The sequence below is a fragment of the Lentzea sp. NPDC051838 genome (assembly GCF_040681245.1).
Taxonomy (GTDB): Bacteria; Actinomycetota; Actinomycetes; order Mycobacteriales; family Pseudonocardiaceae; genus Lentzea.
In genome coordinates this window covers 1-108,320 of sequence record NZ_JBFAYI010000018.1, presented here as the reverse complement: position 1 = coordinate 108,320, position 108,320 = coordinate 1, and the positions used below count along the sequence as shown (strand labels likewise).

The 108,320-nt window shown below is 68.2% G+C and carries 120 protein-coding genes, 4 tRNA genes, 1 rRNA gene and 3 pseudogenes (1 of these 128 running past the window's edge); 56 read left to right on the top strand and 72 right to left on the bottom strand.

Annotated features, from left to right (window positions below; genetic code table 11):
- Positions 1-1,929, bottom strand: partial view of an RICIN domain-containing protein gene (locus tag AB0M24_RS31265; protein ID WP_363775900.1) — the 5' portion only. Its footprint begins 93 nt before the window's first position; the window shows 1,929 of its 2,022 coding nt (coding positions 1-1,929); it begins with the start codon at positions 1,927-1,929; the stop codon falls past the left edge of the window.
- Between the two features lie 193 nt (positions 1,930-2,122).
- On the opposite strand from AB0M24_RS31265, the gene AB0M24_RS31260 reads away from it, so the two are divergent.
- From AB0M24_RS31260 to AB0M24_RS31250, 3 genes are read left to right on the top strand one after another with little or no spacing between them, the layout of a single operon-like run.
- The gene (locus AB0M24_RS31260; protein WP_363775897.1) at positions 2,123-3,187 is read left to right on the top strand and encodes a hypothetical protein; all 1,065 of its coding nucleotides are present in this window, start codon (positions 2,123-2,125) and stop codon (positions 3,185-3,187) included.
- Between the two features lie 3 nt (positions 3,188-3,190).
- On the top strand, positions 3,191-7,435 hold the full coding sequence (locus AB0M24_RS31255) for a hypothetical protein (protein ID WP_363775894.1): 4,245 nt from the start codon (positions 3,191-3,193) through the stop codon (positions 7,433-7,435).
- Between the two features lie 8 nt (positions 7,436-7,443).
- On the top strand, positions 7,444-7,728 hold the full coding sequence (locus AB0M24_RS31250; RefSeq protein ID WP_363775891.1) for a hypothetical protein: 285 nt from the start codon (positions 7,444-7,446) through the stop codon (positions 7,726-7,728).
- A gap of 40 nt (positions 7,729-7,768) precedes the next feature.
- Here the strand turns inward: AB0M24_RS31250 and AB0M24_RS31245 are convergent, their stop codons facing one another.
- Positions 7,769-8,905, bottom strand: coding sequence for an MFS transporter (locus AB0M24_RS31245; RefSeq protein ID WP_363775888.1), 1,137 nt, complete (start codon positions 8,903-8,905; stop codon positions 7,769-7,771).
- Between the two features lie 54 nt (positions 8,906-8,959).
- On the opposite strand from AB0M24_RS31245, the gene AB0M24_RS31240 reads away from it, so the two are divergent.
- Positions 8,960-9,691, top strand: coding sequence for a helix-turn-helix transcriptional regulator (locus tag AB0M24_RS31240; protein WP_363775885.1), 732 nt, complete (start codon positions 8,960-8,962; stop codon positions 9,689-9,691).
- Here the strand turns inward: AB0M24_RS31240 and AB0M24_RS31235 are convergent.
- Positions 9,688-10,389, bottom strand: coding sequence for an SDR family NAD(P)-dependent oxidoreductase (locus AB0M24_RS31235; RefSeq protein ID WP_363775882.1), 702 nt, complete (start codon positions 10,387-10,389; stop codon positions 9,688-9,690). The genes AB0M24_RS31240 and AB0M24_RS31235 overlap by 4 nt on opposite strands.
- 110 nt (positions 10,390-10,499) lie before the next feature.
- On the opposite strand from AB0M24_RS31235, the gene AB0M24_RS31230 reads away from it, so the two are divergent.
- Positions 10,500-11,057 carry a helix-turn-helix domain-containing protein gene (locus AB0M24_RS31230; protein ID WP_363775879.1) on the top strand — a complete coding sequence of 186 codons (558 nt, stop codon included), beginning with the start codon at positions 10,500-10,502 and terminating at the stop codon, positions 11,055-11,057.
- A 461-nt stretch (positions 11,058-11,518) separates the two neighbouring features.
- On the opposite strand, the gene AB0M24_RS31225 is transcribed toward AB0M24_RS31230, so the two are convergent.
- Positions 11,519-11,593: transfer RNA gene (locus AB0M24_RS31225), tRNA-Ile, on the bottom strand.
- Positions 11,594-11,700: 107 nt separating this feature from the next.
- On the opposite strand from AB0M24_RS31225, the gene AB0M24_RS31220 reads away from it, so the two are divergent.
- Positions 11,701-12,162, top strand: coding sequence for a GNAT family N-acetyltransferase (locus tag AB0M24_RS31220; RefSeq protein WP_363775876.1), 462 nt, complete (start codon positions 11,701-11,703; stop codon positions 12,160-12,162).
- Here AB0M24_RS31220 and AB0M24_RS31215 read toward each other — a convergent pair.
- On the bottom strand, positions 12,117-12,974 hold the full coding sequence (locus tag AB0M24_RS31215) for an oxygenase MpaB family protein (RefSeq protein ID WP_363775873.1): 858 nt from the start codon (positions 12,972-12,974) through the stop codon (positions 12,117-12,119). The two genes, AB0M24_RS31220 and AB0M24_RS31215, sit on opposite strands and share 46 nt — an antisense overlap.
- Positions 12,975-13,038: 64 nt before the next feature.
- Between AB0M24_RS31215 and AB0M24_RS31210 the strand changes: the two genes are divergently transcribed.
- Positions 13,039-14,097 carry a glycosyltransferase family 4 protein gene (locus AB0M24_RS31210; RefSeq protein WP_363775870.1) on the top strand — a complete coding sequence of 353 codons (1,059 nt, stop codon included), beginning with the start codon at positions 13,039-13,041 and terminating at the stop codon, positions 14,095-14,097.
- Here AB0M24_RS31210 and AB0M24_RS31205 read toward each other — a convergent pair.
- Entirely contained in the window at positions 14,010-14,753 is a 744-nt protein-coding gene (locus AB0M24_RS31205; protein ID WP_363775867.1) for a glycosyltransferase, read from the bottom strand. The genes AB0M24_RS31210 and AB0M24_RS31205 overlap by 88 nt on opposite strands.
- 63 nt (positions 14,754-14,816) lie before the next feature.
- Positions 14,817-14,889 (bottom strand) — tRNA-Asn (locus tag AB0M24_RS31200).
- Positions 14,890-15,034: 145 nt separating this feature from the next.
- Here AB0M24_RS31200 and AB0M24_RS31195 point away from each other — a divergent pair.
- On the top strand, positions 15,035-15,262 hold the full coding sequence (locus AB0M24_RS31195; protein WP_363775864.1) for a hypothetical protein: 228 nt from the start codon (positions 15,035-15,037) through the stop codon (positions 15,260-15,262).
- Between the two features lie 6 nt (positions 15,263-15,268).
- Here the strand turns inward: AB0M24_RS31195 and AB0M24_RS31190 are convergent, their stop codons facing one another.
- Genes AB0M24_RS31190 through dnaG form a run of 3 tightly spaced genes read right to left on the bottom strand, consistent with a single transcriptional unit; the run spans position 15,269 to position 18,414 of the window.
- Positions 15,269-16,009, bottom strand: coding sequence for a trans-aconitate 2-methyltransferase (locus tag AB0M24_RS31190; RefSeq protein ID WP_363775861.1), 741 nt, complete (start codon positions 16,007-16,009; stop codon positions 15,269-15,271).
- 24 nt (positions 16,010-16,033) lie between these two features.
- Positions 16,034-16,525, bottom strand: coding sequence for a hypothetical protein (locus AB0M24_RS31185; protein ID WP_363775858.1), 492 nt, complete (start codon positions 16,523-16,525; stop codon positions 16,034-16,036).
- On the bottom strand, positions 16,525-18,414 hold the full coding sequence (dnaG, locus tag AB0M24_RS31180) for a DNA primase (protein ID WP_363775855.1): 1,890 nt from the start codon (positions 18,412-18,414) through the stop codon (positions 16,525-16,527). The genes AB0M24_RS31185 and dnaG overlap by 1 nt, the downstream gene beginning before the upstream one ends.
- A 95-nt stretch (positions 18,415-18,509) precedes the next feature.
- Between dnaG and AB0M24_RS31175 the strand changes: the two genes are divergently transcribed.
- The 3 genes from AB0M24_RS31175 (at position 18,510) to AB0M24_RS31165 (ending at position 21,287) form a co-directional block, all read left to right on the top strand.
- Positions 18,510-19,700: a cytochrome P450 gene (locus tag AB0M24_RS31175; protein ID WP_363775852.1), complete on the top strand. Its 1,191-nt coding sequence runs from the start codon at positions 18,510-18,512 to the stop codon at positions 19,698-19,700.
- The gene (locus tag AB0M24_RS31170; RefSeq protein WP_363775849.1) at positions 19,697-20,572 is read left to right on the top strand and encodes a sigma-70 family RNA polymerase sigma factor; all 876 of its coding nucleotides are present in this window, start codon (positions 19,697-19,699) and stop codon (positions 20,570-20,572) included. Before AB0M24_RS31175 ends, AB0M24_RS31170 begins: the two co-directional genes overlap by 4 nt.
- A gap of 85 nt (positions 20,573-20,657) precedes the next feature.
- Complete coding sequence (locus AB0M24_RS31165; protein WP_363775847.1) at positions 20,658-21,287, top strand: dioxygenase; 630 nt, start codon at positions 20,658-20,660, stop codon at positions 21,285-21,287.
- On the opposite strand, the gene AB0M24_RS31160 is transcribed toward AB0M24_RS31165, so the two are convergent.
- Both AB0M24_RS31160 and AB0M24_RS31155 read right to left on the bottom strand, forming a co-directional pair.
- Positions 21,288-22,100, bottom strand: coding sequence for a class I SAM-dependent methyltransferase (locus AB0M24_RS31160; RefSeq protein WP_363775844.1), 813 nt, complete (start codon positions 22,098-22,100; stop codon positions 21,288-21,290). It abuts the gene before it with no gap.
- Between the two features lie 5 nt (positions 22,101-22,105).
- On the bottom strand, positions 22,106-22,663 hold the full coding sequence (locus tag AB0M24_RS31155) for a carboxymuconolactone decarboxylase family protein (protein WP_363775841.1): 558 nt from the start codon (positions 22,661-22,663) through the stop codon (positions 22,106-22,108).
- A gap of 82 nt (positions 22,664-22,745) precedes the next feature.
- Here AB0M24_RS31155 and AB0M24_RS31150 point away from each other — a divergent pair, with 82 nt between their 5' ends.
- The gene (locus AB0M24_RS31150; RefSeq protein ID WP_045310960.1) at positions 22,746-22,925 is read left to right on the top strand and encodes a hypothetical protein; all 180 of its coding nucleotides are present in this window, start codon (positions 22,746-22,748) and stop codon (positions 22,923-22,925) included.
- Here AB0M24_RS31150 and AB0M24_RS31145 read toward each other — a convergent pair.
- The 4 genes from AB0M24_RS31145 to AB0M24_RS31130 all read right to left on the bottom strand — a co-directional run bounded on the left by AB0M24_RS31145 (position 22,922) and on the right by AB0M24_RS31130 (position 26,663).
- Positions 22,922-23,440 carry a Scr1 family TA system antitoxin-like transcriptional regulator gene (locus AB0M24_RS31145; RefSeq protein WP_363775838.1) on the bottom strand — a complete coding sequence of 173 codons (519 nt, stop codon included), beginning with the start codon at positions 23,438-23,440 and terminating at the stop codon, positions 22,922-22,924. The two genes, AB0M24_RS31150 and AB0M24_RS31145, sit on opposite strands and share 4 nt — an antisense overlap.
- Before the next feature lie 66 nt (positions 23,441-23,506).
- Entirely contained in the window at positions 23,507-24,514 is a 1,008-nt protein-coding gene (locus tag AB0M24_RS31140; RefSeq protein WP_363775835.1) for a serpin family protein, read from the bottom strand.
- Positions 24,515-24,759: 245 nt separating this feature from the next.
- Complete coding sequence (locus AB0M24_RS31135; RefSeq protein ID WP_363775832.1) at positions 24,760-25,998, bottom strand: deoxyguanosinetriphosphate triphosphohydrolase; 1,239 nt, start codon at positions 25,996-25,998, stop codon at positions 24,760-24,762.
- Positions 25,998-26,663: a YdcF family protein gene (locus AB0M24_RS31130; RefSeq protein ID WP_363775829.1), complete on the bottom strand. Its 666-nt coding sequence runs from the start codon at positions 26,661-26,663 to the stop codon at positions 25,998-26,000. Before AB0M24_RS31130 ends, AB0M24_RS31135 begins: the two co-directional genes overlap by 1 nt.
- 75 nt (positions 26,664-26,738) lie before the next feature.
- On the opposite strand from AB0M24_RS31130, the gene AB0M24_RS31125 reads away from it, so the two are divergent.
- Positions 26,739-27,467, top strand: coding sequence for a peptidase E (locus AB0M24_RS31125; protein ID WP_363775826.1), 729 nt, complete (start codon positions 26,739-26,741; stop codon positions 27,465-27,467).
- A 187-nt stretch (positions 27,468-27,654) separates the two neighbouring features.
- Positions 27,655-28,380 carry a serine hydrolase gene (locus AB0M24_RS31120; RefSeq protein ID WP_363775823.1) on the top strand — a complete coding sequence of 242 codons (726 nt, stop codon included), beginning with the start codon at positions 27,655-27,657 and terminating at the stop codon, positions 28,378-28,380.
- Here AB0M24_RS31120 and AB0M24_RS31115 read toward each other — a convergent pair.
- The 3 genes from AB0M24_RS31115 to AB0M24_RS31105 are packed head-to-tail and all read right to left on the bottom strand — an operon-like array spanning position 28,370 to position 31,134.
- On the bottom strand, positions 28,370-29,209 hold the full coding sequence (locus AB0M24_RS31115) for a hypothetical protein (protein ID WP_363775820.1): 840 nt from the start codon (positions 29,207-29,209) through the stop codon (positions 28,370-28,372). The two genes, AB0M24_RS31120 and AB0M24_RS31115, sit on opposite strands and share 11 nt — an antisense overlap.
- A gap of 35 nt (positions 29,210-29,244) precedes the next feature.
- Positions 29,245-29,715: a hypothetical protein gene (locus tag AB0M24_RS31110; RefSeq protein ID WP_363775817.1), complete on the bottom strand. Its 471-nt coding sequence runs from the start codon at positions 29,713-29,715 to the stop codon at positions 29,245-29,247.
- 33 nt (positions 29,716-29,748) lie between these two features.
- Positions 29,749-31,134 (bottom strand): glycine--tRNA ligase, encoded by a 1,386-nt coding sequence (locus tag AB0M24_RS31105; protein ID WP_363776075.1) that lies wholly within the window; start codon positions 31,132-31,134, stop codon positions 29,749-29,751.
- 93 nt (positions 31,135-31,227) lie between these two features.
- On the opposite strand from AB0M24_RS31105, the gene AB0M24_RS31100 reads away from it, so the two are divergent.
- Positions 31,228-31,905, top strand: a complete 678-nt coding sequence (locus AB0M24_RS31100) for a tetratricopeptide repeat protein (RefSeq protein WP_363775814.1) — start codon at positions 31,228-31,230, stop codon at positions 31,903-31,905.
- Here AB0M24_RS31100 and AB0M24_RS31095 read toward each other — a convergent pair.
- Positions 31,886-32,254 (bottom strand): antibiotic biosynthesis monooxygenase, encoded by a 369-nt coding sequence (locus tag AB0M24_RS31095; RefSeq protein WP_363776072.1) that lies wholly within the window; start codon positions 32,252-32,254, stop codon positions 31,886-31,888. The genes AB0M24_RS31100 and AB0M24_RS31095 overlap by 20 nt on opposite strands.
- 26 nt (positions 32,255-32,280) lie before the next feature.
- Between AB0M24_RS31095 and AB0M24_RS31090 the strand changes: the two genes are divergently transcribed.
- From AB0M24_RS31090 to AB0M24_RS31075, 4 genes are read left to right on the top strand one after another with little or no spacing between them, the layout of a single operon-like run.
- Entirely contained in the window at positions 32,281-32,559 is a 279-nt protein-coding gene (locus AB0M24_RS31090; protein WP_363775811.1) for a hypothetical protein, read from the top strand.
- 11 nt (positions 32,560-32,570) lie between these two features.
- Complete coding sequence (locus tag AB0M24_RS31085; RefSeq protein WP_112263712.1) at positions 32,571-32,921, top strand: metalloregulator ArsR/SmtB family transcription factor; 351 nt, start codon at positions 32,571-32,573, stop codon at positions 32,919-32,921.
- Entirely contained in the window at positions 32,918-33,316 is a 399-nt protein-coding gene (locus AB0M24_RS31080) for a Fur family transcriptional regulator (protein ID WP_090100492.1), read from the top strand. Before AB0M24_RS31085 ends, AB0M24_RS31080 begins: the two co-directional genes overlap by 4 nt.
- A gap of 46 nt (positions 33,317-33,362) precedes the next feature.
- Positions 33,363-34,706, top strand: a complete 1,344-nt coding sequence (locus tag AB0M24_RS31075; protein ID WP_363775806.1) for a pentapeptide repeat-containing protein — start codon at positions 33,363-33,365, stop codon at positions 34,704-34,706.
- Here AB0M24_RS31075 and AB0M24_RS31070 read toward each other — a convergent pair.
- The 7 genes from AB0M24_RS31070 to era form a co-directional block, all read right to left on the bottom strand.
- Entirely contained in the window at positions 34,694-35,398 is a 705-nt protein-coding gene (locus AB0M24_RS31070) for a TIGR03943 family protein (protein ID WP_363775803.1), read from the bottom strand. The two genes, AB0M24_RS31075 and AB0M24_RS31070, sit on opposite strands and share 13 nt — an antisense overlap.
- On the bottom strand, positions 35,395-36,405 hold the full coding sequence (locus AB0M24_RS31065; RefSeq protein ID WP_363775800.1) for a permease: 1,011 nt from the start codon (positions 36,403-36,405) through the stop codon (positions 35,395-35,397). Before AB0M24_RS31065 ends, AB0M24_RS31070 begins: the two co-directional genes overlap by 4 nt.
- A complete protein-coding gene (locus tag AB0M24_RS31060; RefSeq protein ID WP_363775797.1) occupies positions 36,402-36,833 on the bottom strand; it encodes a hypothetical protein in 432 nt (143 codons plus the stop codon). The genes AB0M24_RS31065 and AB0M24_RS31060 overlap by 4 nt, the downstream gene beginning before the upstream one ends.
- 23 nt (positions 36,834-36,856) lie before the next feature.
- Positions 36,857-37,255 carry a YbjN domain-containing protein gene (locus AB0M24_RS31055; protein WP_112263716.1) on the bottom strand — a complete coding sequence of 133 codons (399 nt, stop codon included), beginning with the start codon at positions 37,253-37,255 and terminating at the stop codon, positions 36,857-36,859.
- Positions 37,252-38,070, bottom strand: coding sequence for an isoprenyl transferase (locus tag AB0M24_RS31050; protein WP_363775793.1), 819 nt, complete (start codon positions 38,068-38,070; stop codon positions 37,252-37,254). The genes AB0M24_RS31055 and AB0M24_RS31050 overlap by 4 nt, the downstream gene beginning before the upstream one ends.
- A 69-nt stretch (positions 38,071-38,139) precedes the next feature.
- Positions 38,140-38,892 (bottom strand): DNA repair protein RecO, encoded by a 753-nt coding sequence (recO, locus tag AB0M24_RS31045; RefSeq protein WP_363775790.1) that lies wholly within the window; start codon positions 38,890-38,892, stop codon positions 38,140-38,142.
- Positions 38,893-39,789 (bottom strand): GTPase Era, encoded by an 897-nt coding sequence (gene era, locus AB0M24_RS31040; protein ID WP_363775787.1) that lies wholly within the window; start codon positions 39,787-39,789, stop codon positions 38,893-38,895.
- A gap of 136 nt (positions 39,790-39,925) precedes the next feature.
- Between era and AB0M24_RS31035 the strand changes: the two genes are divergently transcribed.
- The gene (locus AB0M24_RS31035) at positions 39,926-40,354 is read left to right on the top strand and encodes an ester cyclase (protein WP_363775784.1); all 429 of its coding nucleotides are present in this window, start codon (positions 39,926-39,928) and stop codon (positions 40,352-40,354) included.
- Here the strand turns inward: AB0M24_RS31035 and AB0M24_RS31030 are convergent.
- From AB0M24_RS31030 to AB0M24_RS31005, 6 genes and pseudogenes are all read right to left on the bottom strand, one after another.
- Complete coding sequence (locus tag AB0M24_RS31030; protein WP_363775781.1) at positions 40,351-40,698, bottom strand: cytidine deaminase; 348 nt, start codon at positions 40,696-40,698, stop codon at positions 40,351-40,353. The genes AB0M24_RS31035 and AB0M24_RS31030 overlap by 4 nt on opposite strands.
- On the bottom strand, positions 40,691-41,980 hold the full coding sequence (locus tag AB0M24_RS31025; protein ID WP_363775778.1) for a hemolysin family protein: 1,290 nt from the start codon (positions 41,978-41,980) through the stop codon (positions 40,691-40,693). Before AB0M24_RS31025 ends, AB0M24_RS31030 begins: the two co-directional genes overlap by 8 nt.
- Positions 41,981-41,986: 6 nt before the next feature.
- Complete coding sequence (ybeY, locus tag AB0M24_RS31020) at positions 41,987-42,547, bottom strand: rRNA maturation RNase YbeY (protein ID WP_363775774.1); 561 nt, start codon at positions 42,545-42,547, stop codon at positions 41,987-41,989.
- A 4-nt stretch (positions 42,548-42,551) separates the two neighbouring features.
- Positions 42,552-42,908: pseudogene (locus tag AB0M24_RS31015) on the bottom strand (PhoH family protein); the annotation flags it as partial.
- Between the two features lie 261 nt (positions 42,909-43,169).
- Positions 43,170-43,418, bottom strand: a pseudogene (locus tag AB0M24_RS31010) (LAGLIDADG family homing endonuclease); the annotation flags it as partial.
- Between the two features lie 570 nt (positions 43,419-43,988).
- Positions 43,989-44,681: pseudogene (locus AB0M24_RS31005) on the bottom strand (PhoH family protein); the annotation flags it as partial.
- Between the two features lie 89 nt (positions 44,682-44,770).
- Between AB0M24_RS31005 and AB0M24_RS31000 the strand changes: the two are divergent.
- Both AB0M24_RS31000 and AB0M24_RS30995 read left to right on the top strand, forming a co-directional pair.
- A complete protein-coding gene (locus AB0M24_RS31000; protein ID WP_363775771.1) occupies positions 44,771-45,598 on the top strand; it encodes a GNAT family N-acetyltransferase in 828 nt (275 codons plus the stop codon).
- Between the two features lie 15 nt (positions 45,599-45,613).
- The gene (locus AB0M24_RS30995) at positions 45,614-46,396 is read left to right on the top strand and encodes a GNAT family N-acetyltransferase (protein WP_363775768.1); all 783 of its coding nucleotides are present in this window, start codon (positions 45,614-45,616) and stop codon (positions 46,394-46,396) included.
- Here AB0M24_RS30995 and AB0M24_RS30990 read toward each other — a convergent pair.
- The 7 genes from AB0M24_RS30990 to AB0M24_RS30960 all read right to left on the bottom strand — a co-directional run bounded on the left by AB0M24_RS30990 (position 46,393) and on the right by AB0M24_RS30960 (position 52,566).
- Positions 46,393-46,710 carry a histidine triad nucleotide-binding protein gene (locus AB0M24_RS30990; protein ID WP_363775765.1) on the bottom strand — a complete coding sequence of 106 codons (318 nt, stop codon included), beginning with the start codon at positions 46,708-46,710 and terminating at the stop codon, positions 46,393-46,395. The two genes, AB0M24_RS30995 and AB0M24_RS30990, sit on opposite strands and share 4 nt — an antisense overlap.
- Positions 46,711-46,721: 11 nt before the next feature.
- Complete coding sequence (locus tag AB0M24_RS30985) at positions 46,722-47,312, bottom strand: TetR family transcriptional regulator C-terminal domain-containing protein (protein WP_363775762.1); 591 nt, start codon at positions 47,310-47,312, stop codon at positions 46,722-46,724.
- Positions 47,313-47,321: 9 nt separating this feature from the next.
- Positions 47,322-47,978 carry an alpha/beta hydrolase gene (locus tag AB0M24_RS30980; RefSeq protein ID WP_363776069.1) on the bottom strand — a complete coding sequence of 219 codons (657 nt, stop codon included), beginning with the start codon at positions 47,976-47,978 and terminating at the stop codon, positions 47,322-47,324.
- A 572-nt stretch (positions 47,979-48,550) separates the two neighbouring features.
- Positions 48,551-49,282, bottom strand: a complete 732-nt coding sequence (locus AB0M24_RS30975) for a 16S rRNA (uracil(1498)-N(3))-methyltransferase (protein ID WP_363775759.1) — start codon at positions 49,280-49,282, stop codon at positions 48,551-48,553.
- On the bottom strand, positions 49,279-50,427 hold the full coding sequence (gene dnaJ, locus AB0M24_RS30970) for a molecular chaperone DnaJ (RefSeq protein ID WP_363776066.1): 1,149 nt from the start codon (positions 50,425-50,427) through the stop codon (positions 49,279-49,281). Before dnaJ ends, AB0M24_RS30975 begins: the two co-directional genes overlap by 4 nt.
- A 41-nt stretch (positions 50,428-50,468) precedes the next feature.
- On the bottom strand, positions 50,469-51,491 hold the full coding sequence (hrcA, locus tag AB0M24_RS30965) for a heat-inducible transcriptional repressor HrcA (RefSeq protein WP_363775756.1): 1,023 nt from the start codon (positions 51,489-51,491) through the stop codon (positions 50,469-50,471).
- Between the two features lie 46 nt (positions 51,492-51,537).
- Positions 51,538-52,566: an amidohydrolase family protein gene (locus AB0M24_RS30960; protein WP_363775753.1), complete on the bottom strand. Its 1,029-nt coding sequence runs from the start codon at positions 52,564-52,566 to the stop codon at positions 51,538-51,540.
- 153 nt (positions 52,567-52,719) lie between these two features.
- On the opposite strand from AB0M24_RS30960, the gene AB0M24_RS30955 reads away from it, so the two are divergent.
- The 4 genes from AB0M24_RS30955 to AB0M24_RS30940 all read left to right on the top strand — a co-directional run bounded on the left by AB0M24_RS30955 (position 52,720) and on the right by AB0M24_RS30940 (position 57,080).
- Entirely contained in the window at positions 52,720-54,453 is a 1,734-nt protein-coding gene (locus tag AB0M24_RS30955) for a hypothetical protein (RefSeq protein WP_363775750.1), read from the top strand.
- Positions 54,450-56,174 carry a hypothetical protein gene (locus tag AB0M24_RS30950; protein ID WP_363775747.1) on the top strand — a complete coding sequence of 575 codons (1,725 nt, stop codon included), beginning with the start codon at positions 54,450-54,452 and terminating at the stop codon, positions 56,172-56,174. Before AB0M24_RS30955 ends, AB0M24_RS30950 begins: the two co-directional genes overlap by 4 nt.
- A gap of 9 nt (positions 56,175-56,183) precedes the next feature.
- Positions 56,184-56,624 carry a zinc ribbon domain-containing protein gene (locus AB0M24_RS30945; RefSeq protein WP_363775745.1) on the top strand — a complete coding sequence of 147 codons (441 nt, stop codon included), beginning with the start codon at positions 56,184-56,186 and terminating at the stop codon, positions 56,622-56,624.
- 69 nt (positions 56,625-56,693) lie between these two features.
- On the top strand, positions 56,694-57,080 hold the full coding sequence (locus tag AB0M24_RS30940) for a hypothetical protein (RefSeq protein WP_363775742.1): 387 nt from the start codon (positions 56,694-56,696) through the stop codon (positions 57,078-57,080).
- A gap of 44 nt (positions 57,081-57,124) precedes the next feature.
- Here the strand turns inward: AB0M24_RS30940 and hemW are convergent, their stop codons facing one another.
- A complete protein-coding gene (gene hemW / locus AB0M24_RS30935) occupies positions 57,125-58,333 on the bottom strand; it encodes a radical SAM family heme chaperone HemW (RefSeq protein ID WP_363775739.1) in 1,209 nt (402 codons plus the stop codon).
- A gap of 369 nt (positions 58,334-58,702) precedes the next feature.
- Here hemW and AB0M24_RS30930 point away from each other — a divergent pair, with 369 nt between their 5' ends.
- The 9 genes from AB0M24_RS30930 to AB0M24_RS30890 are packed head-to-tail and all read left to right on the top strand — an operon-like array spanning position 58,703 to position 66,887.
- On the top strand, positions 58,703-60,382 hold the full coding sequence (locus tag AB0M24_RS30930; protein ID WP_363775736.1) for a nitrite/sulfite reductase: 1,680 nt from the start codon (positions 58,703-58,705) through the stop codon (positions 60,380-60,382).
- Positions 60,379-60,537 carry an Insertion element protein gene (locus tag AB0M24_RS30925; RefSeq protein ID WP_363775733.1) on the top strand — a complete coding sequence of 53 codons (159 nt, stop codon included), beginning with the start codon at positions 60,379-60,381 and terminating at the stop codon, positions 60,535-60,537. The genes AB0M24_RS30930 and AB0M24_RS30925 overlap by 4 nt, the downstream gene beginning before the upstream one ends.
- Positions 60,534-61,229, top strand: coding sequence for a phosphoadenylyl-sulfate reductase (locus AB0M24_RS30920; protein ID WP_363775730.1), 696 nt, complete (start codon positions 60,534-60,536; stop codon positions 61,227-61,229). Before AB0M24_RS30925 ends, AB0M24_RS30920 begins: the two co-directional genes overlap by 4 nt.
- Positions 61,226-62,125 (top strand): sulfate adenylyltransferase subunit CysD, encoded by a 900-nt coding sequence (gene cysD / locus AB0M24_RS30915; RefSeq protein WP_363775727.1) that lies wholly within the window; start codon positions 61,226-61,228, stop codon positions 62,123-62,125. Before AB0M24_RS30920 ends, cysD begins: the two co-directional genes overlap by 4 nt.
- Positions 62,126-63,469: a GTP-binding protein gene (locus AB0M24_RS30910; protein ID WP_363775725.1), complete on the top strand. Its 1,344-nt coding sequence runs from the start codon at positions 62,126-62,128 to the stop codon at positions 63,467-63,469. It abuts the gene before it with no gap.
- Between the two features lie 14 nt (positions 63,470-63,483).
- The gene (locus AB0M24_RS30905; RefSeq protein ID WP_363775722.1) at positions 63,484-64,533 is read left to right on the top strand and encodes an ABC transporter substrate-binding protein; all 1,050 of its coding nucleotides are present in this window, start codon (positions 63,484-63,486) and stop codon (positions 64,531-64,533) included.
- 32 nt (positions 64,534-64,565) lie between these two features.
- Complete coding sequence (locus AB0M24_RS30900) at positions 64,566-65,339, top strand: ABC transporter ATP-binding protein (protein ID WP_363775719.1); 774 nt, start codon at positions 64,566-64,568, stop codon at positions 65,337-65,339.
- Entirely contained in the window at positions 65,323-66,195 is an 873-nt protein-coding gene (locus tag AB0M24_RS30895; RefSeq protein WP_363775716.1) for an ABC transporter permease, read from the top strand. Before AB0M24_RS30900 ends, AB0M24_RS30895 begins: the two co-directional genes overlap by 17 nt.
- On the top strand, positions 66,192-66,887 hold the full coding sequence (locus tag AB0M24_RS30890; protein WP_363775713.1) for a sirohydrochlorin chelatase: 696 nt from the start codon (positions 66,192-66,194) through the stop codon (positions 66,885-66,887). The genes AB0M24_RS30895 and AB0M24_RS30890 overlap by 4 nt, the downstream gene beginning before the upstream one ends.
- Here AB0M24_RS30890 and AB0M24_RS30885 read toward each other — a convergent pair.
- Positions 66,884-67,060 (bottom strand): hypothetical protein, encoded by a 177-nt coding sequence (locus AB0M24_RS30885; protein WP_363775710.1) that lies wholly within the window; start codon positions 67,058-67,060, stop codon positions 66,884-66,886. The genes AB0M24_RS30890 and AB0M24_RS30885 overlap by 4 nt on opposite strands.
- A 112-nt stretch (positions 67,061-67,172) precedes the next feature.
- Here AB0M24_RS30885 and AB0M24_RS30880 point away from each other — a divergent pair, with 112 nt between their 5' ends.
- The 6 genes from AB0M24_RS30880 to AB0M24_RS30855 all read left to right on the top strand — a co-directional run bounded on the left by AB0M24_RS30880 (position 67,173) and on the right by AB0M24_RS30855 (position 71,028).
- Positions 67,173-68,276: a sensor histidine kinase gene (locus AB0M24_RS30880; RefSeq protein WP_363775707.1), complete on the top strand. Its 1,104-nt coding sequence runs from the start codon at positions 67,173-67,175 to the stop codon at positions 68,274-68,276.
- Positions 68,273-68,890, top strand: coding sequence for a response regulator transcription factor (locus AB0M24_RS30875; protein WP_363775704.1), 618 nt, complete (start codon positions 68,273-68,275; stop codon positions 68,888-68,890). The genes AB0M24_RS30880 and AB0M24_RS30875 overlap by 4 nt, the downstream gene beginning before the upstream one ends.
- Positions 68,891-68,957: 67 nt before the next feature.
- Positions 68,958-69,497 carry a hypothetical protein gene (locus AB0M24_RS30870; protein WP_363775701.1) on the top strand — a complete coding sequence of 180 codons (540 nt, stop codon included), beginning with the start codon at positions 68,958-68,960 and terminating at the stop codon, positions 69,495-69,497.
- A 13-nt stretch (positions 69,498-69,510) separates the two neighbouring features.
- Complete coding sequence (locus AB0M24_RS30865; protein ID WP_363775698.1) at positions 69,511-69,681, top strand: hypothetical protein; 171 nt, start codon at positions 69,511-69,513, stop codon at positions 69,679-69,681.
- A gap of 49 nt (positions 69,682-69,730) precedes the next feature.
- Complete coding sequence (locus AB0M24_RS30860; protein WP_363775696.1) at positions 69,731-70,072, top strand: hypothetical protein; 342 nt, start codon at positions 69,731-69,733, stop codon at positions 70,070-70,072.
- Between the two features lie 341 nt (positions 70,073-70,413).
- On the top strand, positions 70,414-71,028 hold the full coding sequence (locus AB0M24_RS30855; RefSeq protein WP_363775693.1) for a cyclase: 615 nt from the start codon (positions 70,414-70,416) through the stop codon (positions 71,026-71,028).
- Between the two features lie 28 nt (positions 71,029-71,056).
- On the opposite strand, the gene AB0M24_RS30850 is transcribed toward AB0M24_RS30855, so the two are convergent.
- Positions 71,057-71,491 carry a MarR family transcriptional regulator gene (locus tag AB0M24_RS30850; RefSeq protein ID WP_363775690.1) on the bottom strand — a complete coding sequence of 145 codons (435 nt, stop codon included), beginning with the start codon at positions 71,489-71,491 and terminating at the stop codon, positions 71,057-71,059.
- Positions 71,478-72,095: a DJ-1/PfpI family protein gene (locus tag AB0M24_RS30845; protein ID WP_363775688.1), complete on the bottom strand. Its 618-nt coding sequence runs from the start codon at positions 72,093-72,095 to the stop codon at positions 71,478-71,480. The genes AB0M24_RS30850 and AB0M24_RS30845 overlap by 14 nt, the downstream gene beginning before the upstream one ends.
- Positions 72,096-72,156: 61 nt before the next feature.
- Between AB0M24_RS30845 and AB0M24_RS30840 the strand changes: the two genes are divergently transcribed.
- Positions 72,157-72,924, top strand: coding sequence for an enoyl-CoA hydratase family protein (locus tag AB0M24_RS30840; RefSeq protein ID WP_363775685.1), 768 nt, complete (start codon positions 72,157-72,159; stop codon positions 72,922-72,924).
- On the opposite strand, the gene AB0M24_RS30835 is transcribed toward AB0M24_RS30840, so the two are convergent.
- The 4 genes from AB0M24_RS30835 to AB0M24_RS30820 are packed head-to-tail and all read right to left on the bottom strand — an operon-like array spanning position 72,921 to position 74,347.
- Complete coding sequence (locus tag AB0M24_RS30835; RefSeq protein WP_363775682.1) at positions 72,921-73,379, bottom strand: hypothetical protein; 459 nt, start codon at positions 73,377-73,379, stop codon at positions 72,921-72,923. The two genes, AB0M24_RS30840 and AB0M24_RS30835, sit on opposite strands and share 4 nt — an antisense overlap.
- A 43-nt stretch (positions 73,380-73,422) precedes the next feature.
- Entirely contained in the window at positions 73,423-73,686 is a 264-nt protein-coding gene (locus tag AB0M24_RS30830; protein ID WP_363775679.1) for a barstar family protein, read from the bottom strand.
- Positions 73,683-74,126, bottom strand: coding sequence for a ribonuclease domain-containing protein (locus AB0M24_RS30825; protein ID WP_363775676.1), 444 nt, complete (start codon positions 74,124-74,126; stop codon positions 73,683-73,685). The genes AB0M24_RS30830 and AB0M24_RS30825 overlap by 4 nt, the downstream gene beginning before the upstream one ends.
- A complete protein-coding gene (locus AB0M24_RS30820) occupies positions 74,123-74,347 on the bottom strand; it encodes a hypothetical protein (protein ID WP_363775673.1) in 225 nt (74 codons plus the stop codon). Before AB0M24_RS30820 ends, AB0M24_RS30825 begins: the two co-directional genes overlap by 4 nt.
- A 70-nt stretch (positions 74,348-74,417) precedes the next feature.
- Between AB0M24_RS30820 and AB0M24_RS30815 the strand changes: the two genes are divergently transcribed.
- Together AB0M24_RS30815 and AB0M24_RS30810 are read left to right on the top strand one after the other, a co-directional pair.
- Positions 74,418-75,386: a zinc-binding dehydrogenase gene (locus AB0M24_RS30815; RefSeq protein ID WP_363775670.1), complete on the top strand. Its 969-nt coding sequence runs from the start codon at positions 74,418-74,420 to the stop codon at positions 75,384-75,386.
- 109 nt (positions 75,387-75,495) lie between these two features.
- Complete coding sequence (locus AB0M24_RS30810; RefSeq protein ID WP_363775667.1) at positions 75,496-76,917, top strand: amino acid permease; 1,422 nt, start codon at positions 75,496-75,498, stop codon at positions 76,915-76,917.
- Here AB0M24_RS30810 and AB0M24_RS30805 read toward each other — a convergent pair.
- The 4 genes from AB0M24_RS30805 to AB0M24_RS30790 form a co-directional block, all read right to left on the bottom strand.
- Positions 76,889-78,418, bottom strand: a complete 1,530-nt coding sequence (locus AB0M24_RS30805) for a DUF885 domain-containing protein (RefSeq protein WP_363775664.1) — start codon at positions 78,416-78,418, stop codon at positions 76,889-76,891. The two genes, AB0M24_RS30810 and AB0M24_RS30805, sit on opposite strands and share 29 nt — an antisense overlap.
- Positions 78,418-79,941: a DUF885 domain-containing protein gene (locus AB0M24_RS30800; RefSeq protein WP_363775661.1), complete on the bottom strand. Its 1,524-nt coding sequence runs from the start codon at positions 79,939-79,941 to the stop codon at positions 78,418-78,420. Before AB0M24_RS30800 ends, AB0M24_RS30805 begins: the two co-directional genes overlap by 1 nt.
- Positions 79,942-79,951: 10 nt before the next feature.
- Positions 79,952-80,998: a nitronate monooxygenase gene (locus AB0M24_RS30795; RefSeq protein ID WP_363775658.1), complete on the bottom strand. Its 1,047-nt coding sequence runs from the start codon at positions 80,996-80,998 to the stop codon at positions 79,952-79,954.
- An 86-nt stretch (positions 80,999-81,084) separates the two neighbouring features.
- Positions 81,085-82,017: an alpha/beta fold hydrolase gene (locus AB0M24_RS30790; protein ID WP_363775655.1), complete on the bottom strand. Its 933-nt coding sequence runs from the start codon at positions 82,015-82,017 to the stop codon at positions 81,085-81,087.
- A 174-nt stretch (positions 82,018-82,191) separates the two neighbouring features.
- Here AB0M24_RS30790 and AB0M24_RS30785 point away from each other — a divergent pair, with 174 nt between their 5' ends.
- A complete protein-coding gene (locus AB0M24_RS30785; RefSeq protein WP_363775652.1) occupies positions 82,192-82,860 on the top strand; it encodes a hypothetical protein in 669 nt (222 codons plus the stop codon).
- Here the strand turns inward: AB0M24_RS30785 and AB0M24_RS30780 are convergent.
- On the bottom strand, positions 82,857-84,323 hold the full coding sequence (locus AB0M24_RS30780) for a glycosyl hydrolase family 18 protein (protein WP_363775649.1): 1,467 nt from the start codon (positions 84,321-84,323) through the stop codon (positions 82,857-82,859). The genes AB0M24_RS30785 and AB0M24_RS30780 overlap by 4 nt on opposite strands.
- 229 nt (positions 84,324-84,552) lie before the next feature.
- On the opposite strand from AB0M24_RS30780, the gene AB0M24_RS30775 reads away from it, so the two are divergent.
- From AB0M24_RS30775 to AB0M24_RS30765, 3 genes are all read left to right on the top strand, one after another.
- Positions 84,553-85,602 carry an SGNH/GDSL hydrolase family protein gene (locus tag AB0M24_RS30775; protein WP_363775646.1) on the top strand — a complete coding sequence of 350 codons (1,050 nt, stop codon included), beginning with the start codon at positions 84,553-84,555 and terminating at the stop codon, positions 85,600-85,602.
- 10 nt (positions 85,603-85,612) lie between these two features.
- The gene (locus tag AB0M24_RS30770) at positions 85,613-86,044 is read left to right on the top strand and encodes a phosphohydrolase (protein WP_363775644.1); all 432 of its coding nucleotides are present in this window, start codon (positions 85,613-85,615) and stop codon (positions 86,042-86,044) included.
- A gap of 74 nt (positions 86,045-86,118) precedes the next feature.
- Positions 86,119-86,346, top strand: coding sequence for a hypothetical protein (locus AB0M24_RS30765; RefSeq protein ID WP_363775641.1), 228 nt, complete (start codon positions 86,119-86,121; stop codon positions 86,344-86,346).
- A 55-nt stretch (positions 86,347-86,401) separates the two neighbouring features.
- Here AB0M24_RS30765 and AB0M24_RS30760 read toward each other — a convergent pair whose 3' ends face one another.
- Entirely contained in the window at positions 86,402-86,881 is a 480-nt protein-coding gene (locus tag AB0M24_RS30760; RefSeq protein WP_363775638.1) for a methyltransferase domain-containing protein, read from the bottom strand.
- Between the two features lie 48 nt (positions 86,882-86,929).
- On the bottom strand, positions 86,930-87,541 hold the full coding sequence (locus AB0M24_RS30755; RefSeq protein WP_363775635.1) for a class I SAM-dependent methyltransferase: 612 nt from the start codon (positions 87,539-87,541) through the stop codon (positions 86,930-86,932).
- Positions 87,542-87,631: 90 nt separating this feature from the next.
- Between AB0M24_RS30755 and AB0M24_RS30750 the strand changes: the two genes are divergently transcribed.
- Positions 87,632-88,240, top strand: coding sequence for a dihydrofolate reductase family protein (locus AB0M24_RS30750; protein ID WP_363775632.1), 609 nt, complete (start codon positions 87,632-87,634; stop codon positions 88,238-88,240).
- 4 nt (positions 88,241-88,244) lie between these two features.
- Here the strand turns inward: AB0M24_RS30750 and AB0M24_RS30745 are convergent.
- The 4 genes from AB0M24_RS30745 to AB0M24_RS30730 form a co-directional block, all read right to left on the bottom strand.
- Positions 88,245-88,317: transfer RNA gene (locus AB0M24_RS30745), tRNA-Gln, on the bottom strand.
- Positions 88,318-88,321: 4 nt separating this feature from the next.
- Positions 88,322-88,395: transfer RNA gene (locus AB0M24_RS30740), tRNA-Asp, on the bottom strand.
- Positions 88,396-88,729: 334 nt separating this feature from the next.
- Positions 88,730-89,281, bottom strand: coding sequence for a Uma2 family endonuclease (locus AB0M24_RS30735; RefSeq protein ID WP_363775629.1), 552 nt, complete (start codon positions 89,279-89,281; stop codon positions 88,730-88,732).
- 129 nt (positions 89,282-89,410) lie between these two features.
- A complete protein-coding gene (locus tag AB0M24_RS30730) occupies positions 89,411-90,706 on the bottom strand; it encodes an FAD-binding oxidoreductase (protein ID WP_363775626.1) in 1,296 nt (431 codons plus the stop codon).
- Between the two features lie 70 nt (positions 90,707-90,776).
- On the opposite strand from AB0M24_RS30730, the gene AB0M24_RS30725 reads away from it, so the two are divergent.
- Positions 90,777-91,607, top strand: coding sequence for a LysR family transcriptional regulator (locus AB0M24_RS30725; RefSeq protein ID WP_363775623.1), 831 nt, complete (start codon positions 90,777-90,779; stop codon positions 91,605-91,607).
- Positions 91,608-91,612: 5 nt separating this feature from the next.
- On the opposite strand, the gene lepA is transcribed toward AB0M24_RS30725, so the two are convergent.
- The gene (gene lepA, locus AB0M24_RS30720) at positions 91,613-93,448 is read right to left on the bottom strand and encodes a translation elongation factor 4 (RefSeq protein WP_363775620.1); all 1,836 of its coding nucleotides are present in this window, start codon (positions 93,446-93,448) and stop codon (positions 91,613-91,615) included.
- Positions 93,449-93,537: 89 nt separating this feature from the next.
- On the opposite strand from lepA, the gene AB0M24_RS30715 reads away from it, so the two are divergent.
- The gene (locus AB0M24_RS30715) at positions 93,538-93,960 is read left to right on the top strand and encodes a type II toxin-antitoxin system PemK/MazF family toxin (RefSeq protein ID WP_363776063.1); all 423 of its coding nucleotides are present in this window, start codon (positions 93,538-93,540) and stop codon (positions 93,958-93,960) included.
- Here the strand turns inward: AB0M24_RS30715 and AB0M24_RS30710 are convergent.
- From AB0M24_RS30710 to AB0M24_RS30690, 5 genes are read right to left on the bottom strand one after another with little or no spacing between them, the layout of a single operon-like run.
- Positions 93,945-94,121, bottom strand: coding sequence for a DUF397 domain-containing protein (locus AB0M24_RS30710; protein ID WP_363775617.1), 177 nt, complete (start codon positions 94,119-94,121; stop codon positions 93,945-93,947). The genes AB0M24_RS30715 and AB0M24_RS30710 overlap by 16 nt on opposite strands.
- Complete coding sequence (locus tag AB0M24_RS30705; RefSeq protein ID WP_363775614.1) at positions 94,096-94,938, bottom strand: helix-turn-helix transcriptional regulator; 843 nt, start codon at positions 94,936-94,938, stop codon at positions 94,096-94,098. Before AB0M24_RS30705 ends, AB0M24_RS30710 begins: the two co-directional genes overlap by 26 nt.
- Positions 94,939-94,994: 56 nt before the next feature.
- Positions 94,995-95,471 carry a RidA family protein gene (locus tag AB0M24_RS30700; RefSeq protein ID WP_363775611.1) on the bottom strand — a complete coding sequence of 159 codons (477 nt, stop codon included), beginning with the start codon at positions 95,469-95,471 and terminating at the stop codon, positions 94,995-94,997.
- Positions 95,468-95,866, bottom strand: coding sequence for a cupin domain-containing protein (locus AB0M24_RS30695; protein WP_363775608.1), 399 nt, complete (start codon positions 95,864-95,866; stop codon positions 95,468-95,470). The genes AB0M24_RS30700 and AB0M24_RS30695 overlap by 4 nt, the downstream gene beginning before the upstream one ends.
- Before the next feature lie 10 nt (positions 95,867-95,876).
- Positions 95,877-96,425 (bottom strand): GNAT family N-acetyltransferase, encoded by a 549-nt coding sequence (locus AB0M24_RS30690; protein WP_363775605.1) that lies wholly within the window; start codon positions 96,423-96,425, stop codon positions 95,877-95,879.
- A 66-nt stretch (positions 96,426-96,491) separates the two neighbouring features.
- Here AB0M24_RS30690 and AB0M24_RS30685 point away from each other — a divergent pair, with 66 nt between their 5' ends.
- The gene (locus AB0M24_RS30685; protein WP_363776060.1) at positions 96,492-97,112 is read left to right on the top strand and encodes a PadR family transcriptional regulator; all 621 of its coding nucleotides are present in this window, start codon (positions 96,492-96,494) and stop codon (positions 97,110-97,112) included.
- Here AB0M24_RS30685 and AB0M24_RS30680 read toward each other — a convergent pair.
- From AB0M24_RS30680 to AB0M24_RS30670, 3 genes are read right to left on the bottom strand one after another with little or no spacing between them, the layout of a single operon-like run.
- A complete protein-coding gene (locus AB0M24_RS30680) occupies positions 97,052-97,894 on the bottom strand; it encodes a transglutaminase family protein (RefSeq protein ID WP_363775602.1) in 843 nt (280 codons plus the stop codon). The genes AB0M24_RS30685 and AB0M24_RS30680 overlap by 61 nt on opposite strands.
- A gap of 2 nt (positions 97,895-97,896) precedes the next feature.
- Positions 97,897-98,844 (bottom strand): alpha-E domain-containing protein, encoded by a 948-nt coding sequence (locus AB0M24_RS30675; protein ID WP_363775599.1) that lies wholly within the window; start codon positions 98,842-98,844, stop codon positions 97,897-97,899.
- Between the two features lie 13 nt (positions 98,845-98,857).
- Positions 98,858-100,483: a circularly permuted type 2 ATP-grasp protein gene (locus AB0M24_RS30670; RefSeq protein WP_363775596.1), complete on the bottom strand. Its 1,626-nt coding sequence runs from the start codon at positions 100,481-100,483 to the stop codon at positions 98,858-98,860.
- A gap of 90 nt (positions 100,484-100,573) precedes the next feature.
- Here AB0M24_RS30670 and AB0M24_RS30665 point away from each other — a divergent pair, with 90 nt between their 5' ends.
- Positions 100,574-102,781: a P-loop NTPase fold protein gene (locus AB0M24_RS30665; RefSeq protein ID WP_363775593.1), complete on the top strand. Its 2,208-nt coding sequence runs from the start codon at positions 100,574-100,576 to the stop codon at positions 102,779-102,781.
- On the opposite strand, the gene AB0M24_RS30660 is transcribed toward AB0M24_RS30665, so the two are convergent.
- Genes AB0M24_RS30660 through AB0M24_RS30650 form a run of 3 tightly spaced genes read right to left on the bottom strand, consistent with a single transcriptional unit; the run spans position 102,778 to position 105,183 of the window.
- Complete coding sequence (locus AB0M24_RS30660; RefSeq protein ID WP_363775590.1) at positions 102,778-103,596, bottom strand: hypothetical protein; 819 nt, start codon at positions 103,594-103,596, stop codon at positions 102,778-102,780. The two genes, AB0M24_RS30665 and AB0M24_RS30660, sit on opposite strands and share 4 nt — an antisense overlap.
- A gap of 25 nt (positions 103,597-103,621) precedes the next feature.
- Complete coding sequence (locus tag AB0M24_RS30655) at positions 103,622-104,395, bottom strand: MBL fold metallo-hydrolase (protein ID WP_363775587.1); 774 nt, start codon at positions 104,393-104,395, stop codon at positions 103,622-103,624.
- Positions 104,392-105,183: an alpha/beta hydrolase gene (locus AB0M24_RS30650; RefSeq protein ID WP_363775584.1), complete on the bottom strand. Its 792-nt coding sequence runs from the start codon at positions 105,181-105,183 to the stop codon at positions 104,392-104,394. The genes AB0M24_RS30655 and AB0M24_RS30650 overlap by 4 nt, the downstream gene beginning before the upstream one ends.
- 113 nt (positions 105,184-105,296) lie before the next feature.
- Between AB0M24_RS30650 and AB0M24_RS30645 the strand changes: the two genes are divergently transcribed.
- Genes AB0M24_RS30645 through AB0M24_RS30635 form a run of 3 tightly spaced genes read left to right on the top strand, consistent with a single transcriptional unit; the run spans position 105,297 to position 107,986 of the window.
- Entirely contained in the window at positions 105,297-106,241 is a 945-nt protein-coding gene (locus AB0M24_RS30645) for a helix-turn-helix domain-containing protein (protein WP_363775580.1), read from the top strand.
- A gap of 57 nt (positions 106,242-106,298) precedes the next feature.
- Positions 106,299-106,937: a dioxygenase gene (locus AB0M24_RS30640; protein ID WP_363775577.1), complete on the top strand. Its 639-nt coding sequence runs from the start codon at positions 106,299-106,301 to the stop codon at positions 106,935-106,937.
- Positions 106,934-107,986, top strand: coding sequence for a hypothetical protein (locus AB0M24_RS30635; RefSeq protein ID WP_363775574.1), 1,053 nt, complete (start codon positions 106,934-106,936; stop codon positions 107,984-107,986). Before AB0M24_RS30640 ends, AB0M24_RS30635 begins: the two co-directional genes overlap by 4 nt.
- Positions 107,987-108,046: 60 nt before the next feature.
- Here the strand turns inward: AB0M24_RS30635 and rrf are convergent.
- Positions 108,047-108,163 (bottom strand): 5S ribosomal RNA (gene rrf / locus AB0M24_RS30630).
- Positions 108,164-108,320: the final 157 nt, after the last annotated feature.

Below are 108,320 nucleotides of genomic sequence, written 5' to 3'. Positions count from 1 at the left end.
GACGTCGACGAAGTTCTGCGTCAGCACGCTGAACATCCCGACCGTGCCGTTGTCGCCGAGCGAGAACGCGAACTGCTGGTTGCCGCTGAGGTGACACGTGTACTGGATCAGCGAGGCGACCTGCTCGACCGAGCCGCCCTGGAGGTCGAGGCACTTGCCGGACATCCGGTTCTTCAGGGCGTACTTCTTGTCACCCAACGGGATCAGCTCCCACAACAGCTTCGGCCCTCGCACGCAGTCCCAGATCTCAGTGCCGGCCCCGTCCGCGAGAGCACCCTGGCCGGGAACGTCCCACAGGCCCGCGACCTGCAGGCAGCGCTGCGACTGCACGCCCTTGATCTCGACGATGCCCGGCGTCATCTCCACGGTCCACGAGACGTGGCTCGGGTCGATGATGCGCCACTGCTGGTCGATCGAGTTCGTGTTGGTGTACTGCACGACGAGCGTCGCGTTCGCACGGCCGTTGTCCGCGGCGGAGGCGAACATGCCGGTGTGCACGTTGCGCAGCTGGAACGTGCCGTTGGCGTTCTCCAGGAACTCCCAGTACTGCGTGGGCGAACCCTCGTTGCAGGAGTTCTGCACGACCAGGTTGCCGCTCACGTCCATGCACTTCTTGGAGCCCAGGTTGAACATCATGTACTTGTCGCCGCGCTTGACGAGCTCCCACACCTGCTTCGGGCCGCGCAGGCAGTCCCACAGCTCGGTGGCGGCGCCGTCGGCGTTCGCGCCCTGGTTGGGGGTGTCCCACAGGCCCGCGACCTGCAGGCACCGGCCGGACGCGCTGCCCTGGAGCTCGATCACGCGCTTGTCGGCGGGCTTGATCAGGTCGAGCTTCGCGGCCTCGTGCTGGCCGGTGAGCAGGAACGCGTTCTGCTGCGCGGTGGTGCCGTCGTACGCCCTCTGCGCGGCGGCGGCGAGGTTCGGCAGGTAGCCGTCGCGCAGGGCCCGGTCGAGGATCTCCTTGACCTGGCGCTTGGTCTCGATCGCGTCGAGGCGGTCCTGCTCGTCGCGGTCGGCCTGACGCGCGGTGTGGACGCCGGTGAAGATGAACGTCTTGTACGTCGCGGCGTCCCGCGAGTCGAACGCGGCCTGCGCGGCGGCCTTCGTCTTCGGCAGGGCCGTCGCGCGCTTGATGATCTCGTAGATGAAGTCGCGGTCGTTCATGACGATCAGGTCCGGCGTGGCGACCGCGTTCGCGACGGCCTCCCAGGCCTTCTCGCGCGCCAGCTTGTTCTGCTCGCGCTCGATGCGCTCGCGCTCCTCGCGTTCCTTCTCCTCGAGCTCACGCTGCTTGTCCGCGGCGGAGGCGGTGAAGATGCCGCTGATCACGAACGTCTGGCGCTGCTCGTCGGTGGCCGTTGTCTTGATCACCGCGGCGGCGGCCTTCTTGACGTCGCTGCCTTCCTTGGCGCGCTCCCAGATGCCGATCACGAAGTTCTGCACCGAACCCTCGAGCAGGGCCTGCGGCACGTCGATCCAGTTGATCTCGGCGGCGGCGCGCTTGCGCTCCTTGATCCGCTGCGCCTTCTTCATCTCCTCCAGCATCTGGCGGTCGCGCGCCTCGAAGATGCCGGTCTCGATGAACTGCTTGCACGCCAGCTCTTCCGGCGCGAAGTACGCCGTGAGCGCCGCGTCCTTGATCTCACCCTCCGGCGAGCGACTCCACAGCATCTGGACGAAGACCTTGTCGGTCATCTCCAGCATCTCGGGGGTCGCGACGATGCCGATCACGCGGGCGGCGTTGATCTTCGCCTCTTCGCTCGTCTGCGGCGGCGCGGCGGCCGGTGCCTGAGCGGACGTTCCGGTGGGCGGCGCCGGTTCCGGGGCGGCGAGGGCGGGGCCGGAGTTGACCACTCCGGCGAACACGGTCACCACACCGAGCGCGGCGATTCCGCGCACGCAGCGGCTGACCAGACTGGATCTGGACACGGTTTTGCTTACCCCCAGGACAGTTGTGCGGCACGGATCGAAATGCGAACGCCCCCAGGCAGTCGCGTGCCGGGCGGGACCATCGCATGAGGACGGCCAAGTGCGCAAGCCGCAGTTGGCCGCCGTCGCGCGCCGCGTCGTGCTAAGAAGCTGCCGGGCAAACGTGCCCTGCCACATCATTCTGGGGGGATACATGGGGCGCAACGCGCTCATGCGCGCCTTCGTCACAACGGTCGCAGCGGCCGCGGCGTTCGCGCTCGCCGGTACTGCCAGTGCAGCAACGGACTCCGACGAACAGTCCAAAGTATACAGAGACAGGGTGCTGCGGATCGGCACCATCGACTCCCGGCCCGAGGTGCGCAGCGCCGCGTGGGCCGCGCTCACGAGCAGCCGCGGAACCGTTGCGGTCAAAGAGTTCCTGACGACCGGCGTCTACGCGGCCAGACAGAAGGCCGTCGACAACGCCAGGCGCAACAAGGACTACATCATCCGCGTGAACCGCAGTGCGGTGCCGAACAGCGCGGTCGCCAACTCCTCGTCCCGCATGCTCGACGCGTCCACCACGGACGAGCAGCGCGTGAAGTACGTCCAAACAGGACTCGCGGAGGCGCAGGAGCTCGACCGCGTCAACAACAACCGCGACCAGGAGAAGTTCGCCGAGCAGGCACAGGCCGACCGCGACTACGTGACGCAGCTCGCAGCGCACGACCCCGGCCCGCAGGTGCGTGACGCGGCGTCCCGCGCGGTGGCCGCGGGCACCGACTACGACATCGGCCTCTTCTTCAAGTACCACTGGGCAAGTGCGGCCGCGCTCGACCAGGAGGCGTTCCGCCGGTTCGTCGCGGACCAGGACGCGATCTGGCTGGTCCGGATCAACGTCCTGATCGAGGCGGCGCAGGCGGCGGAGAAGGCCGAGCGCGAGTCCAGCGGAGAGTTCGCCCGCAAGGCGCGGCTGGAGGCGATCGGCCACTGGCGCACCATCCAGACCGAGTCGAACGGTTCCTCGGTCAACTGGGAGGGCGAACGCGACAACGCGGACGCCCAGGCCACGTCGTGGGCCGCGATCGTCGCGCACGCCCGTGCGGCGGCGACCGGCCAGGACTGGGCGAGCGTCATCACGCGGGGCACCGACGCGGGCAAGGCGTGGTCCGACCACGCCGACTGGGCCGTTGCGCAGGCCAGTGCCTGGAAGAGCATCGCCGAACGAGCACGGGAAAGCGCCGAGGCGGCGGAGAACCGAGACCTGGGGGATCGGTAACACATGAGAATCGCACCATCGAGCGCCGCGGCACTGCGGCGCCGTTCCGTCCTGACCGTGATCTTCGCGGTCGTGCTGACGTTGCTGGGCGGCAACATCAACACCGCCTTCGCCGCGCCACCACAACCCGTTGCACAGCAAGCACAACAGCCGGTCACCGCGACCGCGTCCGATCCTGAGGAGGACGCGTTCAACCGCGAGCTCGTCCAGGAGATCGCACGCACCGACCCGGATCCCGAGGTTCGCGAAGCCGCCCAGGCCGCGCTGGACACCAACGACCCGGCACGCGTCCTGTGGTTCCTCGACCACGGCTACACAGAGGCGAAGGCCAAGGCGGCGGAACGCAAGCGCGCCGAGGCCGCCCGCAACCGCGAGCTCGTCACCGAGTGGGCCCGCTCCGGCACGCCGCACGTGAAGGCGGGTGCGCAGGCCGCGCTCGACTCGAACGACGACCGGCGCATCGCGGACTTCGTGGCCTACGGCAAGGAAATCGCCGAGCAGCAGGACCGCAAGGACGCCGAGGACGAGGCCGCCAAGCGGAAGCGGATCACCGACCGCGTGCGCGACATGATCGCGGCGGGCGGCCCCCAGGTGAAGCTCGAGGGTGAGCCGATCCTCGCCGGCGGTGACTTCGCGCGGATCGAGGAGTTCTACCTCACCGGGTACGCCGAGGCGAACCGTCGCGACCACGAGCTGCAGGCCGCGATCGAGAAGGCGTTGGCGGAACGCAACAAGGCCATCACCGACCTCACCGAGACGGCCCGCCGCGCCGAGAAGGCGGCGACCGCTCGGGCGAGCATCATGCGCGCCAACATCCGTGCGGTCCAGGCGCTCGACGACGCCGTCACGGCCATGCAGCTCGCCGCCAAGGCAGCCCGCCGGGCGGACCAGATCCTGCAGGAGGACAAGCCGGGCCGCAAGAACGGCCAGCGCGGTCGCGACGCGGATCTCGTTGCGCTGCAAGCAGAAGCAGGCCGCCACGCGGAACGTGCAGCGCGTGCGGCCGAGGACGCCCGCGGCACCGTGGCCTCCGCGACGAACGCCGCGGTCGAGCTGATCAACTCCGGCATGGCGCACGGCCTCGACTGGGCCAAGGTCACCATCGCGGTCGGCCACGCCACCGAGGCGGTCGCACTGGCCACCGAGACCGCGGGTCACGCCGTTACCGCGACACTGGCCGACAGCCGCGCGCTCGACGCCGACGCGAACGCCCAGGAGCACGCCGACAACGCGCGCAAGTGGCGCGAGGAGGCGCAACGCCAGGAGCAGAAGGCGAAGGAGCTCGCCGAGGCAGCGAAGCACCAGCTCGACATCGCGGTCGCGGCCCGCGACCGCGCGGCCGCGCAGAAGGCCGTCGCCGAGGACGCGGCCCGCAAGGCTGCGTCGCACGCGGCGAACGCCCGTTCGTACCGGGTGAACGCCCAGAACGCGGCCGCCAACGCCTTCGCCCGCAGCCAGGCGGCGGTCGAGGCGCAGGGCAACGCCGTGGAGGCGGCGGGCAAGGCGCAGGCGGCGGTGGACGCCGTGACCCGCACGGAGGAACGGCACCGCGCGGCGATCAAGCTCACCTCGATGCACGTCCGGTACGCGAACCAGCTGGAGAAGCACCTGAAGGAGGTCCGCGACAAGGCGATCGCGGAAGGCCGCAACGTCGACGAGGCGACCAGGGAGATCTCGGCGCAGGCCACCGCGGCCCGCAACGAGGCCAACGCGTCGCAGGGTTACGCGGACGAGGCGGGCAGGGCAGCCGCCGCGGCGGCCAACGAGGCACGTCTCGCGGCGGCCGAGGCTCAGCGCGCTCGCTCCGCGGCACTCAACGCGGACAAGGAGGCGGTCACCGCACGCCGGGCCGTCGACGAGGCCCGCAAGCTCGCGATCGAGGCGTCGTCCGCGGCGGCTGCCTCGAAGGCCGCTGCCGACGAGACCCGCACCGAGGCCGAGGCGTCGGTGCTGGAGAGCAACCAGGCCCAGTTCCAGGCGGTCATCACGGACCGGGCGGCCTCCGCGGCGGCCGCGTCCGCGACGATGATCATCGAACCGGCGGCACGGGTCGAGGACATCGCCCGCGCGTTCGCCGGCATCAACGCCGACGCGCGCCGTGCTCTGGAAGCGGCGGCCAAGGCGACGATCGTCGGTGAGGAACAGGCCCGTTCCGCCAGGGAGAAGGCAACGGAAGCGGAGCAGGCGGCCAACCGCGCCCGCGAGGCGGCCGAACGCGCCATCGGTGACGCGAAGATCGCCTTCGAGGCGGCCCAGCGCGCAGCGCAGTCGGCGGAGCAGGCGGCGAAGTACGTCGTCTCAGCCAACGACGCGGCGAACGCGGCAGCCGAGCACGCGGCCGGTGCGCACGCGGCGGCGAACCAGACCGCCCGTTCCGCGGCGGTCGCGAGCAGCGAGGCCGCGACAGCCAGTGAAGCCGCGTCGTGGGCCGCGAGCTCGGCGGCGACCGCGGGCCAGGCGGCGGCGTCGGCCGAACGCATCCAGGCGTGGGCGGTCAACGCCAGCAACGCGATCAAGGACATGATCACGGGCATCAACAACGTGCTCGACTCGATCCCGGACGCCAAGGCGCGCTGGGCCGAGGCGCAGCGCCTCGCCAAGGAAGAGGCACAGCGCAAGCAGGACGCGCTGAACAAGGAGTTCTGGGGCTACGCCAACGACGTCCTCAACTGCGCCCTCTGGTACCCCGGCGAGACCTGCCGCAACTTCGCCGGCCGGGTCCTCGACAACATGGGCAAGAGCGCGGAGTTCTGGGCGAGCTTCGCCAAGGACTCCTACGAGTGCTCCGGCGGCGACCAGGAGGCCTGCAAGCGCCAGGAAGCCTCCCAGCGCGCCCTCGCGAAGGCCCGTGACGGCATCATCGCGGGCTACAAGGAGGGTCTGAAGGGCTTCCTCGAGGGCGTCAAGGGCCTCTACGGCTGCGGGTTCCAGGTCGTGGGCGCGCACCCCGGTTACTCCTACTGCCAGGACATCTGGGCGGGCATCAAGGACACCTGGAACAACCCGTACAAGCTGATCCACCTCGACACCTGGCACGAGGACCCGGCCAAGGCGCTCGGCATGACGCTGTTCGACGTGACGGCGGCCGCGGCCACCGCCCCGCTCGGCGGCGCGGGCGGCGGTCTGTCGAAGATGCTCAGCGGCGTCAGCGCGGCACTGCTGAAGGCCACGACCAAGATCACCAAGGGCGCGGGCAAGTTCGACAAGGTCCTGATCAAGGTCGTCGGCGAGCTCGTGGAGAAGGTCCCGAACGGCCTCGCGGACGTGTCCGGTCTGCTGCTCAAGGTCGAGAAGCGCGTCGTCGACGGCAAGGAAAAGCTCGTCGCGAAGCTCGAAGGCGGCTACACCGACATCAACGGCTCGGTGCACCACGTCGCCGACCTGGAGCTGGACGTCAAGGGTGACGTGTCCAAGCTCGAAGGGGCCACCGCCGAGCTCAAGGGCGGCGTGCTCCGGCTCGACAACGGCGTTGCCAAGATCGACCAGCTCGAGTTCAAGTGGGGCGAGGGCAAGCCGCTCGACGGCCTCGACCCGGACGAGGACTGGCACTTCGACTCCAAGACCGACAAGTACAAGGCGGTCGAGGAAGGCGTCGCCATGTACCTCGCCAAGGAGGCGTGGGAGAAGGTCGGCGCGCTCCACCAGCGGGCGACGAGGAACGAGCCGGCGATCACCGGCAAGTTCAAGGACATGATCCAGCTCATCCCGGACGCCACGCACGCGGGTCTGCCCCAGCGTCTGAAGGGGATCGACTCGTTGCGGCGCAAGGCCGCTGGTGCGCTGAAGAACCACGACGGCCCGGTCGACCCCGTCCTGAACTCGCTCAACGACGTGGTCCGCTACACGATGGTCCTGCCGGAGAACGGTCTCTCGTACTACAACGGCGTCACGGCGGGTATCAAGACGCTGCAGGCGAGTGGCCTGAAGCTCCACCCGGATCCGAAGAACTTCAAGAACCGGTGGGCGGACTGGGAGACCAAGGACAAGTACCGCGGCATCAACACGACGTGGGAGGACCCGGCGACCGGACAGCTGTTCGAGGTCCAGTTCCACACGCCGCACAGCCTCATGGCGAAGGAGTGGGAGCACAAGGTCTACGACCAGAAGCGCGTGCTCGACGCCCACCCGGAGCAGAAGGCGCAGCGCAAGGCGGAGTACGACCAACTCGAAGCCAAGTCCGCGTTGATCTTCGCTCAGGTGGCGTTCCCGAAGAACGCCACGCAGATCACGATCGACATGTTCAGGTAGGTTCGGCCGTGGTGAAGGAGGTGCCGTTGAGCACGGAGTACACGTACTACGCGATCATCCGCAGCGGGTGGACGGCAGATCGCCCGTTCGCGGTGGCACGCGAGTGGCACTCGGACGGGTTGCCCTGGGCCGAGACGTACACCCGCGACCTCCGCTGGGAGGCGACGTCGGTGCTGACCGCCATCCGCGCGGGCCGCAGCGACGACGACGCCGAGCCCATCGCCGAGGACGTCGTCGAGCGGTTCATCGCTCGCATGAAACGCAGCGTTGAGCTGAAAGAGCAAGGCGAGTAGTGAAAGAAGGGCCTCCCGTTCACTGACGGGAGGCCCTTCTTCATGTCCACACAGGACTCGGCTGCTTCAGGCCCCGTGCCGCGATCCAGGCGATCACCGGCAGCACGGTGAGCGACAGCAGCGCCCACTGGAGCGTCGTCGCGCTCGCGATCGCCCCGATCGCCGGCGCGGCCACTCCCCCGACGCTCACCGCGAGGCCGAGCGTGACGCCGCTCGCGGTGCCGAGCCGGTTCGGCAGGTAGTCCTGGCCGAGCGTGGTGTGCAACGAGAACGGCACGTAGAGCGCCACGGCGGCGAGCGCGATCATCAGGTAGACGGCGGGTCCCGGTACGAGTGCGACGCCCGCGACCGCAGGCACCGCAACGGCATAGGACACGCGCACGGTCCTGATGCGGCCCCACCGTCCGGCCAGCACGCCGCCCAGCAACGTGCCCAGCGCCCCGACCCCGAACAGCAGCACCAGCGCGACCGACCCCGCGACGAGGCCGCCGACCCGTTGCGCCACCCAGATCGCCAGGAACGTGCTGAGCCCGAACGTCACCATCGAGCGTGCGATGACCACGACGGTCAGCCGGCCGAACTGACCCCAGTCGTCGCGTCCGGCGTGAGCGGTGTGGTGTGTGGTGGCGCCGTGGACTCCCTTCAGCGCCATGGCCGTCAACACACCGCCGACCAGCGCGGGGATCATCAGCAACGGGCTCGCTTGCAGGCCGCCGAACACCAGCACCGGCGTCACGAGCACCGGCCCGAGCGCGAAACCCGCGTTGCCGCCGAGCGCGAACCAGCTCATGCCGAGGTGGCCGTCGCTCGACACGCGGCGGGCGAGCCGGGCCGCTTCGGGGTGGTACGCGGCGACTCCGAGGCCTGACAACGCAATCGCGAGCCACGTGAACAGGTACGAGTCGCCGAGCCCACACAGTCCGATGCCCACACCCGCGACCGTCATGCCCACGGGCACCAACCACGGCATGGCACGCCTGTCAGTCAGGACACCGAACAACGGTTGCACGACCGACGACAGCAGCGTCGCGGCGACCGTGATGCCGGCCGCCGCGACGTAGCCGTAGGACCGTTCGGCGACGAGGAACGGAACGATGGCGGGGACGGCGCCCTGGTAGAGATCGTCGACCGCGTGCCCGGCGACCAGGACCGACATTCGCCATTTCGAGTGGTTCACCCGTCCGATCGTGCTGCCCGGAAGGCGTTCGCGATTCCGATATTCTGCCTGTGTATGTCGAATTCACGCCACGAGCCGGCGGCCCCGACCACGAGCCGCGACCTGGCCGCCGCCGCCACGGTCACGCCGCACTGGCACGACGAGAACCAGATCGTCTACGCCAGCCGCGGTGTCGTGGCCGTGCACACCGAGACGTCGCGCTGGATCGCGCCCGCCCACCGCGCGCTGTGGATCCCTTCCGGCACAGTGCATTCCCACCGCGCGTACGGCGTCACACGGCTGCACTTCCTAGGCCTCGCACAGAACCCGTTGAGGCTGCAGTCGCCTTCCGCACTTGCGGTGTCCCCTCTGCTGCGCGAACTGCTGATCGCCTACACGTCGCTCACCGACCGAGAAACCCCTGCCGCCAAACGAATGCGTCTGGTTCTGCTCGACCAGCTCGCCACCGCGTCCGAACAACCGGTGCGCGTCCCCGCTGCCCGTGACCCCAGGCTCGCGGCGGTCTGCGCACTCCTCGAAGCCGACCCCTCGGACTCCCGCAGCCTCGCAGCCCTCGGACGAGCAGTCGGCGCGAGTGGCCGGACGCTGACCCGCCTGTTCCGCGACGACCTGGGCATGACGTTCCCCCAGTGGCGCACGCAACTGCGCCTCTACCAGGCACTTCGCCTGCTGGCCGAGGGCGTCCCGGTCACCTCGGTGGCCCACCGCTGCGGGTTCGCCACCGCGAGCGCGTTCATTGACGTGTTCCGCCGCTCGCTCGGCCACACCCCCGGCTCGTACCTCTAGAGGACGTTGAACACCTCCTCGGCCCGGTCGCGCTTGACGAACATCTGCCACGCGGTCTCGGCGATCTCGTCGGGGTTCAACGTGTGCCCGGCGAGGTTCCCGAACTGCTCGGGCTTCCTCTCCACCATCGTGTGGATGTCGCCCCTCTCGATGACACCACCGATCGTGAGCGTGCCCGCGTACACACCCTTGTCCGCCAACGCCGCGTTGAGCGTCACGGCGTAGTTCCTGATCGCGGCCGACGACAGCGCGATCGCCCCGAGCACCGGCAGCGGCACCACCGAGCTCAACCCGCCCGCGAACAACAGGCCGCCACCACGCTCGACGACGCTCGGCAGCACGTGCTGGACGACGTCGATAGCCGGGTAGAGCCAAGCCATGGCTTCCGCGGCCTCGTCCGACGTCGTCGACGTGATCTCACCCGGCATCTGGTCGAAGTCGCTCGCGCCGGGCCCGTAGTACACGACGTCGACCGGCCCGATCTCGTCCAATGTGGACAGCAGCTTCCGCTTGTCCCGCACGTCGACCGCGAACGCCCTGGCCTTCACCCCGGCTTCCGCGAGCTCGGCCAGATAGCCCTCGTGTCTCTTGCTGCTCCGCGACACGAGGGTCACGTCGTACCCCTCGCGCCCGAACCGGTGCGCGATCGACATGCCCAGCCCTGGCCCGACTCCGAGCACAACAGCGTTGGGAGACATGGGTTTCACCCTTCCTTCGCCTAATTCGAGGGTCGCCTCGACTTGCCGTCGCCGACGCTACCACAGAATTCGAGGGCACCCTCGACTTAACCGCCGAGTAGGATCCGGGGATGGTCACCGCGTCGAGGCCCCTGCGTGCGGACGCGGCACGCAACCGGTCGAAACTGCTGGCAGCGGCCGCGGCACTCTTCGCGGAACGCGGCGTCGACGTACCGATGGAACACATCGCCCGCCGGGCCGAGGTCAGCATCGGCACGCTCTACAAGCACTTCCCGACCCGCGAGAACCTGATGGCGGCGATCTTCCCCGAACGCCTGGCCGCCCTGGACGTCATCGGCGAGAAGGCCCTGGCCGACCCGGACCCGTGGCACGCGTTCACCGTCTACCTGGACGACCTCTACGCCCTGCAAGCCGAGGACCTGGGCCTGAACGACATCCTGGCCCGCGACCTGCCGGACGCCCCGGAAGTGGTGTCGGCCTGCCACCGAGGCGTGGGCCACGCGGAAATCCTGATCACGCGCGCCATCGACGCCGGCGTGCTGCGCGGCGACTACTCGATCACGGACATGGCCACGCTGACCAGGGCGATGGCCCAGGTCATCCGCGACTCGCCCGCAGAGTGGCGGCGCTTCCTGGCGATCTACGTCGAAGGACTGCGCGCACCCTGAACCGTCATTCCGAGCTCAGAACGATGTCCTTCAGTTCCGCCAGGGTCTGAATCCGATAGCGGGCTCCGGAGAAATCCTGGCCTTGGGTGAATTCGTTGTGGACGACGGCACAGTCGACACCGGCCGCCACCGCCGAACGCAGCCCTCTGGCCGAATCCTCGACGACCAGAGCGTCCTGCCTGCTGGCGCTTCTCGTGGATGATGTCGAAATCCGCGCGCTTCGCGGTGGCCATGCGGACGAACTTCGACAGTTCGGCCAGGGCGTCGACCACACCTCCCGAGTCCCTCGCCCATGTCCCTGAGGTACCGGCCCTCGTCCAGGACCACGCCATGGACACCGCACGAATCTCGCGAAGGCGCGCCAGTGCCTGAGCCTCGGGGGTCTGGGGGTCGTCCCCCAGAAGACAAGGCCACGGACGTGACAGGTCCGCGCTCTCTGCGGACACACGTCACCCAGGACGTGGGGCAGGTCGGATTCGAACCGACAACCTGACAGATTATGAGTCTGCTGCTCTGACCGGTTGAGCTACTGCCCCCTCGCAGCGGCGGCCCTCTCCCTGGCTCACGCTGCGTGGTGGAGGATACCGATCACGCCGAACGGGCCTTGCGCGCCCCCGTGGCGAGCGACACATAGGCTGCACGCGTGCGTTTGACCCTCCGCGACTTCACCCCGGCGGACGAGCCCGAGGTGCTGCGGCTGTTCGCCGACTGCGACGACTGGTTCCAGGCTGCCACCGGGCATCCGTCCGGGCCCGGTGACGTGCAGAGCCTCTTCTACGCGTTGCCGGAGGGCACCAGTGACGAGCAGAAGCACCTGCTCGTGGCCGAGGCCCAGGGCATGATCGGGTTCGTCGACCTCGTCCTCGACCATCCCGCGCCGAACCACGCGAGCATCGGGTTCTTCCTGGTGCCCAAGGATCTGCGGCGGTGGGGCATCGGCAGCGAGATGGTGCGGGCCGTCACGGAGCGCTACCGGGACATCACCCACTTCCACGTGAAGCTCGACGAGTTCCAGCCCGGCAGGGAGTTCCTCAGGGCCATGGGCTTCGCGCTCAACGGTCAGCGCGCGGTGCTGGAGGTCGCGCCGAGGTCCGACGGGCGGTAGCCGTCCGGGTAGCCGGGGTAGGTGCGGTTGCGTGCGCGCGTCAGCTTCAACGAACGTCGCACGGGCATGCGGCGCACCACGAGAGCGCGCAGTCGCAACGCCAGGCGGCCCAGCACGCCTACGAAGGCAGGCGGAGCGGTGAAGCCGAACGCTCGCACCATCAACGGGTCCAGCAGGCCGACCACGGCTCGCGACACGACCGGCGAGAGCACCGACGGGTACCACGAGCAGAACAGGTCGAGCGTGTACTGCCCGATGCGGCGGTTCGAGGGAGCGAACACGAAGTGCTCCTGCTCGTACGCCGTCTTGAAGGCACGGAACTCGCCGAAGTCGGACGGAATCGAGCGGATCCCCATCCTGCCGCCGACCGCGCGGTAGAAGTGGAACGCCGCCAGCTGCTCGGCAACCGTCAGCGGCCGCCAGCCGTACCGGAGAAGCCAGTCGATCGGGTCGTAGATGAACGTCGACAGCACGTACAACATGTCGTCGTTGGAGATCGGGTAACGGCCGTGCTGCCGGTTCACCACCCGCAGAGCCTCACGCCCTCGAGCGGAGTCGTAGCCGTGTTCGACGAGCTCGGCCATCAGCACCGCGGTGTCGTCGTAGCGCTTCTGCGGCCGGCGTTCGAACTCGCCGGTGCGTTCCAGCAGGCCCGAGATCGACGGGACGCAGTACGTGCGAAACAGCGCCAGCTCCAGCGATTTCTGGTAGTCCCAGGGGAACTCGAGGCCCGCGGAGATCCGCATGATCTCCTCGTGGTCGGCGACGGGATCCAGCGACGTGATGCGGCGTAGATTCGCGAAGCGGCCCATCCACCCAAGCTGACCCACGCGCCACCAAAGCACCAGGCCCCAGTCGGATGACAAGGATCGACCGTTGCGCATCACCTTCGTCCTGCACCTCTTTCCGCGCGGGCCCATCGGCGGCTTCCGCGTGGTCTACGAGTACGCGAACCGGTTGGCGGCAACGGGATGCGAGGTCACCGTCGTCCACGAGCGGTGGCGGGGTGACGTCCGCGAGGCCATGCGCGATCTCTGGCACGGCCGCAGCCAGCCCCGGCTGCGGGCCGCCGTCACCTGGTTCGAGATCGACCCGCGGGTGCGGCTGATGATCGTGCCCGAGCTCAAGCCGGAGAACCTGCCACCGGCCGACGTCACCATCGCCACGCACTGGCCGACCGCCCGCCTGCTCCCCCACGTGAAGAGCACGCCGTTCCACCTCGTCCAGAACTACGACACGTGGGACGGCGTCGAAGAACTACACGAAGTGCTGAAGATGGACGTCCCCAAGATCGCCGTCTCCGGCTTCCTCGCGAGGACGCTCGAAGATCTCGGCAACACCACCGTCACCGTCATCCCGAACGGCCTGGACCACGACACGTTCCAGCCGCCCACAACAGACCTTCCGCGTGGCGACACCGTGGCGATGCTCATCAGCAAACACCCGTCCAAAGGGTTCGCGACGGGCATGAAGGCCCTCGAACAGGTCAGGAACAAGATCCCGGGCCTCCGGGTCAACGCGTTCGGCGTCCGGCCGAGGCCCGGCGACCTGCCCGAGTGGATGACCTACCACCACGGCCTCGAAGGGAAGACCCTCGTCGAGAACGTCTACCACCGCAGCGCGGTCTTCCTGTGCAGTTCCTCCACCGAGGGCTGGGGCCTGCCCGCCGCCGAGGCGATGGCGTGCGGCACGGCGGTCGTCAGCACCCGCAACGGCGGCGTCGAGGACTTCTGCACCCACAACGAGAACGGGCTTCTCTGCGACAGCACCGACAGCGCGGGACTCGCCCAAGCCGTCACGAGAATGCTCGAAGACGACGAACTCCGAACGAAATGCGTCGAAGCCGGCTACCTGACCGCCGCACGCATGGACTGGAGCGCCTCGGCCCGCTCGTTGATGAGCTTCATCCGCGCGTTCCACTCGACCGTCTCGTAGTGCGCGCTGCCCTCGACCGACCCCTGCCCCGGCCACTTCCGGTAGTGCAGGCCGACCACGGGCTCGAAGAAACCGACGGACAGCACCGAAGCCGCGATCAGCAACCCGGTGTCGTCACTGCCCGGCACCGCCATCCACCCACCCAGCAGCACCGCGAGATCCCGCCGCAGGCACAGCGTCGTCGGGTGCACCGGCAGCCGGAAGTCGTTCCGCCGCCACAGATCGAGCACCACCCCGGGCGGAAGCGGGCCACCGGGAGGATCCCCGTCGAAGGCCACCAACGACCCGTCCGGCATCAGGTCGAGCGCCCGGGAGGTCGTCCACCGCACCTCACCGCGAACGGCGGCGATGTCGCGAGCCAGCACGCCGGGAGTCAGCACGTCGTCCTGGTCCAGGTTCTTCACCAGCTCACCGCGCGCACGGGACAGCGCCAGGTTCCGTGTGATCGCCACCCCGCCGTGCCGCCCGGAACCGTGCAGCACCCGGTCGTCGGCAGGCAGCACGTCCACGGCGATCCCGGTGCGACCGTCCTCCTGCACCAGCCACTCCCACGCCCACCCGTCCGGCAGCTCCTGGGACGCCAGCGACCGGTACGCCTCCAGCAGATAGCCGGGATCCGGGTCGTAGACGGCGGTGATCACCGAGATCGTGCGCACGAGGCAGCTCCACCACGAGAAAGGCCCCATCCGCAACCGGATAGGGCCTCACCTGCTGTTACGCTCCCCCAACTGGACTCGAACCAGTAACCCTGCGATTAACAGTCGCATGCTCTGCCAATTGAGCTATGGGGGAATGTTCTGTTGTGTCTTGCTTGTCAGGCTTGGTTCCTCCTGACAGTGGGTAACTCTACATGAGCCTCAAAACGAGTTCCTCACCCACCCCCCGTTTTGCGGCAAGATGACCCCTGACCAGCCACGATGGGAGAGGAGACCCCCACATGAAGGCCATCTTGGTCGGCATGGCGGTCGGCTACGTGCTCGGAGCGAAGGCCGGACGTGAGCGCTACGACCAGATCGTGCGGATCTGGCACCGTTTCGTCGAGAGCCCGACGGTGCGCAATGCGGCCCACCAGGCGAAGGACAAGGCCGTCGGAGCTGCGCATTTGGCCGCCGAGAAGGCTCCGTGGCGGCAACCGCAGGAATCCAACGGCCAGCCCGTGAGGTGACGCGGTTCACACCTGCGCGACCGCGAAGATCCTCCTGAACGGGAACCACGTCGTGCCGTCGGCTCGCCGCGGGTAGGCCTCGCGCAGCCGCGGCGCGAGCTCGGCGACGTACGCGTCCCAGTCCGTTGAGGACAGTGCCGCGCGCACCGGCCGCAAAGCGGTGCCAGAGACCCATTCCAGCACCGGGTCGGGCCCGGCGAGCCGCTGCACGTACGTGGTCTCCCAAACGTCCACAGAGGAGCAGCCGGCCAGCAGCTCGGCGTACTCCACCGGGTCGAGCACGGGCTTCTCGGCGCGGAAGACGTGCTCCAGCGACGGCCCGGCGACCTCGCGGATCAGCCGGTGCGACGAATCGCCGTAGTTGCCCGGCACCTGGAACGCCAGCCACGCACCAGAAGGCAGCGCGGCAGCCCACTTCTCCACGATCGAGGGATGCGACGCGACCCACTGCAGGACCGCGTTCGACACCACGACATCGGTGTCCGGCAACGGTTCCCACGACGTCACGTCGTCCACGCGCGCGTCCACACCCGCGGCACGAGCGGCCTCGACCATCTCGGCGGACGAGTCGAACGCCTCCACCACAGCGGAAGGCCACCGCGAGGACAGCGACGCGGTCAGATTTCCGGGGCCACAGCCCACATCCACCACGCGACGGGGCTCGGTAGCCCCCACGCGTGCCACCAACTCGTAGAACGGCCGCGCCCGGTGATCGGCGAAGGCCAGGTACTGCGCCGGATCCCACATACAACTAACAGTACACGCGTACTGCTAGCCCGCAAGCTTCGAAGCAATCGCGGAAACAGCCTCCCGCACGGCGTCCAGAGACACGCCGGCGTCACCACGGGCCTGCCACACGAACCCGTCACGGCCGGGGATCTTGCGCTGCAGCACCCACACACCGGGCGACTCGATGCGCTCGCGGTGCCGGATCGACCCCTCCACGCGCTGGCTGATCGGCCGCAGCACGCGATCAGGCCGCTCCACCGAGATCCGTTGCGCGGGAAGGTCTTCGAGCAGCACGACAGGCCCCTCGAGACCGGCCTCCTGCGCCTCGACGACGCGCAGCGCGCCTTCCCACTTCACCTTGCTGATCAGGTGCCACCCGATGCGCCGCGGCCCCGGCACCCACAGCCCGAGCGACGTGACCACCAGGTGCCCGCCGTCGACAGGCGTGTGGGCGATCACCGTCTCGTCCGGCTCCAGCGACCCGGTGAACCCGTCCGGCGCACCGGAGCCGAACAAACGGCTGAACAGCCCCACTACAGCACTCCAGCGCTCTGCTGCAGCAGTCCCTTGCGGTACTCCTCCAGCGCGGCCAGGTCGCCCCACAGCGCCCGGTACTCGTCGGCGTCCTTGATCGGCGACAGCCTGCGCAGCCGCGACTTCACGTCCTCGATCTGCTTGCCGACCTGCACCGCCTGCAGGCGCGCGATCACCATCGACGCGTAGCGGAACTCGTCGTCCTGCTTCACCGTCAACGGTTCCACCGCGAGCTCGGTCAGCACCGACCGCACCGACGCGTGCGAGCAGGCCTGCGAGATCGCGTCCAGGTACGCCGTCCCCGCCAGTCCCGACGACGCGCCACCAGCGTCGCGGATCGCCCGGTGCAGCGCCATGTACGCGGGGTGCGTGAAGGCTTCCTCCGGCAGCGAGTCGTACAGCGGACCGGCGTACTCGGGCAGCCGCAGCGCCACCTTGAGCACCTCGCGTTCCGGCGACAGCGAGATGTCGCGCGGGTTCGGCCGCGGCGGTCCGTCGACCTCGACACCCAGCGCCATCTGGTTCGGGTCGACCCGCTGAGCGGACACGACGGGTCCCTTGCCGCCGGCGACCTGACGCACCCGCCGCACGACCATGGCCTCGTCGTCCCAGCCCACCCACCAGGCGAGCCGGGTCGCGTAACCGTCGCGCTTGGCGCGGTCCTTGATCTGCGCGACGAACGGCACCATCTTCTTCAACGCCTCGACGCGCCCGTCCACGGAGTCGAGGTCGTACGCCGTGAGCTGCGCCTTGATCGCGAACTCGATCAACGGCGTCCGCCGCGCCACGAGGTCGCGCACTGCCACGTCGCCCTTGGCCTGCCGCAGCTCGCACGGGTCCATGCCGTCCGGCGCGACCGCGATGTAGGTCTGCGCGGAGAACTGCTGCTCCCCCTCGAACGCCTTCAGCGCGGCCTTCTGGCCCGCCTCGTCGCCGTCGAAGGTGAAGATGACCTCGCCGTTCACGTCGTCGTCGATCAGCAGCCTGCGCAGCACGTTCATGTGGTCGGTGCCGAACGCCGTGCCGCACGAGGCGACGGCCGTCGGCACACCGGCCAGGTGCATCGCCATCACGTCGGTGTAGCCCTCGACGATGACCGCCTGCTTGCGCTTGGCGATCTCCCGCTTGGCCTGGTCGAGCCCGAACAGCACCTGCGACTTCTTGTAGATCATCGACTCGCTGGTGTTCAGGTACTTCGCCTGGATCGGGTCGTCGTCGAAGATCCTCCGCGCGCCGAACCCGACGGTCTCGCCGCCGATGTCCTTGATCGGCCACAGCAGCCTGCGGTGGAACCTGTCGATCGGCCCCTGGCGGCCTTCCTTGGTGAGCTGGGACTTGATCAGCTCGGTGAGCTCGAACCCGCGCCCCAGCAGGTGCTTGGTGAGCTTGTCCCAGCCGCCGGGCGCGAAGCCGCAGCCGAACTGGCGCGCCGCCGCCTCGTCGAACCCGCGCTCGGCCAGGAACTCGCGCGCGGCCTGCGCCTCGGGCGTCGCGAGCTGCTCCTGGTAGTACTCGGCCGCCGCCTTGTGCGCCTCGATGAGCCTGCTGCGGGTGCCGCGATCGCGCTGGATCGTGACGCCGCCGCCCTCGTAGGTGAGCTGGATGCCCGCCCGGTCCGCGAGCCGCTCGACGGCCTCCACGAACGACAGGTGCTCGACCTTCATCACGAAGGCGATCACGTCGCCGCCCTCGCCGCAGCCGAAGCAGTGGAACGTGCCGTGCGAGGGGCGGACGTTGAACGACGGCGTCTTCTCGTCGTGGAAGGGACAGAGCCCCTTGAGCGCCCCGCCACCGGCCCGTTTCAGCGACACCTGGTCGCCGACGACCTCGTCGATGCGGCTGCGCTCACGCACCAACGCGATGTCGCTTTCCCTGATGCGTCCTGCCACGCATCCGAGTCTATGCGCAAACGAAACCTGGCCGTTCGTCCACTCCCGGCCCGATGACGTTGTCCCGGCCACTCGGATGGCCTAGGAACAGCGGCGTGACCCCAGAGGTGGCGGAGTTCGCCGCGCTGCACGGCCCCGAGCACCGCTCCGACCCGCATCCCCGGCTGGAGTGGGTGCGCACGAACCTGCCGGTGCTGCGCACGCCGACCGGCGAGTACGTCCTCACCACCCACGCCGGATGCCGCGCGCTGTACGACCCCGAGTCGTTCGGCGCGCTCGGCAGGCTGAGCTTCCCCGGCAGCGGACGCTCACGCACGCGGGAGCTGATGAGCGACGTGATCAGCGCCAAGAACCCGCCGGAGCACACGCGCCTGCGCAAGGTCTTCAGCCGCGACTTCACGATGCGCCGCATCAACGACGTCCAGCCCGCCACCGCCGCGTTCTGCGAACAGCTGCTCGACGGGGTGGAGGAACCTCTGCGCGACGGCGAGACCGTCGACGTCATGGCGTTGATCCGGCCGATCCCGACGCACGTCATCGCGGAGCACCTCGGTGTGCCGGAGGAGGACCGCGAGGAGGTCTTCGCCGACCTGGTCACCCTCCTCGCCGCGATCTCGGCCAACGCCGGCGAGGACGCGCTGGCCAGGGGCGACGAGGCCAGCGTCAAGGCGGAGGCGTACTTCCGCGCGCTGATGGCGAAACGGCGCGCGAACCCCGCCGACGACGCCACCTCGGCCTGGGTCGCCGCGGAGGAGAAGCTGACGTCCGACGTCCTGCTGAGCATGCTGTGGGGCCTGATCGCGGGCGGGCTCGGCACCTCGATCGCGGCGCTCGGCAGCGGCGTTCTCGTGCTGCTGCGAGAGCCGGGCGCGGCCCGCTGGCTCGACCGCGATCCGAAGGCGTACGCGGAGGAGGTGCTGCGGTACGAGTCGCCGTCGTTCGTCGGCGGTGTGCCCAAGATCGCGCTGAGGGACGTCGAGGTCGACGGAACGGTGATCCCCGGGGGCGCGCTGGTCCGGTCCATGCTGACCTCGGCGAACCGCGACGGCTCGACGTTCCGCGATCCGCACGTCTTCGACCCGTCGCGGGACCTGCGGGACTCGCTCGCGTTCGGGCACGGGATCCACCTGTGCCTGGGCGCGAACATGTCCAGGATGGAGCTCACGACGTTCCTGCCGCTGCTGCACCGGCGTTTTCCCGGTCTGGAGCTCGCGGGCGACCCGGTGTGGCAGGCGCCGGAGCCTGTCAGGGGACTGTCGGTGCTTCCTGTCAGACTGCGAGGGTGAGCTTCGAGGACCACCGCAGTCACCTGATCGGCGTCGCGTACCGGCTGACCGGCAGCGTTGCCGACGCCGAGGACGCCGTGCAGGAGGCGTGGCTGCGCTACTCGACCGCGGAGGGCATCAAGGAGGACCGCGCCTGGCTCACGACGGTGGTCAGCCGCATCTGCCTCGACCGGCTGCGTTCGGCGGCCGTGCGCCGGGAGACCTACGTGGGCTCGTGGCTGCCGGAACCGCTGCTCACCACCACCGAGGCCGACGACCCGTTGGCGTCCGTGGTGCAGTCGGACGGCGTGCGCATGGCGGCGCTGGTCGTGCTGGACAAGCTCACCCCCGAGCAGCGCGTGGCGTTCGTGCTGCACGACGCTTTCTCGTTGCCGTTCAACGAGATCGCGGACGCTCTGGGCGTCTCGGAGGCCTCCGCGCGGCAGCACGCGTCCCGAGCGCGCAAGGCCGTCGCAGGTGCTGAACCGCCGCCCCGCGCGGCGCTGGCCGAGCAGCAGGAGGTCCTGGAGAAGTTCCTCCAGGCCATGTCGAGCGGCGACATCGAGGCCGTCATGGGCCTGTTGCACCCGGACGCGGTGATGGTCGGCGACGGCGGCGGCAAGGTGCGCACGGCGGTCCACACGGTCACCGGAGCCGAGAAGATCGCCCGCTTCTTCTTCGGGCTCATCCGCAAGTACGGGTTCGAGGACGATTTCCCCGAGATGCGGCCCGTGCTGGTCAACGGCGACCTCGGCCTGGTCATCCCGGCCACCAACGGTGCGGCGGAGCGCGTCCTCACGTTCACCGTGCACGACGGCAGGGTCGGCGCGGTCTACGACATCGCGAACCCGGACAAGCTCGGCCACGTCGATTTTGGTCTAGACCGTAACTAGGTCCGGGATCGTTTAGACGCTAACGTTCTCCCGTTGGTCCCAGCCCAAGCCCCCTGCCGCGGGTTGCAACCACCGGAGTACGAGCATGCCCGAACAAGACAGTCCGTCACGCCGGGCGTTCCTGGCGACGGGTGCGGCCACCGTGGTCGCGCTCACCGCCGCCGGCACCACCACGGCGCGTAGCGCTCCTCTTCCCCTCACGCCGACCTGCGTCGATGACGACGACACCCCGTCGAACATCGAAGGTCCCTACTTCAAGCGGAACTCCCCGCAACGCACGAACCTGCGCACGGCCGGCGTCACCGGGGTCGTGCTCAGCCTCACCGGGTTCGTCTACACGATGAAGTGCGCGCCGATCGCCAACGCCCTGCTGGACTTCTGGCAGGCCGACGACCGGGGCGCGTACGACAACACCTCGTCCGCGTTCAAGATGCGCGGGCACCAGTTCACCAACGCCTCCGGCGCGTACGTGCTGGAGACGATCGTGCCGAAGGACTACCCCGGACGCACCCCGCACATCCACGTCAAGGTGCAGGCGCGGGGCGGCCCGATCCTCACCACGCAGCTGTTCTTCCCCGACACCCTGCGGGCGTACGGCATGAACGTGCCCGCGCTGAACCGGCGCGACCGCTACCTCGACCGCGAGTGCGAGGTAGCGCTCGGCCCGTTGGTCGGCAACCGCTACACGGCCAAGTTCGACTTCGTCATCGAGTAGCTACCACCGCAGTCGCAGCAGCTTCCCGACGTCGCGGAGCTTCGGGATCGCGCTGACGACCTTCATCTGGATCCTGCCGGACCTGGGCAACGCGTCCAGGTGCGGCAGGTCCACGCTGCGCCATGCGTCCACTGTGGTCAGTCCGGGACGCAGTGCCTCGATCTCGCTCGGGTCGTCGACGCCCCAGTGCAGCGTCGCGCCGGCGTTGCGCACGGCAGGAACGAGCTTCTGCAGCTTGATCCCCCACGAGCCGTAGACGTCGAACAGCAGCTCACCGGTCTTGAACCTGTTGGTGATCCTGCTGATGAGGCGGTGGCCTTCTTCGCGCGTGAGGTACATCGACAAGCCCTCGAACACCGCGACAGTCGGCCGGTCAGCGGGAATGGCGTCCAGCCAGGCGTCCTCGGTCACCGACGACGCCACGAGCTCGTAGTCGCCCTTCGGTTGCGGCAAGAGCTTGTGCCGCAACGCAACGACGTCCGGCATGTCGACGTCGACCCACCGCACGGTGTCCGGCCGTTCGACGCGGTGCGCGCGCGTGTCCAGCCCACACGCGAGATGCAGCACCGTGCAGGACGGGTTGTTCTTGAGGAACTCGCGCGTCCAGTCGTCGAGCACGCGCGCACGGATCGCGACCCCGACCGCGCTCGTCAGGTTCATGCCGGTCTTCGCGAAGTCGTAGTCGATGCGGTCGACAGCGCGCTTCGCCTCGTCGTCGTGCAGCACGGAGAGGGGCCGTTCGCTGTCCACCGCACGGCCGTAGAGCGTGGCGAGCATGGTCTCCTGGGCACCCGTCAGGGTGATCTTCTCCACTTCACCTAGTGTGCCGGAACCCGGCACGCGTCGCCGCTGGTGAACCCCTGATCCTTGATGCCGAACGCGCTGTTGAACCGCGCCCGCTGGTTCTCCAGCGCGATCTGGTAGGTCAGCGCGACGAGCTCCTTGCGCCCCAGCAGCCTCTCCAGCTCGGCGACCTGCGCGTCCGTGACGCTGACGGGCGTGTCCGTGATCGCGTCGGCATACGCGAGCGCCTTGCGTTCGATGTCGGTGAACAGTTCAGACGTCGCGTACGAGTCGATGTGCTTCAACCGTTCGATGTCCAGGCCTTCGTGCTTCATGAGCATCGCGCCGAAGTCCACGCACCACGAGCAGCCGAGCTTCACGGCAGTCCGGTAGACGCACAGCTCCTGGAGCGGTCCGTGTGCCGCCTTCTTGACGGCAAGCTCGTGCCGGCCGCTCGCGATCAGCAGCTTCGGGTGGTGCGCCATCACGGTGACCGGCTCCGGCACCGCCCCGAACTCCCTGCGTGCGAACCAGTAGACGGCCTTGGTGAGCAGTCCGGCGTGCTTCTTGGTGACTCCCTTGATCCTCGTCATGTGTGGTGGACGAGGTGGCGGCCGAGAACGTGACACCTTTGGGTGACTGGGTTGCGAGGCTGGCAGCTCATAGGGTCCACGCATGAGCAACGACTTCGTGCTGGACATCGATCACGAGTCGGCCGGTCTGCTGGCGGGGACATTGCTGGCGGGCGACTCGTGCGCGGTCCCGGTGCGGCACCAGAACGTCCGGCTGCTGCTGTGCGCGCTGCCCGGCGAGGACGGCATGCGCCTCTTCCTGCGCCGCAACACGCCCAGTTAGCGGTCGTACACGGCCACGTAATCCATCAGCAGGTCACGCGACCGCTCGTTGTCCAGAGCGACGGCGTGCATGCGCTGGAAGATCAGCACGGCCCGTTCGACGGTGGCCGCGTCGCTGGCGAGCGCCCAGTTCGCGAGGTAGACCAGCGGCGGCTCGTGCTCGTACTGGATCAGCGCGTAGTCCAGCCCGACCGCCGCCGCCCCGCCCGCGCTGGCCGGTACAACCCGGATCGACGGCGCGTGGAACAGCAGGTGCAGCACCTGGTCCTCCATCAGCCGGTTGTTCCCGACGACGGTCTTCAACGCGTACTCGTGGATGAAGAACACGCACGGCGGCAGCACGCCGTCGCGCTGCAGCTCCGGCGCCGGGCTCAGACCCAGCGCGTCGGCCAGCGCCTTCGTGTAGCCCTCCGTCCTGAGCAGGACGGGAACGGTGACGCCGCTGAAGCAGGTGATTTGCGTGGCGCCGGCCGCGGCGAGCACGACGAGCTGCTCGCCGGCACCGTGCTGGGTCATGGCTGGAACGGTAAAGCCATGATCATGATCTCGCCGGGCGAAACACTCGCCCGTCTGAGGGATTGGCTACGGACGGGCGACCTGCGCCAGGAAGTAGATCGCCTTCGAGCGGGCGTGCCGGACGGCGAGCAGGAACGGCCGGTCGACGGTGACCACGATCGGCTCGGTCGGGATCTCGATCGACACGGTCCGGAACGTGACGGCGGTGGCCGCCGCGCCTTCGAGACCTTCCTCGTCGACCCGCAGCACGGCCTCGTGGATCACCTCGTCGACGAACATCCGCTGGTCCGGGGAGAGGCCGCTGAAGTCGGCGGCGCGCGTGAACATGCGCTCGACCCCGAGGCGTGCCAACACGTTCTTGAGCTGGAACTTCTCCCGAACGTCCACTTTGGGCAGTGAGAGCTCGAGGTTCACCCGGTTGGCCGCCTCGAACGCCGACGCGTCGAGCGGCTGGTCCAGTGACGTGTCCGGCAGCAGGATCACGGCCTCCACGCCGGACGCGGCCGGGAGCACGACGGTCTGCCAGCCGTTGTGGTGGGCGTAGCGGAACTTCTCGGTCACCTTCATCGTCGGCACGTCGACGTCGCCGCCGGGTGCGTGGAAGGGCCTGGCCGCGGTCTCCCACGCGGCGAACGGGTTCAGCCAGCCGACCTTGAGGTACAGGGCGTTGACGATGATCGCCGCGGCGTCCGGAGGGGGCGGCGACGTCAGCAGCTCGGGGATGAGGCCTCGGGTGGTCTCGGCGACGTCGGTGTTGACGAGCTTGCGGACCGTCTGCGGGTCGGAGAACGCCGTGCGGCGCACCGACTTCGCGAGCGAGAAGTCCGGGTTCAGCGTCAGGTAGTCGTCCGCCCACAGCGTGTTCGCGACGGCCAGTTCGGGGACGTCGAGGGAGTCCGAGGCGTCGAAGTCCGTCAGCAACGCATCGAGCTCGGCGCGGGTCTCGCCCCGCGCGGCCTCGCGGGCCAACGCGAGCGCACTGGCCACCGAGAAGGGCGACCAGCACGCGTTGGAGGACGGATCAGGGACGGCGACGCGGTGCACGGCAAGGGCGAAGTCGGCCTGATCAGTCACGTCGAAGCTCCTCTACTGGCGTGGATCTGGCAGTGGGACGAAGATCGGATCGTCCGGAACGGGCCGCTCTCCCGCACCTCCCATCGGCCCGAGTGGCTTGGGAAGCCGGGGTTCGCGCACACCGGCCGACCCGTCGTCCCCCTCGTCCTGCTGAGGGAAACCCGAAGGCACGGCTTCCCTGCTCGGTCTCCGCCACGGCCACCGTCGGCCCGGCGGTCTGGATTCGTCCGCCATACCTCTCGAAGCTACGCCGATGCGCGGTGCCAGGCCACGGCCTGCGCGTCGGTGAGCAGCGCGACCTGGTCGACGACGACGCGAAGCCGTGCGGCGTAAGAGGAAGCGGCCGCGAACACCGGGCGGAACGCGGGGTCGAGCAGTGTCGGGCGTTCCATCAGGCGGGTGACGAGGTCGGCGATGAGCTCGCGCTGGGTGGCCTGCATGGCGAGGCGGGCAGGGTCGCTCATCACGTACCGGACGGCCATCGCCTTGAGCAGAGCCACTTCCGCCGCCACCTGACGCGGAATCTCCAGCGACGCGTTGTACCTCGTCAACGCGCCGTCGCCGTGGACCTCGCGGGTCGCGGTGACCGCGGCGGACGCGAACCTGCCGACCAGTTCGCTGGTGAGGTTCTTCAACGCCACCTGGGCGCCGAGCGAGCCGTCGTACTCGTGCTCGGTCCAGTAGCCGATCACCGGCAGCTCGATCAGGTGCTCGGCGGTGGCTTCGAGAACGCTCACGGACTCGTCGGAGAACGTCTTGGCCGCGAGCGAGGCGATGGCGGCGCGTTCGTCGGGCCGGGCCAGCGCGCCGAGGCTGATGCGGTGCGCCAGGACGCCGTCCTCGACGTCGTGCACCGAGTACGCCACGTCGTCCGACCAGTCCATCACCTGCGCCTCGATGCACCTCTCTCGTTCCGGCGCACCCTGGCGCATCCAGTCGAACACTTCGAGGTCGTCGTCGTACACGCCGAACTTCACCATGCCGGGCGTACGCGTCCACGGGTACTTGGTGGACGCGTCGAGCACCGCGCGCGTGAGGTTCAGGCCGTGCGCGGACTTGGGTTCGAGGCGCGCGAGGATGCGGAACGTCTGCGCGTTGCCCTCGAAGCCGCCGCACGGGCCCGCGAGCTCGTTCAGCGCCCTCTCGCCGTTATGGCCGAACGGCGGATGGCCGATGTCGTGCGCGAGACCGGCCGTGTCGACGATGTCCGGGTCGCAGCCCAGTTCCTCACCGATGCCGCGGCCGATCTGCGCGACCTCCAGCGAGTGCGTCAGGCGGGTGCGCGGGACACCGGTGACCTCGGAACCCTCACCGGGGCCGACGACCTGGGTCTTGCCCGCGAGCCGGCGCAGCGCCGCGGAGTGCAGCACGCGGGCGCGGTCGCGGGAGAACGGCGTGCGCGTGTCGGTGCGGGCGCCCGGCAGCACGGCGCTCTTCGGTTCTTCTGCGAGCAGTCGCTCCGCGTCGTGGCCGGTGTATCCCATCAGCCGATTTTAGGGAGCTTGAGCTCGTCGAACACGCCGGCGTGCGCCTTCATCAGGCGGTAGTACAGCAACGCTCCGGTCTCGCGCTTGATGTAGAACCACTGCGTCTCGCGGGTCTGCACGTTCGGGCCGGAGCGCGTCGGCGACGTCCAGGTGTGCAGACCGGCGTCCTCGGCCATCGTGCGGGCGCGCAGCGAGTGCCACGGGTCGCTGACGATCACGGCGGTCTTCAGGCCGCGTTCCTTCGCGACCGAGGCGACGGCCCGCAACGAGCCGAGCGTGTCCGCGCCCTCGCCGACCTGCAGCACCCTGTCTTCCGGGACACCGCGCTTGACCAGCCACAGCTTGCCGACCTGGCCTTCGGTGAAGTTGTCGCCGGGCTGACGGCCGCCGGTCGTCGCGATGTAGCCGACCACGCCTTCCTTGTAGAGGCCGAGCGCGTGCTCCAGGCGGGCTTCGAGCACGTCGGACGGGACGCCGTTGTACTGCGCGGCACCCAGCACGATGGCCATGTCGGCCTTCGTCCAGTCGTCCACGCGCGCGACCTGCCACACGCGGAACGCCGTGCCGCCCACCACCAGGGTGCCCACGATCAGCGCGCCGAAGAGGAGGCGCAGCACGATGCGACGAATCCGGGCCAGAGGTTTGAGGGGTGGGGTCCGCACCCCATGCATGGTTCCAGAACCTGAGCGGTGATGCGTTGACGCCCCTTCATTGACGTCACTGCGAGGATCATGGTCATGCCTGCTGAGCAGCCCACGATCCTCGCCACGTCCGGAGGCCTGCGGGCCGGAGACCGCACGTTCATCGAATTCGGCAAGCTGATCCACTTCGCACTGGACCTGTCCGGTGTCGAGGGCAAACCGCGCTTGTGCCACGTCGGCACAGCGGGCGGCGACCAGCGGGCCATGAACGCGAACATGGCCGAGGCGGGCCGCGTCGCCGGCGTCGACGTCTCGGTGCTGAACCTCTTCACGATGCCGCCGACCGACGACCTGGAGAGCTACGTGCTGTCCCACGACGTCGTGTGGGTGGGCGGCGGCTCGGTCGCGAACCTGCTCGCGGTGTGGGAGGTGCACGGCCTCGGCGCGGTCTTCCGCAAGGCGTGGGAGGCGGGCGTCGTGCTCGCCGGGGTGTCCGCGGGCTCGATCTGCTGGCACACGGGCGGGGCGACGGACTCGTTCGGCCCGGACCTGCGGATCGTGACGAACGGCCTCGGTTTCCTGCCCTACGGCAACGGCGTCCACTACGACTCCGAGGAGCAGCGCCGCCCGAAGATCCACGAGGCGGTGGCGTCCGGCGTGCTGCCGACGACCTACTGCACCGACGACGGCGCGGGCCTGCTCTACCGCGGCACCGAGCTCGTCGAAGCGGTGACCGAACGGCCGGGATCCGGCGCATACGTGGTGGTCAGGGAAGAGTCTTCAGCAACTGCTCAGGAGGAAAAGCTCGACACCAGGCTCCTGTGACACGGACCTTGGAAGTGTGCGCTGGGTACTGATCATCCTTCTGACGGCGGGCGTTTTCGCCATCCCTGACGCCTCGCCGTGCCTTGCGCACGCGAAACAGTCGGCTGATGTGTCGCGCGGTCCCGACGTACTGGATACCGACTCCAGTACATCGGATACAGCATCCGACAGCGATATATCGCACACGATGCCCGACACGACCGATGCCGGTAGACAATCTGCGGTATCCAATATATCGACGACGGACATGGTGGAGATCGCCGCCGCGGGTGGCAAGTCCGACGTCGGCGTCGCGGTGATGGACCTGCAGACGGGCCAGACGATGTCGCAGGAAGGCGACAAGCCGTTCTACTCTGCGTCGCTGTCGAAGCTGATCCTCGCCGTCGACGCGTTGCAACAGCCGTTGTCCGACGACGACCAGGACCTCATCCACCGCGCGCTCAGTGCCAGCGACGACGAGGCCATGGACGTGCTGTGGACGCGTTTCGACGGCATGGACGCCATCGGTCGCGTAGCCGCCGAAGCAGGCCTGACAGGCACTCACGCGCCTGACGACCCCTCACAGTGGGGAGAGGTCGTCATCACCGCGAACGACATGCTCCGGCTCTACCACTACATCCTCGGCTCTCCGGTCCGCGACACCATCGTCGCCGACCTGCAGTCCGCCACCGCCACCGCGGCCGACGGCTTCGACCAGGAGTTCGGCCTGCTCGGCGTCACCGGCGCCTACGCCAAGCAGGGCTGGATGTTCTACCTGCCGAGCGACGTCTACCTGCACAGCGCGGGCGTCCTCGACGACCGCTACGCCGTCGCCGTCCTCACCACGAGCCCCACGGGCAGCTGGACCACCGCCCGCACAGCCGTCAACGCGGTGTCGAAGGCCCTCCTGGTGAAGCTCGGCGTCAACGGCTAGCGCGCCACGACCGGCCCCACTCCCCGGTGTACTCGCGCATGATCAGCACCGCGCTCACGACCAGCACCACCACACCGAGCCTCACGGTGCCGAGCAGCGTCGTGACCGGCGATGCCGACACGGACCCGATCCCGGACAGCGGAAACACGAACGCGAAGGTGAGCGCGAGGTAGAGGGCAGCCTTCACCCGCCGGGCCGAGTAGACGTCGTACACCCGCACGAACTTCAGCCCGAGCACCACCGGCACCAGCGTCCCGAGCAGGCCGGTGATCAGGTACCACGCCTGGTTCTCGTCCGTCGCCGACACCGCCACCACAGCCACCGACAGCATGATCCCCACCGCGACCAGCACCGACCCGACCACCCGGATCCGCTGCACCGACGCGGCGTCGTCCTGCACCACCGGCCCGTTCGCCTCGACGACGAACCGGTACATCACCTTGCTGAGGTGGCCGACCACCAGCATCGCCGTCACCGTCGGCGCCCCGAGCAGCAGCAGGACCGCCGGCGACCACCCGTCCGGCTCCCCCACCGGCTCAACGGTGTACGTGGCCCACAAGAACGTGTAGAAGACGGCCACCACGACGCATTCGAGCACCACGAACACGTGCCGCCACCGCGCGGCCGCGTCCGCCTCGCGAAGCCGCGCCGCCAGCACCCCGGCCGCCACCAGGCACGCGCACGCCAGCCCGGCACTGACCGCCGCCGCCAGCAACGCGGGCGGATTGCCGACCTTCGTGGTCACCGCGAACACCACCACCCACGCGGCCAGCACGACCCCCACCGCGGCCAGCGCGAGGCCACGCTTCCCGAGCTGCTCCCCCGTCATGCGTCTTACACGCGCGACCAGCCTCGGATGTTGCCTCAGCCCAGGCGAAACGCGCTGCGAGCCGTGAAGAACGCGAAGCCTCCCAGCGCCACGAGCAGCACCAGCACCGCGAGGTACACCGCCGACCCCGCCGTCATGACCTCGGCGAAACCGGCGAACAGCGCGCAGAAGATCGTGCCGCCCCACCACACCCCGAGCAGTCGGCGAACCAGACGAGCACCGTTGACGTCGACGAACCCGTCACGCGCACAGGAACGCGCCGTGGCGAGGCTCAGCCCGGACAGCACGCCCCAGAACGCGCCGATCCCGGCCGTCATCACGCCGATGACGTTGATCGGGTTGTCGGCGGACGGGAGGTTCAGCCCGACCACGACGAGCGCGGCGCCCATCAGCACCGCTCCGCCGAGCACGAGTAGCCCCGTGACCGCCAGCCGCACCCTGATCCGCTCGACCCGCGCGGCGGGAACCGGGACCCACAACGGCGGGGAGCCTTGGCCGATGATCATCGGCCAAGGCTCCCATCGTTGTCCTGCGAGCGCTCAGCAGCCGATCAGACGCGCCGCGAGGTACGCCTCGAGCTGGTCCATCGCCACCCGCTCCTGCGACATCGTGTCGCGCTCCCGCACCGTCACGGCGAGGTCGGTCAGCGTGTCGAAGTCGACCGTCACGCAGAACGGCGTGCCGATCTCGTCCTGGCGGCGGTAGCGACGACCGATCGCGCCGGCGTCGTCGAAGTCGACGTTCCAGTTGCGGCGCAGGGCCGTCGCGAGGTCGCGGGCCTTCGGCGAGAGCTCCGCGTTGCGCGACAACGGCAGCACGGCGACCTTCACCGGCGCGAGACGGCGGTCGAGCTTCAGCACGACGCGCTTGTCCACGCCGCCCTTGGCGTTCGGCGCCTCGTCCTCGACGTAGGCCTCCAGCAGGAACGCCATCATCGGGCGGCCGACACCGGCGGCCGGCTCGATCACGAACGGCTTGTAGCGCGAGTTCGTGGCCTGGTCGAAGTACGACAGGTCGACACCGGACTGGTTCGAGTGCGTCGTGAGGTCGAAGTCGGTGCGGTTCGCGATGCCCTCGAGCTCACCCCACTCCTGGCCGCCGAACTGGAAGCGGTACTCGATGTCGACGGTGCGCTTCGAGTAGTGGGAGAGCTTCTCCTTCGGGTGCTCGTAGTGCCGGAGGTTCTCCTTCGACACGCCGAGGTCCGTGTACCAGCGGGTGCGCTCGTCGATCCAGTACTGGTGCCACTCCTCGTCCGTCCCGGGCTCGACGAAGAACTCCATCTCCATCTGCTCGAACTCGCGGGTGCGGAAGATGAAGTTACCGGGCGTGATCTCGTTGCGGAACGACTTGCCGATCTGGCCGATGCCGAACGGCGGCTTCTTGCGCGACGTCGTCTGCACGTTGAGGAAGTTCGTGAAGATGCCCTGCGCGGTCTCGGGGCGCAGGTAGTGCAGGCCCTCCTCGGTCTCGACCGGACCGAGGTGCGTCTTGAGCAGGCCGTTGAACATCTTCGGCTCGGTGTACTGGCCGCGCACGCCGCAGTTGGGGCACGGCACGTCCGACACGTCGCCCTCGGCGATCTCCTTGCCGGTGCGCTCGGCGTACTCCTCGGACAGCGTGTCCGCGCGGAACCGCTTGTGGCACGACTCGCACTCGACCAGCGGGTCGACGAACGCCTCGACGTGACCGGAGGCCACCCACACGTCACGGGGCAGGATCACCGACGAGTCCAGGCCGACGACGTCCTCGCGGCCGCGGACCATGAAGTTCCACCACTGGCGCTTGATGTTGTCCTTGAGCTCGACGCCCAGGGGTCCGTAGTCCCACGCCGAGCGGGTACCGCCGTAGATCTCCCCGCACGGGTAGACGAACCCTCTGCGCTTGCAGAGGCTGACAACGGTCTCGATGCGATCGGCGGCCAACGGGAACTCCATCGGGGGAATGAGAATCGGGGGCCCAAGCCTAGCCCGTCACGTTGCGCCCCGAACGGGCGACCGGAGCCTTACGCTGCACGAATGGAAGACCGGCTGCGTGAGCTGTGGGACTTCGCCGACCTCGACGGCACCGAGGCGAGGTTCCGCGCGTTCCTGGGCAACGTCGAGACTGACGACGAGCGCGCGGAGGTGCTGACCCAGCTCGCCCGCGTCGAAGGCCTGCGGGACGACTTCGCCGCAGGTCACGCTCTCGTGGACGAGGCGGAGGCGCTCATCGCCCCGGACTCGACGGGCCGCGTGCGCGTGCTGCTCGAACGCGGCAGGCTGCACCGCTCCGGAGGGGATCCGGAGGCCGCGCAGCCGCTGTTCGTGGCGGCGTTCATCCTGGCCAAGACGCGGGGTGACCTGTCGCTGGCGGTCGACGCAGCGCACATGGCGTCGCTGGTGGACGACCCGGAGAAGTGGACCAAGCAGGGTCTCGAGATCGTCGTGGCGAACCCGGAGCTGGTGCGCTGGCTCGGCCCGCTGCACAACAACCTCGGCTGGTACTACTTCGAGAACGGGCGCTTCGACGAGGCGCTGGACGCCTTCGAGAAGACCCCGGAGGCGTACGCGGAGAGCGGCAAGGCCAAGACGCTGCACGCGCTGGGCCGTGCCGACGAGGCCTCGCTGGCCGCCCGCAAGGCGCTGGAGCTCCTCCCCCACGACTCGCACGACGAGTGGGTCAAGGAGATGGAAGCTATCGCCGGGGGTTCGTAGGCCCCGCCGCCTCGCCGAGCCGCACCGTGAACGCGTCCTCGGCGAGCACGCTCGTGTGCTCCTCGACCTCGCCACCGGCGCTGGTCAACGTCGGCTCGTACATCGCGGGCTCGTCGGTCAGCGCCTCGGACAGCAGCGGGATCACGTGTTCGCGCACGGGGAACGGCGACATCGCGCGCCGATAGGCCACGACGGACTCGAACTCGACCGTCAGCACCCACCGGTCGTCCTCGTCGGTCGACCTCGCCAGGGTGCCCTTGTGACACCCCTTTTGAGCAGTGAGAAGCTCTAACGCCCGCTTGACCCGTTCAGTAAACGTCTCTGGGTCGGATACGCGAAAACGGCACACCAACAGCACGATGCAAGGATGGCACGGTGACCAACAAGCGCCCTCTCCTGCCCGGCGACGGCCCGCTGGCGCGCGTGCGCCCGGCGGTGGCGTTCGTGGTCGTGCTCGGCCTGTTCATCACCGGCGTCTGGGTCGGCGGAACACTCGGCGCGGTGCTGCTGGGCGTGCTCGTAGCGGGCGCCGTCGTCCTGCTGGCGGCCACCTGGAAGGTGCTTTCCCCAGCTCACCGCACATTGCGCGTGGTGGTCCTGCTGGTGCTGGTTGTCATCACCGTAGAATTGGTTGTGAAAATCCCTACCAGGTGAGGTGTGCCGCCATGACCGTCCAGCTGCACGGCGAGCACTCCCCCGAACGCGAGGCCCCGGCACCGGCGCCCCCCAGAGCCGCCCACACCCTCGCCGAGGCGGGTGACCTGCTGCGCGCACTGGCCGCGCCCGTCCGCATCGCCATCGTGCTGCAACTGCGGGAACACGACCGCTGCGTGCACGAGCTCGTCGAGGCACTGGGCGTGGCGCAGCCGCTGATCAGCCAGCACCTGCGCGTGCTCAAGTCGGCGGGCGTGGTGCACGGCGAACGACACGGCCGAGAGGTCGTGTACCGACTGGTAGACGAACACCTGGCGCACATCGTGGTGGACGCTGTGACGCACGTCGAGGAGAAGTTGTGACCGGACTGAGGTCCACCAAACAGCGCACGGCCGTCTCGAACCTGCTCGACCAGCTCGACGACTTCCGCAGCGCCCAAGAACTGCACGAGGAACTGCGCCGCCGCGGCGAGGGCATCGGCCTGACCACGGTCTACCGCACCCTGCAGTCCCTAGCGGACGCCGGACAGGTCGACGTCCTGCGCACCGACTCGGGCGAGGCCATCTACCGCCGTTGCTCGGCCCACCACCACCATCACCTCGTGTGCCGCCACTGCGGCCGCACGGTGGAGGTGGAGGGCCCCGCCGTCGAGAAGTGGGCGGACCGGGTGGCGGCCGAGAACGGCTTCTCCGAGGTCAGCCACACCGTCGAGATCTTCGGCACCTGCGCCGAGTGCACGGCCAAAGGCCTGAAGTAGGCCTGAACCCGTCGCATCGTCACCGTGGTTCGCGATGAAATGAACCATGGACAGCGCGACGCTTCCCGAACCCAGGCAGCTGGTGTTCCGCAGGCGGTGGGTGTGGCTGACGATCGTGCTCGCCTGCCTCACCGGGGTGGTCGTCGGATACCTGCTGTGGGGTTCGACCACCGCTGAGCACCGGGACGCGTTCGACATCGGCTGGAAGAGCTCCGCCGCCGTGCTCGGGGTGCTCGCCACCTTCATCGCGGTGGACCGGCTCCGCACCAGCCAGCGCGAGCACCACCGGCAGCTCGTCGTCGCCCACCTCACCCAGCAGGACCTCATCGCGCGGCAGATCACCGACCTGTCCGCCAAAGCCAGCGAACAGCTGGGCAGCGACAAGGCCGCGGTCCGCATCGGCGGGCTGACCGATCTGGAACGGCTCGCCCAGTCCCACTCCGAGTTGCGGCAGACCGTCGTCGACCGCCTGTGCGCCTACCTCCGCGCCCCGTTCGACCCACCGGAGAACACCCCGTCCGGTGACGACCACGTCGCCCGCCGGCTGGAGCTCGACGTTCGCCGGACCGCCCAGCGCATCCTCGCCCGCCACCTGCGGCCCGCGATGCCGGAGACCTTCTGGAAGGACATCAACCTCGACCTGCGGGATGCCGTCCTCGTCGACCTCAACCTCGACCACTGCCAGGTGGGAGACGCCGACTTCGTCAACGCGAGGCTGCACGGTGCCACCTCAGTGCAGCAGGCGACTCTCGCGAACGCGCTCTTCATGAGGGCGAAGTTCCTCGGGTACGCCGACTTCACCGGGTCAACGGTCACCCAGGTCGCCAACTTCGTCGAGACCACGTTCGCCGACATGGCCAACTTCAGCGGGACGACCCTCGACCAGGCGGGATTCCTGCGGGCCACCTTCTCCGGCCATGCCGCTTTCACCGGGGCGACCTTCACCGGGGACGCCTTCTTCGGCAGTGCGGAACTGGCCGAACGCGGCCACTTCGAGATGGCGGCGTTCGGCGGCAAGGCCTCGTTCCACCACACCAAGTTCGCCGAAGGCGCCGAGTTCGCCGGAGTGGTCTTCGGCGGCGACACCTCGTTCGAGTGGGCGGCTTTCGCCGGCCAGACGTGGTTCGGTGAGGCGCCCAACACGAGGGGCGCGGGCGTCGACCCGGCAGCCGCCTTCGAAGCCGCTCATTGGGTGACGGTGATCTCCCCCGTCGACCATCTTCCCGCCGCGAGGTTCGACGGCCCGCTCCGCTTGGAGAACGCCCGCGTGGCCGACCCGCGCCAGAACCACTCCTGGCCGCCCGGGTGGCGGACTGAGCGGGACCGCGACGAACCCGGCGAGCCGCACCTCCTGGTGCCCAGGAAGGTGCGGAAGCCTCAGGACTCGTAGGGCTCGACCGGCTGGGCCACCGAAGTGCTGGACTCCACCGTGAAGCTCGGCACCCACGAGTTCTTCTCGTCGGCCGACTTCGGCACGACCTTGCCGGTGATCTCGACCCACTGCTCGTCCGGCAGTGACGGCACGTCCCCGATCAGCTTCACCTTCAACGGCCGCGCGTCCGCCGCACAGCACGAGATCGCGAGGCGCGCCGCGAACGTGTTGCCGTCCGCGCGCGTCAGGAAGCCGGTCAGCTTCACCCGCCGGTTGTCCAGCGTGCCGGAGTCGTCCCACGCCGTGCGCGTCACGAACTCCGTCATGGACAGCGGGATGACGTCTCCGGACGGCAGGTCGCCCAGCAGGTTGCGGGAGCGCTGCGTCTGGTTCGTGTCGGCGGCCGAGCTCACGACGTCGCCGCCGAGTGCCGGGGGCGAGATCAGGAATACCGCCAGCACCGGCAGCAGCATCAGCCAGGTCGAGCGCGACGAGTGCGAATGGCCGTGATCGTCCTCCGAAGCAGCCTTGCCGCGCCGGATGTCCTGGATGATCGCGAACACCGCCAGGCCGATCATGATGGTCCCGGCCGCGATCAGCAGTGGCAGCAGGCCCTTCTGGACGTAGCGCAGATAAAGCCCCGAGAAGCTGATCTTCAGCAGCGCGCCGCCGAGCAGGACCAGCAGGATGTTCTGGGTTTCCCGCCTCACAGCAGCACCACCCCTGTCACGACTGCGCACAAGATCGCCACCACGAAGGTAGCGGGTGCGAAGCGGAAAGCGAACGCCCGACCGAAAGCACCGGCCTGCAGCGCGATCAGCTTGACGTCGACCGCCGGGCCGACCACCAGGAACACCAGGCGCGGCAACAACGGCAGCGCGGAGAAGGCGACGGCCACGAAAGCGTCGGCCTCCGAGCACAGTGCCAGGATCACGGCCAGGAACGCCATGACGATCACGCCCAGCACGAGCTGACCGCCCAGCGTCTGCATCCACGCGACCGGCACGAACGTCTTGAACGCGGCCGCGAACAACCCGCCCAGCACCAGGAACCCACCGGCGTCCACGAGGTCGTGGCGCGCGCTCTCGGCGAACACCGCCCACTTCGAAGTACCGGAGTGATCTCCGAGGCGCGCCAGCGCACGCTCGGCGATCCACTCCATCTTCCCGAAGCGGACCCACAGCCAGCCCATGACCATCGCGGTCAGCAGCGACCCGACGAACCGCGCGACGACCATCATCGGGGTGTCGTTGAACGCCACCGCCGTCGCCACCAACACGATCGGGTTCACCGCGGGGGCGGCGAGCAGGAACGTCAACGCGACAGCCGGTGCGACGCCCTGCTGCATCAACCGCCGCGCCACGGGCACCGAAGCGCACTCACACCCCGGCAGGGCCACGCCCGCGACACCCGCCACGGGCACGGCCAGCGCGGTCTTCGACGGCAGCAGGCGGCGCAGCGCCGAAGCCGGCACGAACGCCGCGATCGCGCCGGAGATCAGCACGCCCAGGACCAGGAACGGCATGGCCTGCACGCAGATCGCCACGAACACGGTCGACGCGGTGCGCAGCTTCGGCACGTCCAGCAGGTCGACGAGCCGGGACTGGAAGAGCAGTGCGAGAACGAGGATCCCGCACAGCACCTCCAACGACGTGATCTTCAGCCGAGGCGGGCCGGAGCGCCGCTTCGACGAGCGGATCTCGCCGGTGATCGTCATTCCGCGTCCGCATCCAAGTCGAGCAGACGGCGGTAGGTGCGGGCCATTCCTTCGCGGATCTCCTCGGGCGAGGGCGGCTCGGCGAACTCGGCCTCTTCCTCTTCGAGATCGTCGTCGTCGAAGTCGACCGGAGTGCCGTTGACGGTCTCCTCGTCGTCCTCTTCCTCTTCGAGGGCCGCCTCACGCAGCTCCTCGATCGTCGCGGAGACGTCCTCGGCGCTCAACGCCGGCAGCATCGGCTTCACGATCGCCAGCACGCCACCCTCGGCGTCGTCCAGCGCCACCGCCTCGGCCAGCGCGACGGCGTGGTCGCGCTCGTACGGGCCGCAGATGAACGAGTCCCAGTCGTCGCCGCCCGACGGCTCGAACGTGACGGTCCACGGGAACTCGTTGACGTCCGAGTCCTCTTCCGGCTCGTAAATGATCACGCCACCCATGGAAGGGTCCTTTCTCAAGAAAAGCGGGAGAGGAGCTCGCCGCGCACCTGCGACGCGGTCGACACGACCAGCATGAGCAGCGTGCTCAGCGGTTCCGGCTTGAGACCGTCCGCCGGGAACGCATACCGCAGCATCACGTCGGTGCCACGTTCGGACTGAATGACGCCGAGTGTGCCGAAAAGGCCCTGACCAGCGCGTTCGGCAACCCAGACGGCCACGTCGCCGACCAGGTCCCACGCGACGACGACCGTCAACGAGAGCACGGTCAGGCCTTCTGCCAGTTCCATGCCCTGCACGGCACACGGCACGTCGCCGTGCCGGAAGCTCAACGCGCCGTCGTCGTCCACGGAGACGTCGTGGAACAGCTCGAGCGCCTTGCGCGCGGCCTCGAGAGCCTCACCGCTCGCGTTCACGACACCTCCGAATCGGGCTTGTCGATCGCACCACCGAAGCGGCGGTCGCGCTCGGCGAACTTCTCGACGGCCCGCCACAGGTCACGGCGGTCGAAGTCGGGCCACAGGATGTCCTGGAACACCAGCTCGGCGTACGCGGACTGCCAGAGCATGAAGTTCGACGTGCGCTGCTCGCCCGACGGCCGGATGAACAGGTCCACGTCCGGCATCTCGGGCTGGTAGAGGTAGCGCGCGATGGTCTTCTCGTCGACCTTGTCCGGGTTGATCTGCCCGGCCGCGGCCAGTCGCGCGATCTCGCGGGCGGCGTCACCGATCTCCGCGCGACCGCCGTAGTTGATGCACATGGCGAGGTTGAGCTGGTCGTTCTCGCGGGTGCGCTCCTCCGCGACCTCCAGCTCCTTGATCACGCTGCGCCACAACCGCGGCCGGCGGCCGGACCAGCGCACCCGGACGCCCAGCTCGTCGAGCTCGTCGGTGCGGTGGTGGATGACGTCGCGCGAGAAGCCCATCAGGAACCGGACCTCTTCGGGGCTGCGGCGCCAGTTCTCCGTGGAGAAGGCGTACAGCGACAGCCACTTCACGCCCATCTCAATGGCGCCCTTGGCGACCTCGACGACGACCTGCTCGCCCCGCTTGTGGCCCTCGACCCGCGACAGCCCGCGCTGGTTGGCCCAGCGGCCGTTGCCGTCCATCACGATCGCGATGTGCTTCGGCACGAACTCGGCCGGGATCTGCGGGGGCACCGCGCCGGACGGATGCGGCTCCGGCGGGCGCGGGACGCGCTTCTCACGCTCAGAGCGGCGGCGACGCAGCATGAAACCGATCATCCCTTCGGGACGGTGGCGACTGTGTTTGATTTTTGGCGATTGTCGGTAGGCGCCACACTAGCCGTCGGCCGGCTGCGCCTTGCGTTCGACCAAGGGCAACGACCGCAGCTGCCTTTCGAGGTGCCACTGGAGATGGGCCGCGACCAGGCCACTCGCGTCACGGCGGGCGATGTGCGGGATCTCGTCGACCACACCCCACTGCCCGTGCAGCAACGCCGAGAGCAGCGTCAGCGTGTCCTGCGACGGCGACGCGGACCCCGCCGGACGACAGTTCGGGCAGCAGGAGCCACCGGCCTGCACGCTGAACGCCCGGTGCGGTCCGGGATCACCGCACTTGGCGCATTCGTTCACCGCGGGCGCCCATCCGGCGAACGCCATCGCACGCATCAGGAACGCGTCCAGCAGCAACGACGGATCACGTTCCGCCGCGGACAACGCGCGCAGTGCGCCGACAACGAGCAGATAGAGCCGCAGGACCGGTTCGCCCTCTTCGGCGGTGAGGCGGTCAGCGGTCTCGACGATCGCGCACGCGGCCGTGTAGCGCTGGTAGTCGTTGACGATCCCCACGCCGAACGCGTCCAGCGTCTGCACCTGCGTGATGATGTCGAGCGACCGGCCGGGGTGGAACTGCGCGTCGACGTGGCAGAACGGCTCCAGCCGCGCGCCGAACTTCGACGACGTCTTGCGCACGCCCTTCGCCACGGCTCTCAACTTCCCGTGCCGTTGCGTCAGGAACGTGATGATCCGGTCCGCTTCACCGAGCTTCTGCACCCGAAGCACGATCCCGGTGTCGCGGTACAGGTTCGCCATCTAGAACCCCAGGCGGCGCAGCTGTTTCGGGTCTCGCTGCCAGTCCTTGGCAATCTTGATGTGGAGGTCCAGGTACACCCGCGTGCCCAGCAGCGCCTCGATCTGCTTGCGCGCGGTCATGCCGACCTGCTTGAGCCGCTCACCCCGGTGCCCCAGGATGATCGCCTTCTGCGACGGCCGCTCCACGAACACGAACGCGTGGATGTCCATCAGGTCGTCACGACCCTCACGCGGGAGCATCTCCTCCACCACCACGGCGATGGAGTGCGGCAGCTCGTCGCGCACGCCCTCCAGCGCGGCCTCGCGGATCAGCTCCGCGACGAGGGTCTGCTCGGGCTCGTCGGTCAGGTCGCCGTCCGGGAACAGCTGCGGACCCTCCGGCAGCTTCTGCAGCAGCAGGTCGCTCAGCTTGTCGACCTGGAAGCCGTCGACCGCGGACACCGGGATGATCTCGGCGAACTCCATCACCTTCTGCAGGGCGAGCAGCTGCTCCATCACCTGCTGCTGCGACACCAGGTCGGTCTTCGTGACGATGCCGATCACGGGCGTGCGCTTCGCGACCTTCTCGAGCTCGGCGGCGATGAACTTGTCACCGGGGCCGACCTTCTGGTCCGCGGGCACGCAGAAGCCGACGACGTCGACCTCGGACCACGTCTCGCGCACCAGGTCGTTGAGCCGCTGGCCGAGCAACGTGCGCGGGCGGTGCAGACCGGGCGTGTCGACGAGCACGAGCTGGCCGTCCTCGCGGTGCACGATGCCGCGGATCGTGTGGCGGGTGGTCTGCGGCTTGCTCGACGTGATGGCGACCTTCGTGCCCACCAGTGCGTTCGTCAGCGTCGACTTCCCTGCGTTCGGGCGGCCGACGAAGCACGCGAACCCGGAGCGGTAACCATCCATCTCACCATTGTCCCTCCCCCGTGTTGTGGCCGTTCGCGGGGCCTTCCGGCACTGGTCCGCACGGGTGACGGGGCGCACCCTGACGACCGCGTCCCCCGCGATTCCCTTCGTACCTCGCGCACAAGGAGAGTGCGACATGTCGAGAGAAGACCTCGAGCGTTTGAACGACGAGGGCATCGGCGCGTGGGACCGTCACGACCCCGATGGCTTCGTGAAGCTGCTGGCCGACGACTTCGTCTGGATCGACGACACCACGCCGGAGCCGATGCGCACGCGGGACGCGGCCCGCGCCTACACCCAGGCCTGGTTCACCGCGTTCCCGGACATGCACATCCGCACGACCAACCAGGTCTGCACGGACGACCAGATGGCCTGCGAGCTGGAGTTCACCGGCACCAACACCGGCACGCTCGCGATGGGCGGCATGGAGATCCCGCCGACCGGCAAGGCCATCACCAGCCGCGGGACCTACTTCATGAAGGCCGAGAACGGCAGGATCACCGAGTTCCACACCCACCCGGACGCGGCCGGGATGATGATGCAACTGGGCTTGATGCCGGCCTAGACCCGCTTGCGGAACTCCCCTGAGGCGTCCGCCAGCAACACCGGCGCCGACGGGCTGAGATCGCGCACCGCCGCCAGCGAAGCCGCGTCCACAGCGGACTCCCCGGTCACGACGGCCGCGGCCTCGATGCCCTCGGCGCCGCTCGACACGGCAGCGGCGATGGCGGCCTGCAGCGCGGAGAGCTTCAGGGACGGCAACGCGACAGTGGAAGCGTTGTAGGTGCGGCCGTCGAGATCACGCACGGCCGCACCCTCCGCGGCACCGTTGCGCGCGCGCACGGACCGCGCGAGCGTCACGAGCTTGGCGTCCTCGGCGTCGAGCGTGTCGGGGTCGAGGTCAGTCATCTTCCTGGGTCTCCTTCTGCACAGGGCGCACGAGCACAGTGGTGACGCGGATGCGGCCGCGTTCGTCCTTGCCGCCCTCCGCCCGCATGCGCAGGCCCGCGATCTCGGCCTCCGTACCGGGCAGGGGCACGCGCCCGAGCCGTTGGGCGAGCAGGCCGCCGACGGTCTCGACCTCGTGGTCGTCGAGCTCCGTGCCGAACAACGCGTCCAGGTCGTCGACCGGCAGGCGCGCGCTGACCCGCACCGCGCCGTCGTCGAGGTGCTCGACCGGCGGGCGGTCGTCGGTGTCGGACTCGTCGGTGATCTCGCCGACGATCTCCTCGAGGATGTCCTCGATGGTCAGCAGGCCCGCGGTGCCGCCGTACTCGTCGACCACGATCGCCATGTGCCGGCGCGACACCTGCATCTCGCGCAGCAGGTCCGCGATGGGCTTCGAGTCCGGGATGAAGCTCATCGGGCGCATCAGCTCGGAGACGCTCTTCGGGTCCTCGTCCTCGGCGAGCGTCGCCCGCATCAGGTCCTTGAGGTTCACCACGCCGAGCACGTCGTCGACGCTCTCGCCGATCACCGGGACGCGGGTGTAGCCGGTGCGCAACGACAGCGCGAGCGCCTGCCGCAGCGACTTCGACTGCTCGATCCACACGATCTCGGTGCGCGGCACCATGACCTCGCGCGCGATGGTGTCACCCAGCTCGAACACCGAGTGGATCATCTCGCGCTCGCCCTCGTCGACGACGCCGCGTTCCTGCGCCATGTCGACGAGCTCGCGCAGCTCGACCTCGGAGCTGAACGGGCCCTCGCGGAAGCCCTTGCCGGGCGTGATCGCGTTACCGACGAGGATCAGCAGCTTGGACAGCGGCCCGAGCACCCGGCCGAGCTGCCGGACGATGCCCGCGGCCAGCAGGCTCACGCCGTACGGGTGCTGACGGCCGATGGTGCGCGGTCCGACGCCGACGAGCACGTACGACACGACGAGCATGCTCAGGCACGAGTACAGGACGGCGAGCCAGTCCGAGTCCTCGTAGCGCAGGAACACCGTCGTGACCAGCACGGCCGCTGACATCTCGCAGAACAGGCGCAGCAGCAGCAACAGGTTGACGTGCCGCGGCCGGTCGTTGAGGACCTGCAGCAACTGCCCCGTGCCCCAGCGCCCCTGCCGTTGCAGCGCCTCGACGCGTGCGCGCGACACGGTGCCGAGCGCTGCGTCCACACACGCGAAGACACCGGCGGCGAGCACGAGCAAGACGGCCAGCACGATCACACTGGCTGGGTTGCCGCTCATGGCGCGTCAGTCTTCTTCGGGATGCTGGACAGGTTTGTGCTCGTCCAGCCCCACCGCGCCGAGCACCTTGTCGTCGCTGCTGCGCTGGTGGGCGGCCCGCTCGGCCTCGTCACGCGCGGTGCGGAAGTCCGCGAGGATGCGGTTCTGCAGCGTGAACATCTCGCGTTCCTCGGCAGGCTCCGCGTGGTCGTAGCCGAGCAGGTGCAGCACACCGTGCACGGTCAGCAGGTGCAGCTCGTCCAGCAGTCCGTGGCCGGCCTTCTTGGCCTGGTCCTTGGCGAACGCCGGGCACAGCACGATGTCGCCGAGCAGCGCGGGCCCGAGCCCCGCCGCGTCGGGCCGGCGCGCGGAGTCCAGCTCGTCCATGGGGAAGGCCATGACGTCAGTGGGGCCGGGCAGGTCCATCCAGCGCTCGTGCAGGTCGGCCATCACGTCCAGCTCCACCAGCAGGACGGACAGCTCGGCCAGCGGGCTCACACCCATGCGGTCCAGCGCGAAGCGGGCGGCGGAGACGATGGAACCCTCGTCGACTCCGACACCCGACTCGTTGGCGATCTCGATGCTCACGCGCCTATCGTCCCCGGCGCTGGTTCCCCCGGCGTGCACCGGGTCCGTGGTGTTGCCCGTTCTGGTCGACGAGGTCCTGCTGGACCTGCCACTTCTCGTACGCGTCCACGATGTCGCCCACCAGCCGGTGCCGCACCACGTCCTGGCTGGTCAGCACGGAGAAGTGCACGTCGTCGACACCTTCGAGGATGTCCTTGACGACCTTCAGACCGCTGCGCTGGCCGCCGGGCAGGTCGACCTGGGTGATGTCACCCGTCACGACGACCTTGGAGCCGAAGCCGAGGCGGGTGAGGAACATCTTCATCTGCTCGGGAGTCGTGTTCTGCGCCTCGTCGAGAATGATGAACGCGTCATTGAGCGTGTTGTGGGTCAGCAGGTAGTCCTCGGTGACGTACAGCGAGTCCTGCGCCGCCACCTGGATGCACACCGTCTCCGTGCGGCCCGCGGGCTCGATGCTGTCGATGAACCGCATCGGACGCCCACCGCCGGACGCACGGTACTTCTGCCGCTTGCGCTCGAGCCGGAACGGTTCGACGCCCTCGGGCAGCCGGATGTCGAGGATGTAGGCGTCGTGGACGTAACCGACCTCACGGCCCTTCGCCATCCCCGGCTTGCGCCCTGCGGCCGGACGGCACCGCCAGTAAGCGACACCGCCGAGCGAACGGACGAGAGCGACCACGTCGTCCCGCAACCGCTCCGACGTCGTCGTGTACTGGATGCGGCAGGTCCTGGCGGTCTGGGTGACCGGGCCACCGTCCGTGTCCAGCAGGCCTTGGAGAACGGCCAAGCGCACGTCCGCGCTGTTGTGGAGGTAGACCTCGGGCACGAACTTGGTGTGCGACCGCGAGCCGTTCAGCCCTAGTTCACGCATGACGGCGGTCACCGGGTTCGCCAGCGTGATGACCTCACCCGGCGCCCTGACGCGCTTCAACGTGTAGTCGACCCGGTTCTTCTGGACCACCGCGATCTGCGGCTCCAAGGCCACCTGGAGCGCGACGGCGAGACCAGGGTCGGCCGTCGAGAACGACGGCGTCGTCGCGCCCGTGAGGCAGCCGTCACCGAGCAGCATGCCCAGCGCGTACGGATCCATCGGCACTTCGCGTTCCGGCAGGCACACCGGCGCGCTCAGCATCGGCAACTCGTAGCGTCGCGCGTGTGCCGCGCGGAGATTGCCGACCATCTCCTGCGTCTCCAGCACCCGCCACGGCTTGTTCCGGCGCCGGTCCGCCGCCGTCCGCACCGTCCAGAGGTGCTCACCGCAGGCCAGCGTGGACGAACCGTCCTGCGCGGTGACCCGGTAGATGTCCTTCTCACCCTGGGGATACACGCCCAGCACGGGGGTCGGCTCGCCGTTCGAGCCGATGACGAGGTCACCGACCCGCAACGAACCGATCGGCCGGAAGCCGTCCGGCGTCAGGACAGGCGTGAAGATCGGCTGGGCACGGCCGCGCATGTAGGCCAGGGGTGCGACCTCGATCGTGCCCGCCTGCGTGAGGCGCGGGATCGACTCCGGGTCGACCATGTCGTGCAGCGCGTCGTAGAGCGGGCGCAGGTACGGGTCGATCTTCTCGTAGAGCGTGCCGGGCAGGTAGCCGAGCCGCTCGCCCGCCTCGACGGCCGGGCGGGTGAGGATGATCCGGTTGACCTGCTTGGCCTGCAGCGCCTGCACGGCCTTGGCCATGGCGAGGTACGTCTTGCCGGTGCCGGCGGGGCCGATGCCGAACACGATGGTGTTCTTGTCGATCGCGTCGACGTAGTGCTTCTGGTTCAGCGTCTTCGGCCGGATCGTGCGGCCGCGGCGGCTGATGATGTCCAGGCTCAGCACTTCGGCGGGTGACTCGGCCTCGTTCGAGTTCAGCATCGCGATGGTGCGGCGGACCGTGTTCTGGTCGATGGCCTGGCCGCGGCTCGCGAGGGTGACGAGTTCGGAGAACACCCGTTCCGCGAAGGCCACGTCGGCGGGGTCGCCGGACAAGGTGATCTCGTTCCCGCGCACGTGCACGTCGGCGTCGAGCAGGTCCTCCGCGAGCCGGAGGTTCTCGTCGCGCGACCCGAGCAGCGTGAGCACCGCACCTTCCGGCACGGCGAACCGGGACTGACCTTCCTTGGCGCTCTGCTGTGTTTCTTCGGCCACGTGGCCCCGGCCTGCTTCCTGTCGCTCGGATCTGATGCGTCGATGCTAGTCCGGCCGAAAATGGGTGGCTACCGGATTGCTCACCGTGTGTGCTCACCGTCGTGGAGATCCGCAGGCTTGGTGTCGACGACATACCCGAGTGCATGAAGCTGATCACGGACCGGGGTTGGACGTGGACTCCGGAGCAGTGGGAGCTGATGCTCACGCTGGGTCCCGGTCTGGGCGCGTTCGACGGGGGCCAGATCTTGGGGACGGCGTTGTCGACCCCGTATCCGGAGGCGCAGGCGATCAGCGGCGTGCTGGTCGGTACCTGGGCAGAACGCCGTGGCGTCGGCACCGCGCTGATGTCCAATATATTGGATATCAGTCCGACGCCGGTATCCGTGTTGTATGCGACCAGCATGGGCGAGCCGCTGTATGCGAGGCTCGGCTTTCACCCGGTCGGGGCGACGGCTGAATACAGTGGCCAGTACACCGGCCCTGCCGTCGGCGTGACGCGCCCGGCCGCGATATCCGACATATCGGCGTTGGTCGCGCTCGACCACGTGGTGAGCGGCTACACACGGCCTCAGTTCTGGGAGTCGGTCCTCGACCCGGCGACGCCGTACACGGTGCGGATGTCGGATGTCGGCGTGATCGCCACCCGCCCGAACCCTGTGGGCTTCACCATCGGACCGATCATCGCGCCCTCCGCCTCGGTAGCGTGCGACATGATCGCGGACGTGGCCGCCTGTTCTGGTCAGTTCAGGGCCGGTCAGGTTCGGGTGGACACCGACAACGCCGACGTGGGCGCGTTCCTGGTGGAGCGGGGCCTCGAGAAGCGCACCGGGGGCTGCTCGCTGATGGTGCGCGGCGCCGCGCACGTGCCGGGCAACCGGTCGCGCTACTTCGCACCCGCCTCCCACGCGCTCGGCTGATCTTTGGGGGGATCTGTGGAACTGCGACGACTGACGTTCGACGACATTCCCGCGTGCGCCGACCTGTCTGAAAGCCGGTCGTGGCCGCGGGACGAGAACAAGTGGAAGCTCCTGCTCACGCACGGCGAGGGCTGGGGCCTGTTCGACGACGAGGGCCTGGTCGGCACGACGATCGCGACGCACTACCCGGAGCAGACCGCGGTCAGCATGGTGCTCGTCGCCGAACGCCGCGCGCGCCAGGGTCACGCCCGCCGGTTGGTATCCCATGTACTGGATACGGGCGTCTCCACTTTGTATGCAACGAAGATGGGGCAACCGCTCTACGAACAGCTGGGCTTTCGCGCCGTCGGCTTCACCGACATCCACGCCGGCGTGTACACGGGACCGATATCCAATACATCGCATATCGCCGGGCCATCCGACCTCGACGACCTCGTCGCACTGGACACCAAGGTCTCCGGTGTCACGCGCCCGTTCCTGTGGGAGACGTTGCTCGCCGTGGGATCGGTGCATGTCTCATCGCATGGTGTCGCGGGCGCGTGGCGCATCCGGCCGGACACCTTGGTGATCGGCCCGATCATCGCGGACTCCCCCGCCGACGCGTGCGCGCTCATCGCCGACGCCGCCGCCGGCAACGGCCGGGTGCGCTTGGACGTGCACGACCCGGAGGTGATCGCGTTCGTCCGCGAGCACGGCTTGGAGTCGTACGGCGAGTGCGCCGTGATGATCAGGAACGCGGACCGGCTGCCGGGTGACCGTTCCCGCTTCCGCGCCCCGTTCCTGCAGGCGCTGGGCTAGAGCTTCCGACCGCCCAGCAGGTGCAGGTGGGCGTGGAAGACCTCCTGCCCGCTGTCCGGCCCGGTGTTGAACAGCAGCCGGTAGCCGCTCTCCGTGACGCCTTCGGATTCGGCGACCTCCCGCGCGGCGGCGAAGAGGTCGCCGAGCTGCTCGCCGTTCAGGTCGACGGCGTTCGGCACGTGCTCGCGCGGGATGATCAGCACGTGCACCGGCGCCTTGGGGTGGATGTCGCGGAACGCCAGCGTCGTCTTGGTCTCGTGCACGACCGTCGCGGGAATCTCACCGTCGACGATGCGGCAGAACAAACAGGCCATGCCTCAAGACGCTAGGCGAAGAACCGGTCCAGCTGCTCGTCGACGGCCTCGATCATGTCGTCGGCCGTCAGCTCGTCCGGCCCGAGCCCGTGGTGGATGTTGAGCCCGTCGATCAGCACGATGAACCGCCGGGCCGCCTTGATCGGCACCACGCCGTCCCGCAGTTCCCCCGCCTCCTGGGCAGCCGTCAGAACGCGCGCGATCTCGCCGTAGAGCTCACGGGTGCCGTAGCGCTCCAGCTCGCGCAACGACGGCTCCACCATCGCCCGCGGCAGGAACGACAACAACACCGCGGCCTCAACGCGCCGTTCCTCGTCCAACGCCAGCATCTCGTGCGCGAAGGCCTTCAACAGCTCCCGGTGCCCGACCGAGGTGTCGATCTGTTCCAGCCGCGCGATGAACCGCCGGTACGCGAGCTCCATCGCGAAGCCCAGCAAGGAATCCTGCGTGGGGAAGTAATGACGCAACGATCCGCTGGACCACCCCGACTCGGCCGCGACGGCGCGCACGGACGCGTGGTCGATCCCGTCCCGTTGCACGATTCGCCACACGGCCTCGGCGAGTTCGCGGCGGCGTTCCTCGTGGTCGACAACCTTCGGCACCGGCTCTTTTTAGCAGCCGCGTGCAAGCCGCCCGACAGCCGCGCGGCACAGCTCCCACGACTCGGTGCCCGGCGTGATCACGTCCATGTGCCCTGCACCCTGCACCACGACGAGCTCCGCCTGCGGCTCCACCGCGCAGAAGTCGATGCTCTGCTCGACCGGCACGTCCTCGTCGCGATCACCGTGCACGCAGATCACGGGCTTGCCGATGGGCACCAACGCCGTCGGCGAGGCCTCCGCGAACTGCTCCTCGGTGCACAGCTCCAATGCCCGATGCGTGATGTGTTTCGTGAAGTCGAGCACCGCCGCCTGGGCCACAGCTCCGACCACTCGCTCGCTGTGCTTGGCCGCCCACACAGCGAGATGCCCGCCGGCACTGTGTCCGAGCGTCACCACGGGCCCGATGTCGACGGCGTCAATCGCGGCCAACACGTCCTGTCCGGTAACAGGCCACCCACCGTCACCACCAACGCGCCGATATTCGATGTTCCAGACGGCAATTCCGTCACGGACGAGCACATCCGCGAGGGGCCGTCCGAGTTCCAGGCCGTAGCGCTGATGCCAAAAACCACCGTGGATGACGACAACAGCACCCTCAGCAACACCGTCAGGAAGGTAAAGCTCGCCAAACTGACTGGGATGGTCACCGTAAGCAATTCGCTGCACACGCAGAACGTACGCGAACAAGAAGAAAGCCACCGCACCCCAAGGGGAATCCAAGAGAGGTTGTCAGGGCGCGCCATGGGGGATGTCAGGTGCGCGCCCGGAGGATGCCAGGTGTGCCCTGGGATGTCAGGAGAATGTTGGCGCCCACAGGGAAATAGCACACCGGAAGCCGCACAGACGCGCCGGTCAGGAGGGCCGCCAACGCCGAAGGCGAGGCGGCCGGGGGTCCGGGGGCGAAGCCGCCCGGCTGGGGTTTGGGGGCTCGGCCCCCAAAAAACACGCAAATCTCGCCCGGCGGCGAGGCGCCGCAGGCGCCGAGCAGCCAGGGCGAGAGAGATTTGGAGGCGCCTCGCGGTCCGAAGCCTGGGGGTCGCTTCGCCGCGAGGCGCCGACGCCGGACCGAGGGGGGAGGTGTCCGGCGAGTCTTTTGGTCAGAAGGGCCTAATCGTCTACTCCGTTTCCGGATAGACCAATCAACCCCTCTGCGAACTAGGGTAACCCCATCGGCCTGCGATTCGCTACAACTTCCGTCAAGCCAATCCATCCGATGTTCACCTTCGGAGTGAACTGGGTCACCAGCGGGACGTCCTCACCCCAATGGCACCAAGAGCAACCGCCGCAGCGGTAGAAGCACGCAGAACAGTTGGGCCCAATCGGACTACGCGGGCACCCGAAGATCGCAGTGCTTCGAGTTCCTCCGGCGTGATTCCACCCTCGGGACCGACCACGAGCAGCACGTCTCCATCGGAGGGCAACGGAACATCCGCGAGCCGGTCGGTCGCGCTCTCGTGCAACACGAGGGTCAAAGCAGACGACGACACGCGATGAGAAAGCTGGGTCGTGCTCACGGGTTCGTCGACGAAAGGCACCCGTGAACGGCGGGCCTGCTTCGCCGCCTCACGAACCGTGGAACGCCAGCGCCCCAACGCTTTCGCGCCGCGCGGGCCGTCTTCCCACTTGGTGATGCAGCGGGCGGCGCGCCACGGCACCACGCCGTCGACGCCGGCTTCGGTGGCCAGTTCGACGGCGAGCTCACCGCGGTCGCCCTTCACCAACGCCTGCGCGAGCACCACGCGCGGAGAAGCAGGAGGCTCGACAGTGCGCTCAAGAACCTTGAGCGACAACGCATCCCGCTCAACCGCGACGATCGAGCAGCGCACGAGCGTCCCGGAACCGTCGGACAGCACGAGTTCCTCGCCCACGCGCAACCGGCGAACGGTCGCCGCGTGGCGCCCCTCGGGGCCGTCGAGCACGAACTCCGAGCCCGACGGCAGCGCGTCAACGAGAAAGACCGGCAGCGTCACCGGTGACCGCGCGAGGCACGCAGGCGGGAGAACAGGCCGCCGCCGCCCTTGCCGTTGTGGGACAACGAAGGCTCGCTCTCCCCGCGCATCTCGGCGAGGTCGCGCAGCAGAGAGGTCTGCGCCGCGTCGAGTTTCGTGGGCACGACGACCTCGAGGTGCACGTGCAGGTCGCCGCGGCCGTCGACGCGGCCGGTGGAACGCAGCTTCGGCATGCCGCGGCCCGTCAGAACGAGCTGCGTGTTGGGCTGCGTGCCGGGGTCGATCTCCAGCTCTTCCTCGCCGTCCAGGGTCTTCAACGGCAAAGTCGCACCGAGAGCGGCCGTGGTCATCGGGATCTGGACCACGCAGTGCAGGTCGGCGCCGTCGCGTTCGAAGATCTCGTGCGGGTGCTCCTCGACCTCGACGTAGAGGTCACCGGCCGGGCCACCGCCGGGGCCGACCTCGCCCTGGCCGGCCAACCTCACCCGCATGCCTTCGGCGACACCGGCGGGGATGTTCACGGAGATCGTGCGGCGCGAGCGGACGCGGCCGTCGCCCGCGCACTGCTGGCACGGGTCGGGGATGACCTCGCCGAAGCCGCGGCACACCGGGCACGGGCGGGACGTCACGACCTGGCCCAGGAACGAGCGCTGCACGGACTGGACCTCGCCGCGGCCGTTGCACGTGTCGCACTGGACGGGCTTGGAGTTGCTGTTGGTGCCGGCGCCGTGGCAGCGGTCGCAGAGGATCGCGGTGTCGACGGTCAGCTCCCGCGTCGCGCCCGCCGCGCACTCCTCCAGCGTCATGTCGAGCCGGATCAACGCGTCGGAGCCCGGCTGCACACGACTGCGCGGACCGCGTCCGCCACCGGTCGAGGCGCCGAAGAAGGCGTCCATGATGTCGCCGAGGCCGAAGCCCGCGAACGGGTCACCGCCCGCGCGTCCGCCACCGGCCGAGTCGAGCGGGTCGCCGCCCAGGTCGACGACGCGGCGCTTCTCGGGGTTCGACAACACCTCGTAGGCGGCCGTCACCTCCTTGAAGCGGGCCTCCTCGTTGGGATTGACGTCCGGGTGCAGCTGCCTGGCGAGCTTGCGGTAGGCGCGCTTGATCTCATCCTGTGTCGCGTTCTGCGAGACACCGAGGATGCCGTAGTAATCCCTGGCCACCTTGTTCGCTTTCGTGTTCATCTTTCAGTGCAAGACAAGTCTCAGCGGCCGGTGAGAATCTCACCGACGTAGTTGGCAACCGCGCGGACGGCCGCCATTGTTCCTGGGTAGTCCATGCGCGTGGGTCCGACGACACCGAGGCCGCCCAGCGGGTTGTCGCGGCTGCCGTAGCCGATGGACACCACGGAAGTGCTGCGCATCTCAGCGGCTTCGTTCTCCTCGCCGATGCGCACCAGCACGCGACCGGGGTCGCGGGAGGCGGCGAGGAGCTTGAGCACGATCACCTGTTCCTCCAGCGCCTCCAGCACCTGCCGGAGAGAGCCGGGGAAGTCGGCGACGTTGCGGGTGAGGTTCGCGGTGCCGCCGAGCACGAGCCGTTCCTCGGGGTGCTCGACGAGCGTCTCGATCAGCACCGTCGCGACCCGCAGCATCGGGTCGCGCAGGTCCTGCCGCACCTCGTCCGGCAGCTCGGCGACCCGCACCGACGCGTCGGACAGCCGCTGGCCCGCCATGGCCTGGTTCAGCATGGCCCGCAGGTGCGCGGTGTCCTCCTCGCTGATCACGTCACCGAGCTCGACGATGCGCTGGTCGACGCGGCCGGTGTCGGTGATCAGCACGAGCATCAGCCGCGACGGCGTGATCGGCAGCACCTCGAGATGCCGCACGGCCGCGCGGGACAGCGTCGGGACCTGGATCACCGCGACCTGTCTCGTCAGCTGCGCGAGCAACCGGACGCTGCGGCGCATCACGTCGTCGAGGTCGAGCGCCCCGTCGAGGAAACTGCGAATCGCCCGCTTCTCGGCCTGCGAGAGCGGCTTGATCTCGCTGAGCTTGTCGACGAAGAGCCGGTAGCCCTTGTCCGTCGGCACGCGGCCGGCGCTGGTGTGCGGCTGGGCGATGTAGCCCTCGTCCTCCAGCGCGGCCATGTCGTTGCGCACGGTCGCGCTCGACACACCCAGGTTGTGCCGTTCGACCAGGGCTTTCGACCCGACGGGCTCCTGGTTGGACACGTAGTCGGCGACGATGGCGCGCAGCACCTCGAACCGACGCTCATCGGCATTCACCGCTGTTCACCTCCGTGTCCACTCACTCCGAGTTTACCCAGGCGATTTACTGCCTGGTGCCCGCTCCGGCGTGACGCGAGCGGCTCGTCAGCCGTTCCCAGTTGCCCGAACCGATGGCGATCTTCTCCTCGTCGGTGAACGGCGCGTTCTCGAGGAACGACCGCGCGACGCCACCGCTGGTGTCGAGATACGGGAAGCCGCCTGGCCTCGTGCCGAACGTGTACGGGTAGTCGGTCGAGTAGAGCATCCGGTCCGTGCCCACGACCTCGGCGGTCCACCTCAGGTAGCGCTCGCTGACGGTGCCGCTGCCCGCCACCCAGAAGTTCTCGCGGAAGTAGTCGGCCAGCGGCCGGTCGAGCTTCGCCGCCTCGCCGAGAACGCCGACGTGGTCGAGGTAGAAGAGGACGACCTCGCCCCAGTGCCCGGCGATCACCTGCAGCTCGGGGTGGCGGTCGAACACGCCGGAGAAGATCATCCGCAGGTACTGCACGCCGAGGTCGTAGTACCAGCCGATTCCGGCGGTCGCGAGCATCGGCCCGAGCCCGTTCGGCAGTCCGGAGTAGTACGCGTCCTGAACTGCCTGCACCGGCGCCTGCGGGTGGAAGTGCAGCGGGACGCGGAGCCGTTCAGCGGTGGCGTAGAGGTCGTCGAACTCGGGCGCGTCCGCCAGTTTGTCGCCGGTCCGGCCGTACAGCATCGCTCCGGGAAAGCCGAGCTCCGCCACCGCGCGCTCCAGTTCCGCGGCAGCGTCGTCCGGTGACGCCGTGGGAAGGACGGCGAAGGCCTGGAACCGGTGCGGGTGCGCCGCGACGATCTCCGCCAGCGCGTCATTGGCCTCGCGTGCGACGTGGACGGCATCGGCCGGCGGGAGGTTCTGCACGCCAGGAGTCGCCAGTGACAGCACCGCGACGTCGATGCCCTGCTCGTCCATGTCGGCCAGGCGCCCCTCGCCGACGTCGCGCAACCGCCGCATCACCGGGTGGTCGTCGGGGTACGGCTGCCGGGCACCCACTTTCGCCCACGCCTCCCGCACGACGGGCAGAACCACGTGCTCTTCAAGACCAACGATGCGCATGTCCACTCCGTTTCCAGTGCTAACACGATCGACGTTAGCACTGGAAACACGGGGCGATGTAAACACCGCAGAACTCGCCGGTTCCCTTGACTGACGAGTCAGCCGAACCGTTGGGTTGGAGGCGCCGCCGCCCCGGTCCACTGAGGGGTGCGCATGCGCAAGCTCTGGTGTCTGCTCCTGGGAGTGATCCTGCTCGTGCCACCCGGAGTGGCGGCGGCGCACGACTCGATCCGCAACTCGATCCGGGGCTGGACGATCCTCTCCGACAGCGACGCGGGCGCCGACGAGGTGATCGCGTCGGCCAGGAAGTACAAGGTCAACCACCTGCAGCTGTCCCACGAGGTCGTCCACGACCTGCAGGAGGTTCGTGACCCGCGCAGACAGGCGCAGGTGAACCGGCTCACCTCGCTGGCCCACTCCTCCGGCGTCAAAGAGGTCGCCGCCTGGGACCACGCGCTCTACAACCTCACCTACTACCCCGCCGAGTTCCGCACCGGCCCGAACGGCACGATCGATCTCGACAACCCGGCGTTCTGGGACTGGTTCCGCGGTGACTACCGGCAGATGCTCGACCTGGTGCCGGACGTCGACTCGATCATCCTGACGTTCATCGAGACCGGCGCGCGCGTCGAGAACCAGTACTCGGCCAAGCTCAAGACCGCCGAGGAGAAGCTCGCCTACCTCGTCGACCAGATCGCGTCGGTGATCGACGAGCGCGGCATGCTGTTGTACCTGCGCACGTTCGGCTACTACCCAGCCGAGATGGACCGCACGATCGGCGCGATCGACCGCGTGCAGAACAAGCGCGTCCGCGTGATGGCCAAGGCGCAGCCGCACGACTTCTTCCTGACGCACCCGATCGACGTCACCGTCCCGAAGATCAAACGCCCGGTGCTGATCGAGTACGACACCACCGGCGAGTACAACGGCCAGGGCAAGATCGCGAACGCGCTCGTCGCCGAGCACGCCGACCGGTTGCGGCACTACCGCAAGCTGCCCAACGTCATCGGCTACGTCGCCCGCACCGACCGCTACGACGAGTCACGCATCGTGGGGACGCCGACCGAGATCAACCTGTTCGCGTTGAAGCGGGCGAGCGAAGGCGCCTCGAACTCGCAGATCTACCTGGAGTTCGCCGCTCGCAAGTACGGCCTGCTCGCGGCGCCGCACGTCGCACGGGCACTGGCCCGGTCGCCGGAGATCATCACCTCGACGCTGTACACGTTGGGCAGCAACACCGCGAACCACTCGCGCCTCGACTACGACCCGTACTGCTCCAGCTACCACCGCAGCGTCTCCGGCAAGTGGGTCGACCCGCCCACGACGTTCGTGCGGCACGGCGTGAACAAGCAGTTCCACTACTGGATCGACGTCGCGAACCACCTGGCGCCGCCGCACTGCAAGACCGACGGAATCCTGCGTCGCGAGGCCGGGTACGTGCTCGACCGCGGCTGGGTGACGCCCGGCAACCTGATGACGCAGGAGTACCTCGACCACCTCAACGTCGAGAAGAACTACGGCGTTCAGCTGGCCGAGGCGTCGTTGCGAGACGTCGAACATGTCCGAAAGTTGCTGCGTCCCAACGACTATTCGCAACTGAAGTCCTATTTCGAACGGACCGTGCTCACCGCCAAGCTGCACAGGGCGGTCGCCAAGGCGTACTTCGGCTACCGGATCTACGTCCAGCAACCGTCCACCGCACTCGCACGCTCCATTTGGGACGGTCTCGACGAGGCCACCTCCGTTGCCGCCCAAGTGCGCGCGTACCCGGCACCGCCGACCGGGGAGTGGAACTGGGTGATCGACGCAGCCCAGGCCGACCTGTACGCCAAGCGGATCTCCGAAGGCTGGGACCGCTACTCCAACATCAAGGTGCCGCGCCCGTGAGAAAACTGATCTCCGCGCTGCTGGCGATGACTCTGTTGTCGCCGGCAGCGGCTCACGCCGACTCTCCCGACATCCGCGGCTGGACGTTGTTGTCCAACAACGACGCCGGCAACGAGCAGACCATCGCCGCCGCCCGCGACTACCGGATCAACCACCTGCAGCTGTCGCACGACGTGATCCACCACCTGCGCCAGCTCAAGGAGTCCGACGACCGCCGTCAACGTGCCGTGCGGCTCACCGACCAGGCCCACGCCGCGGGCATCGAGGAGGTCGCGGTCTGGGACCACGCCCTCTACTCCCTCACCTACTACCCCGCCGAGTTCCGCACCGGCCCCAACGGCACGATCGACCTCGACAACCCGGCGTTCTGGGACTGGTTCAAGGCCGACTACCGGGCGATGCTCGACCTGCTGCCGAACATCGACTCGGTGATCCTCACGTTCATCGAAACCGGCGCCCGCGTGGAACGCCAGCACTCCACGCGCATGAAGACCGCCGAGGAGAAGCTCGCCTACCTCATCGACCAGATCGCCTCGGTCACCGACGAGCGCGGCAAACTCCTCTACCTGCGCACCTTCGCGTACTTCCCGGAGGAGATGAACAACGTCCTGCGCGCCTTGGACCTCGTCCAAAACCAGCACGTCCGGGTGATGGCCAAGGCGCAGCCGCACGACTTCTTCCTGACGCACCCGATCGACGTCACCGTCCCGAAGATCAAACGCCCGGTGCTCATCGAGTACGACGCCACCGGCGAGTACAACGGCCAGGGCAAGATGGCCGGCGCCTTCGTGGCCGACCACGCGGATCGGCTCAGGCACTACCGCAAGCTCCCCAACGTGATCGGCTACGTGGCCCGCACCGACCGCTTCCAGGACTCGCACATCGTCGGCACGCCGACAGAAGTGAACCTCTGGGCGCTGCACAGAGCGGGATCGTTGACGAACTCCCAGATCTACCAGGAGTTCGCGCGCCGTCGCTATGGCCCTTTGGCCGCACCACGTGTGGCGCAGGCGTTGGCACGTTCGCAGGAGATCGTCGAGTCGGTCCTCTACACGCTCGGCAACAACAGCGGCGACCACTCGCGCCTGAACTACGACCCGTACTGCCCCGGCTACCACCGCAGCGTCTCGGGCAAGTGGATCGACCCACCGGTCACGTTCGTCCGGCACGGCGTCAACAAGAAGTTCCACTACTGGATCGACGTCGTGAACACCCTCGCCCCGCCTCACTGCAAGCTCGACCCGATCCTGCGCAACGAGACGCCTTACGTGCTGGACCGGGGCTGGGTGACGCCGGGCAACCTCATGGTTCAGTCCTATGCGGACGATGTCGTGACGGAGAAGGACCACGGAGTCCGGCTGGCCCAACGATCTCTGGCCGACGTCGAGTCCGTCCGGCGCATCCTCAAGCCCGCGGACTACGCACAGCTCAAGGCCTACTTCGAACGCACGGTCATCTCGGCACGGCTGCACCGCTCGATCGCCAAGTCCTACTTCGGGTATCGGCTCTACCTGCGCACGCCGTCGGCCGAGCTGGCGCGCACGATCTGGGCGGGGCTCGACGAGTCGAAGCTGATGGCCGACGCGATCCGCACCTATCCGACGCCGCCGGGCAAGGGTGAGTTCGACTGGGTGAGCGACGCCGGACGGGCCGACACCTACTACAAACGGATCTCCGAGGGATGGGACGTGTACGGCAACGTGAAGGTCCCGCGCCCCTAACGTAGGGGCGTGGCAGACGAGGCGAACATCGAACCGTGGACGTGCTCCAGTTGCGGCCAGGTCAACAACGAGCGGTTCTGCGACAGCTGCGGCGTCGACTTCGCGCGGGGGCGGGTCAGCAGGATCGCGGGCAGGCCGGACGACGTCCTGCGCGTCTACCAGGAGGTTCAGCGCCGCGAGGCGGAGCGGCGGTCACCGTGGCTGACGGGATCGTTCTACCTGGTCCTGTTCGTCATCGTGATCGCCGCGCTGCTCGTCGTCGGCAAGGTGGCGTCCGCGTGGGTGCTGCCCATCGTCGTCGTGGGCGGTCTGCTCGCGGTCGCGGTCGTCGGCGCGTTGCAGCTGCGGCACGACGACAAGCTCAGCGAACGCGGCTTCCTGCGCCTGATGATCACAGCACTCGGCAAGCTGCCCGCCCTGCTGCGTCGGCAGCCACCTGACCAGCAGTGAACTCGAACGGCCCTGTTTTTGTCGGTGGTGCTCGCTAGGGTCCAAACCATCCGAGACAGGGGTGGGGACGTGGAGAGCGAGCAGGGCTGGCGGACGAAGGGCGGCCGGACCTTCCACAACGACCCGAGCTGCGAGTGGTTGCACAAAGGGGAGAACCGGCTGCGGCTGATCGGCAAGGACACGCACGAGGTCGTCGAGGTCCGGTGGGCGGATGTCGTCGGCCAGCTGCAGCCGTGCGACCACTGCTGCGCGCCCGCGTGGCTGGAGCGGCACGGCAGGCCCAAGGCCACCGAGAAGCCGTGCCTCGTCATGAGCGAGGACGAGTGGTGGCGCGGCACGCTCGTCTGGGAGAAGACCAGGCGCAAGGACGGGCTGTGGTGGGCGACGGTCACGTACGACAAGCACGGGCGGCACGTCACCGAGGTCCACAGCCAGCACGACATCCGGGCGCGCTGAGTCAACGGGTTCCTGACCACGGCATCGGCCAGGAGGCGGGCGCGTCAGGGCAGGAGGCGCCGGACCACCGCATCGGCCAGCAGGCGGCCGCGGTCGGTCAGCACGCAGAGGTCGTCCGACGGCTCCAGCAGGCCGTCCGCGATCGCCGAACGAGCCTCCGCGCGACCCGCGTCGTCCAGCACGTCGAACGGCAGGCCGGAAGCCAGGCGCAGTTCCAGCAGCACACGTTCCACGCGCTGGTCCTCGGAAGACAGCACCTCACGCCCAGCCGCGGGCGACAGACCCTCCGCCAGCAGGGACGAGTAGCGCGCCGGGTGCTTCACGTTCCAGAACCGGACACCGCCGATGTGGCTGTGCGCGCCGGGACCGAAGCCCCACCAGTCGGCGCCCTTCCAGTACAGGACGTTGTGCTGACACTGAGCCTCGACCGAAGTCGCCCAGTTCGACACCTCGTACCAGGAGAAGCCCGCACCACCCAATACCGAGTCGACCATCTCGTAGGACGACGCGAGCACGTCGTCGTCCGGCATCGGCAGGTCGCCACGACGGATGCGGCGCGCGAGACCGGTGCCGTCCTCGACGATCAACGCGTACGCGGACACGTGGTCGACGCCGGCCGACAACACAGCGTCCAGCGAAGCCGACAGATCTGAGGGCCGCTCCCCCGGCGTGCCGTAGATCAGGTCCAGGTTCACGTGCTCGAAACCCGCGGCCAACGCCTCGCGCGCGGCGTCGACCGCGCGACCTGGCGTGTGCTTGCGATCCAGAACGGCCAGCACGTGCCGGGCCGCGGACTGCATTCCCAGCGACACACGCGTGTACCCAGCAGACCGGATGCCCTCGAAGAACGACGACGACGTCGACTCCGGGTTCGACTCGGTCGTCACCTCGGCGCCGGGAGCCAGGCCGAACGACTGGCGCACGGCGTCCAACACATCGGTCAGGCCGGAGGCACCGAGCAGCGACGGGGTGCCTCCGCCGACGAAGATGGTCGAGGCGGGCACCGGAGAACCGAGCACGGACGCGGCCAGGTCGAGCTCGCGGCGCAGACCCTCCAGCCACGACTCGGGCGACGCGGACGAACCGAGCTCGCCCGGCGTGTAGGTGTTGAAGTCGCAGTAGCCGCAGCGGGTGGCGCAGAACGGCACGTGCACGTAGATGCCGAACGGACGCGAGCCGAAACCGGACAACGAAGAAGCGGGGAGCGAACCGTCGGCGGGCGCGGGCTCGCCTTCGGGCAAAGCGGAGGGCATGACACCCAGTGTCCCCCACGCGCCCCGAACGGCGGTGCACAGCCAGGGGATGTGTCTGTCTGTGACAGAGATACTACGGAGTGAAACCAGCCTAGGATGTCAACTTTCCCTCGTCAATCCCAGCATTCGGTTGGCGGTGGACCATGCTCTGGACGCCAGGCACACTGAGGTCATGCATTCGACTGGAGTCCGCCTCGTGGCCCGCCGCCACGTCGACTTCCGTCGTGTCTCCAGCGCGATGTGCCGTCGTTCGGCATAACCGCGCGCTGATTTGTTCCCGTCGGCGCTTGGTGCGCTGACGAGGCCCCCACCACAAGCACCTCTGGGCTCGCATGCGCCGCAAGCGCCTCGAAACCCCGGAGGATGGCGATGGTCCCGCCGCAGACGTCACCGCGCGCCAAGCAGCGTCGCGGCGAGGGGCAGTGGGCGCTCGGTTACCGAGAGCCGCTGAACCCCAACGAGCGGAGCAAGAAGGACGACAACCCGCTCAACGTCCGCACCCGCATCGAGAACATCTACGCCCACCGCGGTTTCGACTCGATCGACCCGGCCGACCTGCGCGGACGGTTCCGCTGGTACGGCCTTTACACCCAGCGCAAGCCGGGAATCGACGGCGGCCGCACGGCCACGCTCGAACCGGAGGAGCTGGACGACGAGTTCTTCATGATGCGCGTCCGCAGCGACGGCGGTGCGCTCTCCACGCAGCAGCTCAAGGTGCTGGGTGAGATCTCGCAGACGTACGCGCGCGACACCGCGGACATCACCGACCGCCAGAACATCCAGTACCACTGGATCGCGATCGAGGACGTTCCCACGATCTGGCAGAAGCTCGAAGAGGTCGGCCTCACCACGATGGAGGCGTGTGGCGACAGCCCGCGCGTCATCCTCGGCTCGCCGGTCGCGGGGATCTCCGAGGACGAGATCATCAACGGCCAGCCGGCGATCGACACCATCCTCGAGCGCTACATCGGCGACCCGCGGTTCTCCAACCTGCCGCGCAAGTTCAAGACCGCCATCTCCGGCCTGCAGGACGTCGCCCACGAGATCCACGACATCGCGTTCGTCGGCGTGAACCACCCCGAGCACGGCCCCGGCTTCGACCTCTGGGTCGGCGGCGGCCTCTCCACGAACCCCATGCTGGGCAAGCGTCTTGGCGCCTGGGTGCCGCTCGACGAGGTCCCGGACGTGTGGGAAGCCGTCATCAGCGTCTTCCGCGACTACGGCTACCGGCGTCTGCGCCACCGCGCGCGCATCAAGTTCCTCGTCGCCGACTGGGGTCCGGAGAAGTTCCGCCAGGTCGTCGAGGACGAGTACCTCAAGCGCAAGATGATCGACGGCCCCGCGCCGGAAACCCTGAAGCAGCAGCTCGACCACATCGGCGTGAACAAGCAGAAGGACGGCCTGTTCTACGTCGGTGCCGCGCCGGTCGCCGGTCGTGTCTCCGGCTCGATCCTGGTCGAGGTCGCGAAGATCGCCGAGCAGGCCGGCTCGCAGCGCGTCCGGTTCACGCCGCAGCAGAAGATCATCGTGCTGGACGTGCCCGAGGCCGAGGTCTCCACGCTCAAGAGCAACCTCGCGAAGCTCGGCCTGCAGGTCGACCCGTCGCCGTGGCGGCGCGGGATCATGGCCTGCACCGGCATCGAGTTCTGCAAGCTCGCGATCGTCGAGACGAAGGCCCGCGCCAACGACCTGGTCGTGCAGCTCGAAGCCAACCTCAAGGACATCGTCGACGGCGTCACCGAGCCGATCACGGTGCACATCAACGGCTGCCCCAACTCCTGCGCCCGCATCCAGACCGCGGACATCGGGCTCAAGGGCCAGATCGTCACGGACGAGAACGGCAACCAGGTCGAGGGCTTCCAGGTGCACCTCGGCGGCGGGCTCGGCCTCGACGCCGGGTTCGGCCGGAAGCTGCGCGGCCACAAGGTCACCTCGGCCGAGCTGCCCGAGTACGTCGAGCGGGTCGTGCGGAACTTCGTTGCCCAGCGCGAGAACGACGAGCGCTTCGCCCAGTGGGTCGCCCGTGCGGAAGAGGGTGACCTGAAGTGAGCGAACGCGCGACGCCGTTCTACTGCCCCTACTGCGGTGACGAGGACCTCCGTCCGCAGGAGGAACCCGCTTACGCGTGGCTGTGCAGCGGATGCCGTCGTGTCTTCAAGGTCAGTTTCGTCGGGCTCAACCTGCCGCAGGAGGTGAAGAAGTGAGCGATCTCAAGGAAGACCTGAGGATCGTCGCCGAGGCCGCGCAAGAGGAGCTGGCCAACGCTTCCGCCGTCGAGGCGCTGGAGTGGACCGCGCGGACGTTCGGCGACAGCTACATCGTCGCCTCCAACATGCAGGACGCCGTGCTGATCGACCTCGCCGCGAAGGTGAAGCCGGACTTCGACGTGCTGTTCCTGCAGACGGGCTACCACTTCCCGGAGACCATCGGCGTGCGCGACGCGGTCGGCGTCGTCTACCCGGACGTGCGGATCGTGAACGCCGAGGCGAAGCAGTCCGTCGCGGACCAGGAGGCCGAGTTCGGCCTGCTGTACCAGTCGGATCCGGCGAGGTGCTGCGACCTGCGCAAGGTCGTCCCGCTGCGCCGCGAGCTCGCGAAGTACGACGCGTGGGTCACCGGTGTGCGCCGCGTGGACGCACCGACGCGCGCGAACACGCCGATCGTGCAGTGGGACGAGCGCAACGGCCTGGTGAAGATCAACCCGATCGCGCCGTGGTCCGACGACGAGTTCAACGCCTACATCCGCGAGAAGGGCATCCTCGAAAACCTGTTGGTGCAGGAGGGATATCCCTCCATCGGCTGTCTTCCCTGCACCTCCAAGCCGCTGCCCGGCCAGGACGCGCGCAGTGGGCGTTGGGCCGGCCAGTCGAAGACGGAATGTGGGTTGCACGGATGACACTCGCGCTGGACACGTTGGGGCGCCTCGAATCCGAGGCCATTCACATCTTCCGCGAGGTCGCGGGCGAGTTCGACCGGCCGGTGATCCTCTTCTCCGGCGGCAAGGACTCGACGCTGCTGCTGCACCTCGCGATCAAGGCGTTCTACCCGGCGCCCGTGCCGTTCCCGCTGCTGCACGTCGACACCGGGCACAACTTCGACGAGGTGATCGAGTTCCGCGACCGCGTTGTCGCGCAACACGGTCTGCGCCTCGAAGTCGCCAAGGTCCAGGACTGGATCGACGACGGCCGCCTCGAGGAGCGCCCGGACGGCACGCGCAACCCGTTGCAGACGGTGCCGTTGCTGGACTCCATCACGCAGCACAAGTTCGACGCGGTGTTCGGCGGTGGCCGCCGGGACGAGGAACGCGCCCGCGCCAAGGAGCGGATCTTCAGCCTGCGCACGGCGTTCGGCCAGTGGGACCCGAAGCGTCAGCGCCCGGAGCTGTGGAACCTCTACAACGGCCGGCACCGCGCCGGTGAGCACGTCCGCGTGTTCCCGCTGTCGAACTGGACCGAGCTCGACGTGTGGAACTACATCGAGCGCGAGGGCATCGAGCTGCCGGACATCTACTACTCGCACGAACGCGAGGTGTTCCTGCGCGACGGCATGTGGCTCGCCGAAGGCCCGTGGGGCACCGCGCGCGAGGGCGAGACGTTGCAGCGCAAGGTGGTTCGCTACCGCACGGTCGGCGACGGCTCCTGCACCGGTGCCGTCGAGTCCGACGCCGCCGACATCCACGCGGTGATCGCCGAGGTCGCCGCGTCACGGCTGACCGAGCGCGGCGCCACGCGTGCCGACGACCGGCTGTCCGAGGCCGCCATGGAAGACCGCAAGCGGGAGGGTTACTTCTAAATGAGCGACCTGTTGAGGCTGGCTACCGCAGGCAGCGTGGACGACGGAAAGTCCACGCTCGTCGGCAGGCTGCTCTACGACACCAAGTCCGTGCTGGCGGACACGCTCGACGCCGTGCACCGCGCGAGCGCCGACCGCGGTCTCACGACGCCGGATCTCTCGCTGCTGGTCGACGGCCTGCGCTCGGAACGCGAGCAGGGCATCACGATCGACGTGGCGTACCGCTACTTCGCCACGCCCAAGCGGTCGTTCGTGCTCGCGGACACCCCCGGCCACGTGCAGTACACCCGCAACACGGTGACCGGTGCGTCCACGGCCCAGCTCGCGGTCCTGCTGGTCGACGCGCGCAAGGGCGTCATCGAGCAGACCCGCCGCCACGCCGCGGTTCTCGCGCTGCTGGGTGTGCCGAGGCTCGTCCTCGCGGTCAACAAGATCGACCTCGTGGACTACGACGAGGTGACGTTCTCCCGCATCGCCAAGGAGTTCACGGCCCACGCGACGGCGCTCGGCTACACCGAGGACGCGGTCGTCGAGATCCCGGTGAGTGCACTTGCCGGCGACAACGTCGTGGAGAAGTCCGCGAACACGCCGTGGTATGAGGGCCCGACCCTGCTGGAGCACCTGGAGACCGTGCCGGTCGAGGCCGACCCGCACGACGCCCCGTTCCGCTTCCCGGTGCAGTACGTGATCCGCCCGCGCACGGCCGAGCACCTCGACTACCGCGGGTACGCCGGTCTGGTCGCGGCGGGCACGGTCAAGCCGGGCGACGAGATCGTCGTGCTGCCCTCCGGCCGGCGCTCGACCGTCACGAAGATCGACACGGCGGACGGCGAACTGGCGGAGGCGGCGGCCGGCCAGTCCGTGACGTTGCTGCTGGCGGACGACATCGACATCTCCCGCGGCGACCTGATCTCCGTGGCGGGCAACGAGCCCAAGGTCACCGACGAGCTGGACGCCACCCTCTGCTGGCTCGCGGAGAAGCCTCTGCGAGCCGGTGCACGCGTCCTCGTCAAGCACGGCACGCGCACCGTGCAGGCGATGGTCACCGAACTGCGCGACCGCTTCGACGAGCAGACGCTGTCCAGTGTGGACAGCCCGGCTTCGTTGGAGCTCAACGAGATCGGCCGTGTGGCACTGCGCCTCGCGGAGGAAGTACCGCTGGACGACTACAGCTTCAGCCGGCGCACCGGGTCCTTCCTGGTGATCGACGCGAGCGACGGATCCACGCTCGCCGCCGGACTGGTCGGGGCTCCGCTGCCGCTGCTCGAGGACGGCGTGGAGAGCTGTACCGAGGGCGGCACCGCCGCCCAGGACGACCACGCCCTCGTCTCCCCCGGTCCCTGAAAGGCCACCTTCTCGTGAACCTCAAGCCCGCAGTCGCCATCGCGCTCATCGCACTGACAGCACTGTCCGGTTGCAGCCGCCGCGGCACCGAAGACGCACCCGCAGCCCAGTCCAAGGGTGCCGCGACCGAGGTTCGCCTCGGGTACTTCCCGAACGTCACCCACGCCGCCGCGTTGATCGGCGTGGAGAAGGAGCTCTTCAAGAAGGAGCTCGGCAACACCAAGCTGACGACTCAGACCTTCAACGCCGGCCCCGACGAGGTCAACGCGCTGCTCGGTGAGTCCCTCGACATCGCCTACATCGGCTCTGGTCCGGCGATCAACGCCTACGCGAAGTCCAAGGGCGAGGCCGTGAAGCTCATCGCCGGTGCCACGTCCGGTGGCGCGGCGCTGGTGGTGAAGCCCGAGATCAACTCGATCGAGGACCTCAAGGGCAAGACCGTCGCGACGCCGCAGCTCGCGAACACCCAGGACGTCGCGCTCAAGAAGTACCTGGCGGAGAAGAACCTCACCGGCCAGGTCACCGTCCAGAACGTGGAGAACGCGCAGTCGCTCGACCTGTTCAAGAAGGGCGACATCCAGGGCGCGTGGGCGCCGGAGCCGTGGTCGTCGCGCCTGGTGGCCGAGGCGGGCGCGAAGGTGCTGCTGGACGAGAAGACCCTGTGGGAGGGCGGCGCGTTCCCGACCACGGTCGTCATCGTGCGGACGAAGTTCCTGCAGGAGCACCCGGAGACGGTCGAGGCCGTGCTGAAGGGTCACGTCGCCGCCATCGACTGGGCCAAGGCCAACGAGGCGGACGCGAAGAAGGCCGTGAACGCCGCGCTGGAGAAGCTCACGTCCAAGAAGCTGGGCGACAAGATCCTCGACTCCGCGTGGAAGAACATCGAGCTCACGACCGACGCGCAGGCCAAGCACTTCCCGCAGCTCGCGAAGGACGCCGTGACCGCGGGCGTGGCCAAGGAGGCCGCGAACGTCGCCGGGTACGCCGACTTCACGCTGCTGAACAAGGTCCTGCAGGCGCAGGGCAAGCCGCAGGTCCAAGCAGCGGGCCTGGACAAGAAGTAGTTCACGAGACGTTGAGGGGAAGGCACACGACCATGACCGCCACGCTCGAGACCACTGTTCTGTCCACTGTGGATACCGCTGTCGAACTGGCCGGCGTCCGCAAGGTGTTCGGCCACGGCAGTTCGGCCGTGGTGGCGCTCGACGGCGTCGACCTCAAGGTCAAGCCGGGTGAGTTCGTGTGCCTTCTCGGCGCGTCGGGCTGCGGCAAGAGCACGCTGCTGAACATCGTCGCCGGTCTGGACGGCGCGACGGCTGGAGAGATCCAGCTCAACACGTCGCGCCCGGCCGTGATGTTCCAGGAGCCCGCTTTGATGCCGTGGCTCACCGCTGCCCGCAACGTCGAGCTGGCGCTGCGTTTCGCCGGTGTCGGCCGGTTGGCGCGCAAGCGTCGCGCGCTGGAGCTGCTGGAACTGGTGCGACTCGGTGACGTCGCGGACAAGCGTCCGCACGAGCTGTCCGGTGGCATGCGTCAGCGCGTGGCTCTGGCTCGCGCGCTGGCGTCCACCACGGTGTCCGCCGACGGTCCCGCTTTGCTGCTGATGGACGAGCCGTTCGCCGCGCTGGACGCCATCACGCGTGACGTGCTGCAGAGCGAGCTGCTGCGCGTGTGGGAGACCACGAACACCGCGATCATCTTCGTGACGCACGACGTTCGCGAGGCCGTGCGCCTCGGTCAGCGCGTTGTGCTGCTTTCCTCGCGCCCCGGCCGTGTGGTGCGCGAGTGGGATGTCACGGACTCTTCCGACACGGTTCTCGACGAGATCAACACCCACCTGCGAGAGGTCATCAGTGGCCACGCCGTCTGACACGCTCGACAAGGTCGGCGCCGGACTCGACGCGCTCGATGTGCCAGTAGAGGCGCAGAAGCCGCCGTTCTGGCGCCGTTTCCTGAAGACCGGCGTGCCACCGATCATCGCGTTCGCCCTGCTTCTCGGTGTGTGGCAGGCGTTGTGGGCGTCGGCGATCCTGCCGGAGTTCCGCCTGCCCGCGCCGGTCAACGTGTGGAACGAGCTCGTGCGCTCGGTCAGCACCGGTGAGGCGTTCGGCGTCCTGTGGACCTCGTTGTCCCGCGCGGTGTTCGGGTTCGTGGCGGCGGTGCTGATCGCGACACCGCTGGGGTTGCTGGTCGCCAAGGTGCGGGTGGTGCGCGCGGCGATCGGGTCGTTGCTGACCGGCCTGCAGTCACTTCCTTCGGTGGCTTGGGTTCCGGCGGCGATCCTGTGGTTCGGGGCGACGCCGGCGACGATCTACTTCGTGGTGCTGATGGGGTCCGTGCCCTCGATCGCCAACGGGTTGGTGGCCGGGATCGACCAGATTCCGCCTTTGCTGCCACGGGTCGGGCGTGCGTTGGGTGCCGGACGACTGGCTTCCGCGCGGCACATCCTGTTGCCCGCCGCGCTGCCCGGATATCTGGCGGGGTTGAAGCAAGGCTGGGCGTTCTCGTGGCGGTCGCTGATGGCCGCGGAGATCATCGCGACCTCGCCGCAGCTCGGCACCGGGCTCGGTCAGTACCTGCACAACGGGTCGTCGTTGAACGACATCAACATGGTGATCGCGGCGATCTTCCTGATCCTGTTGGTGGGCATCGGGATCGAGCTGCTGCTGTTCCGCCCGTTGGAGCGCGCGGTGCTGCGTGCGCGTGGACTGACGGGAGCCCTGTGACTCCGCTGATCGCTGTCGCTCATGGCAGCCGTGATCCTCGTTCTGCCGCATCGATCCACGCGCTGTTGGACGTCGTGCGGTCGTTGCGTCCTGAGTTGGACGTGCGCGGATGCTTCCTCGACCTGTGCGCGCCCCGGTTGAACGACGTCCTGCGCGAGGCGTCCGTAGTCGTGCCTTTGTTGCTGGGCAAGGCTTTTCACGCGCGGGTCGACGTGCCGGCCGCGGTCGCCTCGTCGGGAGTTCCCGCCGTGGTGACGGACGTGCTGGGACCGGATCCGCGGCTGGAGTCGGCTGCTCTGCGTCGGCTGTCCGAGGCCGGGGTCTCCTTTGACGATCCGTCTTTGGGCGTGGTGCTCGCGGGCGCCGGGTCGTCGCACGGTCCGGCCAACGAGGCCGTGGCGCGCGTCGCCCGGCGGTGGGCTCGCGAGTCGGGATGGGCAGGGGTGGAAGCGGCGTTCGCGTCGATCGCCTCGCCCACGGTGCCCGAGGCGATCGAGCGGTTGAAGGCCCGTGGTGCTTCGCGGATCGCGGTGGCGTCCTGGTTCCTCGCGCCGGGGCTGCTGCCGGACAAGGTCGCGTCCCTGGCGGGCGACGCCGTGGTGGCGCGCCCACTGGGTGACGACGTCGAGGTGGCCCAGCTGGTGCTGGACCGCTACGACTTCGCCCTGGCACGCCAGACCGTCGCGGCTTAGCTCTTCTGGTTCGACAGGTACCCGACCGTCGCCCAGCCGATGCCGAGCACCGCGCCTCCGGCGATCGCGACGGCCGTGAGGGCGCTCGACCCGCTGACCGCGAGCAGGGCGATGACGGCCGCGTAGACCATCGACAGGATGAGCAGGACCAGGCCGGACTTTCTCTTCGTCATGGCTCGGAATGGTTGCTGTCCGGCGGTTGCGCGGGCATCGACGTTCCGGTGGGTTTTGGTCTCAGTCGACCGGCTACTGGTGTTTTCGCGCGCGCGGACGCACAGTTTCCCGGTGTCCTCCGATGACGCCTGGGACCGCACCAAGGTCGCCTGGCACGTGGCTTTCGCGGTGTTCGCCTTGGTCGGCGTGGTGCTGGTGCTCGCAGAGGACCACGTCTCATACGCCGCGCTGGTGCTGCTGGCGGGGTTGTGCGTCTGGTACTGGCGCGTTGGGGCTCCTCTGGCCCGTGACGCGCGGGGTGTTCGCTATCTGGCCGTCGCGATCCCTTTGGTGGTCGCGATGTTCGCGTTGGTGCCGGCGTTGTCGGTGCTGTTCTTCACGCTGTATCCGCACATCTGGTCGTTGCTGGCGCCACGCCTCGCGATCTGGGCGACCGCTCTGACGTCCATGTCGATCGGCACCGTCGTGCTGGTGACGGGCAGCTTCAGCTCGGACTCGGTGGGCGCGGCGGTGATCATCTTCCTGAGCGTGCTGCCGGCCGTGATGCTGGGCCTGTGGATCGCGCGGATCATCGAGCAGAGCCGACAGCGTTTGGAGTTGGCCGACGTCAGCCACGAGGCAGGCGTGCTCACCGAACGCGAACGGCTCGCCCGCGACCTGCACGACACGCTGGCTCAGGGCGCGACCTCGGTGCTGCTGTTGCTCCGGGCGGCTCGATCCGCGACTGATCCTGTTGTGCGCGACCAACATCTGGCGTTGGCCGAACAGACCACAGCCGAGAACCTGGCCGAGATCCGCGCGCTGGTGGCGGCTTTGACTCCGGCAGTGCTGGACGGTTCCTCCTTGCCCGCCGCACTGGAACGCCTGACGGACCGGCTGGGCCGCGAGCTGGGACTCACCGCGTCGATGGCGGTGTCGGGTTCGTACCGTCCGCTGCCGCCTGACAGCGAGGTCACGCTGCTCCGCGTCACGCAGGAAGCGCTGGCGAACGTCCGCAAGCACGCTCGCGCTTCTTCCGTCTCGGTCTCGCTCGACTACTCGGCGGGTGTCTCGTTGTCGATCGTCGACGACGGTTGTGGCTTCGGTCCGGAGGCCCCGCGCGGGTTCGGGTTGGACGGCTTGAGAGATCGTGTGCGGGACGCGGGCGGCTCGTTCGAGATCCTTTCCGCGCCGGGCTCGGGAGTGCGGGTGCGAGTGGTCTTGGAGGACGCGTGATCCGGGTGCTGCTGGTCGACGACCATCCCGTCGTCCGCTTCGGCCTGCGCACGATCGTCGAGGCCGAGCCAGATCTGTCCGTCATCGGTGAGTGCGGCTCTGGCTTGGAGGCCGTCCAACTGGCTTCGGAACTCGCACCGGACGTGGTGCTGATGGACCTCAAGATGCCGGGCATGGACGGCGCGACCGCCACCGCCGCTGTGGTCGCGTCGACTTCTTGCCGAGTCGTCGTGTTGACGACGTTCGACACCGACGGCGACATCCTGCGGGCGATCGAAGCCGGGGCGACGGCGTACCTGTTGAAGGACGCGCCGAGCTTCGAGTTGATCGAGGCAGTGCGAGCCGCGGCGCGCGGTCAAACCGTGCTGGCTTCCCCAGTGGCGACCAAGCTCGTGAGCGCGGTGCAGCGGCCGGGATTGAGCGCACGAGAGGCCGAAGTGCTTTCGCTCGTGGCGCGTGGGCTGTCCAACGTCGCGATCTCCCAGGAGCTGAACGTCAGCGAAGCCACCGTCAAAAGCCATCTGCTGCACGTGTTCAGCAAGCTGGACGTGAGCGACCGGACCGCCGCCGTGACAGTGGCGTTGAGCCGCGGCTGGCTGCCTCCGCTGACCTGATCCGCCGAACCGCCACGACGCGAGGCCTTGGCGTGGTACCAAATGCGCAACGGCACCGGGGGGCGACGTGCACGACGACTCGTATCAGTCCGACCACAGCGTTCGCGACGGCTTCTTCGACGGCAGTGCCGACGACATCGAGGATTTCTTCGACGATGACGACTCCGACGATGACTCCGACGATGACGACTTCCCGCGCTCGCGACGCCGTTCCCGTCGTGGCTACCAGGACCTGTCCGGGGCACCCGGCTGGGTCAAGGTGCTCGTGTGGGTGGGCGCTCTCCTGGCGATAGCGGGATTCGGGGTGATCTTCTTCGGCATCCTGAGTCCCGCGCCTGAGCCGATCAGCACTCCCCTGACGCCCGCTTTCCCGACGGCGAACCTGCCACCCGGCTTCCCGACCGGAGATCTGCCGCCCGGCTTCCCGACCGACGCTCTGCCACCGGAGTTCGGGTCGCCCGGCATGACGGGCTTCCCCTCCCCGAGACACCTCACGCCCCAGAGTGTCGGAGGCCCGAACCTGCCGCTGGGCTTCGGTCTCTTCTTCGCCGGCTTCGTGCTGACGGCGATCGGCGCACTGGGCCACAGCACCTCGAGACGGCGCTGACACAGCCAGCCTCATGAGACTGCGCCATCCGTTCGACGCGCACATGGCCACCGCCCCGTTGTGGGTGAAGGTGGTCTCGCGGGCCGGCGTCGCGATCACGTTCATCGCCGTCATCGTGCTCGTCCTCGCCTCGCTGGGCGTCGGGCCGACCTACCCGATGTTCGCGACGGCCAGCCGCAGCTGACGTGATCACCCGAACGGGATTTGTCGGTCATGCCTGAGATCCTGTTTGGATGCATATGTTCGTCGACGAGTCGGAGCGCGGCGGCTACCTCATGGCTGCCGTCCTGCTGTCCCCGAGCTCGCTGCATTCCACCCGCTCGATGATGCGTGGTCTGCTGCTCCCGGGCTCCCGACGCGTCCACTTCAAGACCGAGAAACCCTCCAGCCGCAAGCTGATCGCGGACAGGCTGGCGTGCTGCGAGTTCTCGGTGAACATCTACACCGCGCGCGGGCACAGCGAGCGGGTCCGGTCGACGCCCCTGCCCCTGCTCGTCGAAGACGCGATCGGCGTCGGGGTGACCAGGTTGGTGCTCGATTTCCGCGATCGCGTGGTGCCACGGCGCCGGAGGTGACTGGAAGCGACGCGTCACGTCAGTCATCGACACCGTGGTCGACCTGGGCGAGGTCAGATAAGCGCGAAGCCCAGGCAGCGACCGTCCGGACGCGCACCTGGGCTCACTTCCTCCACCTAGCGGCAGAGGCGATGAACCCATCCTAGCACATTTGAGCCCAACCGCTGTTGCCCCGCAAAGCCGAGCAGACCAACACTTCCGGCCGCCGCCACAAGATCGAATGCGCAGCGCCGTTTGGGCGATGTGAAGTGTGAACTGTTGACGTGAAACCTACTCATGAGTAGTCAGGTGATTACGCCGCGTGCTGGAGATGTCCCTCGTCCACTCAACGGGGAGAGGCCATGAAGCTAGCCGGATTCGCGTCCCTGCTACTGGTACCGATGCTGATGTTCTCGGCCACGACCGCGTCAGCAGCTCCGCAGACCATCACCTACAAGCTCCGGGCGAGTGCGGCCGGGCAGTCGTCGGACTTCACGCTCGACCAGGGTGTCGACGCGTCCGCCCCGGCCACCGTCGCCCCCAACGGCACGGTCAAGGTCACCATCGACCCCGCGCCCAACAAGATCCCGTCCGAGGCCGGCGGGCGCACGGTGCGCGAGATCAAGGGTCTCGCGCTCAAACTGCCGGTGCCGGGCAACTCGAAGTTCCAGTCCGCGTCGCTGTCCGGCGGCTCCGGGCTGGGTGGCACGCCGACGGTTGCCTTGCAGGGCAACGACGTCGTGCTGAACGTGCCCGGCCCGATCAAGGGCGGGGCCGACTTCGAGCTGCCCACGGTCACGATCAACCTGCAGGCCGGCGGCACCGGCACCATCACGACGAAGCTCGGCGGCACCAGCTACGACGCCCCCGGCCTCACCTTCACCGCCGTCGTCACGGTCATCGGCTTCCCGGTCAACGCCGCCGCGAAGGGCTACCCGGACCCCAGCCCCGTGCTGACGACCACGACCATCGGCTAGAACCTGATGCCCAACCCCCTGCCGGGCATCAGGAAGTAGCCGCGACCAACGCGGTCATCGTCGCGAGCGTCGTGCGCAGGTCTTCCAGCGAGACCTGCGCACTGACGCGGTTCGCCCACTCGTACTGCGCGTCGCGCAACCGTTCGATGGCGGCGAAACCGTCGGAAGTAGGGCGCACCAGCTTCGCGCGGGCGTGTGCAGGGTTCGGCAGGTACTCCGCCAAACCCTTGTCCACCAACAGGTCCGCGATCCGCTGCACCGACTGACGCGCCAGCCCCATCTCCCGCGCGATGCCCGAGACGGACAACGGTTCTCGCAGCACCGCACCGAGCACCTGCCACCACGCCGCGGTCAGGCCGACGGGCTTCGTCATCACCTCGGCCGCGTCCAGAAACGCGCCGTACAAACGGAAAGTCCGCATCACGACGTCGGTGAGGACGTCGCCTGACTCAGTCCTGGACACTCGCCATCAGCCTCTCGAACGCCGCCATGCTGTCGTCGCGGTACAACTCGTACCAGGCGTCGACGGTCGCAGGCCGATGGGTCTCCAGTTCGAGCAGGATCTCGCGCGTCCACTCCAGCGCCGAAGCGCCGCCCGCCGTGATCACGCCCTGGTCGCGCACGGCACGAACCTCCTGATACAGCGCGGAACCGCCGTACTCACCGAGTTCGCCGGCGAAGTTCGACGTGTGCTTGACGTCGTCCAGCAGTCCTTCCCGCGCCAGCCCGATCGTCGCACCGCAGATCGCCGCCACCGGCTTGCCCGCCTCGCGGAACCGCCGCGCCAGCCGGCCCAGCGCCGCGTTCGCCCCCGCCTCCCACGAGTCGCTGCCGATCAAAAGCAGCATCGCGGACCCCTCGACGTCGACGTCCTCGACCGTCACGTCCGGCAGCATCCGCACGCCGCCGATCGTGCGCACCGGCTCCAGCGACGCGGCCACCGTCCTGATCTCGTAGCGGCCGGGCTGCTGCTGGAAAGCCTGGATGTTGATCTGAGCGGCCGCGTGGCCGTACTCCCAGTCCGAGAGACCGTCGACCAGAGCCACGAACACCGTCTGCGTTGTCATGACAGTAGACTGTCATAAGTGACAGCATGCTGTCAACTGCCGCCAAGCTAAGGTCAGCGACATGGCAGACGAGCTGGTCCACTACGAGGTGCAGCGTGGCATCGCGACGATCACGCTGGACTCTCCCCACAACCGCAACGCGCTGTCGTCCCAGCTGCGCCGCGAGCTCAGGGAACACCTGACCACGGCCGCGAAGGACGACCAGGTGCGCGTGGTCGTGCTGGCCCACACGGGTTCCGTGTTCTGCTCCGGCATGGACCTCAAAGAGGCCGCCGGCGCGAGCGCGGGAGACCAGGGCGTCAACGAGTTCCCCGCGATCCTCGAGCAGCTTTGGACCAGTCCGAAACCCGTCGTGGCCGCGCTCAAGGGCCCGGCCCGCGCGGGTGGCGTCGGCATCGTCGCGGCGTGCGACATCGCGATCGCGGCCAACGAGGCGACGTTCGCGTTCAGCGAGGTCCGGATCGGCGTCGTGCCGGCTGTCATCTCGGTGACGGTGCTGCCGCGCCTGCTCCCCCGCCAGGCCCACGAGCTGTTCCTCACCGGCGAGGCCTTCGACGCCCAGCGAGCCAAGGAGATCGGCCTGCTCAACGCGGCGACGGACGACGTCGACGCCGAGGTCCGCCGCTACACCGACATGCTCGCCCTGGGCGCGCCCAACGCCCTCGCCGCCACCAAGGAGATGCTGCAGCAGGAGCGGTCCACGAACCTCGGCGAGGTCTTCGCGGACATGCTCGAGCTCTCAGCCCAGCACTTCGGCGGGCCCGAGGGCCAGGAGGGCATCACGGCGTTCAAGGAGAAGCGCAAGCCGTCCTGGGTGCCGAAGGACTAGAACCAGCCGGTGCACTCGACGACACCCTGCACCTTCCCGCAGGCGCGCATGACGCGTCCGTCGTTCTTGAACGGCTGGGTGAACTTCGCGGTGCCCGAGTCGATTTTCGTGTGACCGAGGGGCCCCTCGGCCTCGTTGGCCGTGGGGTCCTTCCGCTCCGTCCAGACCTCCTCGCCGGGCTGACCGGCGGAGATGCGCCCCCACGCGCACTTGGACTTGTTCGACGCGCGCAGTTCGATCACGCGGCCGTTCTGCATGACGATCGGGTTGTCGCCGTCCATCGTGTCGAACGGCGTGAACGGCTCCTCCTGCGCGCAACCGGGGTCACCGGCGCTGGAGGAGACCTCGGTCATCGAGGCGGCGGACACCTGGCCCAGATCCGCGTCCGAATCGCAGGCTGCGACGGCCGCGGCGAGCACGAGCAGAAAGCACGTGCGACGGAAATGCGTTCCCATGGAATTGCACTGTCCACTCTGGACAGTAATTCCGCAGCGCGGGTCACCGTTCTGTGCGAACGACCCGCAGTTCGTGATCACCTGATTCAGCGTTCCGCTTCACAGCGTCACGAAGCACCGACAGCACGGACGCGTCCAGGTCAGCAGGCACGACCAGCACGTACTCACCGGAAGGCAGCCAGGACAGGTCGGTCAGGCTGTCGTAGAGGGCATCCAGGTTCTGGCCGAACCACGAGGGAAACGACAACGCCTCGGCAATGGCCGCGATCGCCGCCTTCTTTTCCGAAACGAGAATGTGCCGTTTCATTTGCTCACGTCCACGACGACGAACGTCGAATAGTGGTCGCCGGTGTAAAAGACCTCGCTGGAACTGCCCGTCACGATCCGCCGCGCCCCTCGGTCCGGACTACCGGGCGTCGGCACCGTGTACTCCTTGTAGTACCCGGACTTCTGCTGAGGCAGCCGCTTCTCGCGGTTCTCGAACGTCACGCCGTCGTTGCGCGGGTACGGGAACGGGCCCTTCGACTCGATCAGCTTCCACGTCTTCGCGGCCTCGGACGGCAGCTTCGACAACGCCTGGACGTCCAGGCCCGACGAGATACCGGGCACGGCGAGCTGAGACGCCGACGCCGGGAGGTTGAGAGGCGGCTTCTCGGGGTTGGAGACGTTGTCCTTGACGAACCACCCGACCACGACCAGCGCGATCAGGCCGACCAGTGCGACGGTCAGGCGACGACCAGGGCTCACGCGGCGACCTTCTCCGACTCGGGCTCCGGTTCGGGCTCGGGCTCCACGTCAGGCTGCGGCGCCGAACGCTTCGGCCGCCAGTCGACGACGCGGTCGATCAGCCGCGCCACGCCCAGGCAGAGCGGCAACACCACGATCATCACGACGGGGAACTGCACGGCGACGGGCAGCTGCACGACCCACAGCTCGACGCCGTCCCACCACGACCAAAGCCAGTCCACGACCGCGAGCCTAGTCTCGTGACCGGTGTCACGGCATTTGCCCAGCCCCAAGCTCGGTATGTTGCGAACCATGTTCGCCGTTTACGCAGCAGAACCCAGTCCTGAGAACCCGCTGGCCTCGCTTCGCGTCGGCGAGCGCCCCGACCCCGAGATCCCGAACGGGTGGGTGCGCGTCGCGGTCAAGGCTGCCAGCCTCAACATGCACGACCTGTGGACGTTGCGCGGCGTCGGCATCAAGCCCGAGCAGTTCCCGATGATCCTGGGCTGCGACGGCGCCGGCACCCTCGACGACGGCACCGAGGTGGTGCTGCACTCCGTCATCGGTGACCCGAGCTGGTCCGGCGAGGAGACGCTCGACCCGAAGCGCACGCTGCTCACCGAGAAGCACCAGGGCACCTTCGCGGACTACGTCGTGGTCCCGGCCCGCAACGCACTGCCGAAGCCCGCTGACCTGTCGTTCGCCGAGGCCGCCTGCATGGGCACGGCGTGGCTCACGGCGTACCGGATGCTGTTCGTGAAGTCCGGCCTGCGACCCGGCCAGACGATGCTCGTGCAGGGCGCGTCCGGTGGCGTGTCGACCGCGCTCATCCAGCTGGGCCGCGCCGCCGGGTTCCGCGTCTGGGTCACCGGCCGCACCGAGGAGAAGCGCGCGCTGGCGACCGCTCTGGGTGCCCACGCGACGTTCGAGTCCGGCGCCAGGCTGCCCGAACGGGTCGACGCGGTGTTCGAGACCGTCGGCAAGGCCACCTGGTCGCACTCGATGAAGGCGCTCAAGCCCGGCGGCATCGTGGTGATCTCCGGCGCGACGTCCGGCGACGCGACCGCTGCCGAACTGCAGCGGCTGTTCTTCCTGCAGCTGCGCGTGGTCGGCTCGACCATGGGCACCCGCGAGGAGCTGGGCGACCTCATCCAGTTCTGCGCCCTCAACGGCCTCAAGCCGCAGATCGGCGCGGAGCTGAAGTTCGAGGACGCCGAGCAGGGCCTGAAGTCCATGCTCGACGGCGAAACCGCCGGCAAGATCGTCTTCACCCGACCGTAAACAGCACAACAGGCCAAAAAGCGGTCTCCTGATTGGTGGGTTCGGACAAAGCGCGTCACATTTGACGCGAATAGGTTCAGCCGGACCCACCATCAAGGGAGATGACGGCATGACTACGCAGGGCGTCTTCAGGCGCAAGCCCATCGACCAGATCGCGGAGGACAAGGGCGACGGGCTCACCAGAACACTGGGCCTGTGGCAGCTGACCGCGATCGGCATCGGCGGCATCATCGGCGCGGGCATCTTCTCGCTCGCCGGCGCCGTCGCGAACAAGACGGCCGGACCGGCTGTGCTGATCTCGTTCCTCGTGGCCGGTATCGCGAGCGCGGCGGCGGCGTTCTCGTACGCGGAGTTCGCGGGGCTGATCCCCAAGGCGGGCAGTGCCTACACCTACGGCTACGCGGTGCTGGGTGAGATCGTCGGCTGGTTCATCGGCTGGGACCTGCTGCTGGAGTACACCGCGATCGTGGCGGTGGTCGCGATCGGCATCTCGGGCTACTTCACGGAGCTGCTGAGCCTCCTCAACATCCATCTGCCCCAATGGATGCTCGGCGCACCGGGCACCGAAGGCCCGGGAGTAGCCGCGGGCAGCTACAAGGTCAACCTGTTCGCGGTGATCCTCTGCCTGCTGATCGCGTACGTGCTGAACCTCGGCATGAAGAACGCGGCGCGGTTCGAAACCACCTTGGTGTACCTGAAGATCGCCGTCGTGCTGCTGGTGATCGGTGTCGGTGTCTTCCACATCGACACCGACAACTACAACCCGTTCTTCCCGTTCGGGCTGAGTGGCGCTTTCACCGGTGCCGCAACGGTCTTCTTCGCGGTGTTCGGCTACGACGCGATGAGCACGGCCGCCGAGGAGTCGAAGGACTCCCAGCGCCACATGCCCAAGGCGATCATCTACTCGCTCGCGATCTCGATGGTCCTCTACGTGCTGGCCTGCCTCGTGCTGACGGGCATGGTCAACTACAAGGACGTCGACGCCGAAAGCGCGTTCGCCACGGCGTTCGCGGACATCGGCTTCCACTGGCTCGGCATCATCATCAGCGTCGGCGCGATCCTCGGCATCACGACGGTGCTCTTCACGTTCCTGCTCGGCGCGGCCCGCGTCGGCTACTCGATGAGCCGCGACGGCCTGCTGCCGAAGTGGTTCGCGAAGACGCACCCGGTGAAGCACGTGCCGTCGCGCATCACCTGGGTGCTGGGCATCGCCTCGGCCGTCATCGCCGGCTTCCTGCCGATCGCGGAAGCTGCCGAGCTCACCAACATCGGCATCCTGCTGGCGTTCGTCGTGGTCTGCGTCGCCGTGATCGTGTTGCGCTACAAGCAGCCCGACCTCCCGCGCACGTTCAGGACGCCGGGCATGCCGGTAGTGCCGATCATCGGCGTGATCTTCTCGATCTGGCTGATCACGTTCCTCACCCCGGAGACGTGGCTGCGGTTCGCGGTCTGGTTCGTGATCGGCATGGTCATCTACTTCGCCTACTCGAAGCGCAACTCCGTCATGGAGAAGCAGCAGACCAAGCAGTGACCTGCTGGTCGAGCACGGGCAGCGGTACCGGCCCGAGCCCGATCACGAGGTCGTGGAACGCGCGCACGTCGAAGCGGTCGCCCAACCGAGCGGCCGCTTCGTCGCGTACGCGCTGAATCTCCAGGCGCCCCACCATGTACGCGAGGGCCTGGCCCGGCACCTCGATGTACCGGTCGACCTCCGACACGATCTCCGGCTCGGTCATGACGGTGTTCTCGCGCAGGTAGTCGATCGCCTGCTGACGGGTCCACCCGAACGCGTGCAGCCCCGTGTCGACGACCAGCCGTCCGGCGCGCATCGCGTCCAGCCCGAGCATGCCGAGGCGCTGCTCCTGCGACGAGTACAGCCCCATCTCGTCGGCGAGACGCTCGGTGTAGAGGCCCCAGCCCTCCAGGTACGCCTCGATGAACGCGAACCGGCGCAGGTTCGGCTGCTCGGTCTCGGAGGCGATCGAGAGCTGGTAGTGGTGACCGGGCACGGCCTCGTGGAACGCCGTCACCTCCGACAGCGTGCGGCTGCGTTCGGTGGCACCCAACGGGTTCAGCCAGTACGTGCCGGGACGCGACCCGTCCACCGGCGCGGGCTGGTAGAACGCGATGGCGGCGCCCTCCCGCTCCTCGGGAGCCACCAGACGCACCTCGCAGCCGACCTTCGGCATGCGGCCGAACCACTGCGGTGCCGCGGCTTCTGCCCGCGCGATGGCCTCCGTGGCGTGCACGACCATCTCGTCTTCGTTGGCCCACAACAGTTCCGTGCGCAACCGGTGGAAGATCTCCGGCACGTCGGTCGTGCCCCAGACCTTCGAGCCGATCTCCGCGTACTCGTCGCGCAACGAGGCGATCAGGTCCAGACCCAGCCGGTGCAGTTCGGCAGGCGTGTACGAGGTGGTCGTGTAGTTGCGGACGAGGCTGGCGTAGTTCCGCTCGCCGTCGGGCAGCCAGCAGATGCCCGGTTTGTCGTCAGGACGGCCTTCGACGGACGCGAGCACGTCGCGGAACCCGGCGACGGACTGGCGGATCCGCGGTGACTCCGAGCCTTCCCACTCCTGCACCGGCGAGGCGAGGAAGCTCTCCATGCGCCGGACACCCGTGGCGAGGTGCCGCGCCAACGGCCTGCGGTCGGAGTCGCGCACCCGCTGACCGGCCTGCTCGACGTGCCGTGCGACCTTGTCCCGGCGCTGGGACATGTCCACCCGCGACGCCATCATGAGCACCGCGTTCACCGGTGCGCTCATGCCGAACGCGACGGTGTGCTCGATCAGTCTGGCGTCGATCCGCGCCACGATCGACTCGCCCTGGTGCCGGATGACCGCGCGCGTCACCTCGTCCTCGTCGCTGGTGTCGACCCTGGCGAGGATGTCGGCGACCCGTGCCCGCAACGCCTGTTCGCCCTCGACGCTCAGGTCCTCCAGCTTGTCGTCCCAGCCCGGAATCCCGAACATCGACGGCAGGAACGGCGACCAGTCCATGGACGCGGCGAACATCTCGTCGGCGAGTGACATCAGGACCTCCCAGCCCAGTCGGTGACCAGGTCACCCAGTGTCGAGAGCGGCACGGCGCCGTTCTCCAGCACCAGGTCGTGGAACGCCCTGATGTCGAACCGCGAACCCATCTTCTGCTCCGCCTCGGCCCGGACGCGCTGGATCTCCAGGCGCCCCACCATGTACGCGAGGGCCTGGCCCGGCGTCTCGATGTACCGGTCGACCTCGGAGCTGATCTCCGAGTCGTCCATCGTGGTGTTGGTGCGCAGGTAGTCGACGGCCTGCTGCCTCGACCACCCGAGCGCGTGCAGGCCCGTGTCGACCACGAGCCGCCCGGCGCGCATCGAGTCCAGGCCGAGCATCCCGAGACGTGCCTCGTCCGAGGAGTACAGGCCCATCTCGTCGGCCAGGCGCTCGGTGTAGAGGCCCCAGCCCTCGATGTAGGAGTCGATGAACGCGAACTTGCGCAGGTTCGTCAGGTCGGTCTCGGCGGCGATCGTCAGCTGGAGGTGGTGGCCGGGCGTCGCCTCGTGGAACGCCGTCACCTCGGAGACCGTGCGGCTGCGTCCGGTGGCGTTGAACGGGTTCACGAAGTAGATGCCGGGACGGGAGCCGTCGAGCGCGGCGTCCACGTAGTAGGCGAACGCGGCGCTCTGCCGGTCGACCTCGGGCGTCAGCCGGACCTCGCAGAGGGCCCTCGGCAGCCTGCCGAACCACTTCGGCGCCTCGGCCTCGGCTCGCGCCACGGCCTCCACGGCACTGGTGAGCATCTCGTCCTCGTTGGCCCACAACAGTTCCGTGCGCAACCGCCGGAAGATCTCCTGGACGTCGCTCGTGCCCCACACACGTGAGCCGATCTCGGCGTACTCGTCGCGGAGGCCGGCGATCAGGTCGAGCCCGAGCTGGTGCAGTTCGGCGGGCGTGTACGACGCGGTCGTGTAGTCGCGGACGAGCTTGCGGTAGTTCTCCTCGCCGTCGGGCAGCCAGCACAGGCCGGCGTGCTCGTCGTCGCGTCCCTCGACGGTCAGCAGGAACTCGCGGTACTTCGCGAACGCGGGCCGCAGGTCGGCATCGCCCTCCCACTCCTGCTCGGGCGAGGCCAGGAAGCGTTCGACGTGGGCCGCTCCGCCCTCGACGTGCCGGCGCAGCGGCCGGCGGTCGGAGTCGCGCAGCCTCCGCGCGGCCTGGTCGAGGAACTGCGGGACGAGGTGGCGCCGCTTCGAGAAGTCGATCTGCGAGGCCATCTTCAGCAGGACCGCGACCGGGGCGTTCAACCCGCGCGACACGGAGTGCTCGACCAGCCTGGCGTCGATCAGGGTGATGATCGACGTGGCCTGGTGCCTGATCACGTCCTTGGCGACCTGATCTTCGTCGCTCTCGTCGACGCGACTCAGGATGTCTTCGAGCCGGGTGCGGAGGGCCTGGTGCCCGTCGACGCTGAGGTCTTCGAGCCGGTCGTCCCAGCCGGGCACGCCGACGAGCGTGGCGAACGTCGGCGACCAGTCCATCATCGCCTGGAACGTCTCTTCGGAGAACGAGGTCACGCTCTCCTTCTTAGCCGCGCTTGAAGCGCTCCGCCAAGGAATTGACCACATCGGTGAGCTCGCCGTGGAGCCTGCGCACGATGTCGCCGGCCGGTTCCGCGGTCGCCAGCGCGTACGTGGTGCCCGCCCAGAGCGACATGACCTCCAGCTCGCCGGTCGCGCGCACTGGCTTCGTCAGATGGTGCACGTTCGGGTACGCGGCGGGCGCGTGCGGGCTGTTCTCGATCAGGAACCGGTTCACGAGACCTCGCGCGGGCCGTCCGCTGAACGCCCGCGTGAGCGCCGTCCTGCGGGCTCCTTCGGCGAGCGCTTCCCGGTGTGCCGCAGCGGTTCCGGCCTCGGGACAACCGAGGAACGCCGTGCCGAGCTGCGCCGCGACCGCCCCGGCCGCCAGCACCGCCGCGACGTCCGCCCCGCTCATCAGCCCACCGGTCGCGATCACCGGCAGGTCGACCGCGTTGCGCACGAGAGTCAGCGCGGCCAGCGTCCCGTACAGCTCGCCGCCGCCGGGCGAGATGCCGTCGTCGGTGAACGTGCCGCGGTGCGCTCCGGCGTCCGCGCCCTGCACGCACAGGACGTCCGCGCCGATCTGCTGCGCCTGCCGGGCCTCACTCGGTGTGGTGACCGTCACGACGATCGTGGTGCCGGTCGCCTTGAGCCGCTGCACGTCGTCCACGTCCGGCAGCCCGAACGTGAACGACACCACCGGCACCCGCAGCGCAAGCACGAGCTCCAGCTTCGCGGCGTAGTTGTCGTCGTCCCAGCGCGGGTCGCCGGGCACCGCGCCGACCTTCTCCGCGCAGGCCGTGACGCGGTCCACGTAGGACGAGATGTCGGCGGTCGGCCTGGTGCCGGGCACGAACAGGTTGACCCCGAACGGCTTGCTCGTCAGCTGGCTCGTCCGGGTGATCCTCTCGGCGAGCTGCTCGACGGTGATGTAGCCGGCCGCGAGGAACCCGAACCCACCGGCGTCGCTCACCGCGGCGACGAGTTCTGGGGTGGAGGCGCCACCTGCCATGGGCGCGGCGATCACGGGCACGGCCAGCGTGTGGAACATGAGCACAACCTAGTTGGACAGGGCGGTGGATGCCCGGTGAAGCGGCTGTGTCCTTGATGACGCAAGGAACACAGTGGTTGCTCCACCTAGCTGACGTCGCTGATCCAGTCGGCGACAGCGCGTTGCAACTCCTTGGCGCGCGGGTGGAGGTTGGCGTCGTGACCGGCGCCCTGCAGCACGTACCCGCGCACGTCCGGCGAGCCCGCGTAGTAGGGCCGTTCCTGCTCGACCAGGCGTTGTGCCGTCGAGCAGTCCCTGGCGAGCGCGGTGCAGAACACGCTGTCCTTCTCCCCCACCGCGATCAGCACCGGCACGTCGATCAGCGCCGAGTACGGCAGCACGACGCCCAGCGACAGCCCGTCCGGCGCCTCGGCCGCGGAGAAGACGTCCTTGGTGGCCTCGTCGGTCGCGATCACCTGCGGGTCGACGTCACCCGGCGTGTGAAAGGCGTTGTAGCGCTCGCCCTCCTTCGTGGTCAGGTAGGCGGGGTCGAGCAGCGACCGCGGCTCGACCTTCGACCCGAGAATGGTCACCACTGCCAGCGGGTCGATGGCGTGGGTCGCTCCGGTGACCACGACGCCGTCGACGTTGTGGAACGTCGCGGCGCTCAGAATCGCGATCATCGAGCCGAGCGAGTGCCCGGCCAGCACGACCTTGCCGAAACCCTTGTCGCGCAACGACTGCACGACCTCGTTGACGGCGGCTGCCTGACGCATCGCGGTGACGGTGACGCCGAGCGGCTTGATGCTGCTGCCGGTCCCGAGTCTGTCCACCGTCGCCGTGGCGTGACCGCGGACGTTGAGCTCGCGGCTGAACGAGTACGTGGCGGGCTCGTACGGGAAGTCCCAGTACGCCGAGTTGTAGCTGGCGCCGGGGACCAGCACGACGGCCGTGTCCGAGCCCGGATCGCACAGGCGGGTGTACATGCCCGCGGGCGAGATGAACTCCTCGCACCCGGCTGCCTGCGCGGTGGCGGGTGTGCAGAGCGCGAGCAGCAGTGCCGCGACCAATGCCCTCAAGATTGAGCCTCTCTCACGGAAATCCGTTCGAGAAGATCCCACGAGGACGGCCGCGCGCCCTCGATTCGAGACGCGGCGTTCAGGTGACTTTCGGACCCGAAAGTGTGTCTCAGTTCGCCTCCGGGCCCGGCGGCAGTTCATTTTCCGGTCACGCGAGTGCGCCAAGGTGTCAGGGTGAAGCGGCACGTGTACGTCGTGGTCCTGGACGGACTGCGTTCGCAAGACCTCGACGAGGCTCTGACCCCCACCCTCCTGACCCTGCTCGGCGAAGGCACCCGCCTTCCCGGCCAAGCGGTACCGGACCTCCTGGAGTCCGTGCTGGAGCTGGGTTTTCAGGTGGTGCCGCCCGACACCTCGTACCCGGCGGACGCGGTCACGTCGCACCGGCTGCACGCCCTGATCGACTCGGCCGACCCGGAGCGCGTGTTCGTGCGGTTCGGTGACTGCGACCCGCCGCTGGGTGTCGTCCGCTCGCTGGCCGTGCGCACCTCGGACGAGCAGGTGGGCAAGCTCGTGCGGCATCTCAAGGCGACCGGGCGCTGGGAGCGGTCGGTGCTGGTGGTCGTCGCCGGCGGTTGCGCGGCGGTGTCGGCGCAGCGCCACCTCGACGCGGACTCGTTGCTGCGGGGCAAGGTCTCCGTCGCGGGAAGGCGGCTCCGCTGGACCGGGCCGGCGTCCGATCGCGCGGTGGCGTGGAAGCACCTGCAGTCCGTGGTGAGCAGGATTCCCGGACCGGCCGCGGTGGTGCCGTTGCTCGTCGCCGGCCCGGTGTCCACTGTGGAGCTGGACGCGACGGTGGGGAGGCTGCTGGGCCTCCCCACCACCGGTACGCCCATCACCTAGGGCAGGGAGTCCAGGTGAGGGGCGACCGTGTTGGCGAACTGCCAGTTGTTCGACGCGTCCCAGTTGATCGACCACGTCATGGCGCCGCGAATCGACGGCCAGGTCGTGCTCGGCTTGAACGTGCCGCAGCTGGTGCCGCGGGCCAGACAGCTCAACGCGTTGTTGACGTTCGACGGCGACTGGTAGCCGCCGCCCGCTCCGGACGGTGACGCGGGCAGGCCCAGACCGACCTGGTCGGGACGCAGGCCGCTCTGCAGCTGGATGCACGCGAGCGCGGTCAGGAAGTTCACCGTGCCCTGGCCGTAGACCTGCTGGTCGCAGCCGAGCATCGTGCCGGAGTTGTAGTACTGCATGTTGACGATCGTGAGGATGTCCTTGATGCCCAGCGCCAGCTTGAAGTACTCGGCGCTGGTGTTCTGCATGTCGATCGTCTGCGGCGCCATGGTGATCACGGTGCCGCCACCGGCGTGGATGCTGCGCAGCGCCTGCGCCATGTAGGTGGAGTTCACGCCGTTCTCGAGGTCGATGTCGACGCCGTTGAAGCCGTAGTTGGTGATCAACGACTTCACGCTGTTCGCGAAGTTGTTGGCGGCGTTGGAGTCGCCGACGCTGATCGTGCCGCGCTCACCGCCGACGGAGATGATCACCTTCTGGCCGCGGTTCTGCAGGGTCCTGACGTCGGCCTTGAACTGCGCGTCGGTGTAGCCGCCGAGCTGGCTGCTCAGGCCGGAGTCGAGGTTGAACGCGACCTGGCCCGGCGTGCCCGTCGCGTCGGCGAACGAGACCGCGACGATGTCGTAGGTGGTGGGGACGTCGGCGAGCTTGAGTGCGCGCGCACCGTTGTAGAAGTTCTGCCAGTAGCCCGTGAGGACGTGCTTGGGCAGACCGGTGTTCGGCGGGTTGCCGGTGGTGGTGGTCGTCGTGGTTGTCGTGGTGGTGGTGGTGGACGTCGTCGTGCTCGTGGTCGTCGGCGGGGTGCCGGGGCCGTCGAGGTTGAAGTCGTCCGCGAAGTAGGCGGGCTGGCCGTACCAGCCGTGCACGTAGATCGTGACGCTGGTGGCGCTGCCGCTGGTGAAGTCGACGGTGAGCTGCTGGAAACCGCTCGTACCCGGCGTCCAGGTCTGCTTCTCCACACCGCCGGTGACGCCGAGGTAGACGTAGCTGCCCTGCACCCACGCGCTCAGCTTGTAGGCCGTGTTCGGTTGCACCGTCACGGTTTGCTGGCAGCGCGCGTTGCTCTGGCCGACGGGTGCGCCTTGGAGGGCGTAGCTGCCGGTCCGCTTGGTGCCCGTGGTCGCGCTGGTGCCCTCGGTACAGGTCCAGCCGCTGAGATTCCCGGCTTCGAAGCCGCTGTTGGCCGCGAGGTTCGCGGCGACGGCGCTGCCGTTGATCACCAACACCAGACCGGCGCAGGCGAACAGCGCGGACAGCAGCGCTACCGCTGCTCGTCTGGTCTTGGACATGGTCCACCTCCACACATCATGCGGCGGCCATGTTGTGAGTGGACTAAAAATGGACTAGACCACTTGGTCTGGTCAAGCGTTGCGCTGGTCATCGGATGTATTTAGGGTGTGCATGCCGCCCCCGTAGCTGAGGAGTGGCATGCGCATACTCGCTGTTCTGGCTTTATTACTAGGAATAGCCACACCGGCCGACGCAGCGCCGACCTGGGTGGCGTCCTGGGGTTCCGCCATGCAGACCCCTGTGTCATCGGATGTCAGCGGCGCCTCCTACACGGTGCGGAACATCGTCAAGCTGACCGCCCGCAGCTCGATGGTCCGCGTCCGCATCTCGAACGTGTTCAGCTCCGGCCCGCTCACGGTCGGCAGCGCGTCCGCGGGGGTGCCCGGAACCGGTGCCGCGCTCGAAGGCAAGGCGCGGCGGCTGACGTTCCACGGCCGGAACACGGTCGTCGTGCCGCGCGGCGAGGAGGTGCTGAGCGACCCGGTGCACATGGGCCTGCCCGCGCCGTCGTCTCTCGCCGTCTCGATCTGGGCGGCCGCGGCACCCGCCGTGCCGACCTACCACCGCAGCGCGTTGTCGACGAACTACGTGGCCCAGGGCGAGCACACCTGGGACTGGGGCGGCTCCGCGTACACCCAGAAGGTCGGCTCCTGGTACTACCTGTCCGAGGTGTCCGTCACGTCCGGCGTGGGCGGATCCGTGGTGGCGCTGGGCGACTCGATCACGGACGGCTCCGGTTCGACCGGTGGCGCGAACCGGCGGTGGACGGACGTGCTCGCGTCGCGAACCTCTTATGGCGTGGTGAATTCCGGTATCTCGGGCAACCAGCTTCTGCGCGATGGCACGTATGGCGTTTCCGGGATTGCACGCACTCCACGGGACGTCCTGGAGCGGTCCGGAGTGCGGACGTTGATCGTGCTGGAGGGCATCAACGACATCAAAGCCAAGCCCGACGCGACGTTCGAGGAGCTGCGTGACGGGTATCTGAAGGTCATCTCTCTCGCGCACGCCAAGCGCGTACGTGTGTTGGGCGGCACCATCACGCCGATGGGCGGATATGCGGGCTATACCGACGCACGCGAAGCCGTGCGCTCCGCCGTGAACAAGTGGATTCGCGAGTCGGGCGCGTTCGACGGCGTGGTCGACTTCGACGCCGCCGTCCGTGACCCCGCTCGCCCGACCTACCTGCGCGAGGAGTTCGCCAGGCCGGACCACCTGCACCTCACCGACGCCGGCTATCAGGCCATGGGCCAGGCGGTGGACGTCTCCCTGCTTTAGCTTGAAGCGCGTGTTCACTCTCAACGACGCCATCACCATCGCGACCGCCGCCCACGACGGCCAGGTCGACAAGTCCGGCCGTCCTTACATCGGGCACCCGTTGCGGGTGATGGCCTCCGTAGAGGGTGAACACGCGCAGATGGCCGCCGTTCTGCACGACGTCATCGAGGACACACCGGTGACCGCAGAGGACTTGGCCGCTCGTGGGTGTCCTGTTGTTGTGGTCGGCGCCGTCGTGGCGTTGTCACACCTGCCGGACGAACCTCAGGACGTCTACCTGCGCCGCGTCGCCGCGAACCCGTTGGCAATCATCGTGAAACGCGCGGACATCGCCGACAACCTCTCCCCCGCCCGCATGGCCCGCCTGGACACCGCTCTCCAAGAACGTCTGCAGGCCAAGTACGCCACCGCGCTGAGGTTGCTCGATCAGTTCGTGAGCTAACTAACCTTCTTCATCGGTACAGGTCGCTTGAGCAGGGTGTATTATCGAAACGTAACCAAGATTGGAAGGACAAGATGACCCGCCACGACCTGTCCGTGAAGTCCCTGCGCTCGAGCCTGGCTTCGCGCCGCACCGCTCGTCTCCAGCGTCAGAGCCTGGAGCGGCAGTTGGCCAGCTACACCACCGAGAGCGACCGCATCGAGCTGGACGCCATCCTCTCCCGCCACACCAGCGAGGAGACGAGCGAGCTCCGTTCGATCATCAACCGCCAGGCGATGGACCGCCTCCTGCGTTCCGCCTGACCGGTCTACGTGTGGGCCACCCCGGCAATGGTGCCGTGGGTGGCCTTTTGCGTTGCTAGAGAAGGCGTTTCAACGTCAGCACGTTGTCCGCGCACGTCTCCACGAGTCCTTTTGGCCCGGTGACTTCGCGCCTCACCACCTCGTTGGTGATGATGATCCAGTTGTCCATGAGCTTGAGGCTGTCGAGGACGTTCTTCGTCGTCGGGAAGTCGCAGTCCAGGTGCTCGGACCACGACGGCGTCTCCGCGTGCCCGATGATCACCAGGTAGCCGCCGGCGGCCACAGCCTCGGTCGCCCGCTTGAGAATGCGGCAACTCGCCCGGCTCCGGTCCGGGTGCGAGTGCAGGAACCGCGCGCTGATCAGGTCGAACTCCCCGTCGGGGAACTTCTCCGGCAGATCCCGCTGCTCGACGCTGCTGACCCGCCACCCGCGCCGGGCGAGCCACACCGCGTCACCACCCCCAGCGCACCCGAGATCGAGTGCGCTGCCGGGTCTCAGTCGTTCGACCTCACGCATCAGCAGCGGGTTCGCCATGCCGACCACGGTCCGCCCGACTCATGCGCGTTTGCAACATTCGTTCCATCAAAAGAGGCGTTTGACGGTCAGAACGTTGTCCTTCCGCGTCTCTTCCTGACCCTCCGGCCCGACCAGCGGCCGTTCCACCACCTCGTCGGTGATGACGATCCAGTTGTCGGTCAGCTTCAGGTGGTCGAGCACGTCCTTCGTCGTCGGGAAGTAGTAGTCCTGGTGCGGCGACCACGACGGCGCCCCCGCGTGCCCACCGATGATCAGGTGCCCGCCAGGAGCCACCGCCTGCGCCGCCCTCTTCAGGATGCTGTCGCGCTCTCCGTCCTCCTCGACCGGCGAGTGCAGGAACTGGACGCTGACCAGGTCGTACAGCCCCTCGGGGAACGTCTCCTTGAGGTCGTGCCGCTCCACGGCGAACTCGACACCCTCGTCGTACGCGTGCTTCAGCGCCCGGTCCAGCGCCACCTGCGACACGTCGACACCCAGCACCCGCCAGCCCCTCTTGGCCAGCCAGACGGCGTCGCCACCTTCGGCGCACCCGATGTCGAGCGCGCTGCCGGGGGTGAGACGTTCGGCTTCCCGCACCAGCAACGGGTTCGGCTTGCCGGACCACACCTGGTCCCGCTCCGAGTAGAAGGTCTCCCAGAACTCCTGCGCAGTCGTCATGCTCCTGACAATGCGTCCGGCCGTGCCGCTTTGGCAATTGCCGTTGCCGGTCTGGCAACAACGGTCGACAAGGCGAGCATGCTGGAAGCCATGACGAAGGTGACCTGCGACCTGACGATCTCCCTCGACGGCTTCTCCGCGGGCCTCAACCAGACCGCGGACCGCCCGTTCGGCGACGACGGCGGCGACGGCTGGGGCAGCAAGCTCCACGCGTGGATGGAAGACCCCGCGGAGATACAGCAGCAGATGGACAAGCTGGCCGAGACCAAGGCGTTCATCATGGGCCGCAACATGTTCGGCCCGATCCGCGGCGCGTGGTCGAGCTCGTGGAACGGCTGGTGGGGCGACAACCCGCCCTACCACGCCCCGGTCTACGTGCTCACGCATCACGCGCGCGACCCGCAGCCGATGGAGGGCGGCACGACGTTCCACTTCATCACCGACGGCATCGAAGCGGCGTTCAAACTCGCCCGCGACGCCGCTGGGGACGGCAACATCTCCATCCACGGCGGCGCGACCACGATCAACCAGTACCTGCGGGCCGGCCTGATCGACGAACTGCGGCTGCGCATCGTGCCGATCACGCTCGGCGCCGGCACGCGCCTGTTCGACGGCGTGCCGGCACTCGACCTGGAACAGGTGGAGTCGAGGCAGGGCAACGGTTTCACGCACGTCACCTACCGCGTGCACAAGGCCTGAGACGCTCCCGGTCCAGGACTCGAACCTGGGCTCACGAATCCAAAGTCCGTTGTGCTCGCCGACTACACCAACCGGGAACTGCGCTCACGACGGGACTCGAACCCGCGAATCGCCGCATCGACAATGCGGTGCCCTAGCCGCTGGGCCACGTGAGCATTGGGAGAGAACAAAAAAGCCGCCCGAATCGGATTTCCCGACGGACGGCTCCCCGAGCTGGCATCTCACCAGTTCACGACAGGGAGCCAGCATCATCGAGACGTTGGCGCGGTGACCCGAGATCCCACGTCATGACGCCTCCTTCGCTCGATGGTGCTCGAAGTCTTGCCGAGCACGACATCCGCAGTCAACGCAATAACCGCCGGGAAGGGTGTCGACCGCATCGCGGACCAGCTTGGGCCGGCTCCGGATCTGATGTGGATTCCGAGAGCTCGTGTGCCATCTCGTCATACGACCGCGATGCCGTGCCGAAGTCACCGGCCTGGCGCGAAGTTACTTCAGGGTGCCCAGCAGCTCAGCGGGCGAGAATCGCACCGGGAACGGTGCCGTGGCCTCGAAAACCTTCTCTGCCTTGACGACGGCCGTCTGCTCGTACAGGCCGTCCGCGCCGAACTCGAACACCGTCAGCGTCGGCACTTCCGGATCGATGACCCAGTAGCTCGGCACGCCCATCCGTTCGTAGACCGCCTTCTTGGTGTTGAAGTCGTTGAGCACGGAGCTCGGCGACAGGATCTCCACCGCCAGCAACGGCGGGGCATGCAGCAGCTTGTGGGTGAGATCGCTGTCCCTGCAGACCAGAAGATCTGGCTGTAGCTCCGTGTTGTTCGACTGCCTCACCGCGAATGGTGCCGCGAACACGTGCAGATCTTCCGGGCACTCTGCGTCCAGCCTGCTCCCCAGCTTCATCGAGATCTTCTGGTGCCGTGGAGCCGGCGTGGGACTCACCAGCAGCATCCCGTCGATGAGTTCGTACCGGTGTCCGTCATCGGGCGTACCCTCCAGGTCATCGACCGTGTAGGGACTTCCGTTCACGCCAATCGCCATGACTGACATGGTCCCCTCCTCTCGGTGCTCACGCCAACCGTCCCAGAAGGGTCTGACAGTTTCGGCCCAAATCCGGGCCTCACCAGTGGCGCCACTCGATCGTGTGACGCCACCGAACACCAGCGCTATTCATGCTCGGCCGTGGTGCGTACGAAACATGTCGTGCGGATCCACAGCGTGCTTGACAGCAGCGAGCCGATCGAAGTCGCCGGGCAGGTAGCCAGTCGCGAGCTCGACAGCGCTGATATCCGGACCAGACAAGAAGTTCACGCACACACCACCTGTCGACCAAGGGCTCATCGCGGTGAACAGCCGGGCAAACGCCCCGCGCAGTTCCGGCAGTTGCGCGGGCGATGCGGCGGCCCCGGCGTAGAGGACGTACTGCCCGTCGCGGCGCCCCAAAGCGCTGGGGACCAAGCCGGGCCGACCAAGGGCACCACCGGTGTGGCGCAGCTCGACGAGGTAAGGCGCGTCAGCGGAAGGCCCGGCGTGGCGCAGCAGTTCCTTGATTGCCAACGGGTCCAGCGATTCCAGCATGGTGTTGCGGGCGTGGAATGCCACCGGGGTGGTGGGTTCGGCGTGGATCGTGCCGACAGCGCTGTAAGGCATCTCCACCACGGTGTCGGTGATCGGCCCGAGCTCGCGGAACGGACGGACAAGCCTCTCCCCCTCGGAAACCGAGCCGGTGTAAGCGAATCGCACGTGCAGCAGGTAGCGGTCGGGCAGCCGGAGGAGCAGCACAGAGGAGCTCATCGATTCGGGAACGGTCCGAGTCCACTCCGCCCAGACACGCAGAGCATCCGAGGCGGTGTCGGCAGCGAAGTGCATGCCGCCGCCGTACATCCGGGTGATCGGGTGCAGGTCGATCTCCAGCGCGGTGACGACGCCGAAGTTGCCTTTGCCGCCGCCACGCAACGCCCAGAACAGGTCCGGGTGCTCGGTCGCAGTGACGCGGCGCAACGAGGCATCAGCGGTGACGATTTCGATGGCGCGCACGTGGTCGACGGCCCACCCGAGGCTGCGGCCGAGGATCCCCAGCCCGCCGCCGAGGTGGTACGAGACCACGCCGACCTCGGGTGAGGAGCCGTTCAAAGGCGCCAGCCCGTGTTCGGCGGCGGCCCGCACCAACGCTCCGCCGCGCACCCCGGCTTCGACTCGGGCGGTGCGCGCAACAGGGTCGATGGTGATCCCGTCGAGCCGCGAGGTGGTGATCAGGATCTGGCCGTCGGCGCTGCGAGACGGACCGTGCCCGGTGGCCTGCACGGCGACACCCAGGCCGTTCAAAGCGGCGTGGCGGACGGCGGCGATCACGTCGTCGACGGAGGCTGCCGGGACGACGACCTCGGGCCGGTGCTCGACGGACAGGTTGTAGCCGAAGCGCTCGACGTCGTAGCCGGGATCGGTCTCAACGAGGTAATCAGTCATGACACCATCATCAAGACGCTGACCTGCGGGAACAATCTCACAGAAAGCATCGACTGATAACCTGGAGATTATGGAACGGCGGGACATCGAGATCTTCCTGACGCTCGCCGAGGAGCTGCACTTCGGACGCACGGCAGAGCGGCTGCTCGTGTCGCAGGCGCGCGTGAGCCAGACGATCGCGAAGCTGGAACGACGGTTCGGCGTGGCCTTGTTCGAACGCACCAGCAGAAAAGTCGCGATCACCCCAATCGGTGCCGCCCTCTACGCCGACGTCCGCGCGGGACACGACCGCATCGAACGCGGCATCGCCGCAGCCATCGCAGCGGGCAAGGGGATCACCGGCGTGCTCACCGTCGGTCTGGAGGCACCCGCGGTCGCCGAACTCGCCGCCCCGGTGTTCACCAAGCTCCGCAAGACCGGCGTCGAGATCGTCTTCCGCGAGACCGGCTTCGCCGACCCGCTCGACCTGCTGCGCACCGGCGAGGTCGACGTCGCCGTCACCAACGCACCCGTCGACGAGCCAGGGTTCAAGGAAGGCCCGGTCCTGTACACGGAACCGGTCGTCCTGGCCGTGGCACGACAGCACCGGTTGGCCAGCCGCAAGGAGGTCACCCTCGACGACCTCGACGGCGAAGTGGTGTTCCGCGCGGGGAGACGTGCCGCGCCCTACCGCCGCGACCCCGAACCACCAGTCCCGGCAACGCTTCTGGACCTCATGGCACGGATCGCCGCGAACGAGGGCGTGTGCCCGCTGGCCGCGCACGCCGCCGACTACTTCGCCCGGCCGACTCTCGCGATGGTGCCGTTCGCAACGAGCTCACCACCCGTGCGCTGGGTGCTCTGCTGGCGCACCGGCGGCCGCACGGCAAGGGTCGCCGCGCTGGCGGCGACCCTCCCGTAACAGAACTACTTCTTGCCCTTCGGCTCGTCCGTGGACAGCGCGGCGACGAAGGCCTCCTGCGGCACCTCGACGCGGCCGACCATCTTCATGCGCTTCTTGCCTTCCTTCTGCTTCTCGAGCAGCTTGCGCTTACGGGTGATGTCACCGCCGTAGCACTTGGCAAGAACGTCCTTGCGGATCGCGCGAATCGTCTCGCGGGCGATCACGCGCGCACCGATCGCGGCCTGGATCGGCACCTCGAACTGCTGCCGCGGGATCAGCTCGCGCAGCTTCGTGGCCATGCGCGTGCCATAGGCGTACGCGTAGTCCTTGTGCACGATCGCGCTGAACGCGTCGACCGCCTCGCCCTGCAGCAGGATGTCGACCTTGACCAGGTCCGCCATCATCTCGCCCGACTCCTCGTAGTCGAGGGAGGCGTAGCCGCGCGTGCGGGACTTCAGCGAGTCGAAGAAGTCGAAGATGATCTCACCGAGCGGCATCGTGTAGCGCAGCTCGACGCGGTCCTCGGACAGGTAGTCCATGCCGCCGAGCTGGCCGCGCTTGGTCTGGCAGAGCTCCATGATCGCGCCGATGTAGTCCGACGGGGCGATGATCGTGCACTTGGTGACGGGCTCGTACACCTCGGCGCGCTTGCCCTCCGGCCAGTCGGACGGGTTCGTCACGACGATCTCGGAGCCGTCCTCCATGACCACGCGGTAGACGACGTTGGGCGCCGTCGAGATGAGGTCGAGGCCGTACTCGCGCTCCAGGCGGTCGCGCGTGATCTCCAGGTGCAGCAGCCCCAGGAAGCCGCAGCGGAAACCGAAGCCGAGAGCCGCGGAGGTCTCCGGCTCGAACGTCAATGCAGCGTCGTTGAGCTGGAGCTTGTCCAACGCCTCGCGCAGCTCGGGGTAGTCGGAGCCGTCGACCGGGTAGAGGCCCGAGTAGACCATCGGGCGCGGCTCGCGGTAGCCGGCCAGCGGCTCCGAGGCGCCCTTCTTCTCGGACGTGACCGTGTCGCCGACCTTCGACTGGCGCACGTCCTTCACGCCGGTGATCAGGTAGCCCACCTCGCCGACACCGAGGCCGCGCGACGGCTTCGGTTCGGGCGAGACGATGCCGACCTCGAGGATCTCGTGCGTGGCACCCGTCGACATCATCTTGATGCGCTCGCGCGGCGTGATCTTGCCGTCGACGACCCTGATGTACGTGACGACGCCGCGGTACGTGTCGTAGACCGAGTCGAAGATCATCGCGCGGGCCGGGGAGTCCGCCACGCCGACCGGGGCCGGGACCTTCTTCACGACCTCGTCCAGCAGCTCGCCGACGCCCAGACCGGTCTTCGCCGAGACCCGCAGCACCTCCTCCGGCTCGCAGCCGGTGATGTGCGCGATCTCCTTGGCGTACTTGTCCGGGTCCGCGGCGGGCAGGTCGATCTTGTTCAGCACCGGGATGATGGTGAGGTCGTTCTCCATCGCCAGGTACAGGTTCGCGAGCGTCTGCGCCTCGATGCCCTGCGCGGCGTCGACCAGCAGCACGGCGCCCTCACAGGCCTCCAGCGCGCGGGACACCTCGTAGGTGAAGTCGACGTGGCCAGGCGTGTCGATCATGTGCAGAACGTGGTCCTGCCCGTCGACCTGCCACGGCAGACGCACGTTCTGCGCCTTGATGGTGATACCGCGCTCGCGCTCGATATCCATCCGGTCGAGGTACTGAGCGCGCATCGCCCGCGCTTCGACCACGCCGGTGATCTGCAGCATGCGGTCGGCCAGCGTGGACTTGCCGTGGTCGATGTGCGCGATGATGCAGAAGTTCCGGATGAGCTCCGGCGGCGTGAACGTCGTGTCGGCGAACGTGGTCAAGGTGGTCCTCAGCAGGAAATCGGACGGGTGTCCCCTTATGGTCCCATAGCGGCCGGTGTGCCCTGCACCACTAGGGTGCGTTCGTGCTGATGAACGGTGAGGACCCCCGCCCCGACCACGGTGCGGTCCGCGAGATTTTCGACGCTTCCGAGGCCGCGAAGCTCGAGTACGAACCCTCGATGGACGGCGACGCCGACCCCGGCGAGGTCGTCTGGGCCTGGGTGCCCTTCGAAGAGGACGCGAACCGCGGCAAGGACCGCCCGCTGCTGGTCGTGGGCCGCGCCAAGGGCGAGCTGGTCGCGCTGATGCTCTCGTCGAAGGAGCCGCGCGACGACTACCTGGAGCTGGGCGCCGGCGCGTGGGACCGCGAGGGCCGCCCCTCCTACCTGCGCCTCGACCGCGTCTTCGCCCTCGACTCGGACGACGACATCCGCCGCGAGGGTGCCGTGCTGGCACCCGCCGCCTTCGGCCAGGTCGTGGACGCCCTACGCGAACGTCACGGCTGGCGCTGAACGAACGCACGCCACGCGGGTGCGCTGAACATCAGCGTGCCCGCGCCGGCGTTCTTGGAGTCACGAACGAGCACGTCCTGAGCGAACGACACCTCGACGCAGTTGCCGTCCTCGGTCGCGCCGCTGTACTTGCTCTTACGCCAGACGCGGTCCTCGTCCATCGAATTCCTCTCGCGGTGGGCTGACGTACTCGGCCAGCTTCCTCCGCGATTGTTCCGCATCCAACGCGACCTTCTCCAGGTGTTCGAAGAGCAGCCGGGTCCGCGCGATAGCGCCTGGATCTTGCACGAACACGTTCACCAGGTCGGTCTCGCCGAAGGCCACCGGCAACGACTTCTCGTACTCCCACAAGACACACCCGAACGACGGAACCACCACTTCCGCAGGCACGAGCCGGATGACCTGCGCACTGAACAGCAGCCGGGCGTACTGGTCCTCCATGATTCGCGCGTCTCCGACCTGCCGCAGCGCCAGCTCATGGACGTAGAACAAGCAATCCGGAGGATTGCGTCGCAGAAGAACCGCCTGACGGTCTATGCGGAACTGGACGGCCGTAGGAATGCGCTCCTCGGCCACGAACCCACCAAGTCGGTACAGGGCATCGGCGTACTCCGGCGTCTGCACCAGCCCTGGCACGGTGTGCGGGTCATAGCTGGTGATCGTCTTGGCCGTCGACTCGGCGAAGGCGAGCGTCCGCAGGTTGCCCGACACCTGCACGATGTACTCGTCGAACGCGTCCTTGTACTGGCGGCGAAAATCCTCGAAGTAGTCGATGTCCTTGCCGCACATCGTCAGGTACTGCACCAGGTCGATCTCGCTCGCGCGCGCCTTGCCCTTCTCGACGTTGGTCACCTTGCTCGCGTGCCAGCCCAGCCGCGCCGCCATCTGGGCACCACCGAACTCCGTGCAGGTCTCCCGAAGCCGGCGCAGCTCGTCGCCCAGAGCCCTGCTGCACACCGTCGCCGTGATCACAGTCATAGGTTCGACGCTAGGTCTTGCCCCAGCTCCAAGAAACAGGCTCGTTCGGGTGAAAACTAGGCGATCTCCACCTCGGCCTCGCAGTTCACGGGCGCGTTGAGCGGAATGGCCATGCCGATCGACGAACGGGCGTGCGCGCCGATCTCCGGGCCGTACAGCTCCAGGATCAGGTCGGAGTAGCCGTTGGTGACCCGTGGCGTCTGGTCGAAGCCGGGCGCGACGTTGACCATCGCGAAGACGCGCAGCCAGGCGGTCACCCGGTCCAGGTCGCCGAGAGCCCGCTGCAGGCTGGCCAGGTGCGCCAGCGCGACGCGGCGGGCGGCCTCGTAGCCCTCCTCGACCGAGACCTCGGTGTCCACATGACCCAACGGCCCGGCGAGCGTGCCGTCGTCGTTGAGCGGGACGTGCCCGGAGATGTAGGCGCGGTTGCCGCGCACGCGCACCCATTCGAACGGCAGCACGACACCCGGCGGCGGTTGCAACGGCGCGGGCAGGCGCAGGCCCATCTCCTCCAGCTTGGCTTCGATCTTCATCTCGTGACCTCCTCGTCCAGCTCGGGCAACGCGATGGCGTTCTCCTGCTCGTCGGGATCGGTGCGCGCGAGGACCGCGACGGCGGGTTCGGTGCCCTTGTTGGCGGGTAGGTGCGGCACACCACTTGGGATGTAAAGGAAATCGCCCGCACGCGCGACGACGTGTTCTTCCAGTCGTGCGCCGAAGAACAGCGTCAGCTCGCCGCTCAACACGTACGCGGCGGATTCGTGCCCCTCGTGCAGATGGGCCCGAGCGAACGCGCCAGGCGGCAGGGAGGCGAGTTCCAGGCACAGGGCGCGGGAACCGGCGCTGGCCGCCGAGATCCCGGCCCCGTAGGTGACACCGGTCGAGCCGACCGAGCCGGCGCCGGAACGGATGAGCACGCACTTGTCCACTGGTCACTCCTCACGCCAGGTCCAGCCAGTAGGCCTGCGCCTGCCACGAGAACTCGGGCGGCAGCGGCCTGCCGATGAACATCTCGCCGACCTCGATGTCGTCGTCGGGACGGCGCTCGAAACCGAGACTGCGGTAGAGCCGGGTCGCCGATGTCATGAACGACGCCGTGTGCAACCCGATCGCTTTCGCGCCACACAGCCGTGCTCTGCGTATGCACTCCACGGCGAGAGAACGGCCCACGCCAAGACCACGGGCATCCGCACGGACAGCGAGCGCACGGATCGACGCCCACCCCTCTGGCCAGTGCTCCAACGACGAGCGCGTGGCCTCGGGATACAGCGCGACGGTCCCCACGAGCAGTCCGTCGTGGTCCGCGACGATCAGCTGGGAGTCCACGAGCCTGCTCCGGACGTCGACGATCTCGCCCAGGTAGCGAGGCCAGGCGTCGTCGCTCAGCCGCGGGCGGAAGGCCGCGTAGACGTCGGCCAGCAGCGCGGCGACGGCGGCGGGCTCGTCGGGCGTCGCGTCACGCACGACCTGTCGAGTTGCAGGATCCATGGCGGCGGCTCCTATACTCCCAACTGGAGTAAATTTCCTCCAGTTGGGAGTATTCGTCAAGTGAAGATGACGACGACTACCTACGTGATCCTGGGGCTGCTCGCGCTGCGCCGCTGGTCGACCTACGAGCTGGCGCAGCAGATGAAACGCAGCATCCGGTACTACTGGCCGCGCGCCGAGAGCCACCTCTACGAGGAGCCGAAGAAGCTCGTCGCCCTCGGCCTCGCCACGGCCACGAGAGAGGACGTCGGTCGTCGGCCGCGCACGGTCTACGAGATCACCGAGGCGGGCCGCGGCGCGTTGACGGCCTGGCTCGCCACGCCCGGCAGCGGGCCGCTGGTCGAGTTCGAGGGTCTGGTCAAGGTCCTCTTCGCCGAGCAGGGCACGAAGGACCAGCTGCTCGGCACCATCGCGGCGATCCGCGCGGACGCCGAAGCCGCCCGCGAGCACCACGCCGAGCTCGGCACCGACCTGCTGGTGACCGGCGGCCCATTCCCCGAACGACTGCACGTGAACTCACTGGTGCTCAAGTTCATGTGGGAGCAGGCCGAGGCCGTCCGGCGCTGGGCGGAATGGGCGGAGGGCGTCGTCAGCGAGTGGCCGGACACCGCCCCGCGCACCGGAGATCAGGCGAGGCGGGTGATATCGACGGTGACCTCCAGCACCGTCGACGCTCCTCCGGAGTAGATGCCCTTCAACGGCGCCACATCGGCGTAGTCACGCCCCAACGCCACCCAAACGTGTCGTGGCCCCACCGGAATCGCGTTCGTGGGGTCGTACCCCCACCACCCGCCGGTCCACGCCTCGATCCACGCGTGCGACTCGCCGCGCACTGTCTCTCGCAGCGCGCCGTCTTTCTTCGTGTGCAGGTACCCGGACACATAGCGCGAAGGAATCCCCATGCCGCGCAACAACACCAACGTCAGATGCGCGAAGTCCTGGCAGACGCCCTTCTTCTCCCGCCACGCGTCGACGGCCGAACTGTGCACGCCCGTCGACCCCGGCTGGTACTTGAGCTGCTCCCACACCCATTGCGAGGCAGCCAAAACCGCGTCAGACGGCGACAGCCCCTTCTTCAGCTCGCGCGCCTTGGCCAGCAGCTCGCGGTTGCGCGGCGTGTAGCGCGTGGGCTCCAGGAACTCCGTGTACCGGTCGACGAGGTTCTCCTCGCGCATGTCCGCCCATGTGCCAGTGGTGATGGGTTCGATCTCACCGCTCGTCTCCACCACCGACGACGCGACGACCTTCAGCTCCTTGTGCGGCGCGTGGAGGTCGAACGACGTGACTTCAGTGCCCCAGTAGTCGGTGTACCGGTACGCACGGGTCGCCGGGTTCGTCTCGACGCGTGACACCACCACGTTCTGACGGCGGTCACCGCGCGGTGTCAGCCGCGCCTCGTTGTACGACTGCACCACCGGCGCCTCGTACCGATAGCCCGTCGTGTGCACAACACGCACTCGCCAGCTCATGGTCACACCACCTCGGCGTTCGTCCAGGCGACCCACGGCGCCGAGTGGAAGTACTGCTGCGACACGGCCTCACCGACGTCGCGAACCGTCTTTTGGAGCGCGGCCAATCGCTTCGGCAAGTCGGGCAACAGGTCGTGCGGCCTCAGGAACTCCAGGTCACTGCGAGCCTTGCCGAGCAACCGCAAAGCCTCCGCTCGCGCGCCGACCCGCACCGACGGCTGGTTCTCCAGCTGTTCCAGGCACGCCTCGGCCTGGCGCAGCGCGTGGAACACCGACCGCGGGAACAGTCTGTCCAACAACAGGAACTGCACCACCCGCGACGCGTCCAACGCACCGCGATAAGTCCGCAGATACGTGTCGTGCGCGCCTGCCGAGCGCAAAACCGTTACCCAGCCAGGAGAAGAAGCCTTGTCGCCAACGCGCGCGAGCAGCAACCGCACGATCATGTCGACGCGCTCGACCGAGCGCCCGAGCACGAGGAACCGCCACCCGTCATCGCGCGACATCGTGGAGTCCGCGAGCCCTGCGAACATCGCCGCCCGTTCCTCCACGAAGCTGAAGAACGCGTGCGGCCCCATCGTGCGCGCGTAGGTCTGCCGTTCCGCGACGGCGTTCCACATCGCGTTGAGGCACTCCCACATTTCGGTCGACACGACCTCGCGCGCACCACGTGTGTTCTCGCGCGCGCTGTTCACCGACGAGACGATCGAGCTGGGGTTGTCCTTGTTGTACGCCACCAGTTCCGTCAGCGACCACACGTCGAACTGGTCGGCCCCGACCGGCGGCGTGATCCCGAGAACCGTCAGCAGCTGCCGTGACGTCGCGTCCGGGTCGACCGTCGCGTCCTCGAGCAGCTGGTGGACCGAGACGTCCAGGATGCGCGCCGTGTCGTCCGCCCGTTCGACGTAGCGGCCGATCCAGTACAGCGACTCCGCGTTGCGTGCCAGCATTTCGCGCGCCTCCTTACTGCTGCTGTTGCTGCTGGGAAGTGGTCAGCTCGGGCCCTTGCTCGGCGATCGCCGACTCCATCGCGGCGGTCGGCGCCAGCCCGGGTTCCGCCAGCTCGCGCTCCACAGTGGACGACTTCGGAGCGAGCACCCAGGTGTCCTTCGACCCGCCACCCTGCGACGAGTTCACCACCAGGCTGCCCTCCGGCAACGCCACGCGCGTCAGCCCACCGGGCAGCACGAAGATGAAGTTGCCGTCGTTCACCGCGAACGGCCGCAGGTCGACGTGCCGCGGCGCCAGCTTGTCGCCGACCTTCGTGGGCACCGTCGACAGCTGCACCACCGGCTGCGCGATCCACCCGCGCGGGTTGTTCTTGATCCGCTTCCGCAGCGAGTTCAGCTCCTTGGGCGACGCGTCCGGCCCGAACACGATCCCGTACCCGCCAGAGCCCTCGACGGGCTTCACCACGAGCTCGTCGAGCTGGTCGAACACGTGCGCCCGCTCGTCGGGCAGCCAGCACCGGAACGTGTCGACGTTGGGCAGCAACGGCTTCTCACCGAGGTAGTACTGCACGATCTCCGGCATGTAGGTGTAGACGAGCTTGTCGTCCGCCACCCCGTTGCCGACCGCGTTGGCGATGACAACGTTGCCCGCCCTCGCGGCGTTCAACAGCCCCGCGATGCCCAGCACCGAGTCCGGCCGGAAATGGACCGGGTCCAAGAAGTCGTCGTCGATGCGCCGGTAGATGACGTCGACCTGCCGCTCGCCCTCGGTCGTCCTGAGGTAGACGAAGTTGTCGCGGCAGAACAGGTCGCGCCCCTCGACCAGCTCCACACCCATCTGCCGCGCCAGCAGCGAGTGTTCGAAGTAGGCGGAGTTCGCCAGGCCAGGCGTCAGCACCACAACGTTCGGATCCGCAGCGTTGGGCGCCGCCGCGTTCCTCAAGGCCCTGAGCAGGTGCACCGCGTAGTCACCCACCGCGCGCACGCGATGCCGTGCGAACAAGTCCGGGAACACGCGCGCCATCGTCCGGCGGTTCTCCATGACGTACGAGACGCCGGACGGACACCGCAGATTGTCCTCAAGAACCCGGAACACACCCTGCTCGTCCCGAACGAGGTCGACGCCCGCGACGTGGATGCGCACCCCGTTCGGCGGGTTGATGCCGGCCGCCTCGCGGTGGAAGTGCTCGCACGACGTAATGAGACGCCTCGGCAACACTCCATCCCGGACGATCTGAGCGTCGCCGTAGATGTCCGCGAGGAACATCTCCATCGCCCGCACCCGCTGCACGATGCCGCGTTCGAGCTTCGTCCACTCACTCGCCGTGATGATGCGCGGGATGAGATCGAGCGGGAACGGCCGCTCCTGACCGGACAGCGAGAACGTGATGCCCTGGTCCACGAAGGCCCTGCCGAGGGCCTCCGACCGCGCGTTCAGGTCGTTGACCTGCGACGGAGCCACCGACTCGTACAACGCGCGGTACGCACTCCGCACCCCGTTGTCGGTGGAGAACATCTCGTCGTAAGCCCCCGCGTGCGGTCGCGCGGGGTTGAGATAGCCGTTGAACAGCTCACCGAGCCTCGGCGTGGTGACCGTGCGGCTGCGGCGCAGTCCTGAGGTGCGGGCTCGGCGTTCCATGGTCCACATCTTCACCCTGTTCAGCCCGTTTTCGCACTAGTCCGACCGGACAGAAACCTCCGCGAAACGAAACTCGGTACTTTCCCAGGCGTGACCTCAGCCGCGGGTGTGCCCGAGATGGAGCTCGAACGCACCATCGAGTTCGGCACGCCCATCGTCGGTCTCGCGGCCAACAGCGACCCGACGAGCCCTCAGCTGGTGGTCCACTTCGACGACCGGCCTCCTGAGGTCGTGGACGCCCTGACCGGCTCGCACGAACCAGTTCGCGACTCCCGCGGCAGGGTCTACGGCGCGGCGGTGTCGCTGCAGATCGCGGACCTCTCCGCCAGGGCAGAGGGCACGGAGATCGTCGTTTCCCAGAACTCCGCGGAGCTCCACCGGCTGACCGGGCACAGCACTCCGGTGACCTCGCTCGCCGGATATCCGGACTCGGGCGGGCCGTGGCTGGTGTCGGGAAGCGAGGGCGGCTCCGTCCGGCTCTGGCACCCGCGCACCGGCAAGCTGCTCAGCCGGAGCCGGCCGTCCCGCGTCTCGACGCTGGTGACGTATCGCGGTCGCGACGGGCGTACCCGCATCGCGTCCGGCGGCACGACCGGCAGGCTGCGCATCTGGGTCGCCCACGTGGTCCTGTCGCCGTTCATCGGTGCGGTGACCACGCGCGGATTCAGTGACCGCGTCGCGACGGAGGACCTGCTCGGCCGCGGCACGCTCGTGGACGCACTGCGAGACGTGTTGCGTCCGGACGATGTGGACGACGGTCCGACCGTGCTCACCGTCGAGGGCGCTTGGGGTTCGGGCAAGAGCACGCTGCTGGAGCTGCTCAAGAACAGGTTGCCGACGCCGCCCACGTCCGTGCGGAAGCGGCTCTGGTTCACCGTGTGCATGGCGGATCGGATGCTCTACTCGCCGCCAGATGGCATGAAACCACCCCTGCGCAGGCCCACGAAGCTCAAGCCGATGATGAAGCCGCTCGTGGTGTCGTTCAACCCGTGGCGGCACCAGTCGAGCGAACAGGTCTGGGCAGGACTCGCGAAGGCCGTCACCGAGGCCACCGAGTCCGCGATCATGCCGCACCGCAACAACGTCGAGCGCTACTGGTTCTCCCGCAACGCTCGACGCGTCGACCGCCGGCACCTGCAACGCCAGCTGTGGAAGCGAATCCTGTCGCCGCTGCTGACGTTGGCGGGACTGGGTTTCGGCCTGTCGGTGCTGAACGCGTTGGCCAAGTGGAACTTCGGCTGGGCGTGGTGGGTGACCGCGGGCCTGGCAGGCGCCGGCGTGCTGCACACGGCGTTCAGATACTTCTTCGGCAAGGCATCGGCGTTCCTGCCGGGCGAGCTGTTCGCAGGCCCGGTCGTCAGCAACGCTTTCTCCGGCACCACAACGGATCCGTTGATCCGCGACCCGTACTACAACGCCCGTTCCGGCTATCTCTACCTGGTGCAGCACGACGTTCGCGAGCTGCTGCACGACCTGCAGATGCACGACTACCGGGTCATCCTGATGATCGACGACCTCGACCGCTGCACGCCGCGCACCACGGCCCAGGTGTTCGAGGCGATCAACGTGTTCCTGTCCGACGACTTCCCTGCCACGAGATTCGTGCTGGGCCTGGACACCACCGTGGTCGCGGCACACGTCGACAACGCCTACAAGGAGCTCGCCGACGCGAAGATCGTGACGCACCCGGACGACCCGAGTCCGGGGTGGACGTTCCTGCGCAAGCTGGTGCAACTACCCGTCCGGCTGCCGCGCACGACCGAGGACAACGTCGACCAGATCCTGCTCGCCCACCTCGGCCCGGTGCACACCGACGACGCCGGACCGGCGCCGACACTGCCTCCTCTGCCAACCTTCGAGCCTGGAGAACTCGACGGGTTGTTGTTGAACTCGGAGGACTTCGAGAGGGTCGTCATCGCGATCGAGCAGCACGCGGACGTGCGCGAACACCTCCTGCGGCGCCTCAGGGCACAACCGGAGCAGTCGGTGCGCGAGGAGAAGCGGCTGCTCAACGTCTGGCAGTTCTACCTGCGCGTGCTCCTGTCGGTCGACGTCGAGCAGGCGTGCCACCTGGTCGCCGTCGCCGAGATCGCGACCAGGTGGCCCGCGTACCTGCACCGGTTGCGCGGTGCGTGGCAGGACCTGGCTGACGCGGTCGGCGACGACGTCCGGTGGGGCGCGGCGATCGCCAAGCTCGGGTTCGCCTACTCCGATCGCAAGGCCGCGCAGAACCTGCGTGAGTTGCTGCGCGACTGCGATGCGCAAGCGGTTGCGGGCCTCGCGAACAGGTTGTTCTAGATCCGCACCTTCAGGACCGAGCCCGAGGCGTGGGTGACGAACATAGTGCGCGTGCCTGGCAGGAAACGGGCCGCGGTCGGGTTCTTGAGACCGGACAGCAGGGTGCAGTGGGCCCCGGTCCACGGGTCGACCTTGATCAGCTCGCCGCTGGTGTAGGCGGTGACGTAGAGCATGCCGTCCGGGCCTACGGCGAGGTCGTCGAGGCCCTTGTCCGGGGCGCCCAGTTCGAGGCGGGTCTGGCGGTCGCCGGTGATGCGGACGATGGCGGACTTCGGGTCGATCAGGATGTTGGTGAAGACGGTGTTGCCGATGGTGACGATGCCGTTGGGGTAGGCGATGTCGAGGTGGCGGACCAGTGCGCCGCGGCGGTCGAACTCGTACAGGCCGGTGAACGGGTCGGAGACGTAGAGGTGACCGCGGGCGTCGAACTCGGCGCCGTTGGCGGAACTCAGGGTGTCGCCGCCGATCCAGACCTCCGGCTTCGGGGTCAGGCGGACGACGCCGGACGGCTGGGGGCGGGTTTCCGGGTTGTCGTTGCCGAAGTTGACGTACAGGCCACCAGGCCCGCGCCGGATCGCACCAGGTGCGCGCAACGGGATGGACTGCAGGAACGTGCCGTCGAGGCGGTACTGCTCGACGGCGTTGCCGGTGAGGTTGGAGAGCCAGATGGTGTTGCCGTCGAACTCCAGGTTCTCGTACCAGGTGTTCGCCGTGTGGAAGGTCGAGACGGACGGCGTCGAGCAGCGGATCGGTGAGGCGTGAGCCGGTACCGCCATCGTCGACAACAAGAGGCACATCAACGCGAAGATCCTCATGACCTGAAGCTAGCGAGGCTGCCGCTCACTCGGCGAGGTCTGTTCCGATGCCCAGCGGCAGCCAGCGAACCCGGACATCAGAGGCGGCGAAAGCCGACTCGGCGGCGGCGCGGCCTTGGTGGAAGTGCTGCCAGCCCTCGTAGTGCACGGGGACGACCGTGCGCGGCCGCACCAGGCGGCACAGTTCGACGGCGTCGGCCGCGGTCATCGTGTACTGCAGCGGGCCGCTGATCGGGAAGCGCACACCGCCGAGGTGGATCAGGGCCAGGTCGACCTGGACACGGCCGGCGACCTCGCGGACGCCGTCGTACAGCACGGTGTCTCCGGAGATCCACAACGCGCCGTGCTCCTGGCCGTCCCAGCGCAGGGCGAAACCGATGACGTCACCGGTGATGGGACGGGACAGGGGTGGACCGTGCCGGCACGGTGTCGCGGTGATCTCGATCGACGGTCGGCCAGGAGCGTCCAGAAGAGTGGTGGCCCACGGGGTGAGGCCGCGTCCGCCCAGCCTCTGAGCGCCGGAAGCAGTGGTCACGACCGTGCCGACCGTGGTGAGCAGGGCGCGGCCGGCGTCGTCGAGGTTGTCGGCGTGGTGGTCGTGGGTGAGCAGCACGGCGTCGATCGGCCCGAGGTCGCGGGCGTTGATCGCCGGGCCGGTCAGCTTGCGCGACGACGTGCCCCAGCCGAAGGAGTACCTGCGGCCGGGGGCGTCGAACGTCGGATCGGTGAGCAGGCGCCATCCGCGGACCTCGATGAGGACCGTGGGTCCACCGATGTGCGTGATGCGGACGTCTTTCACCAGCCTGCCTGCTCCACGGCCCAGGCCAGGACGTCGTCGGCGACCTGTTCCCAGCCCTTCTGCGCGGGCAGCAGGTGGGCCATGCCCTCGTACTCCCTGACCTCGGTGACGGTGTCCGACTTGTAGTGCTTGGCGTTCGACCGTTGCACCGACGGCGGCATGATGTGGTCCTCGCTGCCGGACACGAACAGCAGCGGCGCGCGCTTGTCGTTGTGGTAGTCGACGTGGATGTCCTGCGGGCCGGGGATGAAGTTGGCGAGGACGCTGCCCCACAGGATCCGCCCGGACGCCGGGATGTGATAGCGCTGGTAGAGCTCCAGCGACTCCTCCTCGGTGAAGGTGTTCGTGAACGCGTAGCGCCACTGTTCCGGGGTGAGGCCGACCGCCTTGTGCCGGTTGGCCGGGTTCTTCAGCACCGGCAAAGTCGACTTGATCTGGGACAACGGGGTGACGAGCACGCCCTCGGTCGGCGCGGAGTTGAGTGCCACGCCGGCCGCGCCGAAGCCGTGGTCGAGCAGCACCTGGGTGAACGCGCCGCCCGCGGAGTGACCGATGATGATCGGCGGTTCGTCGAGCTGCCTGATGACGGACTCGAGGTGCTCGACGATCTCGGGCGCGGTGACGTCCTCGATCGGTGACGGGTCGGCGTTGAGCGCCTCGACCTCCACCTCGAAGCCCGGGTAGGAGGGCGCGACGACGTGGTAGCCGGCGCGCTGGTAGTGGTCGACCCAGTGCTCCCAGCTGCGCGGCGTCACCCAGAAACCGTGGACCAGGACGATGGACTTCATGGCGCAGCCTCTCCGCAGTCGGGAGATCCGAGCCTAAGATCGGACAAGCGCGCCGAATCGGTCCACAACGCCGTGCCGTCGGCTCACACCGCCGCGTGACAGGGGGAGGTGGCATGGCCGTTCTGCTCGACACCGCGACGCTTCCGCCACGCGAACGGCGGGACGCGCTGATCACCACGATGCTCGAGGCGTCCGGGGTGACGCGGGTCGACGTGGAGGACGAACCGGTGCGGGCCAGGGTGGACCTCTGGTCGTTCGGCACCGCCTCGATCCTGCGCGCGGAGGCGAGCGGGTTCGCCAACGTCCGCACCGCGAAGGCCGCGCGTGCCGCGTCGGGTGAGCACATCGCCATCGGGGTGCACGAACACGGTGTGGCCCGCTACCAGGCAGGGACGATCACTCGGGCAGTACCGGCCGGGGAGATCCTGGTCGTCGACGTCAGCAAGCCGTTCACCTTCGGGTGGCGTGGTTTCGGCGCGGCGCAGTCGCTCAACACGTGGACCGAGGACCTGGCGCTGCCGGCCGATCTGGTGCGGAGAGCAGCTCTGCGACTGAGATCGAGTCCGCTGTACGGGCTGTTCAGCCGCCACATCCTGGACATCACCCGGAACGCGGACCAGCTCAGCGGCAGTCCGGCGGCGGGCATGCTGGGGGCCGCGAGCATCGAGCTTGCCCGCGCGCTCATCGCCACGGCCGTCGACGACGCGGCCGAAACCCGCGAGGTCGTCGAGCAGACGCTGGTCGTCCAGATCCGCGCCTACGTCCGCCAGCACCTGCGCGATCCGGACCTCGGGCCTGCTTCGATCGCCGCCGCTCTCTCGATCTCGCCTCGCCACCTGCACCGGGTGTGCGCCAACGCCGGGCTGCGGCTGGAGCAGTGGATCATCACCAGCCGGCTCGACCGCGCGAAGGCCGAGCTGGTGCACCCGAGTGCGCGGCACCGGTCCATCGGCAGGGTCGCGGTGGGCTGGGGTTTCAAGGACCCCACCCACTTCAGCCGCCGGTTCCGGGCCGCGTTCGGCATGCTCCCGAGCGAGTGGCGGCGCAGCGCCGAGTAGCTGTCGTGTTGCTGTCAGTGATTTGTTTCAATTCGAACGACTGCTACGTTCGGGCCCATGCCGAACTCCCGTCGTGCCTTCTTCAAGACCGGCGCGGTGGCCATCGCGGGAGGTGCGGCTGTGTCGGCCGCACCCGTGGCGAAGGCCGGACCGTTGCAGGTCACGCCCGCTTGCGCGGGCCACGAGACGCCGCCCGCGCTGGACGGCCCGTTGTTCAAGCCGAGCTCGCCCGAGCGCACGAACCTGGTCACGCCGAGCGTGCGCGGCGTGCGGCTGGATCTGCGCGGGCTGGTCTACAGCCCGCAGTGCGCTGTGATCAGCGGGGCGTTGCTCGACTTCTGGCAGTGCGACCAGAACGGTGACTACGACACCGTCGGGTTCGGGCTGCGCGGGCACCAACGCACCAACAGCCGCGGCGAGTACCACCTCAACACGATCATCCCGCGCGACTACTTCGGGCAGTGGGGGTGGCGGGCGCCGCACATCCACGTCCAGATCCAGGCTCCTTCCGGGCCGCCCTTGGTGACCCAGCTGTACTTCCCGGACGACACGCAGGCGTACGGGCGTGACTTCGCCGCTTTGAACGCCGGGGACGAGTTCATCAACCGGGTCTGCACGATCCAGGTTCAGCGGGCCGGCGCGGGCTATCGCGGCACGTTCGACTTCGTGATCAAGACGACGGTGGGTGCGCCGTGAAGCTCGCGCTCTTGGTCAGCCTGACTCTGATCGCGCCCACTTCCTCCGGTGTGTGGGAGGAGACGCCTGTCCCGCTGGCGAAGGGCGACATCAACGCCGTTGCCGCTTTGGGCTCGAATGCCTGGGCTACCGGCTATGAGCTGACGTCGTTGCGGACGCTGGAATCCGTGGTGCTGCGGTGGGACGGTTCCACGTGGCAGAAGCAGGCGCCGCTGCCGAAGCAGGCGTTGCCCAAGGCGATCGCGGTCGGCGGCTCGTCGGACATCTGGCTCGCCGGCCGCACCGAGGATCTGAAGGCCGAGGCTTTGGAGACCGTGCACTGGGACGGTTCTGCCTGGTCGAGCCACTCGTTGGCGGTGAACCCGGTGAGCGGGCCGCCGGACGTGATGGGTGGCGTGATGCCCGAGGCGATCGCTGCCGTGTCGGGAAAGGCGTGGGCTGCGGGACGCGCGTGGCGCAACACGATCAGCACCGGGGTTCCTGCTTTGCAGTCGTGGAATGGCACCACGTGGCAGCACGTGGCGTTGCCCGATGTCGGACCGGGCGAGCTTGTCAGCGTGACGGCTCGGGCCGCTGATGACGTGTGGGCGGCCGGTGTGGCATACACCAACCCGCAGACTCCCCTGCTGTTCCACTTCGACGGCTCGTCCTGGCAGCGGGTCGAGGTGCCCGGTCAGGGTGCGTGGCTGAGCGGTGTGACTTCCTTCGCTGCCAACGATGTGTGGGTCGTGGGCGGCAAGTCCGGTGAGCGCGGTGATCTTCCTTACGCGGCGCACTTCGATGGTCGCAAGTGGACGGTCACGCGGACGCCGCGGATCGCGGACGGTCGTTTGAAGTCCGTGGTTCGGACCGCGGACGGCAAGGTGTGGGCGGTCGGCGGCAAGGGTGACGTTTCCGTTGCGCTGCAGTGGAACGCGCCGTTGCGCACGTGGATCCGGATGTCTGCGCCCGACGTCGTGGTTCGCGGTGCCGCCGCGGCCGGAAACACGCTCTGGACCGGCGGGATCTCCAAGCACGGTGACCTCGTGCCGGCGATCTCCCGTCGTTGAGGAACGTGAAAAAGCCCTGCGGGGAGCGCTTTTGGCGCTCAACCCGCAGGGCTACATTAAGTTCGGCGGCGACCTACTCTCCCACACCGTAACCAGTGCAGTACCATCGGCGCAGAAGGGCTTAACTACCGGGTTCGGAATGGGACCGGGTGTTTCCCCAACGCTATAACCACCGAAACACTATGGAATTCACAACCTGAACCCCGATCCTGCGGGTTCGATCGGTTCTGGTTGTTCTCCCAGAACCGCACAGTGGATGCGTAGCATTTTTGTAACAAGTCCTCGGCCTATTAGTACCAGTCAGCTCCAACCGTTACCGGTCTTCCACCTCTGG

Excerpts from the sequence above, each read along its gene's own strand:
- AB0M24_RS30960 (WP_363775753.1), bottom strand. The coding sequence starts at position 52,566 with ATGCGCATCGTTGGTCTTGAAGAGCACGTGGTTCTGCCCGTCGTGCGG.
- AB0M24_RS30955 (WP_363775750.1), top strand. The coding sequence starts at position 52,720 with ATGCGCAAGCTCTGGTGTCTGCTCCTGGGAGTGATCCTGCTCGTGCCA.
- AB0M24_RS30710 (WP_363775617.1), bottom strand. The coding sequence starts at position 94,121 with ATGGACGAGGACCGCGTCTGGCGTAAGAGCAAGTACAGCGGCGCGACC.
- AB0M24_RS31025 (WP_363775778.1), bottom strand. The coding sequence starts at position 41,980 with ATGAGCGGCAACCCAGCCAGTGTGATCGTGCTGGCCGTCTTGCTCGTG.
- AB0M24_RS30715 (WP_363776063.1), top strand. The coding sequence starts at position 93,538 with ATGAACGGTGAGGACCCCCGCCCCGACCACGGTGCGGTCCGCGAGATT.
- AB0M24_RS31065 (WP_363775800.1), bottom strand. The coding sequence starts at position 36,405 with ATGACGATCACCGGCGAGATCCGCTCGTCGAAGCGGCGCTCCGGCCCG.
- AB0M24_RS30755 (WP_363775635.1), bottom strand. The coding sequence starts at position 87,541 with ATGACGACTGCGCAGGAGTTCTGGGAGACCTTCTACTCGGAGCGGGAC.
- AB0M24_RS30780 (WP_363775649.1), bottom strand. The coding sequence starts at position 84,323 with ATGTCCAAGACCAGACGAGCAGCGGTAGCGCTGCTGTCCGCGCTGTTC.
- AB0M24_RS30730 (WP_363775626.1), bottom strand. The coding sequence starts at position 90,706 with ATGACTGATTACCTCGTTGAGACCGATCCCGGCTACGACGTCGAGCGC.
- AB0M24_RS30775 (WP_363775646.1), top strand. The coding sequence starts at position 84,553 with ATGCAGACCCCTGTGTCATCGGATGTCAGCGGCGCCTCCTACACGGTG.
- AB0M24_RS31215 (WP_363775873.1), bottom strand. The coding sequence starts at position 12,974 with ATGGGCCGCTTCGCGAATCTACGCCGCATCACGTCGCTGGATCCCGTC.
- AB0M24_RS30990 (WP_363775765.1), bottom strand. The coding sequence starts at position 46,710 with ATGGCCTGTTTGTTCTGCCGCATCGTCGACGGTGAGATTCCCGCGACG.
- AB0M24_RS31145 (WP_363775838.1), bottom strand. The coding sequence starts at position 23,440 with ATGACCCAGCACGGTGCCGGCGAGCAGCTCGTCGTGCTCGCCGCGGCC.
- AB0M24_RS31050 (WP_363775793.1), bottom strand. The coding sequence starts at position 38,070 with ATGCTGCGTCGCCGCCGCTCTGAGCGTGAGAAGCGCGTCCCGCGCCCG.
- AB0M24_RS31115 (WP_363775820.1), bottom strand. The coding sequence starts at position 29,209 with ATGACGGGGGAGCAGCTCGGGAAGCGTGGCCTCGCGCTGGCCGCGGTG.
- AB0M24_RS30860 (WP_363775696.1), top strand. The coding sequence starts at position 69,731 with ATGCATATGTTCGTCGACGAGTCGGAGCGCGGCGGCTACCTCATGGCT.
- AB0M24_RS30750 (WP_363775632.1), top strand. The coding sequence starts at position 87,632 with ATGACGAAGGTGACCTGCGACCTGACGATCTCCCTCGACGGCTTCTCC.
- AB0M24_RS30735 (WP_363775629.1), bottom strand. The coding sequence starts at position 89,281 with ATGGCGATTGGCGTGAACGGAAGTCCCTACACGGTCGATGACCTGGAG.
- AB0M24_RS31035 (WP_363775784.1), top strand. The coding sequence starts at position 39,926 with ATGTCGAGAGAAGACCTCGAGCGTTTGAACGACGAGGGCATCGGCGCG.
- AB0M24_RS30765 (WP_363775641.1), top strand. The coding sequence starts at position 86,119 with ATGACCCGCCACGACCTGTCCGTGAAGTCCCTGCGCTCGAGCCTGGCT.
- AB0M24_RS30810 (WP_363775667.1), top strand. The coding sequence starts at position 75,496 with ATGACTACGCAGGGCGTCTTCAGGCGCAAGCCCATCGACCAGATCGCG.
- AB0M24_RS30645 (WP_363775580.1), top strand. The coding sequence starts at position 105,297 with ATGGCCGTTCTGCTCGACACCGCGACGCTTCCGCCACGCGAACGGCGG.
- AB0M24_RS30760 (WP_363775638.1), bottom strand. The coding sequence starts at position 86,881 with ATGGCGAACCCGCTGCTGATGCGTGAGGTCGAACGACTGAGACCCGGC.
- AB0M24_RS31165 (WP_363775847.1), top strand. The coding sequence starts at position 20,658 with ATGCCCGAACAAGACAGTCCGTCACGCCGGGCGTTCCTGGCGACGGGT.
- AB0M24_RS31255 (WP_363775894.1), top strand. The coding sequence starts at position 3,191 with ATGAGAATCGCACCATCGAGCGCCGCGGCACTGCGGCGCCGTTCCGTC.
- AB0M24_RS30885 (WP_363775710.1), bottom strand. The coding sequence starts at position 67,060 with ATGACGAAGAGAAAGTCCGGCCTGGTCCTGCTCATCCTGTCGATGGTC.
- AB0M24_RS30660 (WP_363775590.1), bottom strand. The coding sequence starts at position 103,596 with ATGAGGATCTTCGCGTTGATGTGCCTCTTGTTGTCGACGATGGCGGTA.
- recO (WP_363775790.1), bottom strand. The coding sequence starts at position 38,892 with ATGGCGAACCTGTACCGCGACACCGGGATCGTGCTTCGGGTGCAGAAG.
- AB0M24_RS31110 (WP_363775817.1), bottom strand. The coding sequence starts at position 29,715 with ATGATCATCGGCCAAGGCTCCCCGCCGTTGTGGGTCCCGGTTCCCGCC.
- AB0M24_RS31120 (WP_363775823.1), top strand. The coding sequence starts at position 27,655 with ATGCCCGACACGACCGATGCCGGTAGACAATCTGCGGTATCCAATATA.
- AB0M24_RS30840 (WP_363775685.1), top strand. The coding sequence starts at position 72,157 with ATGGCAGACGAGCTGGTCCACTACGAGGTGCAGCGTGGCATCGCGACG.
- AB0M24_RS31190 (WP_363775861.1), bottom strand. The coding sequence starts at position 16,009 with ATGTGGGATCCGGCGCAGTACCTGGCCTTCGCCGATCACCGGGCGCGG.
- AB0M24_RS30805 (WP_363775664.1), bottom strand. The coding sequence starts at position 78,418 with ATGTCACTCGCCGACGAGATGTTCGCCGCGTCCATGGACTGGTCGCCG.
- AB0M24_RS30670 (WP_363775596.1), bottom strand. The coding sequence starts at position 100,483 with ATGGAACGCCGAGCCCGCACCTCAGGACTGCGCCGCAGCCGCACGGTC.
- AB0M24_RS31150 (WP_045310960.1), top strand. The coding sequence starts at position 22,746 with ATGAGCAACGACTTCGTGCTGGACATCGATCACGAGTCGGCCGGTCTG.
- hemW (WP_363775739.1), bottom strand. The coding sequence starts at position 58,333 with ATGCCCTCCGCTTTGCCCGAAGGCGAGCCCGCGCCCGCCGACGGTTCG.
- AB0M24_RS31240 (WP_363775885.1), top strand. The coding sequence starts at position 8,960 with ATGTCGAATTCACGCCACGAGCCGGCGGCCCCGACCACGAGCCGCGAC.
- cysD (WP_363775727.1), top strand. The coding sequence starts at position 61,226 with ATGACACTCGCGCTGGACACGTTGGGGCGCCTCGAATCCGAGGCCATT.
- AB0M24_RS31075 (WP_363775806.1), top strand. The coding sequence starts at position 33,363 with ATGGACAGCGCGACGCTTCCCGAACCCAGGCAGCTGGTGTTCCGCAGG.
- AB0M24_RS30690 (WP_363775605.1), bottom strand. The coding sequence starts at position 96,425 with ATGGATCCTGCAACTCGACAGGTCGTGCGTGACGCGACGCCCGACGAG.
- AB0M24_RS30650 (WP_363775584.1), bottom strand. The coding sequence starts at position 105,183 with ATGAAGTCCATCGTCCTGGTCCACGGTTTCTGGGTGACGCCGCGCAGC.
- AB0M24_RS31230 (WP_363775879.1), top strand. The coding sequence starts at position 10,500 with ATGGTCACCGCGTCGAGGCCCCTGCGTGCGGACGCGGCACGCAACCGG.
- AB0M24_RS30835 (WP_363775682.1), bottom strand. The coding sequence starts at position 73,379 with ATGGGAACGCATTTCCGTCGCACGTGCTTTCTGCTCGTGCTCGCCGCG.
- AB0M24_RS30930 (WP_363775736.1), top strand. The coding sequence starts at position 58,703 with ATGGTCCCGCCGCAGACGTCACCGCGCGCCAAGCAGCGTCGCGGCGAG.
- AB0M24_RS31260 (WP_363775897.1), top strand. The coding sequence starts at position 2,123 with ATGGGGCGCAACGCGCTCATGCGCGCCTTCGTCACAACGGTCGCAGCG.
- AB0M24_RS30675 (WP_363775599.1), bottom strand. The coding sequence starts at position 98,844 with ATGCTGGCACGCAACGCGGAGTCGCTGTACTGGATCGGCCGCTACGTC.
- AB0M24_RS30795 (WP_363775658.1), bottom strand. The coding sequence starts at position 80,998 with ATGTTCCACACGCTGGCCGTGCCCGTGATCGCCGCGCCCATGGCAGGT.
- AB0M24_RS30700 (WP_363775611.1), bottom strand. The coding sequence starts at position 95,471 with ATGAAGATCGAAGCCAAGCTGGAGGAGATGGGCCTGCGCCTGCCCGCG.
- AB0M24_RS31195 (WP_363775864.1), top strand. The coding sequence starts at position 15,035 with ATGAAGGCCATCTTGGTCGGCATGGCGGTCGGCTACGTGCTCGGAGCG.
- AB0M24_RS31135 (WP_363775832.1), bottom strand. The coding sequence starts at position 25,998 with ATGGGATACACCGGCCACGACGCGGAGCGACTGCTCGCAGAAGAACCG.
- AB0M24_RS30705 (WP_363775614.1), bottom strand. The coding sequence starts at position 94,938 with ATGACTGTGATCACGGCGACGGTGTGCAGCAGGGCTCTGGGCGACGAG.
- AB0M24_RS30685 (WP_363776060.1), top strand. The coding sequence starts at position 96,492 with ATGACGACGACTACCTACGTGATCCTGGGGCTGCTCGCGCTGCGCCGC.
- AB0M24_RS30680 (WP_363775602.1), bottom strand. The coding sequence starts at position 97,894 with ATGAGCTGGCGAGTGCGTGTTGTGCACACGACGGGCTATCGGTACGAG.
- era (WP_363775787.1), bottom strand. The coding sequence starts at position 39,789 with ATGGATGGTTACCGCTCCGGGTTCGCGTGCTTCGTCGGCCGCCCGAAC.
- AB0M24_RS30910 (WP_363775725.1), top strand. The coding sequence starts at position 62,126 with ATGAGCGACCTGTTGAGGCTGGCTACCGCAGGCAGCGTGGACGACGGA.
- AB0M24_RS30855 (WP_363775693.1), top strand. The coding sequence starts at position 70,414 with ATGAAGCTAGCCGGATTCGCGTCCCTGCTACTGGTACCGATGCTGATG.
- AB0M24_RS31155 (WP_363775841.1), bottom strand. The coding sequence starts at position 22,663 with ATGACGAGGATCAAGGGAGTCACCAAGAAGCACGCCGGACTGCTCACC.
- AB0M24_RS30815 (WP_363775670.1), top strand. The coding sequence starts at position 74,418 with ATGTTCGCCGTTTACGCAGCAGAACCCAGTCCTGAGAACCCGCTGGCC.
- AB0M24_RS31125 (WP_363775826.1), top strand. The coding sequence starts at position 26,739 with ATGCCTGCTGAGCAGCCCACGATCCTCGCCACGTCCGGAGGCCTGCGG.
- AB0M24_RS30640 (WP_363775577.1), top strand. The coding sequence starts at position 106,299 with ATGCCGAACTCCCGTCGTGCCTTCTTCAAGACCGGCGCGGTGGCCATC.
- AB0M24_RS30725 (WP_363775623.1), top strand. The coding sequence starts at position 90,777 with ATGGAACGGCGGGACATCGAGATCTTCCTGACGCTCGCCGAGGAGCTG.
- AB0M24_RS30900 (WP_363775719.1), top strand. The coding sequence starts at position 64,566 with ATGACCGCCACGCTCGAGACCACTGTTCTGTCCACTGTGGATACCGCT.
- AB0M24_RS30830 (WP_363775679.1), bottom strand. The coding sequence starts at position 73,686 with ATGAAACGGCACATTCTCGTTTCGGAAAAGAAGGCGGCGATCGCGGCC.
- AB0M24_RS31100 (WP_363775814.1), top strand. The coding sequence starts at position 31,228 with ATGGAAGACCGGCTGCGTGAGCTGTGGGACTTCGCCGACCTCGACGGC.
- AB0M24_RS31030 (WP_363775781.1), bottom strand. The coding sequence starts at position 40,698 with ATGACTGACCTCGACCCCGACACGCTCGACGCCGAGGACGCCAAGCTC.
- AB0M24_RS30865 (WP_363775698.1), top strand. The coding sequence starts at position 69,511 with ATGAGACTGCGCCATCCGTTCGACGCGCACATGGCCACCGCCCCGTTG.
- AB0M24_RS31235 (WP_363775882.1), bottom strand. The coding sequence starts at position 10,389 with ATGTCTCCCAACGCTGTTGTGCTCGGAGTCGGGCCAGGGCTGGGCATG.
- AB0M24_RS30845 (WP_363775688.1), bottom strand. The coding sequence starts at position 72,095 with ATGACAACGCAGACGGTGTTCGTGGCTCTGGTCGACGGTCTCTCGGAC.
- AB0M24_RS31085 (WP_112263712.1), top strand. The coding sequence starts at position 32,571 with ATGACCGTCCAGCTGCACGGCGAGCACTCCCCCGAACGCGAGGCCCCG.